We start from the raw sequence: 81,768 nt of genomic DNA on the forward strand, positions 1-81,768 counted from the left end.
CAGCCTGCCAGCCTGGAGAAACTGCTGGAGCGCCTGAACAACGATGAGTTCGACCTCGTGGCAGTGGGCCGTGCCTTGCTGGTGGACCCGGATTGGGCGGTGAAGGTGCGCGAAGGGCGCGAGAGTGACATCTTGCCCTTCAGTCGTGAGGCGTTGATGACTCTGGTGTGAGCGGTAAGAGGGCGGGCACCGGTTGGCCGTCCTCGCATACCCCGCGCAACTGGCGCTCGAACTGCTCGATAATCGCCGGCCAGCCCTGACGGCTGGCATGTTGTCGGGCATTCAAGCGCACTCTGCGCAACGTTTCGCGCTCCTCCAGCAGCCAGATGGCCGCGTCGCAAAATGCGTCTTCATCCCCAGGCATCGACAGTGCGCCGCTATAGCCATGGCGCAGATGCTGGCTCGCGGCGGCCTGGTCGTAAGCCACCACGCCCAGGCCAGACGCCATCGCTTCAAGCACCACATTGCCGAAGGTTTCGGTCAGGCTGGGGAACAGGAACAAATCCCCTGAGGCGTAATGCCTTGCCAGCTCTTCGCCGCGCTGCGTTCCGCAGAACACTGCATCGGGCAAATCGTGTTCCATCGACGAGCGCTGGGGGCCATCACCGACCACAATCAGCTTCATCCGCCGCATTGGATAGGCAGCCTGCAAGGCATCAAAGCAGCGCTTGAGCAGCCTCAGGTTCTTCTCTTGGGCCAGGCGTCCCACATGCAGCACGGCAATATCGTGGTTCTCCAACCCCCAATTTTCACGCATGGCGTTATCGCGTTTGGCCGGGTGGAACAATTGGCTGTCGACACCCCGGGATAACATATCCAGACGCTCAAAATGCCGGCGCTCCAGCTCCAGGCGCTGGCTGGCGCTCGGTACCAGGGTCAGGCTCGAGCGGTTATGAAACCAGCGCAGGTAATGGGTGACCACGCGGCTCAACAGGCTCAAGCCATACTGGTTCGAATACTGCTGAAAGTTGGTATGAAAGCCGCTGACTACGCCGATCCCCAGGCGCCTCGCAGCGCGCAGCGCCGAGAGCCCCAGCGGCCCTTCCGTGGCGATATACAGCACATCCGGGCGTTGCCGCGTCCAGCGGCGCAGCAACTTGCGCATTGACGATTGGCCCCATTGCAAGCCTGGATAGCCCGGCAGTGGCCAGCCGCGGCACAGCAACAGTTCATCGTCGCTGGAGCGGTTTTGGTCGGCACTCTGGCGTGGGCGTACCAGCTCGACCTGATGGCCGCGTGAACGCAAACCCTCGCACAGGCGGCCAAGGGTATTGGCCACCCCGTTGATTTCCGGCGGGAAGGTTTCGGTAATGAGGGTGATGTGAAGCGAGGCTGTCGTCATGACCCACAGTGTCTGCGTGGGCCATGTCGTCATTGTGTCAGGGCGATGATGGATTTATGACTTGGCCACCGCCGGCTGCGCCATCGCCTCGGCGCCTTGCTCCCGCACCCAGAACAACGTCGCCCCGGCCACCGCCGCTGGCATCATCAACAGGTTGACCACCGGCACCAGCAGTACCAGGTAGACAATGCCGCCAAAACTCATGCTCTGCCAGCGTTTCTGGCGCAGCCACGCGAGCATTTCGTTCCAGCCCAGCTTGTGGTTGTCGGCCGGGTAGTCGATGTACTGGATCGCCATCATCCACACGCCAAACAGCAGCCACAACGGCGCCGCGATCAGGTTGACCACCGGGATGAACGACAGGATGAACAGGCCGATGGCACGTGGCAGGAAGTAACCCAGCTTGCGCATCTCCCGCGCCAGGGTGCGCGGGACCATGGCAGCCAGCTCACCCCAACTGAACGGCGGGAAGTCGTCGGTGCCACGTACCACGACCTCGACCTTCTCGGCGAGAAACCCGTTGAACGGCGCGGCGATAATATTGGCGAGCATGGTGAAGGTGAAAAACACCATCAGCACCACCAGCACGACGAACAGCGGCCACAACAGGTAATTCAAAAAGCCTAGCCAGTGGGGCAGCGTCGGCATCAAGCTGTCGACCCACAGGCTGAACTGATGGCCGGCGAAATAGATCAATCCGACGAACAGCACCAGGTTGATCGCCAACGGCAACAGCACAAACAGGCGCAGGCCTGGGCTCAACACCAGTTTGAGGCCTTCACGCAGGTATTGCGGGCCGGAAAGAGCAGGGGCGGGCATGGGGTACTCCGAGCAAAATGGCGAACGCGCCGACCTTACCGGCTTTGCACCTGATGTGAAAGCGCGGGCAGGTAGGCGACATCCAGGGTTACAAAGGTGTCGATTAGCTTGATTGCACGCATAGAGAACACCTATGAGCTGGATTGTTATTGCGTATTTCCTTAATCTTGCCCCCCTCGATACGCTGCACCCATTATTTTTCAGGACCTGGCGAGTCAAAGCCTTCCCCAAGTGCTTCGCGGTCCTTTTTTATTCCCGCCGCCCTGTGGTCCGGGCGGTCGGTAGGAGTGAGTCATGTCTGATACCCGTCATTCCCGAGTGATTATTCTCGGTTCCGGCCCTGCCGGTTACAGCGCCGCTGTCTACGCTGCCCGGGCCAATCTCAAGCCGTTGCTGATCACCGGCATGCAGGCGGGCGGTCAGTTGACCACCACTACTGAAGTCGACAACTGGCCGGGCGATGTCCATGGCTTGACTGGCCCGGTGCTCATGGAACGCATGAAAGAGCATGCCGAGCGCTTTGAAACCGAGATCGTCTTCGACCATATCAACCAGGTCGACTTCTCGAAAAAGCCTTACAGCCTGACCGGTGACAGCGGTGTGTACACCTGCGATGCACTGATCATTGCCACTGGTGCCAGTGCGCGTTACCTGGGCCTGCCGTCGGAAGAAGCGTTCATGGGCAAGGGTGTTTCCGCCTGCGCCACTTGCGATGGTTTCTTCTACCGCAACAAGCCGGTTGCCGTGGTCGGCGGTGGCAACACTGCCGTGGAAGAGGCGCTGTACCTGGCCAACATCGCCAGCACCGTGACCCTGGTTCACCGCCGCGAGACCTTCCGCGCCGAGAAGATCCTGATCGACAAGCTGCACGCCCGTGTCGCTGAAGGCAAGATCATCCTCAAGCTCAACGCCACCCTGGATGAAGTCCTGGGCGACAACATGGGTGTGACCGGTGCCCGTCTGAAAAACAACGACGGCAGTTTCGACGAGCTGAAAGTCGACGGCGTGTTCATCGCTATCGGCCACACTCCGAACACCTCACTGTTCGAAGGCGTGCTGGAAGCCAAAGACGGGTACCTGGTGGTGCAGGGCGGCCGCGAAGGCAATGCAACTGCGACCAACATCGAAGGTATCTTCGCTGCCGGCGACGTGGCAGACCACGTTTACCGCCAGGCCATCACCTCGGCCGGCGCCGGTTGCATGGCGGCCCTGGATGCCGAGCGTTACCTCGACGGTTTGAAGGACGCTTCGTTCTAAACCCGTTGACTCAAAAAAATCGGCGAAAGCCGGTTTTTTTATGCCTGCGATCTAACCTACACCACTAAACAAATGTGGGAGCTGGCTTGCCTGCGATAGCGGTGTGATAGTCACCACCGCCATCGCGGGCAAGCCCGGCTCCCACATTGAGCGGGGTTGGTTATTAAATCAGCGGCGAGTCAGAGGCTGTTCAGCAAACTTCACTGCGGCCAGTCCATGGGCAATCAACGCCCGGATATTGCCATGGTCACTGCCCTCAGGCGTCGCCACCACCGACCGGTAATGCTCACCAAACGCCAGCAGTGCTTCCTTATCACTCAACCCTTCCAGCAGCGCCAAACCCAGGGTCTTGCACGACCCTTCATTCTGCCCAGCGGCATTTTCCACACCGCCGTTGATGAAGGCTTGCGGCTGGTAGTCGTAACCCGCCGCGACGAACGCCAAGGTATCGGCAAAGGCGTGTTCGCCGCTGTTGAGGCTGGCGCGCAGGGTGTTCAAATCAGTCATGAGGCTTTCCTTTGGCGAACGCGGCCTGTTGGTCTGCGTTGGCTTCTTGCTGGTATTGGGCTTTCCACTCGGCGTACGGCATGCCGTACACCACTTCACGCGCGTCATCGAGGCTGACCTCGATCTGGCGTTCGTCGGCCTCGGCCTTGTACCACTTGGACAGGCAGTTGCGGCAGAAGCCGGCGAGGTTCATCAGGTCGATATTCTGCACATCCTTGCGGCTGTCCAGGTGGGCCACCAATCGGCGAAAGGCGGCGGCTTCGAGTTCGAGGCGTTGTTGGTCGTTCATAGGGCTCACTTAGTATCAGCGGCTGGCGGCCAGAGTGATCGAAACCGACTCGGCAAAGCGCAGCGCGTGGGGCTTGTCCACTTCGACTTCGGCGTACAGCACCGATTCGTTGCTCATCACCAGGTCCAGCAATTCCTGGGTCAGGCGCTCCAGCAGGGCAAAGCGATTGCCTTCGACGTGAGCGATGATGGCCTTGGTGATGGTGCGGTAGTTCAGGGCGTGGTCGATGTCGTTGTCACGCACGGCTTCCTGGGCGGCATACAGGATGGTCAGGTTGATCAGCACATCCTGCTTGTTGAGGATTTCGTCCTCGTTGATGCCGATAAAGGTGCGCAGGCACAGGTCCTTGACCCGGATACGCGCCATGCCTGGTTGAAGTTGTGGCATTGCTACTTGCTCCGTCCAATCAGTTGCAGGAACTCCATGCGGGTGGTGTTCGACTCGCGAAAGGCGCCGAGCATCACCGAGGTGTTCATGGTTGAATTCTGTTTCTCCACGCCGCGCATCATCATGCACATGTGCTTGGCTTCGATCACCACCGCCACGCCGGCGGCCTGGGTCACGTCCTGGATGGCGTCGGCGATTTGCCGCGTGAGGTTCTCCTGGATCTGCAGGCGCCGGGCGAACATGTCGACAATGCGCGCCAGTTTTGACAGGCCCAGCACCTTGCCGGTCGGAATATAGGCCACATGGGCCTTGCCGATGAAGGGCAGCAGGTGATGCTCGCACAACGAGTACAACTCGATGTCCTTGAGGATCACCATCTCGTCATTGTCGGACGCGAACAGCGCGCCGTTGACGATTTCCTCCAGATTCTGCTCATAGCCATGACACAGGTACTGCATGGCCTTGGCGGCACGCTTGGGCGTATCGAGCAGGCCCTCGCGCTGCGGGTCTTCGCCCAGGCCCTTGAGGATCTCGCGGTAGTGGTGGGGCAGGGATAAGGTCATACAACATCCTCGTAAACGGCTTACTTGATATGCCGCCCACCGTTGACGGTCAGGGTGGTACCGGTGACATAGGGATTGTCCAGCAGGTAACGCACGCTCTGGTAGATCACCTCGGGCCCGGGTTCGATGCCCAGGGCCGACTTGGCCAGGACCTTGGCGCGATAGGCCGCGTCATCGCCTTCGTTGAACATCACCATCGCCGGTGCGATACCGTTGACCTTGATCAGCGGCGCGAACTGTGCGGCAAACGATAACGTGAGGCTGTCGAGCCCGGCCTTGGTGGCGCAATAGGCGATGTGCTGCTGGCTGCCCTTGCGCACCACGTCATCGCTGATATGCACGATATCGGCGGGTGTCGAGCGTTGCAGCAAAGGTGAACAATGCAGGTTGATCAGATACGGCGCAAGCATGTGCACGCTGAACATGTCGATAAAGGCACGGCTTTCGTCGCCCAGGGTTTCGGCGACCCAGGCTGAAGCGTTGTGGATGATTGCTCGCAGGCTTTGAGTATGGGTTTTGACTGCGGCAATGAAAGCCAGCACTCCGGCTTCGCTGGAGAAATCGGCAAACACGCCGATGGCACCGCGCTCACGCAGCGCCTGCACGCCGGGGCGTTCGCTGCGGTAGCTGAACATCACCGCTTGGCCTTCATCCAACAGGCGCTCGGCACAATGCAGGCCGACACGCTGGCCGGCACCGGTGATCAGGATCGGAGCGTTGGTTGCATTCATGGGAGGCTCAAGTCGCTGGCAGGCTCAAACTATACCAGCGCGCCGGCCTCCCTGTACTCAAGCGGCGGCTTCAGTGACTTTGCGAGGGGGCGAAGGGTGCAGCCAGTTCGCCAGCAGATGGGTCGACAGCGGTATAAAGAAATAAACCATCAACGGGGTCAGGGCTGCGGTGCTCACCAGTACGCGGCTGAACAGGTCCAACTCGCTGAGCAGCGGCCCCAGGCCGAAGTTGAACAGCAACGATACCGGGAAAAAAGCCAACCAGATGGCCACCGCCTGTTTCCAGCGTGGCGGGCGGGCACCCGCTGCGCCGAACCAGCCATCGATACCGCTGACACGGTGTTCCGACGGGTTGGCAAATAGCTCGCTGCCACGGCTCAGCCACGCGCTGCGCGAAGCGGAGAACTCCCATGCGTGCAAGGTCTTTTCATCGGCGAAGCGGAAGATGATCTGGAATTCATCATCATGGGGTGGTGGCGCCAGCACGCCGGAGCCCAGGTAACCGGGGAAGTCAGTCGCCAATTGCTCGCCTTCGCGCAGCCAGGCCATCAGTTCTTCGTAGCGACCTTTGGCCACGCGGCGCGCAACCATCAGGGTGACGGGTGAGGTAGACATCGTATATCTCCAAATCAGCAAGTGCGCCGAGCCGGGTAGGCGGCGCACGAACGAAGCTGCGGGGTGGTGCAGCGACGCAAAAGAACAGGCAAGGATTATTCCGGTTTTGCCCAAATACGCCAGAAACTTCGGATGGATCGCCGTAGATCTTGAATCATGCAGTTCAATCGGCGTTAAATAGGATCCAAATTCATACAAGTTTTTTGACTGCTGATGCCTGAAATCACTGCGCCTCTTCGCGAAACGACACCCGACAGCCACACTGACTGCGAGGGCCTGTTTCCGATTCGTGAAGTGGCAAGACTCACAGGCGTGAACCCGGTAACGCTACGTGCCTGGGAGCGTCGCTACGGTTTGATCCAGCCTGTACGCACCGAAAGTGGGCACAGGCTTTACTCAAGCACCGATATCGAAACCGTGCACCGCATCCTCGACTGGATCGAGCGTGGCGTAGCGGTGAGCAAAGTCGGCAAGCTTTTGGCGCGCGACCCACAGCCCAACGAGCCGGCTACAGCGTCACGCAGCGATACCGAGCTGGAGTGGCGCCAATGGCAGGCGCAACTGCGGCAGGCCATCAGTGCCTTTGATGATCGTGAGCTCGACCGGTTGTACGGCCAGATCTTCAGCGTCTATTCGACGACCGTGGTGTTCCAGGACATTTTGGTACCGCTGTGGCAGCAATTGTTACGTCACCAAGGCCGCTTTGGCCAAGCCAGCGAGTGGCTGTTCTTCGACAGTTTCCTGCGCTCGCGCGTCGCACGGTGCCTGCAAATGGCCTGTGCCTCGCCAGTGCCCAGGGTGTTGCTCTCAGCCATTGCCGGAGAGTGCCGTGAGCTGGAGTTGCTGGTGGCGGGCTTGTTGATGTCGAGCGAGAAACTGGCGGTCAAGGTCCTGGGCGTTGGCCAGCCACTGGATGAGTTGACGCTGATCTGCGAGCGCACTCGGCCGCAAGCCCTGGTGCTGTTTTCCAACCATGCCCCTGGCGCAGAGTTGGCGTCACGGCTCAATCGCCTGGCCTTCACCCTCGATTGCCCGTTGTTGCTGGCTGGAGAGGCGTCAGAGCTGGCAGAACTCAGCCTGGAGGGGGCATCGATTGGTTGCCTGGGCAATGACGGGCGCTTGATGCCGCGCCGCTTGCAGCAACTGCTCAGCGGCCATCTGGAGTCTCAGGCATGAACGTGAGGATGGACCAGGCGATGCTGGTGCAGGATGAACTGGCGTAACCGTTCGATCTCATCAGCATCGCTTTGGCTCAGGCGGTAGGCGAACAGGCCGCGGGCGGTTACCCGCTCCAGCGTACCGCGCAGGGCGATGCGTTCGTAGCCGGAAGGGCTGAACCATAGGGAAAACGTCTTTGGCGGTTTGACCCGGCCACGCACCTCTACCAGCACCCCTTTGAATGACACTTCGTGCACCCACAGCGCGCTGGAGTAGCCCTTGATGTTTTCCAGCGCCACCGGCGTTTCAAGCGCCAGGCGCCACGGGCGGATCATCGGCCCATCTTCAAAAATGCTCGGTACGCCCAAGCGTAAATGCACAGCATGAAACTCATCTTCCACCAAGTGCAACGGGAAGGTGAGTTGCTGGTTGTCGAACTGCGCCTGGATGGTGACCTGGTCGTGAGCCGCTAGCCGCGTGAGCAGATCGCGAATCTGTGCGCCGCCATTAACCGTCAGGCTCGACCATGCATCCCGCAGGTTGAGCTGCGGGTTGTGTGTCATGTCCTGGATAAAATCCAGCTCGTCCTGCGTCAATAGCGTGTCGCGTTGCATTGATCTGGCTCAAGGCTGAGGCATTAAAAAGCCATTATCGCTCTAAAGACCGCATTTTTTACAGTTTGTTAAATCCACTCGTCGCCTTGAGTGCGGCGAGCTCGCTCTTGAGCTCGGCCAACTGAGCTTCCAGTTGGGCGACACGCTGTTGTGTCTTGACTTGAGTGGTGACGTCTTTCTGCACACCGACGAAATAGGTTTGCTTGTCGACCTCGTTGTACACGGTCGAAAGCGATAGCTCGTTCCAGAAAGGCGTGCCGTCCTTACGGTAGTTACGCAGGATCTCTCGGCAGGTGCCGCCGCTGTCGAGTGCATCACGAATGGCGATCAAGGCCGGTTGGTCGCGGTCGCCCGCCTGCAGGAAGCGGCAGTCCTGATAGAGGATCTCGTCCAGCGTGTAGCCAGTCATCCTTTCGAAGGCCGGGTTGACGTAGATCAGTGGTTTCTCCCGGCCTTCGCGCTCGGCAACAACGATTCCGTCGTTGGACGCATTGACGACCATTTGCAGCAGTTTGGCGTTAATCATAGAGCGGTCCATGGCCTGGTTTTGACCTTGCCAGTTTATGGCAAGTCTGGAATGTTGCACGGTGCGCACTGAAATATTGGCACGGGCTGCTAATATCCCACGCTTTCACTCAACTACAGGATCAGATTGATGAAAGTCGCCATCCTCTCCGGCTCGGTCTACGGTACGGCTGAAGAAGTCGCTCGCCACGCGGAAGAAATCCTCAAGGACGCAGGTTTCAACGCCTGGCACAACGCGCGTGCCACGCTGGCAGACGTGCAGGCCTTTGCTCCCGATGCATTCCTGGCAGTGACCTCGACCACCGGCATGGGCGAGCTGCCCGACAATCTGCAGCCTCTGTACTCAACCATCCGCGACCAACTGCCCGCCGCCTGGCGCGGCCTGCCGGGAGCGGTCATCGGCCTGGGCGACGCCAGCTATGGCGATACCTTCTGTGGCGGCGGTGAACAAATGCGCGAATTGTTCGCCGAACTGGGCATCCGCGAAGTGCAGCCGATGCTGCGCCTGGACGCCAGCGAAAGCGTCACCCCGGAAGCTGACGCCGAGCCTTGGCTGGCCGATTTGATCACCGCGCTGCGCGGTTGAACCCCAGGGAGCGCCGTTATTGACGGCGCTTGTTTGACACGTATTTGTACTATTCTCTTGACTGACTCGCTCAGTCATCAAGCTGGCTGCCAAGGAAACTCCTTGCGCCTCGGCGTCTGACTAGACTGGCTCTCACTTTAGATACCATAAGAAGTGCGCCAAGGAGGTCATTGCCATGAGCCTAGCCCCTGCACCATCGCCACAAAACGTCAAAGCCCAGGTCAGCGCCGCCGAATGGCAAACCCGCGTGGACCTCGCGGCCTGCTATCGCCTGGTGGCCATGCACGGCTGGGATGACCTGATCTTCACGCATATTTCGGCCAAGGTGCCGGGCACTGAAGATTTCCTGATCAACCCCTATGGGCTGATGTTCCATGAGATCACCGCGTCGAGCCTGGTCAAGGTTGACCAGGCCGGCAATAAGCAAATGGACAGCCCCTACGAGATCAACCCTGCGGGCTACACCATCCACAGCGCCATCCACGAAGTGCGCCACGACGTGACCTGCGTGCTGCACACCCACACCGCTGCCGGCGTGGCGGTGTGTGCGCAAAAGCAGGGTGTATTGCCCATCAGCCAGCAATCGCTGTTTGTGCTCTCCAGCCTGGGCTATCACGCCTATGAAGGCGTGGCGCTCAATCATGAGGAAAAGGCCCGGTTGCAAGCGGATCTGGGTCCGAACAATTTCCTGATGCTGCACAACCACGGCCTGCTGACCTGCGCCGGCACCATCGCCGACACCTTCCTGATGATGTTCACCTTCCAGCGCGCCTGCGAGATTCAGGTACTGGCCCAAAGCGGCGGCACTGAGTTGATCGCCATCGAGCCGCAGATTCTCGCCGGTGCCAAGGCGATGGTGGCAGCTGTCACAAAAAGCGCCCAAGGTATGGGCGGTGCTCTGGCCTGGCCGGCACTGCTGCGCAAATTGGATAATCAGGACCCCGGGTATAAAAGCTGATGCCACTCGCCGAGATACCGCTCAGAGCCTGGCGCAAGCGCGGCCAGGACTTCGTCTTTCGTGGCCACACCGTGCGCTATTGGGTGGCCGGGCAGGGCGAGCCGTTGCTGCTGATTCATGGTTTCCCCACGGCCAGTTGGGACTGGCACTACCTGTGGCAACCCCTGGCCCAGCGCAACCTGGTGATTGCCTGCGACATGCTCGGCTTTGGCGACTCGGCCAAACCTTTGGACCACGACTATTGCCTGTTGGAACAGGCCGATCTGCAACAGGCGTTGCTTGAGCACCTGCGCGTAGAGCAGCCGGTGCATGTGTTGGCTCATGACTACGGCGACAGTGTCGCCCAGGAATTATTGGCCCGGCATTACGAGGGGCGGTTCCAGATGGCGAGTTGTGTATTTCTCAACGGCGGGCTGTTTCCGGAAACCCATCGGCCGGCGCTGGTGCAAAAGCTGCTGCTCAGCCCGTTGGGCTGGATGATCGGTCGGGCCTTTGGGCGCAATGCCTTGGCCAGCAGTTTCAACCAGATCTTCGGCCCCCAGACGCGGCCCAGTGAAAGCGTGCTGGATGATTTCTGGAGTTTGATCAGTTGCAACGACGGCCCGCGTATCCTGCACAAACTGATCGCCTACATCCCCCAGCGCCGTCGTCTGCGCGAGCGCTGGCTCACGGCCATGCAGCGAGGCGAAGTGCCGCTGCGGGTGATCGACGGCGAAGTAGACCCGATTTCCGGGGCTCATATGGTCGAGCGCTATCGCCAACTGGTGCCCCAGCCCGACACGATAAGACTGGCCAATATCGGCCATTACCCCCAGATCGAGGCGCCGGTCCAAGTGCTCAAGCATTACCAGGCGTTTCGTGAGCGCATCAGCCAGCTTTCACCGCGCGCGGCCTATTCCTGAGCCTGCGCATCATCCCGCTGCCTTATCAAGCACCATTCAGCCCTGGCCGTCTTTATTGTGACCAAAGGCTGCTTGCGTGACACTCTGCCTATTCCCATTGTCGCCAGCGGAGTTCGGTATGAGTGAGTCAGTGCAGTTCCAGGATAAGGTGGTGATCGTCACCGGCGCCGGTGGTGGCTTGGGCCAGGCCCATGCGCTGCTGTTCGCCAGGCACGGGGCCAAAGTGCTGGTCAACGACCTGGGGGGGTCAACCCAAGGCGAGGGCGCCAACGCCTCGGCGGCCGACCGGGTGGTGGCGCAGATCCGCGCGGCGGGCGGCATTGCCGAAGCCAACCATGACTCCGTCACCGACGGCGACAAGATCGTACAGAACGCCCTGGATGTCTTCGGCCGGGTCGACGTGGTGGTCAACAACGCCGGCATCCTGCGCGACAAGACCTTCCATAAAATGGATGACAGCGACTGGGACCTGGTTTACCGGGTGCACGTCGAAGGCGCCTACAAAGTCACCCGCGCCGCCTGGCCGCATTTGCGCGAGCAGGGTTATGGCCGGGTGATCTTCACGGCGTCGACGTCCGGTATCTACGGCAACTTCGGCCAGTCCAACTACGGCATGGCCAAGTTGGGCCTGTATGGTTTGACGCGTACCCTGGCGCTGGAAGGGCGTAAGAACAACATCCTGGTCAACGCGATTGCCCCCACCGGTGGCACACGCATGACCGAAGGGCTGATCCCGCCGCAGGTGTTCGAGCGCCTCAAGCCGGAACTGGTCAGCCCACTGGTGGTGTATCTGGGCAGTGACGCCTGTGAGGAAACCGCAGGCTTGTTTGAAGTGGGTGGCGGCTGGATCGGCAAGACACGTTGGGAGCGCAGCCTGGGTGTGGGTTTTGATCCCGAGGCCGGTTTTTCGCCGGAGGATGTGGCCGCGCACTGGCAGCAGATCTGCGATTTCGAAGGGGCTGCGCACCCCAAGGACAATATTGAGGCGCTGAAGGAAATGATGGCCAACTTGCAGAAGTTCAGCCTCTGATCATTGCCGGTAAATCAATGAATCCCACGGGGCGTCGATGACGCCCCGTTTTATTGCAGGCATAAAAAAGGCCGCTGCATAGGCAGCGGCCGAAGTAAGACGTTGGATCAAGGAGCGACAAATCAACGTCAGTGAACACCGGGAACAGACTGATTACAGGATCAATCCGTTATAAATCAGCTTTTCACCCCAATGCGGGAGCGGACCGTTTGCCCTGAAAGCCAGGCAAGAATAATCGGTTGTAACAGAATGAGTAATAGCAGTTCGGGACAAGGACTGTTACCAAATCGGCAATAATTGCCCGGCACCATCGATGCCTCTGATAAGCCTTCATCCATCGCATGCATGGCCCGGTCCAGCGCCCGGCCAGAGAACCCCGTCATCCTTTCGAGCGACAACACGAATACCTCCTTGGTGCGCTTATCGCCCCTCAAGGGCGGCAGTAGGGTGGAGCCTTCTGTCACTCACCGGGGAAGACGCATGACAAAAACAATAATGCGCGCCATCTTCACGCCACAGGCGCTGGCCACTGCGGTTGCGCTGGGCTGCTGTGCCCAGGCGCAGGCTGTTTCGTTCAACATCGGCGAGATCGAAGGGCAATTCGACTCCTCGCTGTCGGTCGGCGCCAGTTGGGGCATGCGCGATGCCGACAAAAGCCTGGTCGGCACGGTCAATGGCGGGACGGGCCAGGCGTCCACTGGAGATGACGGGCGCCTCAACTTCAAGAAGGGCGAGACCTTCTCCAAGATCTTCAAGGGCCTGCACGACCTTGAGTTGAAGTACGGCGACACCGGGGTATTCGTGCGTGGCAAGTATTGGTACGACTTCGAGCTCAAGGACGAAGACCGCGAGTTCAAGCCCATCAGCGACCACAACCGCAAGGAAGGCGCCAAGTCCAGCGGTGCGCAGATCCTCGATGCCTTCGTCTACCACAACTACTCCCTGGGCGACCTGCCCGGCACCGTGCGCGCCGGCAAGCAGGTGGTCAGTTGGGGCGAAAGTACCTTTATCGGTAACTCCATCAACAGCATCAACCCGATCGACGTGTCGGCGTTCCGCAGGCCCGGTGCCGAGATCAAGGAAGGCTTGATCCCGGTGAACATGCTGTTTGCCTCCCAGAGCCTGACCAATCAACTGACCGTGGAAGGTTTCTATCAACTGGAATGGGACCAGACGGTGCTCGACAACTGCGGCACCTTCTTCGGCGGGGACGTGGCGGCGGACGGTTGCACCAATAATTACACCGTGGGCAGCCCGGCGATCCGACCGCTGCAACCGGTGGCGGCTGCCTTTGGCCAAGGGTTTGGCGTGACCAATGAAGGTGTGATTGTGCGGCGTGCCGGTGACCGCGATGCGCGCGACTCCGGCCAGTTCGGCGCAGCCCTGCGCTGGCTGGGCGATGACACTGAATACGGCCTGTACTTCATGAACTACCACAGTCGCACACCGACCGTCGGCACCCTGACCGCCAATACTAACCTGGCCACCATCGGGCGCATCATCAACACCGCTAACGCCCTGGCGCCCGGTTCCGGGGGCGGTTTGGCGCAAAGCACCATGCTCGGCCGCGGCCAGTACTACCTGGATTACCCGGAAGACATCCGCCTGTTCGGCGCCAGTTTCTCCACCACCTTGCCCACGGGCACGGCGTGGACCGGCGAAATCAGCTATCGGCCCAATGCGCCGGTGCAGCTCAACACCACCGACCTGACCCTGGCCCTGGTCAACCCCATTGCGGGCCAACTCGCCTCACCCATCCGCAGCAATTTCGGCGATGACAACAAAGGCTATCGCCGCAAGGAAATCACCCAGATCCAGAGCACCATGACCCAGTTCTTCGACCAGGTACTGGGCGCCGAGCGCCTGACCCTGGTGGGCGAAGCGGCGGTGGTGCACGTCGCCGGCCTGGAAGACAAAACCAAACTGCGTTACGGCCGAGACTCGGTGTACGGCGCCTACGGTTTTCAAGGTGACACCGACGGTTTTGTCACCTCCACCTCGTGGGGCTACCGGGCGCGGGCGATCCTTGACTACAACAACGCCATTGCCGGTGTGAACCTCAAGCCCAACCTGTCCTGGTCCCATGACGTCGCGGGCTACGGCCCCAACGGCCTGTTCAACAAAGGCGCCAAGGCCATCAGCGTCGGCGTGGATGCGGACTATCGCAGCACCTACACCGCAAGCCTGAGCTACACCGACTTTTTTGGCGGTGACTACAACACCCTGACCGACCGCGACTTCCTCGCCCTCAGCTTCGGCGTGAACTTCTGATCTGGCTTAAAAGAAGGACAAGACCCTATGCGTAAGATGATTGCAGTGTTGGCCCTGAGCGTATTGGCCGCCAACGTAATGGCGGCGGTATCGCCCGAAGAAGCAGCCAAGCTCGGCACTTCCCTGACCCCGGTCGGCGCCGAAAAAGCCGGCAATGCCGATGGCTCGATCCCGGCCTGGACCGGTGGCATCCCCAAGAATGCAGGCACGGTGGACAGCAAGGGCTTCCTCTCCGACCCCTTCGCCAACGAAAAACCGCTGTTCGTGATCACCGCCGCCACGGTGGACAAGTACAAGGACAAACTCTCCGACGGCCAGGTGGCGATGTTCAAGCGCTACCCCGAGACCTACAAGATCCCGGTGTACCCCAGCCACCGCACGGTCAACTTGCCGGCGGACATTTACGAGTCGATCAAGCGAAGCGCCCTGAATGTGAAGGCGATCAACGATGGCAACGGCCTGGAGAACTTCACCGGCAACCGTTACTACGCGTTCCCTATCCCCAAGAATGGCGTCGAGGTGCTGTGGAATCACATCACCCGTTACCACGGCGGCAACCTACGGCGCATCATCACCCAGGCCACGCCCCAGACCAATGGCAGCTACACGCCGATCCGTTTCGAAGAAGAAGTAGCGGTGCCGCAAGCCATCCCGGATATCGACCCGGCCAAGGCCGCCAACGTGCTCAGCTATTTCAAGCAATCGGTCACCGCGCCGGCGCGGCTGGCGGGCAACGTGCTGCTGGTGCATGAAACCCTCGACCAGGTGAAGGAACCGCGCCTGGCCTGGATCTACAACGCCGGCCAGCGCCGTGTGCGGCGCGCACCGCAGGTGTCTTACGACGGCCCGGGTACCGCCTCCGACGGCCTGCGCACTACCGACAACTTCGACATGTTCTCCGGCGCACCCGACCGTTATGACTGGAAACTGGTGGGCAAGAAGGAGATGTACATCCCTTACAACAGCTACAAGCTCGATTCGCCGAGCCTCAAGTACGACGACATCATCAAGGCCGGCCATATCAACCAGGACCTGACCCGTTATGAGTTGCACCGCGTGTGGGAAGTGGTCGGCACCGTCAAGCCCAGCGAGCGGCACATCTATGCCAAACGCCATATGTTCATCGACGAAGACAGCTGGCAAGTCGCCCTGGTGGACCACTACGACGGCCGCGGCCAACTGTGGCGCGTTGCCGAAGGCCATGCGCAGTTCTATTACGACCACCAGGTGCCGGCCTACACCGTGGAAACCCTGTACGACCTGATTGCAGGGCGCTACATCGCGCTGGGCATGAAGAACGAGGAGAAGAGCAGCTTCGTGTTCGGCTTCGCGGCCAAGGCGGCGGACTACACCCCGGCTGCACTGAGATCGGAGGGCGTTCGCTGATTCCACACCTAAGTGAGGTTGAAAATGTGTGGCTTGCCTGCGATGGCCATAGGTATCTACACAACTTTGGGGCGACGCTGGACCTGTGGCGAGGGAGCTTGCTCCCGTGACGGCCTGACAGCAGACGCATCTCTACCTGACACCCCAGGATCCAAATGTGGGAGCTGGCTTGCCTGCGATGACGGCCTTCCAGCCGACACAGCTATACCGAGTACATATCCATTCCTGCGGTAACGGCCACTTAGGGTTCCGCTTTTACAGCGGCTCACTTTTGAAAAGCGCAAAAGTAAGCAAAACGCTCTTGCCCCACCACTCGGCACCTCGCTTAGGCTCGGTGTGCCCGTAATCCGCCAGTGATTTGGGGGGCCGCCGCCACGCGCCATCCATGGCGCGGGGCGGCTAAACCGGCATCCCTGCCGGTTTAGCCCCCCAAATCACTGTCGAATTCCGGCCAGCGTGGTTTAACGGGGCGCCTAAGATCAAAAGCAGATCAAGAGCGGCTCGCTTCGCATCGTGGTTACCGTTGAGCTTACAGAGTTATGTAGATACCTATGGCCATCGCAGGCAAGCCAGCTCCAACACTGAAGGGCGTATACCTTGGTTTTTATGGTCTTCAATCAACCCGCTGAATACTTCTTCAACAACCGCCAACCACAGGTCTAGGGTGACGCAACAATAAAAACAGCAGGATGCAGCAATGACCGCCATGACCCGCTGCCTGGACCGTCCTGGATTTATGCCACGGCTGTCCGCCCACCATGCGTTGCGTGCGCGGCTGACTGTGCCTCTGCTGACGGCGCAGGCGCGGGTAAGGTTGCTGTGCGCACCGGGAGGCAGTGGCAAGAGCGCGTTGCTCGCCGAGTGTGCGCTGCAGGCGCCGAAGGGCTGTCAGGTGGTGTGGATGCCACTCAACGGTGCCGCGCTCAGCCCCTTGGAATTCTGCGCACGGCTGGCGCAGCAGCTTGGCTTGCCGTTTGTGGATGAAGCCACGTTATTGCTCGACTTGGGCCGTTGGCCACACACCACGTGGTTGTTTCTGGATGATTTCTGTCGCTCACCTGCGCCTGAGCTGGATGCGCTGCTGGACCGTTTGCTCGCCGCTGGCAGCCCGCAGTTGACCTGGTGGCTGGGCGCGCGACGGCGCCCGTTGTGCAATTGGCCACGCCTGTTGCTCGACGATGAGTTGCTGGAGTGCAGCGAGTTGTTTTTCAGCGCTGAGGAAGTCGAGCAACTGCTCGCCCCGGGGCATACCGTCGACAGCGTGATGCATTTCAGCGCCGGTTGGTGCGCCGGTGTGCGTATCGCCTTGTTGGGCGACGGCCACCCCGACAAGACCCTGCTCGATTACCTGCAGCATGAGCTGTTCAACACCTTGTCGGCGCCATTGGCTGAGGCTTGGCGCGTGCTGGCCCATCTGCCGCGTTTCAACCTGAACCTGTGTGAGTACTTGTTCGGTGGTGGTGACGGCGCTGAGCATTTGCGCGAATTGCAGGCACTGGGTGCGTTTATCCAGCCCTGGGAAGACACCAGCGACTGGCTCCACATTTTCCCACCGTTGGCGCGACTGCTGCGCGACGAACCCTGGCCGGCCAAACGCTCCTGGCACCGACGCGCGTGCCAATGGTTCAGCGCCGAGGGTGACTGGCAGGCCGCGTTCGAGCAGGCGTTGCTGGCGCAGGAATATGAAGTGGCGGTGAGCCTGTTGCAGCACTTCAGTTTCGAGGATTTGTTTCGCCAGCAGAACGCCGTGCTGCTGTTGCGCCTGCATGAACAGCAGGGCGATGAATTGATGTTGGGGTCGGCGCAACTGGTGGGGCTGCTCACGGCCGCGTTGTTGTTTGCCGGGCGCTTCGAACAGGCGGCCTTGTGCATCGACCAACTGGCCCGGTTCGCCCCGCAACCGACGCCCGCCGCGCAGCGCTATCTGCTGGCGCGCTGGCAGGCGCAGTGGGGCTGGTTGCTGCATTTGAGCGGCGACGCCGAACGCTCCCGCGAGCACTTTCTCGAAGCCCTGCAAGCGTTGCCCGACAGCGCCTGGACATCGCGCCTGATGTGCCTCTCGGGCCTGACCCAGCAAGCCTTGTTGCGCGGTGAGTTGGAGGCCGCCCAACGCTTGAACCGTGAAGCGCTGTGCCTGGCCCGGGTCCACGGTTCGCTGGTATTGGAGGCCCTGCTGGAGTTGGACCACGCCCAATTGCTGGAGCAGCGTGGCGCGCCGTACCGGGCGCAAAGCCTGTTGGAAACGGTGCAAGCGATGTTGGCCGGGCAACGGCTCAACGCCGGGCCGTTGGTGGGGCGTATTGTTCTGCGCCGCGGGCATCTGGCCTTGCGTCAGGGCCAGGACGGCCTGGCCGCCGAATGTTTCGAGGCCGGCTTGAGCATGTGCCTGCAGAGCCAGGACAAGCGCGTTCTGTACGGCTTTCTGGGCCTGGCGCTATTGGCGGCCAATCGTGGCGACTACGCGCAGGCCTTCATTCAATTACGCGACGCCGAACGCCTGATGCAGCAGCGCCATGTGCCCGACACGGTGTACCGTGCGGTACTGCTGTTGGTCAGTGGGCACTTCTGGTTGCAGCAAGGCCGCGCCGAATTGACGGTGCAAGCCGTGCGCCGGGTGTTGCGCCACTTTCGCGGGCCTTGCGCCAAGCAGGCACCGCCGGCCACCTTGGAGCTGATCCCGCGCCTGGAATATTTGCTGGTACTGGCCGAGGTCAAGCTGGGCTGTGCCGAGCAACCTATCGCACGGCTCAATGCCTTGCTCGACACCTCACGGCAACGCGGCATGCTTTGCCTGGAAACCGAATTGCACCTGGTGCTGGGTGAAGTGACCTGGCAGCTTGGCGACCCGGCGTTGGCGCGTCGGTCGCTGCAAGCTGGCTTGGCGCTGGCAGAGCGTTGCCAGGTGCAGCAGGCGGTCCGCGAGTTGCGTTTACGCGCCCCGGGACTTTTGAGTGAGCTGGGCCTGGAGCCCCAGGCCGCGCCTGCCGGGGCGGCGCAGAACCCGCTGAGCCAGCGTGAGCTGGAGGTGCTGCAACTGATCGCCCTGGGCAACTCCAACCTGGAAATCGCTGATCGCCTGTATATCTCCCTGCATACCGTCAAGACGCATGCGCGGCGTATCCACAGCAAACTCGGGGTAGAGCGACGCACCCAGGCGGTGGCCAAGGCGAAGACGTTGGGCTTGATGGTCTAGGCGCAGAATGCTTGGCGGTATTGGCCCGGCGTGGCGCCCATGGCGTGGCGAAAGCGCTGGTTGAAATGACTGGCGCTGGAAAAACCGCACAGCAAGGCCAGCTCACTGATCGGCAAAACGCTGCTGCGCAGCAGGTTTTTCGCTCGCGCCAGACGCCGTGCCAGCAGGTATTGATGGGGCGGCACGCCGAAGCTTTGGCGGAACATTCGGGCGAAATGGTATTCGGACAGCGCGCACATGGCGGCCAACTGGCCGAGGCTGATGGCGTCTTCCATATGTTGATCGATGTACTCCACCAACCGCCGCCGTTGGTGCGCGGCCAACCCGCCTTTCAAGCGCAAGCCTTCGCGGGCGCCGACCTGGTTGAGCAAGGTATGGCTGAGCAGTTCGTGGGCCAGGCTGCTGGTCAGCAGGCGCTCGCCGGGCTCGTGCCAGTTGAGGCTGACCAACTGGCGAAAACGCTGGGCCTGGAATGGGTCTTCAAGGAAGGTGCCCTCGCGCAAGTGCAACTCCCGTGGCTCCCGGTCCAGCAGGGTGACGCAGCCGAGGGCAAATTGTTCCGGGCTGAAATACAGGTGGGCCAGGCGAATATCGCCATTGATCACCCAGGCCGACTGATGCTCGGCCGGCAGGATGCACAGTTTGTCGGGGCCGCCCTTGAGGCCCGGCTGATCACGCCGAAAGGTGCCCGTGCCACCCCCGATGTAGCAGGACAAGGTGTGATGGCTGGGGGCCTGGTAATCCTGGGCGTCATGGTGGTTGCTCCACACGGCAGCAGCCAACCCGTCACCGAGCTCGGCGCAGGCTTGCAGGCGTGCGTGGGGCGAGCGGTTGAGGGCTTGGAAGACGTGCAGCGATTGCAGCTCTGGCATGGTGTGTTCTCCGACACCCCGCATCCTACGCTCCACGGCTGGCGCTGTGAGCCCATCGCCCGACAAAAGCGCAAGAATGTGCAAGAGCCTGCACGGGGTTGAAGGCCACACTGTGGCTCAATCGACGGAGCCGGCTATGAATCTTTTCCTGTATCTACTCACGGTACTCATCTGGGGCACCACTTGGATCGCCCTCAAATGGCAGTTGGGCGTGGTCGCGATTCCTGTGTCGATTGTCTATCGCTTCGGCCTGGCCGCTCTGGTGCTGTTCGTGCTGTTGCTGCTCAGCCGCAAGTTGCAGGTGATGAACCGGCGCGGGCACATGATCTGCCTGGCGCAGGGGCTGTGCCTGTTCTGCGTCAACTTCATGTGCTTTCTCACCGCCAGCCAATGGATCCCCAGTGGCCTGGTGGCGGTGGTGTTCTCCACGGCGACCTTGTGGAACGCGCTCAATGCCCGGGTGTTTTTCGGCCAGCGGGTGGCGCGTAACGTGCTGATGGGCGGGGCGCTTGGGTTGTTGGGGCTGGGCTTTTTATTCTGGCCGGAGCTGGTTGGGCATACCGCCAGCCCGCAAACCTTGTTGGGCCTGGGCTTGGCCCTGCTGGGCACCCTGTGCTTCTCGGCGGGCAACCTGTTATCGAGCCTGCAACAGAAGGCCGGGCTCAAGCCGCTGACCACCAACGCCTGGGGCATGGCCTATGGGGCGGCGATGCTGGCGACCTATTGCGCACTACGTGGTATTCCCTTCGAGATGGACTGGAGTGCGCGGTATATCGGCGCGCTGTGGTACCTGGTAATCCCAGGCTCGGTGATTGGTTTTACCGCGTATCTCACCCTGGTGGGCCGCATGGGGCCGGAGAAAGCGGCGTATTGCACGGTGCTGTTTCCGGTGGTGGCGCTGAATGTGTCGGCCGTGGCCGAGGGTTACCAGTGGACGGCGCCGGCGTTGATGGGGCTAGTGCTGGTGATGCTGGGGAATGTGCTGGTGTTTCGTAAGGCCCGTGCGCTCGATTGTTCCCACGCTCTGCGTGGGAATACCGCTCGGGACGCTCCGCGTCCGCTCTCGAGGCCATGATGCGGAGCGTCGGGTGAGGCATTCCCACGCGGAGCGTGGGAACGATCACCGATCACTTGAGGCCTAGCCGCTTGGCCATGCGCCCCAGGTTGGCGCGGTCCAGGCCCAGTTCGCGGGCGGCGCTGGCCCAGTTGTGCTGATGGCGTTCCAGGCAGGCGCTGATGAGTTGGCGCTGGTAATGCTCGGTGGCCTGGCGCAGGTCGCCGCTGACCACCGGGAGGGCAGGGGCCGGTACCTCTTCGGCCGCAGCCGCAGTCACGTCGGGCAAGTCCAGGTCCAGGGCGCTCAGGCTGAGAATCTTGGGGCGCTCGCGGCAGTTGCCCAGGGCTTTCAACGCGCTGCGTCCGATCAAGTGCTCCAGCTCGCGCACATTGCCGGGCCAGTTGTAGGCCGTTAGGGCCGCCTGGGCATCTCCGGTCAGGCGCAGGCTGCCCAGGCCCATGCGTGAGCGGTTCTGTTCGAGGAAGAACCCCGCCAATAGCAGCACATCACGCCCGCGCTCGCGCAGCGCTGGCACTTGCAGTGGGTAGACGCTCAAACGGTGGTAGAAGTCGGCACGGTAGCGGCCATTGCGCACCTCTTCGGCAAGGTCGCGGTTGGTGGCAGCAACCAGGCGCACATCCACCTGGTGCTCCTTGTCCGACCCCAGGCGCTGCAACTGGCCGCTTTGCAGCACGCGCAGCAACTTGGCCTGCACGGTCAACGACAACTCACCCACTTCATCCAGGAACAAGGTACCGCCATTGGCCAGTTCGAACTTGCCCCGGCGCTCGTTCGACGCGCCAGTAAAGGCGCCGCGCACATGCCCGAACAGTTCGCTCTCTACCAAGGTCTCGGGCAGGGCGGCGCAGTTGAGGCTGATCAGCGGTTTGTCGGCGCGGGAGGAGGCGGCGTGGATCGCCTGGGCCACCAATTCCTTGCCGACCCCGGTTTCGCCGGTAATCAGCACGGTCAAGTCACTGCCGCCGACCAGGTTGATTTCCTCGACCAGGCGCTTGTGCGCTTTGCTCTGGCCGATCATTTCCTTGGGCTGCTGGCCACTGGCCTGGCGATAGATCTCGGCGCGCTGGTGCTCGTCTTCGGCCCGCAGCGCCAGGCGCTCGATGCGTTCAGCCACGTTGACGGTGGCCGCGGCGAGGCTGGCGAAGGCTTGCAGGGCGTCCAGCTCGACCCGTTCAAAGCGCTCGGTATCGAGGGCGTCCAGGGTCAGCAGCCCCCAGGGCTGGTCGTCGATAAACAGCGGGCAGCCCATGCAGTCGTGGACTTCCAACTGGCCGTGCAAACCGGCGACCAAGCCGTCATAGGGGTCAGGCAATTGGCTGTCACTGTCGAAGCGGGTAGGGCCGGGGCTGCTCAGCAGGATCTCGAAGCGCGGATGTTCGCTGACCTTGAAGCGTCGCCCCAAGGTATCGGCGCTCAAGCCGTCCACGGCCAGCGGCACCAACCACTCGCCGTCCAGGCGTAACAACGCGGCGGCGTCGCAGGGCAGCAGTGCACGCATGGCTTGCAGCAGGCGCCGGTAGCGCTCGCCTTCGGGCAAGTCCCGGGACAGGTCAGCGACCAGCGGCAGCAAGGTGGTGAGCAGGGGTTGTGCAGTCATAATGACTCCTTGTAGTCCTTATGACTATAAATTGTAGGAGGTCATACTGACTACAAAATATTTAACTTGTTGAAAATAAAGGATTTATAAGTTGGCATGATTGCTGACTGTTATAAGGCAATCAGTAAGAAGACCCAGGAGTCTCCCATGCTTAGTGCCCAAGACCGTGCAATCATCAAATCTACCGTGCCCCTGCTGGAAAGCGGCGGCGAAGCGCTGATCACGCATTTCTATCGCATGATGCTGTCCGAGTATCCCGAAGTCCGCCCACTGTTCAACCAGGCCCACCAGGCCAGTGGTGACCAGCCTCGCGCCCTGGCCAATGGCGTGCTGATGTACGCGCGGCATATCGACCAGTTGGACCAACTGGGCGACCTGGTGGCCAAGATCATCAACAAACACGTGGCGTTGCAGATTCTGCCGGAGCATTACCCCATTGTTGGCGCCTGCCTGCTGCGGGCTATTTCCGAAGTGCTGGGCAGCGAGATTGCCACCCCCGAGGTCATGAGCGCCTGGGGTGCGGCCTATGGCCAGTTGGCGGACATTCTGATCGGCGCCGAAGCGGCCATCTACGACGAAAAAGCCCAGGCGCCCGGCGGCTGGCGGGGGGCGCGGGCGTTCCTGTTGGTCAAGCGCGTGGAGGAGAGCGACGAGATCATCTCCTTCTACTTCGCGCCGGTGGACAACGGCCCGATCCTGGCCGCAGCGCCCGGCCAGTACATCGGCCTGAAACTGGTGCTCGATGGCGAGGAAGTGCGTCGCAACTATTCCCTGTCGGCCCTCACCGACACCGGGCTGTACCGCATCAGCGTCAAGCGCGAAGCGGGCGGGCGGGTCTCCAATTACCTGCACGACCAGATGCATGTCGGCGCGACCATTGACCTGTTCCCTCCGTCGGGCGAGTTCACCCTGGCCGCCAGTGATAAACCGCTGGTGCTGATCAGCGGCGGGGTAGGCATTACGCCCACGCTGCCGATGCTCGAAGCCGCCCTGGCAACCGAGCGCCCGGTGCATTTCATCCATTGTGCCCGTAACGGCGGGGTGCATGCGTTCCGTGACTGGGTGGACACCCTGGCGGCCAAGCATCCGCAGCTCAAGCGTTTCTACTGCTACGCCGAGGATGACGGCATCAGCCCGGCGGCAGACAAGGTCGGGATGCTCAACCAGGAGCAACTGGCGGCCTGGTTGCCTGAGCAGCGTGATATTGATGCTTACTTCTTGGGCCCCAAGGGCTTCATGGCGGCGATCAAGCGGCATCTCAAGGCGCTGGGTGTGCCGGAGAAGCAGGCGCGCTATGAGTTCTTTGGCCCGGCGGCGGCGCTGGAATAGAATTTGGCCAATTGACCCTATCGGCATTATCGCGGGCAAGCCCGGCTCCCACAGAGGATCGCATTCCAATGTGGGAGCCGGGCTTGCCCGCGATGGCGTCCGCACAATCACTACATTTGCCACGATTAATCCGCTGTTAACCCCCCTCTGTTTTAACCACTGCCTGTGTGTAAACTTGTTGCCATCAGGCACAACCATAATCAGAGAAAGGGAAAGACGGGGATGATTGACGACATGCGTTTAGGCAGGGAGCGGCGCTTTCTGGTGTTGCTGGGCATCATCTGCCTGGCGCTGATTGGCGGGGCGCTGTACATGCAAGTGGTACTGGGCGAAGCACCGTGCCCGCTGTGCATTCTGCAACGCTACGCCTTGCTGCTGATTGCGCTCTTCGCGTTCATCGGCGCGGCCATGCGCACCAAGGGCGCGCTGACGTTCTTCGAAGGGTTGGTGGTGCTCAGCGCCTTGGGTGGCGTGGCTGCGGCCGGCCACCATGTGTACACCCAGTTCTTTCCCCAGGTCAGTTGCGGCATCGATGTGTTGCAGCCGATCGTTGACGACCTGCCCCTGGCCAAGGTGTTTCCCCTGGGCTTCCAGGTCGACGGCTTTTGCAGCACCCCCTACCCACCGGTCCTCGGCCTGTCCCTGGCCCAATGGGCGCTGGTTGCATTCGTGCTGACGGCGATCCTGGTGCCCCTGTGCATCTATCGCAACCGTCATCCCAAAGCCTGAACCGCCGCGCCTGCCGAACGCTCCGTTGCTTCTGAATGAAGGCGGAGCGTTTTGTTTGTAGGGATTTGTGAAAGCACCGTGACGAGGGGCAACGGAAGGTGCGCGCAGCGTGCGACATGTTGTCACATGAACGTTGTCGCAGGACGTTTCTGACCCGCCAAATCGGCCCTTGGATTTGCACCCCACGTACAAATTGTGCTGTCAGTTCGTGGTTCCCACGGCGGCCCGATTCGTGTGCGGCCCCAATCCCTGAAGCATCTATGAATGCCTTGTTTTATGGGCACTTGGATACCCTTGGCATGCCCTTACAGGCCGTAAGGGAAGTGGCACTGTGCCCAATAACACGGCAATTTTTGTGGTTTTTGTTGAGAATCGAACGCGATAAGATCGCGAATCTTTGCAACTTTGGTGAAGGATTGTTGCTGGAATCGATAAAAATTATTTCTCTATAAGACATGGTTTATACATCGCTAGCTAACTACAATCGCCCGCACTGAATGTCCGGTGCTGTTCAATATTTGAGCATTGGAGCGGTCGAGGAGCAGATGGAAGGCTCAATGCGACCCCAGGTTCCGGCAGCCTTTCAACTATCCGCACCAAATGGAATTGGTCTGTAACAAGGCCTTTAGCCACGAAATCGAATAAGAACTCACTGCAGGTCCGTGAAACGTACAGTCATGACGTGTCGGGCAGGCTCTTATTCAATCGAAGAGAAATGCCAACCCTTGGCAGGGTGAAGTGTTGGCGATCAAAACCCAACTGCATTGCGCAAGCTGCTTTAGAGGTCGTGAGATGAGTAAAAACAGGTACCCCCGATTACTAGGCTTTTTGCCGCTGCTTGGCATGATGTTAATGCTGGGAGGCTGCAAGTGGACCTTGCTCGACCCAAAAGGACAGGTCGGTCTGGATGAACGAAACCTGATCATCACCGCTACCCTGCTGATGCTGCTGGTTGTGGTGCCTGTGATCGTGATGACCTTCGCCTTCGCCTGGAAATACCGCGCGTCCAACACCAGCGCCACCTATGCGCCGAAGTGGTCGCACTCCACCAAGATCGAGATCGCGGTGTGGTTGGTTCCGATCCTCATCATCATCGCCCTGGGTTACGTCACCTATAAGTCGACCCACGCGCTGGACCCGTATCGTCCGCTGGAGTCCGACGTCAAGCCTGTGAACATCCAGGTGGTCGCGCTGGATTGGAAGTGGCTGTTCATCTACCCGGACCTGGGTATCGCCACTGTCAACGAGATCCGCTTCCCGGAGCACACCCCGCTTAATTTCCGGATCACCTCCGACGCCGTGATGAACTCGTTCTTCATCCCTGCACTGGGTGGCCAGATCTACGCGATGGCAGGCATGCAGACCCGCCTGCACCTGATCGCCAACCAGAAAGCTGAAATGGAAGGCATCTCCGCCAACTACAGCGGCGCTGGCTTCACCGGCATGAAATTCAAAGCGATCTCGACAAGCCAGGAAGATTTCGACGCCTGGGTAGCTGCAGTCAAGGCCGCACCTAAACAGCTTGATCAAGCTGAATACGACGCTCTGACCAAACCGAGCCAGAACAACCCTGTCGCCTTGTACTCCGCGTATGAGCCGGACCTGTTTCAGAAAATCGTCGACAAGTACGAAGGTATGAAGCCAGGCAAGCCGGTCAAGCACGAGAAGAAAGAAGTGGCCGTGGTTGAAGGTTCTGATACGGGCGCGCATTCAACTGCTGGGGCAGAGGAGTAAACGATGTTTGGTAAATTAAGTTGGGACGCGGTCCCATTCCACGAGCCGATCGTAATGGTGACTATCGCCATGATCGCGCTGGGTGGTTTGGCGCTGGTTGCGGGTATCACCTATTTCAAGAAGTGGTCCTACCTGTGGACCGAGTGGTTGACCTCGGTCGACCACAAGAAAATCGGCGTCATGTACGTCATCGTTGCCATGGTCATGCTGCTGCGTGGTTTTGCCGACGCCATCATGATGCGTACCCAGTTGGCCATGGCCACCGAGGGTTCGCCTGGCTACCTGCCACCTGAACACTATGACCAGATCTTCACCGCTCACGGTGTGATCATGATCATCTTCATGGCGATGCCATTCTTCACCGGCTTGATGAACCTTGCCTTGCCGCTGCAGATTGGTGCGCGTGACGTTGCCTACCCGTTCCTGAACTCCCTGAGCTTCTGGCTGCTGGTGTCCGGCGTGGTGCTGATCAACGTTTCCCTGGGCGTCGGCGAGTTCGCCAAGACCGGTTGGGTTGCGTATCCGCCATTGTCGGGGCTGCAATACAGTCCGGGCGTGGGTGTGGACTACTACATCTGGGCGCTACAGTTATCAGGGCTCGGGACGACATTGACGGGGGTCAACTTCCTGGCCACCGTCCTGAAAATGCGCGCCCCTGGCATGAAACTGATGGACATGCCGATCTTCACCTGGACCTGCACCTGGGCAAACGTGCTGATCGTGGCTTCGTTCCCGATCCTGGCCGCTACCATGGCGCTGCTGTCGCTTGACCGTTACCTGGATTTCCACATTTTCACCAATGAACTTGGTGGCAATCCAATGATGTATGTGAACCTGTTCTGGGCATGGGGTCACCCTGAGGTGTACATCCTGATCCTGCCAGCGTTCGGTATCTTCTCCGAAGTGATCTCGACCTTTACCGGCAAGCGCCTGTTCGGTCACCACTCGATGGTCTACGCCTCTGGCGCGATCTCCGTACTGGGCTTCATGGTTTGGCTGCACCACTTCTTCACCATGGGTTCGGGGGCCAGCGTCAACGCCTTCTTCGGCCTGGCGACGATGCTGATTTCCATCCCGACGGGGGTGAAGCTATTCAACTGGCTGTTCACCATCTACCACGGTCGTCTGCGCATGACCAGCCAGGTCCTGTGGACCCTGGGCTTCATGGTGACCTTCGCCATCGGCGGCATGACCGGCGTACTGCTGGCCATCCCGGGTGCTGACTTCGTGCTGCACAACAGCCTGTTCGTGATCGCCCACTTCCACAACGTGATCATCGGTGGTGCTGTATTCGGCTACATCGCTGGTTTCAGCTTCTACTTCCCGAAAGCGTTCGGCTTCAAGCTGCACGAAGGCTGGGGCAAGGCTGCGTTCTGGTTCTGGATCTCGGGCTTCTTCGTCGCGTTCATGCCGCTCTATGCACTGGGCTTCATGGGCATGACCCGTCGTCTGAACGCCACCACCAACCCTGAGTGGGTACCGTACCTGTACGTTGCCATGTTCGGTGCGGTGATGATCGCTGTGGGCATCGCCTGCCAGCTGATCCAGCTGTACGTCAGCGTGCGTGATCGCAAGCAGAACATGTGCGAATCCGGCGACCCATGGAACGGCCACACCCTGGAATGGTCGACCTCGTCGCCACCACCGTTCTACAACTTCGCCGTGATCCCTACTGCGAACACCATTGATGCGTTCACCGAAGCCAAGGAAGACGGTACTGCGTACCAGAAGCCCAAGCACTACGAGCCGATCCACATGCCAAACAACACCGCCACTGGCGTGGTGATGGGTGCGCTGTTGACCGTGTTCGGTTTCGCGATGATCTGGCACATCTGGTGGCTGGCAATCGCGAGCCTGGTGGGCACTATCGGTTACTTCATCATTCACGCTGCCCGTGATGATCAAGGCTACATGGTGCCGGTCGAAACGATCGAACGCATCGAAGCCGAGCAACACGCTCGCCTGGTAGCCGAGAAGAAGATCCCGGCCAACCGTGTAGAAACCTCGTTGGAACAGGCTTAAACCATGTCGAACTTAGTGACCAATGCTGGACACGCCCATGTCGATGACCATGGGCACGATGACCACCACCACGACTCGGGGCCGATAACCGTCTACGGTTTCTGGCTCTACCTGATGACCGACTGCATCTTGTTTGCGTCGATCTTCGCGGTGTACGCGGTACTGGTAAACAACGTAGCGGGTGGCCCGTCGGGCCACGACATCTTCGAACTGCCTTACGTGCTCGGCGAAACCGCCTTGCTGTTGTTCAGTTCGATCACCTACGGCTTCGCCATGTTGGCCTTCTACAAGGGCAACAAGAAGGGCGTACTGAGCTGGCTGGGCCTGACCTTCCTGTTCGGCCTGGGCTTCATCGGCATGGAGATCAACGAGTTCCACCTGCTGATCTCCGAAGGCTACGGCCCGCACCGTTCCGGTTTCCTGTCGGCGTTCTTCACGCTGGTCGGCACCCACGGTCTGCACGTATCCGCTGGCCTGCTGTGGATGGCAGTGATGATGTATCAGGTCAATAAGCACGGCCTGACCAACACCAACAAGACCCGCCTGAGCTGCCTGAGCCTGTTCTGGCACTTCCTGGACGTGGTCTGGATCTGCGTATTCACCGTCGTTTACTTGATGGGGACTCTGTAATGGCTAATGCACACTCCCATGACAGCCACGATTCAAGCCACGGCAGCGTAAAGTCGTACGCCATCGGCTTCATCCTGTCGGTCATCCTGACCCTGATCCCGTTCGGCCTGGTGATGTACCCAACCTTGCCGAAGTCGATCACCTTGATGATCGTCCTGGCGTTCGCGGTGATTCAGGTTCTGGTTCACCTGGTGTACTTCCTGCACCTGGACCGCTCCAAAGAGCAGCGCGAGAACGTGATCGCGTTTGTGTTCGCAGGCCTGGTGATCGTTCTGCTGGTTGGTCTGTCGCTGTGGATCATGTTCAGCATCCACACCTACATGATGGCGAAGTGAGGTAAGACCCGATGTCGCTTAAGCACTTTATCCAAATCACCAAACCGGGGATCATTTTCGGTAACGTGCTTTCTGTGGCGGGCGGTTTCTTCCTGGCCTCCAAGGGACATGTCGATCTGGCCATCTTCCTGGCTGCAATGATCGGTACGTCCCTGGTGGTTGCTTCCGGTTGCGTATTCAACAACTGCATCGACCGTGACATCGACATCAAGATGGAGCGCACCAAGAATCGCGTGCTGGTCCAGGGCCTCATCTCCCTGAAGCTGGCACTGATCTATGCGACCGTCCTGGGTGTTGCCGGTGTGGCCCTGTTGTACAAGGTGGCCAACCCGTTGGCGGCGCTGTTTGCCGTGATCGGTTTTGTCATCTACGTCGGCCTCTACAGCCTGTACCTCAAGCGCAAGTCGGTTCACGGCACGCTAGTGGGCAGTCTGTCGGGGGCAATGCCGCCGGTGATTGGTTATGTAGCTGTGACCAATAGCTTCGACATGGCCGCGCTGACGCTGCTGGTGATGTTCAGCCTGTGGCAGATGCCGCATTCCTACGCCATCGCGATTTTCCGCTTCAATGACTACCTGGCTGCGTCGATTCCGGTATTGCCGGTCAAGCGTGGCATCCAGGTGGCCAAGAAACACATCCTGCTCTACATCCTGGCCTTCCTCGTGGCGACCTTGATGTTGACCTTCAGTGGCTACGCCGGCATGAGCTACCTCGCCGTCGCCGCCGCGATGGGCATGTACTGGTTGTACATGGCCTGGACCGGCTACAAGGCGGTGGATGACACCGTCTGGGCGCGCAAGCTGTTCGTGTTCTCGATCTTCACCATCACCGCGCTCAGCGTAATGATGTCCCTGGATTTCCAAGTGCCGAAAGAGCTGTTGCTGACCTACGCCCACTGAGTGGTCTTGCAGTAAAAAAGCCCCGCCTTCGAAAGTCGCGCGGGGTTTTTTATTGAGCGCTGCGCTAAACCGGATACGCTGCGTTATCGTTGACGTTTTTCGCGAGCGAGCTCGCTCCTACCTCCCAATTCTACAAATGCAGGAAGCAATGCAATGAGTAAAAAAGCCGTGATGGTCTTCAGTGGCGGGCAGGATTCGACCACCTGTCTGATCCAGGCCCTGCCGCTGTATGACGAAGTGCACTGCATTACCTTTGATTACGGCCAGCGCCATGTGGCAGAAATCGAAGTGGCCCAGAAGCTGGCCAAGCAGTTGGGGGCCACTGTGCACAAAGTGATGGATGTGTCCCTGCTCAATGAGCTGGCGATCAGCAGCCTGACGCGCGACAACATCCCGGTGCCGACCGTGAACAGCTCGGGTGAAAGCCTGCCGAGCACCTTTGTGCCGGGGCGCAACATCCTGTTCCTGACCCTGGCTGCGATCTATGCCTATCAAGTGAAGGCCGAGACCGTCATTACCGGTGTGTGCGAAACCGACTTCTCAGGCTACCCCGATTGCCGGGATGAGTTTGTCAAAGCACTCAACCAGGCCCTCAAGCTGGGCATGGAATACGACGTGCGCCTCGACACCCCGTTGATGTGGCTGAACAAGGCCGAAACCTGGGCCCTGGCCGACTACCACGGGCAACTGGAGCTGGTGCGCGAGCAGACGCTGACTTGCTACAACGGCATCATCGGTACCGGCTGTGGCGAGTGTGACGCGTGCAACCTGCGCGCTCGGGGCTTGAATGACTACCTGCAGAACACGACACCTGTCATGCAGAGCCTCAAGCACAAGTTGAAACTGAAATAACCCTTGCAGGAGCGAGCTTGCTCGCGAAAAACCTGAGAGCGCCGCGTTCCACCAGATGCGCTGCGTGATCGTTGACGTTCTTCGCGAGCAAGCTCGCGCCTACAGGATTATTGATAGCGCTTGAACAATGAACGTGCCCCGTAGGCCGGCAGGATGTTGAAGAACGCAAAGCCGACTTTGATCGCGATCTGTACATAGATCATGCTGAGGATGTCGCTGGTCTGCATCGCCCCGTAGAAGGCGATAAAGCAGAACAGGAAGCTGTCGATAATCACCGCAAAGAACGTACTGAGGAATATCCGCAGGTATAGATACCTGGAGTTGGTCAGCTCCTTGATCTTGCACAGCAAGTAGGAATTTATATTCTCCGACACCAGGAACGAGACCGAAGAGGCCACCAGCACCGACGACACTTGCAGGATCACGTCGGTATAAGGCCCATCCAGCTTCCAGCCCGGTAGCCCTGGCAGGAACGTGGAGCCATACAGCAGGATGATGATCATCGCGTTGCTGGCAAACGCAAACAGAATGGCTCGCCTGGCCAGGCGCAAGCCAAAATTCTCGTTGAGCAAGTCCACGATCAAGAAGGTCAGCGGGTACAGGAACGTGCCCGGCGTGACGATGATGCCCAACGACTCCAGGTAAATCGGTTTGGTCGCGGCAATGCTGGTGAAGATATAGAAGGTGAACAGCAGCAAGTTCAGGATGATGTAGATCATCCAGGAGTTTTCATTGCGGTCGTTTATATCGTAGGCGGTCAGCGTTCCGCCTTGAGAGTAGAACTTCTTGTACAGGTTCTTGATTTCCATCTTGTTGAAGTTGTCCATCATTTCACTGCTGAGCACTTCACTCAGCTTGATCTTGAGGACCTTGCCCGTGGCGATCACCATGATCACCGCCAGGCGCTTGTCGTTTTCAAAGCCCAGCAACTTGTATTTGCTGTTTTCCACGGCGCCCTCAGACGTTGTCATTGAAGCGCTCCTCAAGGATGTCGCCGATGACACACAAACGCTCTGAGTTCCCGCAGGGTTCGAGGGTGATGAACAGCTTCTTGGTGGCGCGGTCGTACACCAGTTTTTCTTTATCGTCGCTCGACGAGCCTTTCTGCACGATCAGCAAGTCCCCCGGTTCATTGAGGCCGGGAATCCCGTGCTCCAGGCGCACGCCGATCAGGTTGCAGGCGCTGCCAAAGTAGTAGGTCAGCGGATGAAGCGTGGCCAGCTCACCGATGCGCTTGCCCAGGCTTTGCATGAGCAGGCTTTCCTTGAGCACAGGCACTGCCGCCGGGTTCTTGTTACCCAGTGGGGAAACATTGCTCTCGATGACTTCCTTGGCTTCAAAACTGATCGTCTCGATTTCTTCGTAGGAGACGCCAAAGAAGTCAGAGATCTTGCGTATCGTCGACTGCTGTACGTTAACGACCTTGCCTTCCAGGATGTTATAGATGGTGGTCCTGGTCAGGCCGGCGGCACTGCTTAACGAAAGCTGGGTTTCGCCACGACTCTTGATCAAGTACTTGATGTTGCTCTTCAAGTGCTCGGTTTTTTCCCGTCTGTGTATCAAGTGCTCACCACTTCCATTTAGTCATCAGTCCATGCCGGCAGAACCCATTCTTGACGGTTCGCGGCAGTGAAAGTGTTGCATGCGCCCGCTACAACAATAAAGTACTGAGTGCAGGGATACGCCTCGGTGGTAAATCAGGCAACGGCTTTCTCGTCATACTCTTCTGAACGGCCAGCGCGAATCCCTCGCGCCTCTACAAGGAGTAGTCACCATGGTGCGTGTCAGTCGTCGATCCCTTCTCGCCCTGGGCGCGGCCCTGCCTGTGTTGGGGCAGCTCAATTGGGCGCTTGCCAGCCCGGCGCCGACGAAATCTGACAAGGTACTACTCAATTACAACGAAAGCCCCTACGGCCCTTCAGACGCGGCTCGCCAGGCGATGGAGCGCGCGATTGCAGCCTCCGGGCGTTACCCTTACCCGGACATGTATGCATTGGCCGCGTTGTTTGCCGAGCAACAGGGCATCGCCGAAGAAAACATCGGGGTATTTGCCGGTTCGATGGCTGCCCTGCGTTACGCGGTGCTGGCGTTCGCCAGCCAGACCCGCGGCCTGGTGATGGCCACGCCGTCCTACGAAGTACCGCGCCAGGCGGCCGAATCGATCAAGGCGCCGGTGCATGAAGTTAACCTCGACGCCCAGCATGCCCACGATGTGCACGCCATGCTCGCCGCGGACCCACAGGCCGGCATGCTGTACCTGTGCAACCCCAACAACCCGACCGGTACGCTCACCTCGACCGAGGCTATCCGCCACGCTCTGGTGAATAAACCCAAGGGCAGCGTGCTGGTTGTGGACGAGGCTTATATCGACTTCTGCGACGCCCCCAGTTGCGTAAGTTGGGTCAAGGAACACCACGACCTGCTGGTACTGCGTACCTTCTCGAAGATCTATGGCATGGCCGGTGCGCGCCTGGGCCTGGCGATCGGCCACCCGGCGCTACTGGAGCGGTTGGCCGTGTTCGGCGGCGACAACGTCCCGGCCGGCGCCAGCTTGCTGGCCGCCCGTGCGAGCCTGGAAGACGCGCAACTGGTGGGCCAACGCAGAGCGCTCAATGCCAGGTTGCGCGATGAGACGATCGCCTGGCTCAAGGGCCGGGGCTTTACCTGCACCGTTTCCCACAGCAACTGCTTCATGATCGACGTGAAGCGCCCGGCAGAGCAGGTGATTGAGCAGTTGGCGGCACGGAATGTACTGGTCGGGCGGGTGTGGCAGGACTGGCCGCAGTGGGTGCGGGTGACGGTGGGCAATGAGCAGGAGATGGAGCGCTTTCGCGAGGCGTTCGCGGCGCAGGTCTAGCCCCTGGGTTTGCATCCGTTGCCTGGACAGGTAAGCCAGGCATGCTGCATGCTCGACCGGGTTGAATGATCAAGGAAGACACCCGTGCGACCTAATGGCCAACCCGATAAAAAATCGCCCATGCTGCCCGAGGATATGCGCCGCTTGCTCGATACCGAACTGAGCCGCCGTGGCCTGGGACACTTCGAGGTCTACCAGTGTGGGCCGACGCTGGACCAAGCGCAGATTGTGTCCAATTACCCCGAGGCCATGGAGCCTTCCGACACGGCCGACGATTTCTACCGGCGTGGCGAGCTGGTTTCATTGACCCGTACGCGGATCAAACCATTTTTCTGGAGTGATGAACACCTGCTGGCCGTGGCCGATGAGGCGGTGCCGGTGCCGGGCCCCTACAAACCCGTTGGCGAGGGCGCCAGTTTTATCGTGCATGGCAATCGCGGCTTCTACTCGGTGCTCAATCTGTGCAGCTTCGGCGAACATCGGCAATTTCGCGAGACCGTGCTGGCCCATCAAAGTGAACTGCAGATGCTGTTGGTCTCGATGTACGACGAGGCCCTGGAAGATCACGCGGCGCCTGTCGAACAACAGACGGTGCTGACCCCAAGGGAAACCGAAGTATTGTCCTGGGTCAGCCTGGGCAAGACCTACAACGAAGTGGCACTCCTGACGTCGATGACCTCCCATACGGTCAAGTTTCATATGAAGAATATCTTCGGCAAATTGCAGGTCAGCAACGGCAAATCAGCAATCGGCAAGGCCCTGCAATTGGGCTATATCCGCCACCCGGCCTGAGGCCGCAATCACCGCCTACCTGTCCAAATGGGTAGCTTGTTCGCCGCACAGTGCTGCATTAGTTTGCCCAGCTATGGAGTTTGGCGCCGGACACACCGGCGCCGCCATTGCGAAAGGACATCCGGATGAGCCGCTCTGCAGCTTTGCTCCACACCTGTGCCAGCGTGCTGCGCTGATGGGTACTTTTCACGCCTTGCGCGGCCTTAATGCGCGGTTGCAAGCATTGTTCATGATCACGCTGGTGTTCCGCACGGGCACCCTGGCGTTTCCTTTTTACGCGGCGTACCTGATTCATCAACACGCGATATCGGCAGGTACGGCAGGCCTGTTGGTCGGCGTGTATGGCGCGGGCGCCCTGTGTACCGACCTGATCATCGGCGCCGTGATCAAGCGGTTTTCGGCCAACCGGGTCATTCTCGGTTCGTTGTTGTTCAACGCGGTGTTGCTGCTGGTCATTCCCTCGGTGGATAACCTGCTCGCGCTGTTCCTGTTGTCGTTTCTCTGGGGGGCCTGTTACGAAGCCTTCACACCGGCCGCGTTCTCCGAGACTGTGGCTCACAGTAATCTTGAGTCACGCAAAGTGGCGTTTTCCTGCAACCGATTGGCGATCAACATCGGCATGGCCATCGGGCCGCTACTGGGCAGCTTGATCTTCCTCAGCAATGCCGACGCGGTCTTCTACATCAATGCCGTGCTGTCCCTGCTGGCCTTCGCCGCCTGCCTGCGGTTTGGTCGGTCTCGGCAGGCCACCCAAGGCGTACCTGTCGCCGTCAAAGGCGAGGGCTTGCCCGAGGTGGCGGCTCATGAGCGTTCGCGACTGCTGGTGATCCTGTTGGCAGCGCTGCCGGTGCACGTGGCTTACGCATTACCGCCGACTTTTCTGTCGGCGTACATCATCAACTACACCCAATTGCCGGCCTATTACGTGGGCATCATCTTTTTTATCAATGCGTTGCTAGTGATTGTGTTTGAAGTGCCGATCAACCTGCGCATGGCGCACTTGTCGAGCAGTCGCTCGCTGATCATTGGCCTGTTGCTGGCAGGCTGCGGTTTCTTCTTGATGGGCTTTGGTCAGGTCGGCGCGCTGTTGGTGCTTGCTACGGTGTTGTGGAGCCTGGGCGAGATGATTGTGTTCCCCGCGATCACCCACTACGTCAGCAGCATTTCCAGCCGCGACAGCGTGGGCCGCAACCTTGGCTACTACTCGGCGGGCGTCAACATCGGCGTGATGATCGCGCCCTCGTTGGCGTTCATGTTGCTGGCCCGGCCAACCTTGCCGTCACCGTGGCTGCTGGCAGGCTGTGTGTTGCTGCTGTTCGCAATCGCCGTGGGGATGATGAAAAGCTCGGCGGTGTTGTGGAATAAAGAGGCGTAGACGGCAACCGGCGCTGCGCCTTGCACGCGCGCCTGGTTGCGTCAGTACTTACTGGGCGGCGATGGCGTAGCCGTCAAAGGCGCTTTGCTGTTGCAGCGCGGTCACGATGCTCTTGCGCGTGACCGGTTGCTCGGCGCCGCTGTTGTCGATGAAGGTTTCGCTCGCAAGTTCCGCCTCGCTGCCTTCGCCCACAAAGGTGAACCCCAGGAACTCCAGCGCTTCGCGGTCCACATTGAGCTTGGAGCGCGGCGTGCGCAGCGGCAAGGTGACGCTGATGCCATCCTTGCTGATCACAAACACTTCGGTGTCTTTCTTGGCGCGTGCAGCCTTGCCCTTGCCGGCGCTCGGGTTGCTGATGGCCTGGTGCGACTGGTTAAGCACTTTGAGGGCCAGGCCATAGACCAATTCCTGGAACTCGGGATCGTCCTTGAAGCTGGACAGGATGCGGCTGATCGAGAACTGGCTGCTCAGGTGTTCCAGGGCGGCGTTGTCTGCGGCTTCGGCGTCTTTCAATTGTTTGAGCTGGCCCATCAGGTCATAGGCTTTGTCATCGTCGAAGGCATCGTGGGCCTGGCGGATGGCAACGCGTAGCTCGCGGATCTGGTCGCTTTCCTTGGAGGTGTGAAACGCGTCCAGCACCATCTCGCTGATGATCTTGGCGGCTGGCACATGCTGTGAAAGATTGATGGCGTTTTCGTATTCGGCTTTGGCGTACAGGGCGACTACGGATTCTTCGGCGGATTTTTCGGTGTAGGAATCAGACATTAAAATTTCACTGCGTAGTATGCGGAGAGACAAAAAAACGTCGGGCATTTTCAGCGGGTGAGGGGATCAGGTCAAGGCAGCCCGCTATTCGTCCAGCTGTGTGAGGCACGCCTGGAAGATATCCAGGCCTTCCTCCAACACCGCAGGTTCAATGGTCAGCGGGGCCAGCAAGCGCACGATGTGCCGCGACTTGCCGCTGGGCATCAGCAGCAAGCCAGCCTCTCGCGCCAGCTCCAGCAGTTGCGCCAGTTGCTTGGGAGCGGGTGTGCCGTCGGCATGGGCCAGTTCAATGCCCCGCATGGCGCCGACACCGGTGAGGCGGCCCAGGTAGGGCGACAGTTGCTGCGCGCGCCAGGCTTCATAGCGACCCACAATCGCGGCCTCCTGCGCGACGCCCCAGGCGTGCAGGTTTTTGTCGCTCATCACCTCAAGGGTCGCCAGCGCCGCCGCGCAGGCGACGGGGTTACCGGAGTAGGTGCCGCCCAGGCCGCCTTTGGGCAGGTTGTCCATCAGCGCCTTGCGCCCGACCACCGCCCCCAGCGGCATGCCGCCGGCGATGCTTTTGCCGAGCAGTAGCAGGTCCGGCTCGATGCCCAGGCGAGAGAAGGCGAAACGCTGTCCGGTGCGGCCAAAACCCGACTGGATTTCATCGATGATCAGCAGGATGTTGTGCTGGTCGCAGAAGCGTCGCAAGGCTTGGGCAAACTCAGTGTCCAAGGCTAGAAAACCGCCTTCGCCCTGCACCGGCTCGATGATGAAGCAGGCCACATCGTTTATGTCGATTTCCACGCTGAACAGACGCTCCATCGCCTTCAGCGCGTCGGCGCAGGTCATGCCGTTATCGGTACTGGGGTAGGGCAGGTGATACACAGGGCCGGGCAGTAAGCCGACCTTCTGCTTGTAGGGCGCGACCTTGCCATTGAGGTTGAGGGTTGCCAGGGTGCGCCCATGGAAGGCACCGTCGAAGGCGATCACCGCCGTGCGACCAGTGGCACCACGGGCGATCTTCAAAGCGTTCTCTGCCGCTTCTGCACCGCTGTTGGTGAGCATGCCGCTGACGGGGTAACCCACCGTGATAAAGGCGCTGAGGCGTTGCATCAACTCGATGTAGGGCGTATGCGGTGCGGCGTTGAACGCGTAATGGGTGAGCCGGGCCGCTTGCTCGCAAATGGCCGCCACCACGGCCGGGTGGCAATGGCCCAGGTTGAGCACGCCGATACCCCCGACAAAGTCGATGTAACGCTTGCCTGCAGTGTCCCAGACCTCGGCGTTTTTACCGTGACTGAGGCTGATGGGGTGAACGATGGAAATCGACTGGCTGATGCTAGCGTGACTCATGGCTCTGGGACTCGGCAGTGGTGGGCGCAGCGCTATCTAAGCCGCGCGCCCGGCCTTGCCGCAAACGAAATAAAGTCGCCGTGTCATTCCACCTTGGAAGGAGCTGCGACTATTCCGACACCCCATCCTTGCCCGCCGCCTTGGATCGGTACAAGGCTTGATCGGCCCGCGCCATCAGCGCAGCCGGGGACTCGCCCATGCGCCGCTCCACCACGCCCAGGCTCAGGGTAAGGTTCAAGGCGCCCACGGGGGCCGCCTCCTTGATTTTATGGCGAATCCTTTCGGCCAACTCTTTGGCCTCGTCCAGGCTGCTTTTGGGCAGCACCACCATAAACTCATCGCCGCCCCAGCGCGCCAGCAAGTCGCTTTTGCGTACGCAGGCTTCCAGATGTTCCACTACCCGTATCAGGGTCTGGTCGCCGACGCCATGGCCGTATTGGTCATTGATCGGCTTGAAGTCATCGACATCCATGGCCACCAGTGCCAGGGGCAGGCGGAAGCGTTCGGCGCGGTCGCATTCCTCCAGCAGCACTTTTTCCAGGCGGTACCGGTTGGCGATGCGCGTCAGGGCGTCCCGCTCGGCCAAAGAGCGGTTTTCGTCCAGTTGTAATTGCAGTTGCTGGTTGACGCGCGACAACTCAAGCGTGCGCTCCGCGACCAGCGCTTCCAGAGACTGGTTGCGCTTTTGCAACTGTTCGATGGAGCATTTGCGCGTATGGATATCGCGGTGTGCGCCGACCATGCGCGCCACTGAACCGTCGGGGTTGCGGGCAATGACGTAGCCGCGGTCCTCGATCCAGAGGTACGTACCGTCTTTTTTGCGACAACGGTATTCGGCCCGGTAATGAGCGGCGCGTAGGCTGATGTAGTCATCGAACACCGTCATCACGCGAGGGTAATCCTCGGGGTGGATCACGTTCTCCCAGGTGAAGACGCTGTTTTCCAGGGAGTGGTGGGAGTAGCCAAGCATTTCGTACCAGCCGGGATTGCGGTAGACGAAGCCGGTATTGGCATTCCAGTCCCAGATGCCATCACTGACCAACTCCATGATGGCGTGCAACAGGTCGACGTTAAGGTCGGAAACCTCATGGCGTAGCGGTTCTTTGCCGGATGTATCGTCCATCTGCACGCTTCCTGCGGGGGCTGGCGCCCAAGGCCAGTCATGGTTGACGCCGATACTCCGTGGCTGGCGCTACTGTACATCGGCGCTTGCGCGCTTTGAATAGGGCAGGTGTGCTGCTTTTGACGAGTGGCGAAACGCTATTTTTCTGGCGCCATCATCTTTGTTCGAGGCTTCCCATCCGCGTTGTGCTGGTAAATGGCTTGCGGTTGGCCCTGCTCATTGAAAAACACCTGGCCAATGCCCGCCGAGTTCCACAGCCGCTCACCCGCTTCGGCGTGCTCTGGAATATAGGGCACCACCTGCATGGTGCGGCGGCGGGTAAACCAGTTAAGCGGCGAACGCGGGGAGTAGAGCCAGCGGTTGAGGCGGTCGAACCATTCCAGCAGGCGCGGCGGGAACTCGTTCTTGATGCCGCTGCTGGTGATTTGCCAGATATTGGGGCCGCCGTTGCGGTGGCGGATCAGCACTTGGTAGACAAACGAGTAATGCACATCACCGGAAAGGATCACGTAGTTACCCGGCGTGCGCGAGTGGCGGAAGATATTCAAAATCACTTGGGCAGCGCCGCGGTGGGCCATCCAGTTCTCGGCGTCCACCAGCAGTGTGAAGCCACACCAGCTGAAAACCTTCTGCACCGTCTCGATCAGCTTGACGCCAAAGACCGGCGCGGGCGAGACAATGATGGCTGACGGGTGGTCCAGTAGCGCTTGTTGCAGTTCGCTCAAGGCTTCCCAGTCCAGCAGGCCGGAAGGTTGCTTGAGGGTGAACTCGCTGCGCCAGCGTCGGGTGCGGGTGTCGAGTACCACCAGCGCCGGGGTGGTGGGCAATACGTAGTGCCACTGCTGGAATTTCAGCAGTGTGGTGACTAGCTCATCCTGCTGTGTGGCGTCCAGGTGGTTGTCTTGCGCCTGGTTGGCAAGTGCCTGGGTTTGGCTCACCAGTTCGCCAAACACCTTGGGCTGGTTGCCCCAGCCCTGGCATAAAAGATAGGCCATCAACGCATTACCGATGATGCGTTTGGAGAAGGGATGGCCGTAGGCAGTTTCTTCCCATTGGGCGCTGAGGTTCCAGTCGTCGGTGATGTCGTGATCATCAAAGATCATCAGGGTCGAGAGGTGGGCGAATACCCGGGCGACCCCTGGAAGGCCACTGCGAAATTGATCGATCTGTATCTGTTCGCGGGCATAACGCTGCTGTTCTTGCGCGCTCAGTTGCGGCGGTTGGGGGGAGATCAGTGTCCACGGTGTGGGCGACCAGGCCAGCAGGTACATGGCGATCACTTCGGCAAAGGTCACCAGGTGATTATCGGCGGTGCTGCTGGTGAAAATCGGTTTCTTCACGCCGCCGAAAAAGCGCTCACGCAAGGTCTCGTTACTGTCCAGCGCGGGGAGCAGGTCGGCGCGATGGTAATAGCTGGCGCGATGCCCGTAGAGGGCGGCACTGTCGTCAACCACGGCCCCTTCCAGGTATTCGTCGAACAGGCCCAGGCGCGCGATTAATTCATGAATTGCCCGCAGCATGGGCCCCGCGACGTCGTCGGCGTAGACCTGGTCGCCGCTCATCATCAGCAAGGCGGGGCGTTGTGCCACGGTGGGAGCTTGCGCCAGCAGACGATCAATGCACAGCAACCCGTCATCAGCGCGATGGTGAGGCTTGCGGCAGGAGCCGTGGACCAGTTGGTGGATGCGCCCATGCACGACGAAATCGGGCAGCGTGGCGCCTGCGTACAGCAGATGGGGTGCCCACTGGGCTATTCCGCAGCCGTCAATAAACAGGTCATAGTGGATGTTTACATCCAGAGGCAGGGCGTCAGTCAGGGGCACATCGATCAAGTGGATAAACGAATGGCGCCCGACGGGAACGATCTGACAATGTGCATGAAGGTGAATATCCAGCGTTGATCCCTGAGCGTGCTGCAGCCTCATAACCAGCTTCAGTTCCCGGCTCGCCACCAGCCATAGCACCACACGCTTTGGTTCCAGGCGGCGCAGCAACGGGCCGGCAAGTACGGGGGGAAGTGACTGCAGTTCAGGCATGACGCGATCGGCTCACTAATAAGACAAGCACTCAGTATAACGCTGAAAATGTCGGCATTTCGTCAACGAACGTCAGACAGTAATATGTTGTGGCTATTAATGAATAAGCAGCGCCCTGGGCGCTACTTATTTAGTAGTTGCGCTTAAGTAAGTTTACTCAAAGAACATGGCCTTTGCCGAGACTGTCCAAGCCACCACCATTACGTCTGCCGCCTCTGTCTGCGGTGACCCCATTGTCATTAATCGAATTATCGGGAGCGATTTGATCGAGGCTTCGTTTCGAGCGTGAGTTGACCTTCTCGCTGGCTTGGGTGTCTTGGTCGGGGGCGGATTGGGAAATGTAAGTATTGACGGGATTAAAGCCGGTAGAATTGAACACGGTAACGCCTCACTATTAATGGCATGGTTTACATGGCATGTTCTTCCCTGTAACAGTGCTCGGCGTAAGTTAGTGGAGTTCGGTGTTTTTTGCGAGGTGTTCTATGTTTCTGTTTGTGATGGGTGAGTTGGTTTTATTGTTGAATTTTGGTTGTTTTATTTTGAAACTTTTTTAAAGAAATGCAATGTTGTATGAGTATATGTTTGGTTTTCCGTCCTCGGTTATGGGGCAGCAGGGGCAATATGGTTGCCCCTGCCGGCAAATGGCTCAGTTGTTTGCCTCAATCGTCACCTTCGGTACGGTAAATCGAAACTCGCTGCCCTGACCCTGCTTGCTCTCGGCTTCGATCCTGCCGCCATGCGCCTTAACGATGCCTTGGGTGATATACAGCCCCAGCCCGCTGCCGGTGGGGTTGTTTTCAGTCTGGGTCCAATAGCGATCGAACACATGGGGCAAATCGTCCGGCGCAATGCCCTCACCGGAGTCGCGCACCGAAAATACAATCTCCTCGCCGGCGCTCATGGCGCTGATGCCGATGTTGCCCTGGCGCGGAGTGAACTTGATCGCATTGCCGATCAGGTTCGACAGCACCTGGAACAAGCGCTCCGGGTCGGCCTTGATTTGCAGGCCAGGCTCGACATTGAACGACAGGTCGATGCCCTTTTCCGAGGCCAAGGGCGCCAGCAGCGAATACGCCTCTTCAAAAATCTGGCTGACGTCCAGCGCCACCGGCTTGACCACATAGCGCCCGGCCTCGATTTTCGAGGTGTCGAGCAAGTCTTCCAGCAACACGTTCATGCGCCCGGCAGCCTGTTGCATGGTGTCAATGGCGGAAGAAATGCGCCGTGAAGTGTGGGGGCCATCGGAGCTGAAGGCTTTTTGCATCATGCCGCAGAGCATGGAGATGACGGTCATGGGGTTGCGCAGGTCGTGGGAAACCACCGCGACCAGCTCGTCCCGCGCACGCACCGCTTGTTGCTCGCGCAGCACTTGGCGGGACAGGTCGTTCTCCAGGGCCGAGCGGCGCAAATCGTTGGCGGCAAACAGGTCGCCATGGCTCCACTTGGTGGAGATACCAGCCATTTCCACTTTCCAGATTTCAAACGAGGTGCGTGGGCGAAGGCGCATGCCCGCGTCGCAGGTTTCCAGATTCAGCGGCTTCTGCGGGTCGCCACTCCAGTGGATGTTCTCTTTGACTTCCGGGCGAAACCACAGCACCCCGTTATCCACAGGCTTGGGCAAGCTCATGGCGAGCACGCCGCTGGCCACGCTCTGGTATTCGGCGGCCGGCGGATAAACCGAGGCCAGGTTATGGCTGGAAAATACCGGTGCGCCGTCGCCCTGCAACCACTTGTGCAGCGCGCGTATCTGCGCCGGTTCCGGGCAGTTGCCGTAGCGGTGTAATTGCTTGTCTTCGATGATCGCCACGCCGCCGGAGAGGGTCAGGTCCATCAGCAGTCGGCCTTGCTGGGCCAAGCCGTCGAATACGTTATTGGCAGAGGCTTTCATCGCCCGATCCAGCAGCGCCAGCGCTTCGACTTTCTCGTCGCGCTGGCGGGTCAGCTCCAGGGCCTCCATGGCACTGATCTGCAATGACAGCACCTGGCCGATGGTCTGGCAGGCCATGCGCAGGTCGTTGGGCACCAGCAGCGGCTCACGGTTGCCGCAACTGATCAGGCCCCAGAGTTTGTCGCCTTTCATCAGTGAAATACTCATGGACGACAACACGCCCATGTTCTGCATGTACTGGCAGTGAATCGGCGACACGCTGCGCAGGGTGGCGAAGCTCAGGTCCAGAGGCTGCCCGGTGTCCGGGCGCAATTTGGGCACCAGCGGTACCGGTTCGTAGGACGCATTCGGGATGATCCGTAGCCAGTTGGTGCGATACAGCTCGCGAGCCTGCTCAGGGATGTCGGACGCGGGGAAGAACAGCCCGTTGAACAATTCCATGGACGGCGCCGAGGCCTCGGCGATCACCTGGCCATGGCCTTCCTCTTCGAAGCGATAGATGAGCACCCGGTCATAACCGGTCATGGCCTGGATTTCGTTGACGGTGATGGCGTAGAGCGCCTCCAAGGTCTTTGCCGATTGCAGGCGGTGCAGCATCTTGCCCAGGTCGCTGGTGCGGCCATTGTGCGCTCGGGGTTTGAAATCCTTGAGCCGTGGTTCGAATTCCAGCACTAACACGCCCTGGTGGCGATGCAACAGGCCTTCGAACTGCTCACCCTTGAAGGTTATCAGCAGGGGCGGCGAGTCCAGGAATGCGCTGTCCTCGGCCATGGTTTGCACGGCCCGGGCGTACTCCTCGCCAATCAATCTGTGCAACGGTTGATCCAACAGCGCCTCGGGGGCGTGGCCGAACAACGTACCGACGTTGGCACTTACCTGAATGATGTTCAGGCCAGGTTCCGACAAAGTCAGCAGCACGCCGTGGGGCTGGATGGCCCCCGGAAAACGAATGGGTTCGTCGGCGCAGTTGGCAAGCAGCTCTTCAAAATCTTCGGGTTTCATAGCAATACCTCCTGGCTGTCGAGCCATTGCTCAAAGCCGCTGAATGTCGAGCGGGCCGCCATCACCGCGCGCACGGCGGCATCTGTATCCAGTGGCTGACGGCCCAGATAATCGAGGAAATCTTTCCAGCGCCGTCCGGTCTCGGCGCCGTATACATTGAGAAAGGCACCGCCGTTGTCGGCGTTCACATCCAGGCGCAGGGCTATTTCCCGGCGCAGCACTTGGCCGCCCAGGGTGGCGCCTTCCAGCACATACAGGGCGCCGAGGCACGCAGCCGGTGTGTCTAATAGGGGGAGCTGGGTACAGCGAGGCAGGGCATGGATGGCGTGCTCAGTCAGGCCGAGCGCGTGCAGGTCATGGACCAGGGTTGGCGTTTTCACACGCAACGCAGACTCATATCCGTCGGGAATCAAACCGCTGTCATACAGCGCCGCTTCCATTGGCTGATAAAAGCCGTGGTACGCCTGCAGCAAGCGCCGATACCACTGGGCATCCAGGCGCTCGGAAAAAAACGGCAGGCGCTGTTCCAACGCCACATGCAGCAGGCCCGTGCCCGTGCGCAACGTTTCCAACAAGGAGGGCGCACTAACGTCATGGGCCTGTGAATGCATTCAATGAGCTCGAACTGTGGGCCTGTCGGCCATGAATGACGCGTGAAAATGGGCGACGATTCTACACGACTCATTGTCGTCAGCTGAACGCAGAAGCGAAAAGGCTGACCATCGGATCAGAAAAGTCGCTCCCTGCACCTTACATGACCGCAGAACTAGCCCTCAAGTTCGGTTGAAATGATATCGCGCTGCTATCAATCCCGGGACTGGCCCTAGTGCGTCAATGCTGTCTGCACGCACTCAAGCAAGTGGTCGGTACTCCAGGGCTTGGGCAGAAACCGCACGGAACTGCCCAGCTCGGCGGCGATTTTCGTATTACCTGAGGTCAGCACTACCTGTACTTCAGGCCACCGGTGGGCGACGACACGGCTCAAGTCATAACCATTGAGCAAGCCGGGCATTTGAATATCACTGACAATCAAATCCACCGGGTCATCGCCGCGCTCCAGGTAAATCATCCCTTCGTCTGCCGATGCAAACGATGTCACCACCGCACCAAAGTCTTCCAGCACATCCACCATCAACGCCCGAATGATCTCGTCGTCTTCCAATACCAAAATCGATGGCTGAGCCATGATCCTTACTCCACCATCAGGGGTTCAGTAAGGTGGAGTAGGGGTTGGGTATATAGGTTCGATTGGATGTTTTTTAAACGATGGGTGGTCATTTGGCTGCTTGTGAGCCATGGGCACGACAATCCGTTAAGGTGAACGCCACCCTGCCATCCAAGGAATGCCATGTTCGACCGTAACCCACTCGTGCCTGAACTGATCGTCACCCGCCTTGGCGCGAGCCTGGCGTTCTGGATCGAACAGTTAGGTTTCGCTATTGCCTATCAGCGCGCAGAAGAAGGCTTTGCCTACCTCGACCTTAACGGCGCGCAAATCATGCTCGAACAATACGGCCCCGAGGCCGGCCAGTGGCTTACCGCACCGTTGCAGCCCCCATTCGGGCGCGGCATCAACCTGCAAATCGATGTGCCCGCCGTAGCACCCATCCTGCAACGCTTGGCGCAGATCGGCTGGCCCTTGTTCCGCGATGTAGAGGACGCCTGGTACCGAGCCGGTGACGTGGAGGCCGGGCAGCGCCAGTTCATCGTGCAAGACCCGGACGGGTATCTGGTGCGTCTGGTGCAGCGGCTGGGAGAAAGGCCGGTCGAACAGGCATAATCCAAGGCAACAGCCGATAGGGAGACGTGAATGAAGTATGTGTTATTGACCCTCGCCCTGACCGTTATCGCCGCACCCGCGTTCGCTGCGGGCGATGCCGAGGCGGGCGGCAAACTCTTCACCAAGACCTGCGGCGGCTGCCACAGCATTGGTGAGGGCGCGCGGGGTGGTTTTGGCCCGGAACTGAACGGCATCATTGGCCGGCCTGCCGGTACCACTCAGGACTATCAGTATTCGGATGCGATGAAGAACTCGGGCGTGGTGTGGACGCGGGAAAAACTGGCGGCCTACATTGAAGATCCGAAGTCGGTGGTCAGTGGCACGCGGATGATCTTCTGGGGGATCAGTGACCAGGAGAAGATTGAAAATATCCTGGCGTATCTGGAGACATTCCAGCCCAAGTGAGATGCCCAGGCTGGCACGCATCACCGTCCTCTGTCCTCCTACAAAAAATCACAGTGTGAGCGTTAGCCTGCATCAAAAGCCTACACACAAGTAGGACCGTTCTGATTTGCGCCTGACCTCACCATTATCGGCAAAGCGTTTGCTACGTTCGTGTGAAAAATACGCGATGGAAGCGCTTAATGCTGACGTTCAACTCCCTATGGAAAAACCACCCGGAAATTTTCGGAGACGCCGCCCCTTGTAGAACCAACGGCGCCAAAAATTTCAGTGACCAATGCGCCATTAACCTGGGCGTAGCACTGCGCAGGTCAGGCGCCGACCTGAGCAGATTGAGAGGCGTGCGCTATTGTTGGCAGCATGCCAAGAGTGAGGGCCATGTGCTGGCGGCTGAGGAAATGGCCAAAGCTCTAAATGGCGCGAATATCCCCGGCTTGCAGCGGCCGAAAAAGATAAAACCTGAGGATTTCGAAGAAGTGTTGGCGGGGCAGCAAGGCATTATCTTTTTCAAAGATTTTTGGCGCCGAGGGAATGAGACGTTTGGCAATCGCAGCGGTGACCACATTGACCTTTGGAATGGACGGCGGTTGACGGATTGGCTGAGTTATCCGCGTATCCAGCTGGGATTTACGATTGAGGGGACGTTCTCGGACTATCACGAGTCCAGGGAGATCTGGTTTTGGAAGATCATATGAAATTGGTTAAGGGCGTGGTGTTTGTCGTCGGGGTGGTTGTAGTGGCGCTCGGAGTGTTTAACGGTTTGGTGGTGGTCGTGTCTGCGTATTTTGGGCCGTTTTATCAAGGGGATGCGGATCAGAGCAGGAATTTTGGGCTTTGGTTGGTTGGGAATGGGGTTGTGGTTTTGGGAGCAGCGTTCAGTGGGGCGGTTTGGTATTGCAGGCGTTTGAGTAGGTGGCGGGAATGAAAATGTGTCCGAGTATTAAGTGAATCAGCGGCTGTGATTTTTCCTTAAAGGGCATCGCAGGCAAGCCAGCTCCCACATTTTGAGCGATGTGTATCAGTTGAACCGCAATAAAAAAGACCTTGAAGCATCAAGGTCTTTTTTGTGCCTGTGGATCAACTCAGCAGGTGCTTGGAAATCAGCCGGGAGATTTCCACGATCGAGGTCTTGCCAGTGAATTCGAATTTCACCTTCCCCAACGACGAAAAGTAAATCTCCAACTCCGAATCAAGATCAAACGTCCCGGACGTTTCCACCGAGTACGCCACGATGTTTTTGTACGGCAATGAGGTGAAGTCCTTCTTGCTGCCGGTAATCCCTTGCACGTTCACCGCGATGATGCGTTTGGTGGTGAACACGACGCCGTCGCGCATGGCCTTGTAGGCGTCGACCACTTCTTCGCCGTCCAGCAGCAGGGCCGCTACGCGCTCGGCGTATTCGTCGTTTTGCTTGAGCTTGAAAAAGCCTTTGTTGTTGAAGTCGATCATGTGCCTGTCCTGGGTAGGTGGTGCCGCCGGTGTATGACGTTTTGCTTGCGGATCTGTATCTAACGCCTGGGCCTTCAAGCCCCTAGCATGACGCTCAACACGACCGCGTCGGCGAAGGATTTCACGCTGGCAGCTTAAAAAACCAGGAGCCAATCCATGCCTGATATGTCCAGCTTGCTCGCCTACGGCCTGATTTCACTCGGCATGGTACTGACACCGGGGCCGAACATGATCTACCTCATTTCCCGCTCCATCTGCCAGGGGCGCACGGCCGGGTTGATTTCCCTGGGCGGGGTGGCGCTGGGGTTTGTGGTGTATATGGTGTGCGCGGCGCTGGGTATCACGGCGTTGGTGATGGCGGTGCCGTTTGCCTACGACGCGCTGCGGCTCGGCGGGGCGCTGTATCTGATGTACCTGGCCTGGCAGGCGGTCAAGCCGGGTGGGCGTTCGCCATTCCAGGTGCGCGACTTGCCCAAGGACAGCCCGCGCAAGTTGGTTACCATGGGGCTGGTCACCAACCTGCTCAATCCCAAAGTGGCGGTGATGTATTTGTCGTTGCTGCCCCAGTTCATCGACCCGAACGGTCATGGCAGTGTGCTGGTGCAATCCCTGGCGCTGGGCTCCCTGCAGATTCTTATCAGCGTGAGCGTCAACGCGGTGATTGCCTGCATGGCGGGTTCCATCGCGGTGTTCTTCGTCACCCGGCCTGGTTGGCAGGTGCTGCAGCGCTGGCTGATGGGGTCGGTATTGATGGGCTTGGCGGTGCGGATGGCGGTGGAAGGGCGCAAGTAAGTCCACGTCACAGGATGGCTTTCAGGTAATCCTTGAGTGCGTGGAGCGGGGCGTCGAGTATTTCCAGGGTCGGTGCTTCGCGCACGTTCGTTGCGAGCCGCTGCAACTCGCGACCCATGACGGTATCGGCGCCACCCAGGGTGTCGAGTGCCAGAGACAGGCATTCATCGAGCTTCACTTGGATCTCGGCCAGGTTTCCCTGGCGCACCAACAACCCAAACACCTCGCGATCATAGCCCTCCATCACGGGATCATCGCGCAGCAACGGGCTGCCGTCGTCAGTCTCATGCACCAGCTTCAACGCAAACAACGCAACCGCTTCAAGCGTCAACTCCATGGTCCCGCTCCCTCCACTGCCACGCCTGGCACTTTTTTGCAGGCGAAAAAAAAGACCTTGAATTTCAAGGTCTTTCTTTAAGATGGTGCCCCGAGGGAGAATCGAACTGTCTCCAAAAATGGCTTAAACCCCTGTAAACCTCGATATACGGGGCTTGTGCGAGATTTTACTTCCAAAAATTACTTCCAAAAAGCTCCTCGCCACGTTACCTTTCGTGCAGAAGGAAGGCAATGTGCCTTCAGGACAAAAATTGCACAGGAAGGGTTTTGATGGCGGTCGATAACCTCAAAAACATCGACGGGACATGGTACGTCCGGGTGGCGATCCCGAAGGATGTACGGTCTCATTTTGGGAATCGAACTGAGTTCATCAAGAGCCTCAAAACGGGTCGTAAAAGCGAAGCTATGGTGCTTCGCACGAAGGATCTGCATGAGTTCAAGAACCTCATCGCGAAAGCACGCAAGAAGATCATTGCTGAGCAAGAGCTGGGCGTGATTGCAGCGCAGCCGGTGAGCGTGGATTTTGATGTGCTGATGGAGAGTCTGGAGGAGATCAAGCAGGGCTTGGCAGAGCAGAAGGACGCTCGTAGGAAAGCGTTTGAGGATTCTGACTATGAGGATGTGCGGGCTGTGCGAGAGATCACCAGCCACCGCAATCTGCTGACTCAGCGTGCCGAAGAGAAGGAAGCCATTGGCGAAGAGCTTGATCCGGCGATGGCGTCTCTCCTGTCCGACCTGAACGACTTTGAGGCTCAACCCACCAAGTCATTCAAGAAATCAGAGGAACTGCTCGAACGGCTTGAAACGACGATGAAGCTTGGATCGTTCAAAGGGTACGCCGAGGATGACGATGAGAAGCGCCAGGTTGCTACCCTCATTGCTGAGCCTACCAAAGCCGTGAAAAAGCATCCGCTGAACGAGAAGAATTTCGTTGAGTTTCATAAATATGAAATGAAACGAAAGGTAACGCTTCGCTCAATTGATCGGCACGTAAATCGCTTGAATATGCTGAAAGATTTTCTCAATAAGCAGAAATTCGCAATGGATTATGAATCCACTCGCGTATTCCTTGAATCTCTGGATTGCGGTGATAAGACAAAGCTACAGTATCTCTGCTCCTTTAATGCATTTTACAAATACATGTTCAACGACGTAGCTTTTCGTCAAGAATACCCAGTTAACCCATTCATGAACCATGCGGTGAACAAGATACGGCGTGGCGCAAGGAAGGAAGAGGTACGCAAGGCGTTCACTAAGGATCAAGTGAAAAGCCTGTATAGCAACGCTTTGAGCCAAGGGAAGCAGCGATTAGCTGATCTGATTCGTCTCGGTGCCTACACGGGCGCTCGTATTGAGGAAATCTGCCAGATCAAGCTTGAGGATTTGAATGATGTGGATGGGGTGTATTGCATCGATATCAAACAGTCCAAAACCAACGCTGGTGAGCGTCTTGTGCCTATCCATTCTGAGCTACTGCCGCTGGTGGAACGTCTCAAGAAGGAATCCAAGGACGGCTACCTGCTGAAAACCAATCGCGGCGGTAAGTACGGCACAAAATCCAAGGAAATGAGCAGTGAGTTCTCTGCCTTTAAGATTGCTCTGGGGTACTCAAAAGAGCTGGTTTTTCACTCGTTCCGCCACACGATGGTGACTGAGCTGGAACGGGCGGATATCAAGAACATCCTCGTCATGTCGATTGTAGGGCATGAGGTTGGTGGAAACCTCTCGATGACGTTCGACCGTTATTCAGACGGTCCTACACCTGTCGCAAAGAAAGAAGCGATTGAGAAGGTGCGATTTGGAATTTGAGAGGCTTTATCGAACTAAGATGAAATGGTAGGTTATTTATAATTTCCCTGCAGCATCGTAAAGCGTGTCATTTACCATCAAATTTGATGCTCAAATCTTATTGGCTTGTGATTTTGCAAAAAGCTTCTTGGATTGCTCTAAATTTCTCAATTCGAAGGTGTTCACAAAAAACTACAAATGCTTTTATCCAGCTTTTGGCTCTTTCGGTAGGGTCATTTGAAGATTTATTAATAGTGCGGCTGTAGTAGCAACCAGAGCAACCCCTTCCCGCGAAGCGATTGTTCTTTACCTTTCTGCGTAGCAAGCGTTCTTGATTTCATAAAGAATTTCTCGCAATGAGAAAATTCTAGGATTTCACACGCCGAGAATGTCTATTCCCACTCGCTGCTTTCCTGTTTCCAATTTCTTAGCCCCCTAAATTCTGCTTCCATTCTGGACTGGTAGCGGTAAGGATTCGCCAGAGCCTAAACTTTTTTCGAAGTAGGCTTTAACTCTAGCGCGTGCGCATACGCGTGCGTATAGAAAATACCCCCTTGAATTTAAAGGGCTGTAGGGGTATCGAACATTAAAAAAACCATGTTCAAAGATTTAAAATGTCTATTTATGAACATTAAAAAAACCGTGTTCAAAGCCCTATTTTTACTCATAGTTGAGGTTTTGGTTTTTTTTGAACATTAAAAAAAACCATGTTCAAACCACGTTATTGAGTTTTGGTTGGCGTACAGAGAATTTATCCGTTTGCATGGGTGGATTATTATTTTTGTATTTATTTTTGCTTAATCCTCAAATTTGAGGTTTTAATATGTTATATTTTTTAGATAAGATTAAAAAAGGTAAGTTATGAGAGATTCGAACAATAGCTATATTAAAATAAAAACTGACTTCAGCACGCAAAGCAAGTTAGCAAAACTAGTAAAGGAAAACATCAATGCCTATGCTTTATTGATGTATTTATGCATGGTTTCAGAAGCCACTAAGCGTGACGATATAAAAATAATCCAGTTCATCGCATACGTGACGATTACTGATTTGGCTGATTATATTGGAAAGTCAGAAGAGACCGTGAGAAGGGCTTTGAACGTTTTGAAGGGTATGGATTTGATTTATTGCGATTTAGTGCAGAAGGCAAGTGAAAGCGGTCCCGCTGTTTATGTGGTTGAAGCCAAGATTAACAGAATACAATAAAAAAGACTGCGCTAACAGTCTTATAGAATAACCCAAACGGAATAAATTATGAGAAACCCTTTTACTAGTCTACCAAAAAAGAAGCCAGAAACAAGATACTATGTAAAAACATATCGACAAGCTACGCCTATCATCGCTGCTGTCAATATTTACAGCGGCTTGGCATCAGCCATATTGACCTATGCAATTGATGAAATGAACGTGAAAAATGAATGTGAAGCTAATTTGCAGGATCTGGACACAGCCCTAGGAATCAAGAATGCGGCGACTCGCACAAAAGCGTTGAACGTACTTAGGATGATGAACCTGATTGAAACATCTACGTGCAACCGCACCGGGATTACAAAATTCAGAATCAATTCGAAGGCGTATTCGACGGAATCTGAGGTAGCCGCCCTTAAATCTTCGACATTTCATGAGGATCTTAATTTCGCTGCTCTGGATGAAAATGGTTTTATCAAGGAAGAGGCTATTAAGAATTTCAAGGCGCGTAAGCCCGCATTGAAGAAGGTTAAGGAAGATAAAGATGGAATCCCTTTTTGATAACTTTGAGCACGGTTTTATTAATGCTCAGTCGTGTTCAAGAATTATTATAATAATAATCAAAATTTATCAACGTTAAATCTGGATTTGAATTAGCGGTATGGTATCATTTAGGTATAACAATATAAAATTAAATGAATACCTCAGAAATCAAGCTTAACAATTATCTAGAAATTATTTCTAGAATCTACAAATTACCTACCTATTCCCCAGCTCTGCTTAGAGAATTGCTTAAGTATGTCGATGCTGATGGGATTATTACGCTTTCAAAATGGCGTAAGCAGAATATCGCCAAAGAGGTCGGTATCAATGTTTACACGATTAATAATGCTTTGCAGGTCTACAAGCGCACAGGCATTGTGAATTGGGAGGCGGTGAGCGTTTTTACCTTGAATAGCAATATTTTCGGTAAAGAATTTCACGGAGCCTACGATGGCGAGTTCAAAAAGCTCAACCTCAGATTGGTGATTGAGTTTCCAGATAGCGTTTTAGGTGTTCAGTCCAAGGTTACTGGAGGTGCGATATGAATTATGCCTCCGTACAGGACCGCCAAAAATTCCTTGTGAGCCAGCTCTCAGCCTTTGATGCTGACCACTACATCATCATCGTGAAGCCCAACGCTGGGCTACGCAGAAAGGGCAAGACAGACCTCACAATCAACCATATTCCTCGGAAATCTGGCTTCAAGTCCACTGGGTACGCCGTTGAGGACTTCATGCAGCCAAGGCTCTGGAATTGCCTCAGCAAGTACAATTCTGACGGCTACACCATCACCGTGAAATGCAAGTCTACTAAGTACCATTACGTTGCCCTTTATGACGTGAGCCACAGTGAGCTGACAAGACTGGTGGAGGTGGAAGGCGCATCCCCTTGCTTCGTGAGCTTCCTGAGCGAGAACGACCGCCTAGAGAGGTTCTATTCAGTGGTCCTGCGCTTCCGTGTGACAGAGCACCAGAAGGACACGATATACGCGAAAAAGGTAGCCAGCAGCTTCCAAGTGAAATTCGGCTTGAAGAAGATCGATGACCTCGAAGCCTGCATCCCTCTCGCCGGATTTTGGGACAAGAAGTCAGGAACGTTGGTGAAGCCCAATCGTGCGAAAAACCGCGATTGCGAAGCTTGTACAGGGCGTCTGGCGACGTTTGTGAAGGGTGGGCTGGCAGATCTGCACGATGAGCCAGAAGCGCCTGTAATCGACCGTTCTGGCAATGATGACTTCTATTTCGAGTCATGCCTAAAAATGATGGTTTATAACGCCAATAAAGCTGGTGACGTGATAGACGAAGCTGACATTGAAAGGCGATTGATAAATAAATTGGTCAAAGAGCATTATCATATCGACCAAATCAAAGGCTTTTTCGTGCAACGCGAAATGCCTAAAGAAGAGGTTTGCGATTTCTGAAGGAATCGCTTGCAGGCGGTTACGGATCGATCAATAATTTTCTCAGTCCCGCACAAAGGAATTGAGCAAATGAATCTTCCTGAAAATGTTTTTGAAAATCCCTATAAGGCTGGTCAGTATCTCCAATTCACTATGAATGTCGCTGAGATTGTTCCGGCTTTGATTTCGACCCTCTCAACCTACCAAGCCTTCACCATTTCCGAAGACCTGTCCTACGTCCAGTCAATTCTTGCGCAGCAAAGCGTGCTTTTCGATGAGAAGCAATTGACTGAGCTGTTCTCCATCCATGACGTACTTGCTTGCCTTTTCGGTCAATATGGTGATCTGGATTTGGAAGAGACGTGGAACGACTACGTGCGAGATTTCACTAATCAAATCACAAGAGCTGATTTGAAATCGGCTGGCTTTGTCATTTTCAAGGCGTATTGCTTACGCGCCCATAAGGTTGAGTCTGTCTCTGCGCAGTGGGGCGATGCAGAAATAATCTAAAATATTTTCGCTTAAGACTTGAATGTCAGAATAAAATGGTAGAATAGTTGAGTAGGTAGATAAAAAGTATTATTTGGTTGTGAGATTTCGAGTCTGCCTACATTTTTCATTTTTAAATTATTTGTTATTAAAAACTTCTCCGAGTTTTTTGACCGCCCACGTAGGCGGTTTTTTTGTGGTTTATTTTTCTTTAATAGTCAATTGGTGTTAAACGATTTGGTATAATTTGCTTACTAACCAAATAATATAAATTATGAAAACTACAAGTAGCCCCTTTTCTCGCGTATCATTCGCTCCATCCAGAAACAAAACTACGTTTTATAAAGAGTTGAAATTTAACGAATGGGAATTTTTTGCTCATTCGTTTCGAGTCCATGAGTGGGAACCTGTTGCTCGTAAAATGGATGAGGATGAGTTGAAAGCATTCATGGATACATTCGACGATGTATTGTTCAATACTGACCTGGATAATCTTAAATATATTTGCACATTAAAATGTCATGGTGCAGGGGCTAAGGATCAAGACTACTATTTTATAAAATCTCCATCTGGGGAATTTCATAGCTCATATATTGTTTCACCTGATGAGGAGACTCAGCAGTTGAGGGTCTATAGATATTACGGTTTGAGCTTCGCAGATGATCTCTTTGATATTTCTGTCAGGGGGGTAGTCTTCAACGTATTTTATGCTTATGAGTATTGGCACGATAATTTCAGACTTGGGGTTTCTTTTCCGACCTTCAAAAAATACATCAGACAAGGAGGAAGTCTGACAGAGCTGATTCCCGATCAGCATGACTGAGCTGATTCCTCATATTTACATTTAGAAAGCCCGCGCACTTAAGCGGGTTTTTTACGTCTCGATCTTGTCAGGTGCGGGGAATCGATCAATCATTGGGCATCGATGAGCTGGAGAACCATCATGCATTGGACCTTCAAGGACCGTTACCAGCCCCACCTAACGCTGAACATTGACTACGATATGCCAGCAACGTTGAAGAGGCTTGGCGATACCTTCGAAGAATTCCGAACGTATGAAATGCTTGAGGATTCTGAGAAAGACAAATCTCCAATGGAGTCGTTCGAGAACTTCCCTATCCTAGCAATACACACTGCGCTCAGTAGCGTGTACACCGCATACAACGAGAAGCATGAATTTGACTATGAGGCTTATGAAAAAAGGGTTCGTAAGCACCTAATTGACGTGCATCCAGCCTTCGCAGCCAAAGCGTTTGCTGACTGCATTTGTAAGCTGCGCTATCAACAAAGCCTTCTGGTGCAGTGCGAATCAGAGCAAAATGTAGATATGATTTTTGAGGAAAGAGAATAAGCGCTATATCGCAGTTTGGTTGTTGCAATTTGGTATAATATGAGCATACGAATAATATGCTCAAAAATGAAAACAATAAAAATATTAACGACAGCATTTCTTTTGGGTTCGACCGCTCAAGCTTTAGCTTTCGACTCAAATTCAGCCATTGACTATGAACCACTAGCTCTTTCATTGTCGTGCCAATCGGGATTCACTACAGACCCTTCGGGCTACAAATTTGGTGGTGTCGATAGAGGGTACGGATATTACCCAGCCTATTACGATAGAAACCAAGGCTTGGGCACCCGAATCCATTACGTCAAGAGTAAATTCACTGGTCAGTATTTAGTACACGACCCCCTTGAAGGCGCGTGGGAAAACGATCTCACAGCTTTCTTCGAGGAATTTGGTTTCGATGAAGGTGTAGAGGTTAGGGGGATGATAACGCCGACCCTCGCAGCGTGTTATCCAATCAAAGACGATCCAATCGTCTCGCCTCCTGCACAAGAAGACCCGATTTTTTCATTTGATAATATGGTGATGACTGCGTGTCCCTACGGGAAAACTGTAGGTGGTGTGCTAGGCGGATCGACATACAGAACCGGCACAATCCCGTTCTACAGCACAGTCAATTACAGCTCAGGCGAGAGCAAGTACTACCTAAAAAGCTTCAATGGCTTGTACTCAGAAATCGCGATGACGGACAACGGAGACGGGAGCTTTAGCTTCCCTCAGTACACCGCTGCTGACGTTGATAGCTACGGCAAATGGAATGAAGACAGTGTGCAAGCCTGTGCAACCCCACCAACGGCTCCTGTCGAGCCTACACCTGAGCCAACGTATCCGACGGTTCCAGGCGATAAGAATTACTCGCCAATTTCAAGCATCGACTACCGCGAGTTTTGCCCTGCAGGGTTTACCGTTGGTGGTGCATCTGGTGCAAGCACAATGCGAGTCGGGACTATCACCGTCTACCACAGCTATGAAGCTGCAAATCAGACCAGCTCATGGAGCATGAGACAGAACGCTACTGGGTCATATGACACGTTCTACACTGCTCAATCAGCGGTTGGAATCATTCCTTACCCAACTGCGACTCAGGCGCTGGTCGATAAATACGGCTACATGCTTCCCGGCAGTGAGGCTGCTTGCCTTCCAGTCGTGACAGCTCCGGCGGTGCCAACGTACAGCTTCGATTTACCGTACAACGAGTATTGCAAAGCCGGGGAAACCGTTGGGGGAGCCACTGGTGGAAGCAACGTGCGCACAGGCAAGGTGCCGGTCTACTACCTCTTCGACCCAAAAACCTTCACGTCCAAGAACTACTTCTTTGACGGGGTGAATTACACGCCGATCACCATGACAGAGCAAGATGGCTTCTCTATGTTCCCGCAGATCACAGAGGAAATGGTGAAGAAGTATGGTGCGCTCGACACGAACAGCATTGCTGCTTGCCAGACTGTGTCGGTGGAGCTGCCTGAACCGACTCCACCGCAGGAAGGATGGATTGAATTCGGGTATGAAAACTGCGCTGCTGGCTCAACCGTAGGTGGGGTAGAAGGTGGTTCGACTCAACGCATAGGCACCGTTTCTGTCTGGTACGGGTTCGACTCGTATGGGACGCAGCAATACTATTTCCACTCTGCGAAGACAGGGGATTTGGTCCCTTTCGACTTCTCTGATTTTGAGTCATACGTCGAACCAGATTGGGATATTGGGAAAGGGAACATCGACCAGTACGGCACATGGGAGTCTGATAGCGTTCAAGCCTGTACGCCTGTCCGTACCTCAGTCGATGCGGTGGAAACGAAGACAGAGAACTGCACGGCTCCGCTCACAGGGACCATCACGCTACAGCGTTCATACAAGCTGTGGTCAGACGGCGTGAAGGATCAGTATGGTGACTGGTCAGTGACGAACAATGCGTGCGTTGTGCCTCCTGTGGTTGTTGACCCTACGCCACCAGTGACAGTGCCTACCGATCCTGCTGAGCCTGCAGATGACTTCGTGACGATTCACGAATTCGAGCTTAGCCGTGAGGTATGTGAGGAAGGTCAGACTGGTGAGAAGACGTACAGATTCGACTGGACATACGACCTCTACGCTGACGGCAGAAAGGAAAACTATACAGCGAAAACCAAAACGGCTTTGACCAATACCTGCAAGACGTTGACTGATGATTTGATCGAGACCAAGCCGAGGGAAATCAGCGAGAGCTGCCCTAACGGTCAGGTTGGGACCATCATAATTCTTGGGCAAGACGTGACGTATTCGTTGAGCGGAACAAAATTCGTAGAGATTTCACGTCAGAATAATTGCGTAGCTGAATTGTCTGATTTCGAATCCGAATTCAAAACCGAGAATTGTTCTGCTGGTCAATCTGGCTCCATCAAATCCGTTCGTTATGCAGCAACGAAAACTGATGGAACAAAGGTCTATCCGTATGGTGAGACGTACAGCGTAGTCGAAAATACCTGCTCATCGCCTTCTGAGGCAGATGTGTCGAACGAGATAGCTAACGGCGCTGCTCGCGGTATCCTTGCGAACCAGTCTGTGAAAGCGTCTGACAGTGCTCAGGTCAAGGTAATCACTGACTATGTGAACAATGCGGCGGCTGATTTTGGGGACTACAAGCTCAACATCTCTGTCGATTCCATCGCTGTCGATTCGCAAAAGCTGGGCGCATTGACGCACGCTTGGGTGAGCAAGACAGGCGGAAAAATCAACCTTGGCAGCTTACCTCGCAGCCCTGTGAGCTACATCGGCAAAGGTGGAATAACCAAGGATAATGCGAGCAAAACGGTCATTCGTGATGTGAGCTTTAGCCAATCCACCGGCAAATTAACTGTACATTACACACAATCCAAATCGATTCTGGATACCGGGTCTGTACAGCGCTTCGAGGTTCCTTTAATCGACGCAGGGCAGGCTGGTAGCGCCTTGAACTCCGTCAGAGCCTACTGATTCTGCTGCAAACAAAGAAAGCCCTCATGGGCTTTTTTTGCTTAATATCAAAATAGTGGCATTGCTGGAGTTACACTACAGGTATAAAACAAACCATAAGAATAATGAAAAGTAGAAAAATGGTGTTTGCGTTGCTATTTGCAATGCTTTATCTCGTCGTGCCGAAAACCTTTGCTGACGGCGGATCTTGGTGGGTCACTTGTACAAGAACCATCGCTTGCCCAGCAGGGCAGACAGGCTCCATAACCCAAGCGATTTCGGTCAATGGGAACAACGTTGGCTGTCATGCAAACAACTACTGGGGGAATGCGCGTGAGGTCTCCGATACGTGCAAAGCGGATGTGCCTGCAGTTGTGTTCAGCTACTACGGCTACAGCAATTCCACTCAGACCTGTCCAGCCACGCAGCCACAAGGCGTCATCAACACGCAGCAAAAGTATGAGGTTTGGTCAGATGGTTCGACAAGGAATCCGTCTGGTTGGTACGAAACGAGCCGCACATGCGTAGCTATCAAGAGTCGCACTGACACACAGAGCCGTTCCTATAGCTGTCCAGCAAGTCAGTCAGGCTCGATCACACAGACCAGAACCTATGATATGTGGACCGATGGCACGACCAAGAATTTTTCGGCTTGGACTGTATCAAACAATACCTGCAAAGCCGCTCCGCTGACCGCGAACCCTACACAGCGCCGTGAGCTGTGCGCAGAAGGGTACAAAGGGGTCATCACCTATCACTGGGTTGTCTACTACACGAACGACTCATACAGCGCCTATGACGGCGATGGGAAGCTCATCAGCTACGTGCTTTCTACTCCGCATCAGCAAGAGATGGTTCTCTCCAACACCTGTTGGCTTCTGCCTTCGCAAGAGCTAGCCACGGTGCCCGGTCATGAATCCATGACGTGCGACAAATACTATAATGTCGTGAAGGGCACGTACCTAGGCGACGTAGTGAAATACGGGAATTACGTTTCGTCCTACGATTCTGTGAAGATGAAGACGAATACCGCTTTCATCGTTGATTCCGTCGATGTATCGCAATGCGCAGCGGATCCTGAAAAAGCCTACTCTACGGAGTCCATCTACTCGGCTTGTGCTGCTGGTCAATCAGGGCAAATTACGAAGACTAGGACTGTAGCCACTGCACCCAATGGCAGCAAAACCTACCCGTTTGGGACGGACTACACAGTGACTTCCAATACATGCGCAGGGGTAAGCGCTGATTCCGCGCCTGCTGAAATTGCGGTCACGACAAAGACAAGCCTGATCGAGAACCTATCCCTTACATCGTCCATGCTTTCGGATTCGGGCTATTCAGCGAAAATCGTGGACATGCTCAACGCACAGACCATCAAGCCGGGTGAAACGCACAGGCTCAATCTTGTCGTTAATGACCTGAGCAACGGAAGCTACAACGCCACGAATGTCACAAATGTCGTTAAGGCTTTCAAGGCAGCGGTGGGCAGTGGTGCTGAATTCAAAATATTACTGCCGCGAAGCATAGAGAAATACGTGGGTAATGGCGGAATTCAGAAAGGGAAGGGCTATAGCTTGACTGGATCTGAATTGAGCGGGAATCAGTTGGTGGTGAGGTATATTGAAACATCCAAAACGAAAAACCTCGAAATGCCAGTTGAAAAGACTGTGAAAATACAGCTATTCAACGGCGATTTGTCTGGGGTCACTTTCAATCAAGAATGAGGTTAGTAGATAATCAGATCGGCTGGGTATCCCAGCTTTTCTTTTTCTGGTGCTACGTTAGGAATATCATAGTCCTCTATCAATCCACCTTCGAGGATCAGCTCTTTAAGGACCAATAATTCTTGTAGGTTTTCTTGCTCGATTTGTTCATGTGATTTAGTCATTTTATTTTTCTCTTGTAGGTTGATTTCTTGTAGGGTTTTTTCGGTGCTTCGTTTTCTAGCTCAGGCTTAGATTCGGAGCTGATGCGGGCAATGACCATCTCCTTGATGGTTGGATTCAGGGGAAGCTCAGGGTTTGCTTTGTACTTCGCTGTGAGATTCGTCACCACCTCGTAGATAATGGGATTAGCCGTGCGGTCTGCATCATGCGCAGCCTTCATCACATCTGCCGGTTTGAGGTTGTTGCGTGTCCAGCTCACGTCATAAGCCGTATGGTTGTCCATGAACCCTTTGTCCAGCTCTTCGCGGGTATGAGGGTCTATCGTCACGTCCAGATGCTTGATGACTGATTGGGCTGACAGGTTGGCTACCAACTCTTCGTATGCTCGATGCTTGTCGTCCTTACCGTAGTCACGAAGTGAGATCCGATTCTTGCGGGACTCATGCCCATAGGAGTGGGAGACCTCATGGAGCAGGGTGTTCAGTTCGTGAAGACGGCTCTTGAACAGGTTGGACGGGTTCATGACTATCACGTCTGCTGCCGGACGGTAGTGGTTCGACCCCACGACACGCACAAGCCTAGTAGGCATCGTTTCCAAAACGGCTTGGTAGACCGTCTCTAGCTCTTCCGGTGTGGCTTTCGGCGTTTGATTGTTGAGGCGCGCCTTGAATTTCTCAGGAAGCTCGCCGGTGAACTGCGCGATGTTGAAGACAGCGGTCAGCTTTGCGGCTGGAATGTAGATCGCCTTTGCCTTGGCTTCACCGTCATTCTCCTGACCCGCCTCCTGCTGGTCCTTCGCATACCCAACCGGCACACCGAAGCGTTTAATGATGCAGTGAGATTTCTCGCCTTTGTTGCTCAAGCCCTCAGCGAAACCTTGTTTTGCGGTGAGGTAGAAGGACGTGCCGTAGTCCTTCTCGAACGCGGAATCTTGTAGGAGCAATGAGTTTTCGAGGTTGTACATCGTGCCTGATGCGAGGTTCTTGTAAGGCATTGAGAAGACTGGGTGGTTCCAGATATTCTTGTATTCTCCATCGTCTATTTTTGCGAATATCTTTTCGACTCGATCCGCAAGGAAATCTGAAACCTTTTGGTTGGAATCTCCTGCATATTCTTTCTTTTGTTTTGCTGTGAGTGCTGCCATATTTCACTTTTTTGTTTTATGTGAATATTATAGCATTTGCTGGTTTGTGCTTTTTATCGCTTTTGCTGTTTTGTGTGGAAGAGAATATAGAGTTATTGGATAGCCCATTTCACTCCCGCAAAGCGGGGGAGTGAGCTTCTATTATCTGATGTGGATTACTTTAAAGCCTCTGCACCATCCTTTATGGTCTGCTTTACTTCATTTATTTTCGCTAAAGCTTTTTCTTTCAAGGTCTTTCCAGCGGTCACTTCGCCCTGTGAATAAAGCATATTTCTGATGTTTTGACTTACGCGCTTCGTTGCTGAGAAGTGGATTTTGCTGAAAATTAATGTGAGTAAGAAAAAGAAAATGATTGTGCAGAAATACACTACATGGATTATCTCAGTTGAGCCGGTCGAAGTGGCTGTCATTCGGATGTTGACGTAAAGCAATACGCCCTGAAAAATCGTCTGCAAAGTCATGATGATGATTGGCATAGGCATCAAAGCTTTCAGGAAAGGGTTTCTCCTGAAATAAATACCTAAAATGAAAAACCATGCAAGCCAAGCGATTGGTGCCGCAACCGCGCCAAAGAAAAGTAAGGCGTAAATCTTTGGAATGCTTTTGGTTTGTTCTATCCAGCTTGTAAATTTGGCTATATTTTTAGCCCGTGTTTCGTCGTAATAGATTTGCTCGTTCATTTGAAAATGTATTTGTTTTTCTAATTATACCATTTTGGAGGTAAGCAAAAGGGCTTTAACAGCCCTTCGATTTATGCGCTTTTGCTTGATTCCACCTCTACGTCTTTTTCGTAGTCCGGTGCTTTTGAGTGGTTTCCGTAGATCCACATTCTTGTAATGTCGGTGATGTGGTATGCGCCGAATTTCAGTACTGCCGCTACGGTGAACGACACGAAAACAAGGTACAGACAGAGCATCAGAATCGTGTCTACTGCGTTTGCGATGGTGCTCGCATTAGCTGATGCGATGTAGGTGTTCGAGTACGCTGAAAACGGAATCGCTTGGAACATGAATAGGGTGTTGATGAACGCCACGCCGAGGAACGTCACTGCTCCGAACATGCTCCAGCTCGCGACGTACACGACGATGGATTCGATTGGCTTCCACGTATCAGTTTCAGGGTCGATAGCGTTCTTGCTTTTCCCCATCGACAGGATGAAGTGGGGAATGCTCGCGATGCCTGTGGCAGTGACTTTCGTCCACATGCCGAGGAAGAAAGATATGACAATCATCGCGAAAGCTATCGGGATGGAGAATTTCAGATACATCCCCATGACCCATAGATAAGTTGCAGCCGTGTTGGCAAACCCTGCAACGTCCTCGTTCGCATACACCGCTGCAATCAGGTACGAAGCTTCTGGTCCAAAGCCTGTCCCGTACTCGGAGAAAATGTCTGAGGCTTCTGCATTAGCCGTTGCTGCTGTAGCGAACACCACCATTGCGTCTGACCCGCCGAACATCTTCGCGGAAGCTTTCATAGACGCCTGAGCCATCTCCACACCAGCCTTGGTCTTAGCCTTGTCAGCGGGGTTGGTGTACATGATGGATAGCGCCTTTGTGCCGATTCGGATCTCTGCGGAAGCTGCTATCAAGCGATTCCCCAGCATGTCCAATTCCTTGAACACCGAGGCGCACATCCTGTCGGATGGGGATTTTTGGCTTGGGTAGCTGATGCACTCGATGGTTCTGAAAATCCCGAAAGGACCGTCATTGCCAATGGCAAAGTACCTGTCGAGCAAGCCGAAGAAATCCAGATTCATTGAAGCTTCTGCTTGGAATGCATCCATGATAGCGGCGCTGCTCCAGCGTCTTTCCTGAGCCGTGACGTTCTTCGTGTACGGCACTGTGAACGCTGGCTTGCCTTGAATCACAGGTTGTTCAAGCACGTTGGATTGGTAGCTGTCGATCTTGGTCGAATTCGCTAAAAGCTTGCCCGGCTTGTCGAAATTCGATGAAGCGTATTGGCTTTGTATGAACCATCCGAGAAGCGTCATGTACGAGGGGTTGGTGACGTAGCGATTACCCAGCAAGCGAGCGTAATTATTGATCTGCGCGCTGCACATGTAAGGGCTTGAATCGCTCGCACACATCTTCTCAGCGCAAGCTCTCTGAGTGGCTTCTAGATCTCTCATATTGGTGTTGGTCTGGCAGAGCTGAACCCAGCGATCCTTGGCGTCTACTAGGCTCTGTTCAGTGACCCCCGGCGCTCTAGTGATGCGTTGGATGAACGTCTCCGCCATACAGCTTGCAGAGGCATAGACGTAGGCTTGCATCCCAGTCGCGTCAGTACGTCCAAGGTCGTAGCTTTTGATGGCTTCACAGGACATGGATTTGTCGAATTCATCACCAACCATTCCGCTCGGTAGGTCCATGTGGTTGCTGAGCTTGGAAGCGATGTTGGCAGCATCTGTCATCGCCACTGTGTAGGCATCAGTAAGGGCTTCAACCTCAAGCTGGTACAAGTCAGGCAGTCCGTTCGAGGATGCCGCTAATATCGTCCCTTCATCGATCTCATGGTCGATGTTGAGTATGCAGCTACCGACCTGAGCGAACGCCGTAACGTGTCCTTCGTAGCGGTTGAAGGTGAGGTTCTGTTGAGATTTCCCCGGCTGTTGGTTTACGCACATCTGGAAGTCGATGAGGTTTAAAAACTCCCTTGTGCGCTGATTCTTGGGTACAGGAATCGACACGAAGGGTTGTTCAACTGACTGTGTAGACAAGAGAGCTTGGAGGTTGAAATTCCCTGCCTGTAAGACCCATGCGATGGCTGAGTAGGTAGCGACCATGAGCATGTTTGTGTCTTCCCGCTCCGCCTCTGGATCAGATTTGTAGATTGGGAATAGCGAAAGGACCACGAATGCGATAACCATGCAGTGTCCAAGAATTTCAGCCTTTGTATACCCCTTTTTACCATTATCCGGTTGACCTATAGAGATCATCGCTTCGAAAAATGCCAACAGTGGAATTCGGATAGCTAAGCCTGCGAAAATCGCAGTGAAGAAAACCACTATTAGATAAATCGGACCCATATACAAACGGTACGTGTCTGAGTTGAAAAGATTCGATGCGCCAAGGCATTTGTATTCGCCGTTAAAGAACAGATGAGTGTCAAATGGTCCGTCATGGATGATTTTTGTCATGTGACAGCCAAGCACGGATTCAAGCAGAGGAAAAACCAAGGCTTGTTTACGCTCGTAGTCGTTGTAATTCGCTTCGTGGTTTTTGCTTGCGGTGTTGTATCCATTCATTGAGGTGGCTCCCCAGTCTTTGCCAACCTCAAAATCGGCAGAGAAGGCTGGTGAAACCACGCTCATTGAAAGCAACAGAAAGAGGGAATAAAGGAAACGCTTCATAAGTGATGTTATGTTTTTATTCCCTTATTATACCATTTGCCCCTTGCGTTTATCTGCGGTTAGGGCGGTATTTCCTCCCGAGTTTGCTTAGTAGTCTGTACACGCCTATTGCAGTTTTTCTATCAGCGATTGCATTCACTACAGTGTACATACCAACTGTGGCGACCCCACACATCAATTCAATCCTGTGAAGCAATAAATCCGCATATTGCAAGTGAGGCATTTTGAGGTCCATCACAGCCACAGATTGAGCGAGCATCTTGATTGCGTATTTCGTGCAAGAGATATGGACGATGAAGAAAATTGCACCTGACACGACTATTTCAATCATTTTCTGAGTGATGACATTCGCGCTTTGTTCTAATGCTGCGCCTAATCCATTGGTTGCGTATTTCATGATTGATTGGTCAAGAGCTGCGGCAATCTCCCAATTCGACACGTAAAAGAAAACGATCAAAGGTCCAAAGACAATCGTGCTAAAGAATATTCCAAGCATTGTTGAGCCTATTCTCATGAGGTTATCTCTATCGTTCAGCTTGAAGAAAGCCAGAATCGCGAAAGGCATTGTCACTATCAAAAGCAATAGGTAGAAAATATTAAGCACGTAAAGCAAGAAGAAAGGTCCGGTCATGATGGATATGACAAGGAATTTGAACATCGTTGCGAGCATGTATCCTTTCAATGCCCATGCGAAGAAGAACGACGCTAAACCGCCAGTGATGGCTCCTACGATCTGCATGAAATTCGGCGTCTTGCTCAATTTCTTCTGGTTCTTCTTGATCTTGTCTTTCGACACACCAGCATTTTCTTCGGCTTTAGCTTGATCGCTCATGACCCTTTCTTTCTTCTTGTCGCCATACGCAGTGGCTGCGTAGCCAATCAGCTTTGTAGTCGCGGCGAGGTACATGATTTGAGTCATGGTTTCGGAGATCTGCTGACCGTACTTCTGCATGCAGGTCACAGGATACTTTGTGGTGTTCACGCAAGCGTCCAGCTCGACCTTTGGATTCTCCAGCCCAACGCCAATGGCTTCGTAGAAGTCAGCTTGCTGGGCTGATGCTGTAGCGTTCGTGCTGTACGCTTTCTGCATGATTGCGGCGCTGTCAGACAGGCTAGGGGCACCATCGGAATTCGGTATGAGGTTCAGCTCACGAACGACCTCGCCCATGTTCAAGCTGTTGTACGTGGTCCCGTCGCCATAGCCATGCTTCCTAGCCCAATCGTCGATGATGTACGTGCCCACGGCTTGCGTTTGGATGGTGGTCATCGGTGAGGATGAGCCGAACTGGTTCTGCGAAGTCGCTGAGAAATTCGCTTCATCTGACATAGCGGGCATCGTCCAAACAAGATGGAGGAATCCTTTCTGGTAGGACTCAACCTGTCTTTTGAAAAGATCTTGATTGAACATTGAGTTATGAAACTGAGTGTTGATTTTCAGGCGTGTATTATAGTATTCGTCAATTAACGCATTGGTTTTGTCATGGATTTGCGTTGCATACTGCTCACTCTGTCCTAACCCCATCAATTTCCAGTTATTGTCCACGCACGAAGGATTTCCGCTGCCATTCGGTGAATCTGGCTTAGTGTGTGTGTCAATGAAATTCTGTGCAGCCATTCTATCGCCAAGCGATTTCGAGCAAGCGTAATTGACAATCAAATCAGCAATCTCATCCGATTTGACCATCCACTGTAAGAAATTCTTCCTCATGATGTTGGCTTGTGCGTCTTTGAAAAAGAGCGATGCTGCGGATTCCTTTATCTCTTGGAAGCCAGCCGGATTGCCGTAGAAGGAGGTGGTTCGAATGTCGCTCATGAGCTTCGTGGTTTGGCTTTCGAGAGCGTCTATATCGTCGAAGTCTCTATAGCTCTTGTTGTAATTCACAGCTTTGAGGTACGAAAGCGTGTCGCCAATGTCAGTTGGGTTTTTCGCGAAGGTCACGGCATCAGTAGCCCACATTCTCTGGTTAGGATCTTCTGAAAAACGCTTTTCGAATGAGATTCCGTCTTGGTTGTTCGGCTGCCACACGTCAGCGGTTAGGTCTCGGACCTTCCAGCTCGCGTCATGCACCTTGAGGTTGTCGATGGCGTTGTTGAAGGCTGAGGTGTTGGAGATCAGCAAGCTCGTAGAGATTAGCCCCGCAATGGTGGCTTCAGCTGAGTAGTACGTATGGCTGTTTTCTTTCTTCTCTCTATAGTCTTTGAGGGTGTCAGCCGCCTCTGTGTGTTCGAGGTTGCCGCTGATCTGGCGATTGAGAAACCTGCCTATGATCTGCGCTTCTGCCTCGGCACTGGCATTTGAAGCGGCAATCAAGCCATAAGCCCCGGCGCTGAGTACGTGATTCACACCAAACAAACCCGGCATCAACATGCCAAAGCCAGCCACTGACGTAGCTAAGGTGTATAGCCCCCACGTCTTGTAGCGCGCTGGCTTGCCGTCCTGATCCTGCAATTCTCCAGATAGACCCGCTTTGAAATATGCGATGAGCATTGCTACAAGGTGAAAGGTGCCGAGGAACAGTGCGATACCCCAAGCAAGCATCACGATAACGCTAACGGTGTACTGGTTCGAAGCGTTGATGTTCTTTTGCCCGTCTGACAATCCGTCTTCAATCGCAGCAGACCTATTCAGCACCCCAGTGTTGTTATTCACTTCACCAAAAGTGGCACTGCCAAGGAAGCTGTATTTGAGGTTCTGACCGATGTTTTGAGGGCAGACTACATATTCTGTGTCGATGGATTTCCCGTCTTGTGATACGCCGCAAGTCGCTGAGTCAGTATCAGCAAAGGCAGTGCCAGTGCAAAGCGCGGAAAGGAGAAGGAGAAAGGGAAGAAAGCGTTTCATCGTTGTTCGTTTGGTTTGTCATATTATACCATTTCATCTGTCCCTTTCTGCTAGGTTAGCGGCTTGTAGAAGCACGATCCCCAAATCCGTGATTTGGAGTGGACAGGATCTGCGTCTGGAAGGTGGTTTGCTCTGTCTCTGTAGTCACCTGCAGGCTGATGCGTAAGGTTGGTAGAGCAACCGCTAGAAGCTTACAATCGAGCTATTCCGGCACTATGAGCGACCTCCTGCGTATGTCACACCTCGATCCCATCGCGCTTTTCACGCTTGGCGACTTCAAGAACGACCTTGTGAAGCTACTCAATCGATTCCCAGTGATCTACCTGTGTGAGCAAAGCCCTGAAGGCGTGTACGTCGTTCAGTTGGATAAGGAGAAGAACCTTGTAGTTGACGACAGGCAGGCTCTGACCATTTCGCTGGGAGACTTCAAAGCGAGCGTGAAGCCAACGAAGGATGGTGGTTGCCTCGAGGTTCGCTTTCGCGCCCTAGAGATCGACGTGTACGGCACCAGTGGTTACGCAACGGTGAGCGTGCCTGATGGTCAGGGAATCGTCTTCAAAGAGTTTCAGAAGGTTCTGATGGTCTTTGGTGCCTCGGCTCCCATAGAAACAGGGATGACCACTGTCCTCAAAAACGCGATTGGTAAGGTAGCGAAATGGAGAAAAGGTGAACTGACCTTCAGGGCAAACTGACCAGATCGTCACAAGGTTTGGCTCTCACGCACGTTCAGCAAGCGCCAATCCTGATTATTTCTTCAAAACGTTTTTATTGAAGCGTACACCCTGATCGATTTTCTCAATCGAAATTTGCCTTCTTTCTGTGCATTTTCAGTCCGCTTACTCAAACCCCTCCGCAAAATCACAAAAAAACAGAATCGAAATTTGGACCATTTTCTTTAAATATTTTTAAGGATAGTGCTGTAAGGCAGGCAGCTTAAGGCTTCCAGCCTCACTGTGGCATCCTTCCAGTCGATGCAAATATCGAAAAATGTTTTTAAAGATTTTTGCCTTAAATAAAAATCCATTTTTTTCAGTTGACACCTTTAGTTTTCAGTGTATTGACATTGTTTTCAAAATCATTAAAGTTCGCTTCATCGAATCAATGGGATTCGCAAAACAGGAACATTAATGTGAGCGACAATCAAAAAACAATTGAGCAACTGCGTGCTGTACTAGGCAACCTGATTAACAAAGAAATTGAATATCTCGAATCGCTTAACCTTGTTGAAAGTGAAAGAGAAGAAGCTTTAGGTTTAACGCTCGAAATGATCAAGGCATTTGTTGACTATGGTTACCCGTATAAAAAGCAGAAGCGTTTGTTGCTTACCGATCAATGCGTGGGTGCAATGGTTTTTGGGATTGACTATAAATCCTCATTTCGCTATTTGGAACTGACACGCCGGTCTGAGGTTGTAGAGAAAATAAGTATTTATCCAGAAAATACTAAAATGTTCAGCGGATGGGCGAATCTCATTAGCGACAAAGCATTGGAACATTTCAAGCAATTCGTTTTTTGATTTGGTGTACCTTCTTGCACTAACTGAAATGATTCCATTTCTAAAGGCTGATTGAGTTCAGCAGTGCAAACCCAAGCAGTAACTCTGCTTCGCTTCCTCATTCAGAGGTAGCGCACAGGCTTTAAATATCATGGCAAATCTTTTCCGCAACGAAGTAGTTTTGAAAGGCTCTGAGGCTTCGATTGAATCGTTCATCAATAAGTATTTCAGCGTTGAGCAAGAACGTAAATTCATTGATTTTGAAAAATTTCTACCTCTCAACGGTAAGCAACCTGAACAGGTATGGCATTCAGACAGTGAAGCTTTTAATTTCGAAGTAATCCGCGCTTGTAGTGGGGTTTTGAAATTTCGATTTGATACAAAAACTTGTCCGCCAACGGCAGTCTTTTCAGAAATAACGAAACTCAAACCAGATTTTAAAGAATTGGTTATTACTGCTTGCTGTGAACAATTGTCTGAGATTTTCAAAATCGAAGCCAAGCAAAGCCTGTATATCACCACTCTACAGTGGGATGACCAAGGCAAATTGAGCCGAAAAGTAATCAAGAAAATTGCCGCTGATCTTTGGGGTTATTCGAAACGTCCAAATCTTGAAGAGCAAGGATTTGTTCATGTAGGTGGCGGGCAATACATAAAGGTTCATGCTGGTATTGGTCTTAATCAACTGTATCCACGTTTCAAAAAAGCTTAATCCGCAACACGTCGCTTCATCTATTTGCACTAACTGAAATTATTAATTTCTAAAGGCTGATTGATTTCAGCAGTGCAAACCCGAAAAGTTAAAGTCTTTTCCACACGTCAATTCCTGACGATGTGCGCCGCTCTGTGCGCGTGTGAGTATCAAATATATTGGTTCGAAAACAAAGCTTTTGGGTTTTATTGATTCTGTCGTAACAGAATGTGCTTCTAAAATCTCGAAGCCTTCTGATGAAATCGTTTTGTGCGACCTTTTCAGTGGCTCGGGAAAAGTTGCTAACCATTTCAAAGATCGCTTTAAAGTCGTAGCAAATGATCTGGAATATTACAGTTATGCAACGTTGAGTAATCTACTGATTAACGATTCATCGACTGCATACGAGTGTCAGCCAATTATCGATTATATGAATTATGCGATGGAAAATGAGGAGGGTTTTATTTTCCAAAATTATAGCGAGTCGGGTGGTCGCACGTATTTCACAAATGAAAATGCTTTGAAGATTGATGCAGGAATCACTTTGGTTTACGGCATGTATGGGCGTGGTGAACTGACTGACCAGCAGTTTTATTACTGTCTTTGTTCAGTGCTTGAAGGTGCGGATAGAGTATCGAACACAACAGGAATGTACTTGGCGTACCTCAAAAAATTTACCACAAGTGCTTTAAAGCCAATCGTCTTCAAGGGCTTTGATTTGACTGAACCCGTGGCGAGCAATGAAGTGTATCTAGGAGATGCTAACGCGCTTTTGAAGGAAGTGAGGGGAGACATTCTTTATCTCGATCCTCCGTACACTGCAACGCAGTACAGCAACGCTTATCACTTGTTGAACACGATGGCAAAGAATGAGAAACCCCAAGTTTACGGGATTACTGGTCGCCCTGAAGGCAGGAACGTCTCTCCGTGGTCCAGCAAGCCAAAGGTTGAAGGTGAATTCAGGCGTTTAGTGAAATCTGCCAATTTCGAATATCTGATTATGAGCTATTCGAACGAAAGCATCATGCCAGTTGAATTGATTGGTGATGTGATGAATTCGTATGGCAAATATGAAATGAAACAAATGCAGCACAAGAAATTCAAAAGTCGTACAGAAGCCTCAAATGAAGCCTATGTGACTGAATACCTTCATGTGCTGCACAAAGCGAGCTAATAACGCTTTTTAAATTAAAATTGAATAGGTGGGTTTGAAAATGGCTACAAGAAAAAGTGATGCAGTAGATTTTGATTTTCCAAGCGAGGAAGAATGTGAAGCGGAATTGAAATCGCATAATGCTTCGTTTCCGATTTTTGCGGGATTCAACAATAGAACCTCGGGGTGGATGACTCATCCAAAACGAAAGCCTATATATGAAATCATTCCTCGATTGATATTTGCTTCGTGGAATGAAGATCCTAGACTTGACAACGATTGTTGCGATGTGGAAGTCAGAAATCGTTGCAATGAAATCTATGCGAAATGCTTCCGTCGCAAGGTTCAGGACTTGGAATTTGTGAAGATTCTCAGAGGATTTAAAAGGATTCATAAAGAAGCTTTAGAAAGCTACACAACTAACTAACAGGCTCGCGCCATCAACTAATGGGTAAGTAACTATGTATATGATTTTTACGCTTGAAATAAACGCCAGTGTGGACTGGGTGGATAAATTTTCTAAAAATAACCCTTTTGACACTAGTAACGTTCTTGGATGTATTAACTCGCTTTACAGAATCGATGAGTTTCATTTTGGCGAGGAAAAGATAAGGATTGTTTATTGTGATGACGTTTTCGACGGGGATTGTTTTGTTGAATTTTTCCTTAAGTACATAGAAGTTATTTTTAAAACAGGTGCTGATTCAGTATCCTTTCAATTTACTGAAGAGTCAGGTAATGATTTTAATGGTGAGATTTCATTCGATTCTCTTCAGGAGTTTTATGAATTCTCGAATATTGAATCAATAGAAGAGTTTTTTGATTGTGATTGTTTTGATTAAGGTGTATCCGTCAGCAATTCCGCTGATTGGTAATGAGGTTCAATTCATGGGAAATAATAACGTTGAAAAATTCCAGCAATTCGCTGATTTCGTAAAATTACATGGGTGCAATATCTTCGTTTCGAAAGGTCGTGGCTTTTTTACGGATATTCAGGAATGGACTGTACAAAATGACTTAAGTGAGATCAGGATTTTTATTACTCCAGAAACTGCTTTGGATTTTACGCCAGATAAAATGTGCGTGCGGTATTGGGACTGGCTTTATGGAGGGGTAATGGATATTACTGACGAAGATATAGAAGAAATAATCGTCAGTGAAAAAACTGTCGAGATTGTATTTGAAGGCGATTGTCTTACCCTTTCTTTTTATATCGAATGACAAAGTAATATCTGTCAGCAATTCCGCTGGCAGTAATTTGTGATGGTGGTTTATGGGTGTTGATGAAAAAGTAATAGACCTGTTTTGGGAGCTTATAGGGAAGACGGTTTACGAGGGTGAGGAAAAGAAAGAAGTGATTTATGTCAGTTTTGATGAAGATGAAAGATCTCAAATAAGTGACTTAGGTAAACGCGAAATTGGTGATTATCTGACGTATTGGCTTGAGTGTTGGGGTACTGATGAGGATTTCATTATTTTAAAACATCAATTTCAATCAATTGACTTTGAAGAAATGACAGTATCACTCACTGATGGGGCAATTTTATATTTCGAAATTGATGAAGATCCTTTTGAAGAATGAAAGCAATACCTGTCAGCAATCCCGCTGGCAGTAATGAGGTTAAATAATGAGCGTATCAATAAAAGATTTAGATAGTTTTTGGGATAATGTTTGTGAACTGACTCATAACCCTGATGACGGATATGCACTTTTTGTCAGAGTCAATGATAACGAATGTTTCGAAATATACGACGCTGATCATACATTTGATGGTGAGTTTTATGATTATTGGATTGATTGTTTTTATTATTCTAACGATCCATCATCGCTTTTGAATTCTGAAATATTTGAAATGGTTGATGAGGAACGTATGGTTGCCGTGCTTAAAGACGGAACAAAACTTCAGTTTGAGGTGAATCATGCTGGTGATGAAGAAGAAGAGTAATACCTGTCAGCAATTCCGCTGGCAGCAATGAGGTAAACAAAAATGGAAGAATTCTATTCGCTGTATGAAGACACTGTTAAATGGTTTCACGATGAGTATTTGCAGATTGAGCTTTGTCGAGAGATAAAGGGCAATGCTGAAAGCCTCGGTTTCGTTGAGAAAATAACAATGACTAAAAATGGAATGATTGAGTATGAGAGCGAAGGAGGTGTTTTAATATTGGAAGGGCACAAGATCCATTTGAGATCGTTTTTTGAAGAGTTTGAATTTGAAACTGAACTTTACAGGCATAGAATAATAGGGAATACCGAATATTCTGCTAAAGGTTATATTAATGACGAAGACGATTCTGCTGAATCAGAAAATGTTTGGTCTTTAAGTTTTTATCAAACACATCAAGAATGCTTTCCTTTTGAAATTGCCAAAAGGAAAAGAATGGTCGCCAAGTAAATAGGCAGTGAGAAGCTTATGCTGCATTTTAACCGACCGCCTCTTATGGGCGGTTTTTTGTTGCTATTTGGAAAAGCTGAACTTGCGCACACAGCTACGCTCACACGTATACGCGCAAACGGGAGAAGGCTATGTGTGGTCGATTCGTGATGTTCAGGTCTATGAATGAGTACGTTCAGGAATTGGACCCGCAAGGCGATCTGTTCGCCAAGGTCGATACCAAGCCTGTGGAGCGCTACAACATCGCTCCAAGCACTGATGTTCAGGTGATCCACACGAATGCTGGCAAGCCTGAGATCTCGGCTGTTCACTGGGGCTGGAAGCGTGAGATTCACTACCCAAAGACGAAGGTTGTTCAGCCAATCAACGCAAGGATTGAAACCATTGCGCGAGGCAGGTTCTATAAGACTCTGTTCCCGGATCACAGGGCTTTGATTCCGGCTGATGGCTGGTACGAATGGGTAAAGGAACCCGGTGATGAGAAGAAGCAACCTTTCTTCATCAGGCTCAAAACACGCAAGCCAATGTTCTTTGCTGGTCTAGCGCAGGAGAACCGGGTCCATCGCCTGACGAACCTGCAGGTATGGTGATAATCACTGCTGATGCTCAGGGCGGGATGATTGACGTACACGACCGGCGTCCAGTGGTGCTTTCCCCTGAGCTTGCGAGGGAGTGGCTTTCACCAGACCTCTCGAAAGACCGTGCCAAGGAAATCGCTCGCGACTGTGGTCAACCGGCTGAGGATTTTGAGTGGTATCCGGTAAGCAAGGACGTTGGCAACGTCAAAAATAAAGGCGAATATCTGATCAAGTCGATTACGTGAACAGGAAGGCAGGGTAGTGAAGGGATTCGTGAAGGCAGGGCTGATTTGCGTAGGGCTGGCTGGTTCGCTTCAAGCTGTGGCTGCTGATATTCAGTTCATGTACAAGATCCACGCACCAACGGATTTGGCGCACCTGAAAGGATGCGACCGAGATGAGCTTTACGATGGCTACCTGTCCTCTCTGAGAAAGGGGCTGGAGGTCGCGCCCGAAATCGATCACAAGCGAATCCCCGAATTCATGAAGAACCTTCAAGCCAAGGTGGACATGGAGTATTACCTGATGGGCTACAAAGCCTATGACGACTTTGAGGCGTCTGGTAAGCCCGGTCCTAACCCCTCGGCGGTGGTCAGGGAAAGCTGCGAGGTAGGTGTAAGTGATGCCTTGAAAAATCGGATCACAATCAATGAGCTGAGCTTAAAAGCTTTGCATGCTCGCTAAGAATGACGCAGTTAATGTCCATGGCAAATCTTCGAAGGATTTGGCATTAGGGATGAGGCATGGCAAAAGTATTTCCAGATTTAGTAAAAGCTCAACAATCGAAGCAGCCGCCTACAGAGGGTGAGCTATTCCTGCTGAGATATCTTGAGGACAATTTCGACGACGATACTGAAGTGTATTTTCAGGCATGTTTTGATGGTGATCGACCTGATATCGTAATAATGAAGAAAAATGTTGGGCTTATTGTTGTCGAGGTCAAGGATTGGTATTTGCGACATTATTATGTTGACGAAAAAAATCAATGGAGACTTGTCAGCAACAATGTCTTGCTGAAGTCGCCATTCGCACAAGCGTTTGCTTATAAGAAACATATATTTGAGATCCATTCCAACGGATTGTACGAAAGGAGCTTAGCCAGCGAAACCTTTTACGGGTTGGTGAAAGTTTACGTATACTTCCATAATGCTACAAAAACAGATCTGGCTGTATTTTATTCGAATGTGCTCGGTGATATACATGCTCGGATCAAAGAGAACACTAACCAGCTACAGCAGAAAACAATTCGATATGAAGATTACGTAAAGAGAGATGACTATCTTAAAGCCAGAAAGCGGCAATTCGAGCGGGATCAAACATCAGTTTCTGTAACGAGAGAGAATCTCAAGCGGATATCATTTGCTGGACAGAAATCCAACCCGCAATTTGATGATTCCGTTCATAAAGAGCTAACGCGGTTATTAGTTCCACCTTTCCATTATGCAAATGAAGGCAAAGAGTTAACCTATACCAAGCTTCAAACAAGGTTGTCTATCAGTTCATCTGGCGGTAGAGCAAAGATTTCAGGAATAGCAGGTTCTGGAAAAACCACTGTGTTGGCGAAGCGGGCTGTTAACTCCCACGTTAGGCATAATGGCACAGTACTGATTCTAACCTTTAACTTGACTCTCAGGATGTTCATTAGGGATAAGATAAATGAAGTACGTGAAAATTTTGAATGGCGTAATTTTCACATATCAAACTATCACAAATTTATAACCATTATTCTCAACAAATATGGTGTGCTGGTCGAGGGACAGGAAACAGACGAAGAATGGGAGACTAAATATTTTTCAAATGCTTATCTTTTTGCGAATCTTCCGATTGATGAGAAATATCAAGCTATACTTATCGATGAAATTCAAGATTACAAACCTGAATGGTTGCGAATATTAAGAGATAATTTTCTCGCTGAAAATGGAGAGATGGTCCTTTTTGGGGATGAGAAACAAAATATTTATGAAAGGCTGATCGATCAGGAAAAGAAGCCTACGACAATTGACGGCTTTGGTCGGTGGGAAAAGCTTTCCAAAAGTTTTAGATACAAGCAAGATTCGCATATTCAGCACTTGGCGACGGCGTTTCAACATGCCTTTTTGTCTGATAAGTATACGCTCGATGTGGATGAATCCTTCCAGCCTTCGTTGTCTTTGATCGGGGCAAATGCTTTTGGCAATTATTCTGACGATCATCTAAGATCTGTCGCAGAAATTATAGTTAAAATAGCCAAGCTTCAAATGATTCATCCTAACGATATTACGGTTTTGTCATCCCGAGAAGAAACATTGCAGCTGCTTGATTATGAGATCAGGAATGGTAATTCACATCGTGAAAGGACTATAACTTCTTTTGCATCAAAGGAGGATGTTGAGCTTATTAAAAATAAAAACCTCAGCGCAAAAGATTTGAAAAAAAATCTGCGGAGTGCTAATGCTAGCAAAAAACAAGGATTCAATCTAAATAGCGGATTGATGAAGCTTTCCACAATACACAGTTTTAAAGGGTTTGAATCACCCACGGTTTTTTTGTTGATTAACGATTCGGATAGTCCTGAAATTATCTATACCGGGCTTACGCGGGCTAAAGAAAATATCATTATCTTTTCAACCAGAAACTGTAAATACTCCTCATTTTTTGAGGGTAGGCTCGATCCCGTCGAGAGATATTGCCAGTAATCTAGTGCGGCGTAAATTGCCGCATATTGCGGAGTGTGGCGAGAAGCTGCATTACCACGCTTTGCCTATGGTCTTCATAGTCAAGGTATGATGCGCTGAATGCGAAAGGGAGGTTGTATGCTCGGCTGGATTCTCGAACGAACCAAAAATGGCTTCCATAGCTGGCAAATGGGCTGATGCCACAAGGCTCGATCCCGGTGACAGAGGGCAGACGGCTGTCATGGCTTCTGCGTTGATGAAGCAATCAGGGATGCGCGCTGAAGACGCTTGGCTGACAGCGTTGTGTTCGTGGATGTGCAATCATCCCGATCAGCAAGCGGGCTATACGATTGCTGTGGCAATGATCCGGTTTCTAGACATATACGAGCATAGTGTTGGGTTGAGTCCCGAAACCCGCGAGTTTTCCAGATTGATGGCTGACGGGGTTGTAGATAACTACGATGCTGCGTCCAAGCTCATCAAGCCTGCAGTAGCACCAATCTCGCAACCAGTGCCACCTCCTGCCCCAACGCCAGCTCCTGTGAGTGCTCAGAAGGCTGTTCAGCCACTGACAGCCATCACGAAGCTACCTGAGTCTGATTTCTTACCCGCTGACGTTATGACGAAGGATTACGCCTACGACCGTGCCTTGCCAATCCTGACCAGATTATTGAGAGAGGATGGTTACATGCTGGAGAAGGTCTGTAACAGGCGAGTTGATACGCCCAGTGTGATAGCCAGTAAAGGCGACAGCGTTTTCTTCATCCTGCTCGATGCCGCTGTCTACCCAAAAACGCCAAACCCGGCTCCCTTCATGGTCCAGCGCTGCGTGGAAGAGGCTAGGAAGGAAAAGGCTCAGGTCTGTGTTGCACGCATAACGATGTTCAATGCGGATGCTTATACCGAAGGGGACAAGAGCGATATTGTCCGTGGCAAGCTAGGATGGAATTTCGCAGGTCTGGAAAGGGTTTCGTGAATCAAAAGGAAGGGGAGCCTTAGCTCCCCGGAGAAATGGTCAAAACCATTTCTTAAACCAACCAGTTACCACCGTCGCTGCTGCTGCAAAAAGCTTTGGCGCAGACTCAATCAGTTTGTCCACAACAGTGTCTTTCACATTGTCCCAAGCATCACCCGCGAAGTCCTTGATGCTATCCCACACACCGCGCTCGGCTTTTTCTCGGCTTTCGCTGCTTACGTTGTCCTCTTTTGTTTCGCGGGCGAATGAGAACTTTTTTTCGTTGGGAAGAACCTCTACGATCAAGTCAACGAGTTCGATCACCTTGTATTTTTCGCTCGGATCTTCCTCGCTTACAGCAACAGAGATAATGTTTCTAGCCGAAATGTCAAACCTGCGTGAAACGTCACGCTCTTTGATTGCCATGTTCGAAATCTGTTTTTCACTTGGAGTAAAACTATCCCAGTCCCATTCGCGGGTGGGATTGGTTTTATCAACCTGAGTAATCACGAATACGACAGGCAACCCTTTGCACTTGCCAAAAATCTGCTGGTAAGCTTCAAGCCCTGAAGCGTAATTGCGATCATCAGCTTTGATTGTCCACAAGACGAGATCAAGCTCTGGCGCTAGGCTTTCATAGAGAGCCACATACTCTTTTTGGCGAGCTGGGTCTTCGCCGATTCCCGGCAGGTCGATAAGCTCGATTCCCGATTTACCTTTTCCGATAAAAATGCGTTGTGGTTCGCGGGTGCAAGCTTCAACGTCACTAATTTTCGCGACATTTTTACCAAAGAGGGCGTTACACAAGCTGGATTTTCCAACGCCCGAGTTGCCGAAAATACCAACCTTTGGAGTGTAATTGCGCGTTTGCTCGATTTTATCGAGAATCGCCTGCAGTGTCGGGTTCTTCGGCTCTTCAATTCTCATCATCAATCCCTGTATTAGTCGAGTGAAATAAATACCTGTCACTATATCGGCTAGTGCTTAAAAATCTTTAGGGGGGTTATGTCAAAAAGCGGCAGTTAAATCAATTTAATAATTCTGAAGGGGATTCCCTTTTCTTTCAGAAAGGGAAGGGCGCGAAGCTGACCAAATGTGATTTTGTCATTTTGCTTCACCTCAACAAATTCGTAACGACCATTCCCCCAGCCTATCAAATCGGGCCATCCCATCGTCATCAGTCCCGGCATGTCCAAATCTTTTTTCAGTAGGCTGAGGAAAAAATTATATCCCAATGCGGTATATATCTCCTGAACCTCGTTGACCTGTAATTGTTCTCCGTTGTTAAGCCAGACCGATTTATCTTTCTTCCTTCCTTTTTCAAGGTTTTTGATGTCCTTAAAGAAATACTCTGCCGTGAACGCGGCGATGAATTCCTCTTCTTTGTCTCTGGCGATTATTTCTAAAGGACCATGATAGCTTTCAAATCCCAGCTCTTGATAAATTCCGCTCATCAATCTGCTATAGAAATAAAAGTGTAGGTCGTTCTCAGTCCACGACCATTTCATGCCTGTAGAATTATTCAGGTAATCCTTCACGTTCAGTTCTGGTCGAGCATGTATTTTCGGAATGCATAGCTCTTCAACGCTGATGCCTAGGTGCCTGCTCTGAACTGCGAGGGATGATCTTGCCAGCTGGTAATGGTTAGCATAATCGGTGAGATTCTTTTCTAAGTCAATTAATCCATAAAACCGAAGGTGTTGCAGTTCTGCTTTTTTAAGTTTTTCATTATTTACGAATGACTTTAAAAGCTCTGCCGTATGCGTGCCAAGATAGGCATTATAGTGGGGCTGCCTAAAGCGACCTTTTTTGACTAGATTGAAAAGCCGATTAATCTTGATTTCGTCATAGCCATGGGAAATTTTGTCGCTAATTTCTTTCATCTTCTTCTGTGGCAAAACCAAGCTATCGAGCTGGACTCGCCACTTTTTCAGCTCAGCCGGTGACTTGGCAAAAAAATGGTGTGTTAGCTCAAAGAATTTCTCCTCGCCCAACGAGTCCGCGAAATCTATGACCATTCGCTTGTAGAAGATGGTCTTCTGCAAGGTGTGCGTTTGGTGGAAGTTAAAAGAGACAGTCATTTTAATTTCTTGGCTCGTTTCGTTGGGAATGGCGTGGCATTCGTTCAGGCAGAAGGCAGATATGTACACCAGAGCTTCTTGTCCTCGGCATTTCTACCGGGCTTCCAATACACCTCGCCAGACAGCTCATTAGGCAGCTTGTAGACGATCTTCGTGTTGAGCTTGATGAGAGGGTTTAGCGACTTGAGACGAATGCCGTAGCCCTCGCTCACGATGGATTCAGTGGTGTCGAACTTGTAATCCTTTCCATCCTTGTCGATGAACAAGCTGCCTTCCAGTGGAAGCCGACCCTCGTTGTCGGTGTTTTTGAATGTCGCGTTCACGGTGAGGAACCGCGCATCAGGATCTGGCTTCACGGTGGAGTAGCGATTGCCTGTGTCGATGGACTTGCTGATTGTGCAGTCATTGACTGTCACGTCGAAGTACCCGACCTGCCCATGCATGGCTTCCTGCTTCGCTTGAAGCCCTTTCAGGTAGCTGGTGGCGTAAGTGTTGTACGCATTGGTCCCGGTGTCGCCAATGGCGTCTATGCGACAGAAAAGGGTATCGGCTGTGTCCTTGGTCCACTTGTGCTCAGGGTTTCTCTGTTTGTAAGCAGACTCAGCCTCGGCAAGGTCGTGACTCATTTGCGTTGCAAGCCCTTGGTTGTTGGCTAGCTCCCTGAGTTTTAGCACCTCGGCATTGAAGGCTTTGCCTTTACGCTGCGCATAGAAGTCTGCCAGAACCGAATCTCTCCCCAGCGTAAAGCGCAGAAACTGAGCTGTTGATATGTCCTTCTGGTTCGAGAAAAAAAACTCGTTCTCTTCCTCTGTGAGGTTGGAACCATCGAACGCCACGGCTGTGCAGTCAGGAAGCTTCTGCTTGGTGTCTTTCTTGGCTGCTGCGCAAGCGAAGCCGGGTACTGCGAGGCAAGTGATCAGCGCCAAGGCGAGACGGCTGCGGTACATTTCAAATCCCTTTGTATTGATGGTGTGATGTGCGAAGCGTATCCGTATGGCATGTGGCTATCAACCGATTTCTGAATGGTAAATTCGGCGTATTCGAAATGGTAAAATGTTGTAAACAAGATTATTAATGCGGGTAAGTGAATGGGCTTTCATTCAGAGGTAAGAGGAATTATAGAAGCAATCGCTGAATTCTATGAGCATAGGTTTTCAGATACGGATTCAGGGATTGTGGTTGGTGGTGCCGGAGTCCATCTTGTTTTCAATGCACAGGGTGAAATTACCTACTGCATCTTCGAAGGGACTGACGTGAACCAGATTATCGACTATGAAAAATGGGTCGAGCTGGTGAGAACGAACGATGTTGGTACGCCGCTCGCCAATCATGCCGCTTTCCATGTGTCCAAGCGAACCCTTACATAAAGTTTTAAAGAACAGCTTCGGCTGTTTTTTTGATTGTTAATATTAAATTGGTGATTGCTGATTTGGTATAATGTGCGTATAACAAATAAATATGAAGCATGAGAAGGTTTTTTAGAAGATATTGGTTTTTGGTCTGGTCCTCGATTTTTACAGGGATATTGATTATATTTGCGTCGTCAAAATTCGATTATTTTTTGGTTGGAGTAAACCTTGTTTTAACGTAACCGTCCGGCCATGTCATCTACCCAGCCCCGCAAAGCCAAGACATCGTGTGCACTCAAATTTAAGTGAGCACCAGATCTAGCCTTTTAAACGGGTATTTCATGCAGCCAACACTCGGTTCCTA

83 protein-coding genes and 1 pseudogene (1 of these 84 running past the window's edge) are annotated in these 81,768 nt (G+C 53.9%); 51 read left to right on the forward strand and 33 right to left on the reverse strand.

What is annotated here, in order from left to right; genetic code table 11:
* A protein-coding gene (locus JFT58_RS22425) for an NADH:flavin oxidoreductase (RefSeq protein ID WP_034128747.1) crosses the window boundary here: on the forward strand, positions 1-171 show its final stretch. The gene continues 933 nt to the left of window position 1, outside the view; 171 of the gene's 1,104 nt are visible here — the last part of the coding sequence; its start codon lies beyond the left edge, outside the window; the stop codon is at positions 169-171.
* Here the strand turns inward: JFT58_RS22425 and JFT58_RS22430 are convergent.
* Together JFT58_RS22430 and cysZ are read right to left on the reverse strand one after the other, a co-directional pair.
* On the reverse strand, positions 140-1,342 hold the full coding sequence (locus JFT58_RS22430; RefSeq protein WP_034128746.1) for a glycosyltransferase family 4 protein: 1,203 nt from the start codon (positions 1,340-1,342) through the stop codon (positions 140-142). The genes JFT58_RS22425 and JFT58_RS22430 overlap by 32 nt on opposite strands.
* 54 nt (positions 1,343-1,396) lie before the next feature.
* Positions 1,397-2,161 carry a sulfate transporter CysZ gene (gene cysZ, locus JFT58_RS22435; RefSeq protein WP_054896976.1) on the reverse strand — a complete coding sequence of 255 codons (765 nt, stop codon included), beginning with the start codon at positions 2,159-2,161 and terminating at the stop codon, positions 1,397-1,399.
* Between the two features lie 294 nt (positions 2,162-2,455).
* On the opposite strand from cysZ, the gene trxB reads away from it, so the two are divergent.
* Positions 2,456-3,418, forward strand: a complete 963-nt coding sequence (gene trxB / locus JFT58_RS22440) for a thioredoxin-disulfide reductase (protein WP_010206474.1) — start codon at positions 2,456-2,458, stop codon at positions 3,416-3,418.
* Between the two features lie 168 nt (positions 3,419-3,586).
* Here the strand turns inward: trxB and JFT58_RS22445 are convergent, their stop codons facing one another.
* Genes JFT58_RS22445 through JFT58_RS22470 form a run of 6 tightly spaced genes read right to left on the reverse strand, consistent with a single transcriptional unit; the run spans position 3,587 to position 6,510 of the window.
* Positions 3,587-3,925, reverse strand: coding sequence for a HopJ type III effector protein (locus JFT58_RS22445; RefSeq protein ID WP_054896975.1), 339 nt, complete (start codon positions 3,923-3,925; stop codon positions 3,587-3,589).
* On the reverse strand, positions 3,918-4,214 hold the full coding sequence (locus tag JFT58_RS22450) for a DUF1244 domain-containing protein (RefSeq protein WP_032879544.1): 297 nt from the start codon (positions 4,212-4,214) through the stop codon (positions 3,918-3,920). The genes JFT58_RS22445 and JFT58_RS22450 overlap by 8 nt, the downstream gene beginning before the upstream one ends.
* A gap of 15 nt (positions 4,215-4,229) precedes the next feature.
* Entirely contained in the window at positions 4,230-4,601 is a 372-nt protein-coding gene (gene folX / locus JFT58_RS22455) for a dihydroneopterin triphosphate 2'-epimerase (protein ID WP_003194073.1), read from the reverse strand.
* Positions 4,602-4,603: 2 nt separating this feature from the next.
* Positions 4,604-5,164 carry a GTP cyclohydrolase I FolE gene (gene folE / locus JFT58_RS22460; RefSeq protein ID WP_003194072.1) on the reverse strand — a complete coding sequence of 187 codons (561 nt, stop codon included), beginning with the start codon at positions 5,162-5,164 and terminating at the stop codon, positions 4,604-4,606.
* Between the two features lie 20 nt (positions 5,165-5,184).
* Complete coding sequence (gene folM, locus JFT58_RS22465; protein WP_054896974.1) at positions 5,185-5,895, reverse strand: dihydromonapterin reductase; 711 nt, start codon at positions 5,893-5,895, stop codon at positions 5,185-5,187.
* A gap of 57 nt (positions 5,896-5,952) precedes the next feature.
* Positions 5,953-6,510 (reverse strand): hypothetical protein, encoded by a 558-nt coding sequence (locus tag JFT58_RS22470; RefSeq protein WP_054896973.1) that lies wholly within the window; start codon positions 6,508-6,510, stop codon positions 5,953-5,955.
* A gap of 213 nt (positions 6,511-6,723) precedes the next feature.
* Here JFT58_RS22470 and JFT58_RS22475 point away from each other — a divergent pair, with 213 nt between their 5' ends.
* Positions 6,724-7,686, forward strand: coding sequence for a MerR family transcriptional regulator (locus tag JFT58_RS22475; protein ID WP_054896972.1), 963 nt, complete (start codon positions 6,724-6,726; stop codon positions 7,684-7,686).
* Here the strand turns inward: JFT58_RS22475 and JFT58_RS22480 are convergent.
* Together JFT58_RS22480 and JFT58_RS22485 are read right to left on the reverse strand one after the other, a co-directional pair.
* Positions 7,677-8,282 carry a hypothetical protein gene (locus JFT58_RS22480; RefSeq protein WP_034128738.1) on the reverse strand — a complete coding sequence of 202 codons (606 nt, stop codon included), beginning with the start codon at positions 8,280-8,282 and terminating at the stop codon, positions 7,677-7,679. The two genes, JFT58_RS22475 and JFT58_RS22480, sit on opposite strands and share 10 nt — an antisense overlap.
* Before the next feature lie 58 nt (positions 8,283-8,340).
* Entirely contained in the window at positions 8,341-8,808 is a 468-nt protein-coding gene (locus tag JFT58_RS22485) for a PAS domain-containing protein (RefSeq protein WP_198834608.1), read from the reverse strand.
* A 129-nt stretch (positions 8,809-8,937) separates the two neighbouring features.
* On the opposite strand from JFT58_RS22485, the gene JFT58_RS22490 reads away from it, so the two are divergent.
* The 4 genes from JFT58_RS22490 to JFT58_RS22505 all read left to right on the forward strand — a co-directional run bounded on the left by JFT58_RS22490 (position 8,938) and on the right by JFT58_RS22505 (position 12,283).
* Positions 8,938-9,393, forward strand: a complete 456-nt coding sequence (locus JFT58_RS22490; RefSeq protein WP_014719876.1) for a flavodoxin — start codon at positions 8,938-8,940, stop codon at positions 9,391-9,393.
* Between the two features lie 175 nt (positions 9,394-9,568).
* On the forward strand, positions 9,569-10,351 hold the full coding sequence (locus JFT58_RS22495) for a class II aldolase/adducin family protein (protein WP_054896970.1): 783 nt from the start codon (positions 9,569-9,571) through the stop codon (positions 10,349-10,351).
* Entirely contained in the window at positions 10,351-11,253 is a 903-nt protein-coding gene (locus JFT58_RS22500; protein ID WP_054896969.1) for an alpha/beta fold hydrolase, read from the forward strand. The genes JFT58_RS22495 and JFT58_RS22500 overlap by 1 nt, the downstream gene beginning before the upstream one ends.
* A 118-nt stretch (positions 11,254-11,371) precedes the next feature.
* On the forward strand, positions 11,372-12,283 hold the full coding sequence (locus tag JFT58_RS22505; RefSeq protein WP_034128734.1) for an SDR family oxidoreductase: 912 nt from the start codon (positions 11,372-11,374) through the stop codon (positions 12,281-12,283).
* 176 nt (positions 12,284-12,459) lie between these two features.
* Here the strand turns inward: JFT58_RS22505 and JFT58_RS22510 are convergent, their stop codons facing one another.
* On the reverse strand, positions 12,460-12,684 hold the full coding sequence (locus JFT58_RS22510; protein WP_140915249.1) for a hypothetical protein: 225 nt from the start codon (positions 12,682-12,684) through the stop codon (positions 12,460-12,462).
* A gap of 79 nt (positions 12,685-12,763) precedes the next feature.
* Between JFT58_RS22510 and JFT58_RS22515 the strand changes: the two genes are divergently transcribed.
* The 3 genes from JFT58_RS22515 (at position 12,764) to JFT58_RS22525 (ending at position 19,133) form a co-directional block, all read left to right on the forward strand.
* Positions 12,764-14,554: a DUF1302 domain-containing protein gene (locus tag JFT58_RS22515; protein WP_014719872.1), complete on the forward strand. Its 1,791-nt coding sequence runs from the start codon at positions 12,764-12,766 to the stop codon at positions 14,552-14,554.
* A gap of 27 nt (positions 14,555-14,581) precedes the next feature.
* On the forward strand, positions 14,582-15,940 hold the full coding sequence (locus JFT58_RS22520; RefSeq protein WP_054896968.1) for a DUF1329 domain-containing protein: 1,359 nt from the start codon (positions 14,582-14,584) through the stop codon (positions 15,938-15,940).
* Positions 15,941-16,637: 697 nt separating this feature from the next.
* Positions 16,638-19,133, forward strand: a complete 2,496-nt coding sequence (locus tag JFT58_RS22525; RefSeq protein ID WP_054896967.1) for a LuxR C-terminal-related transcriptional regulator — start codon at positions 16,638-16,640, stop codon at positions 19,131-19,133.
* Here JFT58_RS22525 and JFT58_RS22530 read toward each other — a convergent pair.
* Positions 19,130-20,005, reverse strand: a complete 876-nt coding sequence (locus JFT58_RS22530; protein WP_054896966.1) for a helix-turn-helix domain-containing protein — start codon at positions 20,003-20,005, stop codon at positions 19,130-19,132. The genes JFT58_RS22525 and JFT58_RS22530 overlap by 4 nt on opposite strands.
* Before the next feature lie 136 nt (positions 20,006-20,141).
* Between JFT58_RS22530 and JFT58_RS22535 the strand changes: the two genes are divergently transcribed.
* Entirely contained in the window at positions 20,142-21,080 is a 939-nt protein-coding gene (locus JFT58_RS22535) for a DMT family transporter (protein ID WP_054896965.1), read from the forward strand.
* A gap of 52 nt (positions 21,081-21,132) precedes the next feature.
* Here JFT58_RS22535 and norR read toward each other — a convergent pair whose 3' ends face one another.
* The gene (gene norR, locus JFT58_RS22540; RefSeq protein ID WP_054896964.1) at positions 21,133-22,680 is read right to left on the reverse strand and encodes a nitric oxide reductase transcriptional regulator NorR; all 1,548 of its coding nucleotides are present in this window, start codon (positions 22,678-22,680) and stop codon (positions 21,133-21,135) included.
* A gap of 147 nt (positions 22,681-22,827) precedes the next feature.
* Here norR and hmpA point away from each other — a divergent pair, with 147 nt between their 5' ends.
* The 8 genes from hmpA (at position 22,828) to queC (ending at position 31,210) form a co-directional block, all read left to right on the forward strand.
* Positions 22,828-24,009, forward strand: a complete 1,182-nt coding sequence (gene hmpA / locus JFT58_RS22545) for an NO-inducible flavohemoprotein (RefSeq protein WP_054896963.1) — start codon at positions 22,828-22,830, stop codon at positions 24,007-24,009.
* Between the two features lie 222 nt (positions 24,010-24,231).
* Complete coding sequence (locus JFT58_RS22550) at positions 24,232-24,738, forward strand: disulfide bond formation protein B (RefSeq protein ID WP_047711744.1); 507 nt, start codon at positions 24,232-24,234, stop codon at positions 24,736-24,738.
* 792 nt (positions 24,739-25,530) lie between these two features.
* The gene (cyoA, locus tag JFT58_RS22555; RefSeq protein ID WP_054896962.1) at positions 25,531-26,472 is read left to right on the forward strand and encodes a ubiquinol oxidase subunit II; all 942 of its coding nucleotides are present in this window, start codon (positions 25,531-25,533) and stop codon (positions 26,470-26,472) included.
* A gap of 3 nt (positions 26,473-26,475) precedes the next feature.
* On the forward strand, positions 26,476-28,494 hold the full coding sequence (cyoB, locus tag JFT58_RS22560) for a cytochrome o ubiquinol oxidase subunit I (protein ID WP_003194053.1): 2,019 nt from the start codon (positions 26,476-26,478) through the stop codon (positions 28,492-28,494).
* Positions 28,495-28,497: 3 nt separating this feature from the next.
* On the forward strand, positions 28,498-29,124 hold the full coding sequence (locus JFT58_RS22565) for a cytochrome o ubiquinol oxidase subunit III (protein WP_003194052.1): 627 nt from the start codon (positions 28,498-28,500) through the stop codon (positions 29,122-29,124).
* Positions 29,124-29,459 carry a cytochrome o ubiquinol oxidase subunit IV gene (cyoD, locus tag JFT58_RS22570; RefSeq protein ID WP_003194051.1) on the forward strand — a complete coding sequence of 112 codons (336 nt, stop codon included), beginning with the start codon at positions 29,124-29,126 and terminating at the stop codon, positions 29,457-29,459. Before JFT58_RS22565 ends, cyoD begins: the two co-directional genes overlap by 1 nt.
* 11 nt (positions 29,460-29,470) lie before the next feature.
* The gene (cyoE, locus tag JFT58_RS22575; protein WP_003194050.1) at positions 29,471-30,358 is read left to right on the forward strand and encodes a heme o synthase; all 888 of its coding nucleotides are present in this window, start codon (positions 29,471-29,473) and stop codon (positions 30,356-30,358) included.
* Between the two features lie 153 nt (positions 30,359-30,511).
* Entirely contained in the window at positions 30,512-31,210 is a 699-nt protein-coding gene (gene queC / locus JFT58_RS22580) for a 7-cyano-7-deazaguanine synthase QueC (protein WP_054896961.1), read from the forward strand.
* Between the two features lie 107 nt (positions 31,211-31,317).
* Here queC and JFT58_RS22585 read toward each other — a convergent pair whose 3' ends face one another.
* Positions 31,318-32,181: a queuosine precursor transporter gene (locus JFT58_RS22585; protein ID WP_014719862.1), complete on the reverse strand. Its 864-nt coding sequence runs from the start codon at positions 32,179-32,181 to the stop codon at positions 31,318-31,320.
* Positions 32,168-32,773, reverse strand: coding sequence for a helix-turn-helix transcriptional regulator (locus JFT58_RS22590; protein ID WP_080757657.1), 606 nt, complete (start codon positions 32,771-32,773; stop codon positions 32,168-32,170). The genes JFT58_RS22585 and JFT58_RS22590 overlap by 14 nt, the downstream gene beginning before the upstream one ends.
* Positions 32,774-32,984: 211 nt before the next feature.
* On the opposite strand from JFT58_RS22590, the gene ptaA reads away from it, so the two are divergent.
* The 3 genes from ptaA (at position 32,985) to JFT58_RS22605 (ending at position 36,234) form a co-directional block, all read left to right on the forward strand.
* Positions 32,985-34,067 carry a pyoverdine biosynthesis transaminase PtaA gene (ptaA, locus tag JFT58_RS22595; RefSeq protein ID WP_054896960.1) on the forward strand — a complete coding sequence of 361 codons (1,083 nt, stop codon included), beginning with the start codon at positions 32,985-32,987 and terminating at the stop codon, positions 34,065-34,067.
* 84 nt (positions 34,068-34,151) lie between these two features.
* The gene (locus tag JFT58_RS22600; RefSeq protein ID WP_054896959.1) at positions 34,152-34,859 is read left to right on the forward strand and encodes a helix-turn-helix transcriptional regulator; all 708 of its coding nucleotides are present in this window, start codon (positions 34,152-34,154) and stop codon (positions 34,857-34,859) included.
* Between the two features lie 175 nt (positions 34,860-35,034).
* Entirely contained in the window at positions 35,035-36,234 is a 1,200-nt protein-coding gene (locus JFT58_RS22605) for an MFS transporter (protein WP_169918863.1), read from the forward strand.
* A gap of 48 nt (positions 36,235-36,282) precedes the next feature.
* On the opposite strand, the gene JFT58_RS22610 is transcribed toward JFT58_RS22605, so the two are convergent.
* From JFT58_RS22610 to JFT58_RS22645, 8 genes are all read right to left on the reverse strand, one after another.
* Positions 36,283-36,999 (reverse strand): hypothetical protein, encoded by a 717-nt coding sequence (locus tag JFT58_RS22610; protein ID WP_034128720.1) that lies wholly within the window; start codon positions 36,997-36,999, stop codon positions 36,283-36,285.
* A gap of 84 nt (positions 37,000-37,083) precedes the next feature.
* A complete protein-coding gene (locus JFT58_RS22615) occupies positions 37,084-38,337 on the reverse strand; it encodes a 2-aminoadipate transaminase (RefSeq protein ID WP_054896958.1) in 1,254 nt (417 codons plus the stop codon).
* Between the two features lie 109 nt (positions 38,338-38,446).
* Positions 38,447-39,460 carry a sensor domain-containing diguanylate cyclase gene (locus tag JFT58_RS22620; protein WP_054896957.1) on the reverse strand — a complete coding sequence of 338 codons (1,014 nt, stop codon included), beginning with the start codon at positions 39,458-39,460 and terminating at the stop codon, positions 38,447-38,449.
* A gap of 137 nt (positions 39,461-39,597) precedes the next feature.
* Positions 39,598-41,496 carry an alkaline phosphatase D family protein gene (locus JFT58_RS22625; protein ID WP_054897821.1) on the reverse strand — a complete coding sequence of 633 codons (1,899 nt, stop codon included), beginning with the start codon at positions 41,494-41,496 and terminating at the stop codon, positions 39,598-39,600.
* A gap of 157 nt (positions 41,497-41,653) precedes the next feature.
* On the reverse strand, positions 41,654-41,875 hold the full coding sequence (locus JFT58_RS22630; protein ID WP_125919832.1) for a hypothetical protein: 222 nt from the start codon (positions 41,873-41,875) through the stop codon (positions 41,654-41,656).
* 267 nt (positions 41,876-42,142) lie between these two features.
* Complete coding sequence (locus JFT58_RS22635; RefSeq protein ID WP_054897820.1) at positions 42,143-44,386, reverse strand: ATP-binding protein; 2,244 nt, start codon at positions 44,384-44,386, stop codon at positions 42,143-42,145.
* Positions 44,383-44,997 (reverse strand): biliverdin-producing heme oxygenase, encoded by a 615-nt coding sequence (locus JFT58_RS22640; RefSeq protein ID WP_054897819.1) that lies wholly within the window; start codon positions 44,995-44,997, stop codon positions 44,383-44,385. Before JFT58_RS22640 ends, JFT58_RS22635 begins: the two co-directional genes overlap by 4 nt.
* Positions 44,998-45,209: 212 nt before the next feature.
* Positions 45,210-45,572, reverse strand: a complete 363-nt coding sequence (locus tag JFT58_RS22645; protein ID WP_003194033.1) for a response regulator — start codon at positions 45,570-45,572, stop codon at positions 45,210-45,212.
* Between the two features lie 162 nt (positions 45,573-45,734).
* Here JFT58_RS22645 and JFT58_RS22650 point away from each other — a divergent pair, with 162 nt between their 5' ends.
* From JFT58_RS22650 to JFT58_RS22660, 3 genes are all read left to right on the forward strand, one after another.
* Entirely contained in the window at positions 45,735-46,166 is a 432-nt protein-coding gene (locus tag JFT58_RS22650) for a bleomycin resistance protein (protein WP_054897818.1), read from the forward strand.
* A gap of 30 nt (positions 46,167-46,196) precedes the next feature.
* Complete coding sequence (locus JFT58_RS22655; protein ID WP_034128041.1) at positions 46,197-46,571, forward strand: c-type cytochrome; 375 nt, start codon at positions 46,197-46,199, stop codon at positions 46,569-46,571.
* Positions 46,572-46,750: 179 nt separating this feature from the next.
* Positions 46,751-47,263 (forward strand): type VI secretion system amidase effector protein Tae4, encoded by a 513-nt coding sequence (locus JFT58_RS22660; RefSeq protein ID WP_054897817.1) that lies wholly within the window; start codon positions 46,751-46,753, stop codon positions 47,261-47,263.
* Positions 47,264-47,645: 382 nt separating this feature from the next.
* Here the strand turns inward: JFT58_RS22660 and JFT58_RS22665 are convergent, their stop codons facing one another.
* Positions 47,646-48,017, reverse strand: coding sequence for a PH domain-containing protein (locus tag JFT58_RS22665; protein WP_019817496.1), 372 nt, complete (start codon positions 48,015-48,017; stop codon positions 47,646-47,648).
* Between the two features lie 156 nt (positions 48,018-48,173).
* On the opposite strand from JFT58_RS22665, the gene JFT58_RS22670 reads away from it, so the two are divergent.
* Positions 48,174-48,809, forward strand: coding sequence for a LysE family translocator (locus tag JFT58_RS22670; RefSeq protein WP_054897816.1), 636 nt, complete (start codon positions 48,174-48,176; stop codon positions 48,807-48,809).
* A 7-nt stretch (positions 48,810-48,816) separates the two neighbouring features.
* Here the strand turns inward: JFT58_RS22670 and JFT58_RS22675 are convergent, their stop codons facing one another.
* Positions 48,817-49,146, reverse strand: coding sequence for a hypothetical protein (locus JFT58_RS22675; protein ID WP_054897815.1), 330 nt, complete (start codon positions 49,144-49,146; stop codon positions 48,817-48,819).
* A gap of 269 nt (positions 49,147-49,415) precedes the next feature.
* Here JFT58_RS22675 and JFT58_RS22680 point away from each other — a divergent pair, with 269 nt between their 5' ends.
* The 10 genes from JFT58_RS22680 to JFT58_RS22725 all read left to right on the forward strand — a co-directional run bounded on the left by JFT58_RS22680 (position 49,416) and on the right by JFT58_RS22725 (position 60,552).
* Positions 49,416-50,954, forward strand: a complete 1,539-nt coding sequence (locus tag JFT58_RS22680) for a tyrosine-type recombinase/integrase (protein WP_198834609.1) — start codon at positions 49,416-49,418, stop codon at positions 50,952-50,954.
* An 840-nt stretch (positions 50,955-51,794) separates the two neighbouring features.
* Complete coding sequence (locus JFT58_RS22685) at positions 51,795-52,139, forward strand: hypothetical protein (RefSeq protein WP_198834610.1); 345 nt, start codon at positions 51,795-51,797, stop codon at positions 52,137-52,139.
* A 48-nt stretch (positions 52,140-52,187) separates the two neighbouring features.
* Positions 52,188-52,682 carry a hypothetical protein gene (locus JFT58_RS22690; RefSeq protein WP_198834611.1) on the forward strand — a complete coding sequence of 165 codons (495 nt, stop codon included), beginning with the start codon at positions 52,188-52,190 and terminating at the stop codon, positions 52,680-52,682.
* A 134-nt stretch (positions 52,683-52,816) separates the two neighbouring features.
* Positions 52,817-53,209, forward strand: coding sequence for a hypothetical protein (locus JFT58_RS22695; protein WP_198834612.1), 393 nt, complete (start codon positions 52,817-52,819; stop codon positions 53,207-53,209).
* Complete coding sequence (locus JFT58_RS22700; RefSeq protein WP_198834613.1) at positions 53,206-54,084, forward strand: hypothetical protein; 879 nt, start codon at positions 53,206-53,208, stop codon at positions 54,082-54,084. Before JFT58_RS22695 ends, JFT58_RS22700 begins: the two co-directional genes overlap by 4 nt.
* A gap of 69 nt (positions 54,085-54,153) precedes the next feature.
* Positions 54,154-54,573, forward strand: coding sequence for a hypothetical protein (locus JFT58_RS22705; protein WP_198834614.1), 420 nt, complete (start codon positions 54,154-54,156; stop codon positions 54,571-54,573).
* A gap of 253 nt (positions 54,574-54,826) precedes the next feature.
* Positions 54,827-55,375 carry a hypothetical protein gene (locus JFT58_RS22710; protein ID WP_198834615.1) on the forward strand — a complete coding sequence of 183 codons (549 nt, stop codon included), beginning with the start codon at positions 54,827-54,829 and terminating at the stop codon, positions 55,373-55,375.
* A 120-nt stretch (positions 55,376-55,495) separates the two neighbouring features.
* A complete protein-coding gene (locus tag JFT58_RS22715; protein WP_198834616.1) occupies positions 55,496-55,903 on the forward strand; it encodes a hypothetical protein in 408 nt (135 codons plus the stop codon).
* A 66-nt stretch (positions 55,904-55,969) separates the two neighbouring features.
* Positions 55,970-58,849 (forward strand): hypothetical protein, encoded by a 2,880-nt coding sequence (locus tag JFT58_RS22720; RefSeq protein WP_198834617.1) that lies wholly within the window; start codon positions 55,970-55,972, stop codon positions 58,847-58,849.
* A 104-nt stretch (positions 58,850-58,953) separates the two neighbouring features.
* A complete protein-coding gene (locus tag JFT58_RS22725) occupies positions 58,954-60,552 on the forward strand; it encodes a hypothetical protein (RefSeq protein ID WP_198834618.1) in 1,599 nt (532 codons plus the stop codon).
* 2 nt (positions 60,553-60,554) lie between these two features.
* Here JFT58_RS22725 and JFT58_RS22730 read toward each other — a convergent pair whose 3' ends face one another.
* From JFT58_RS22730 to JFT58_RS22750, 5 genes are all read right to left on the reverse strand, one after another.
* Positions 60,555-60,716, reverse strand: coding sequence for a hypothetical protein (locus JFT58_RS22730; protein ID WP_198834619.1), 162 nt, complete (start codon positions 60,714-60,716; stop codon positions 60,555-60,557).
* Entirely contained in the window at positions 60,713-61,858 is a 1,146-nt protein-coding gene (locus JFT58_RS22735; protein WP_198834620.1) for a zincin-like metallopeptidase domain-containing protein, read from the reverse strand. Before JFT58_RS22735 ends, JFT58_RS22730 begins: the two co-directional genes overlap by 4 nt.
* 155 nt (positions 61,859-62,013) lie before the next feature.
* The gene (locus tag JFT58_RS22740) at positions 62,014-62,538 is read right to left on the reverse strand and encodes a hypothetical protein (RefSeq protein WP_198834621.1); all 525 of its coding nucleotides are present in this window, start codon (positions 62,536-62,538) and stop codon (positions 62,014-62,016) included.
* Positions 62,539-62,609: 71 nt separating this feature from the next.
* On the reverse strand, positions 62,610-65,210 hold the full coding sequence (locus JFT58_RS22745) for a hypothetical protein (protein ID WP_198834622.1): 2,601 nt from the start codon (positions 65,208-65,210) through the stop codon (positions 62,610-62,612).
* 49 nt (positions 65,211-65,259) lie between these two features.
* Positions 65,260-68,052, reverse strand: coding sequence for a hypothetical protein (locus JFT58_RS22750; RefSeq protein WP_198834623.1), 2,793 nt, complete (start codon positions 68,050-68,052; stop codon positions 65,260-65,262).
* A 227-nt stretch (positions 68,053-68,279) separates the two neighbouring features.
* Between JFT58_RS22750 and JFT58_RS22755 the strand changes: the two genes are divergently transcribed.
* The 14 genes and pseudogenes from JFT58_RS22755 to JFT58_RS22820 all read left to right on the forward strand — a co-directional run bounded on the left by JFT58_RS22755 (position 68,280) and on the right by JFT58_RS22820 (position 77,995).
* On the forward strand, positions 68,280-68,744 hold the full coding sequence (locus JFT58_RS22755; RefSeq protein ID WP_198834639.1) for a hypothetical protein: 465 nt from the start codon (positions 68,280-68,282) through the stop codon (positions 68,742-68,744).
* A gap of 437 nt (positions 68,745-69,181) precedes the next feature.
* The gene (locus JFT58_RS22760; protein WP_198834624.1) at positions 69,182-69,568 is read left to right on the forward strand and encodes a hypothetical protein; all 387 of its coding nucleotides are present in this window, start codon (positions 69,182-69,184) and stop codon (positions 69,566-69,568) included.
* 130 nt (positions 69,569-69,698) lie between these two features.
* Positions 69,699-70,259, forward strand: a complete 561-nt coding sequence (locus JFT58_RS22765) for a hypothetical protein (RefSeq protein ID WP_198834625.1) — start codon at positions 69,699-69,701, stop codon at positions 70,257-70,259.
* 142 nt (positions 70,260-70,401) lie between these two features.
* A complete protein-coding gene (locus JFT58_RS22770; RefSeq protein WP_332875134.1) occupies positions 70,402-71,412 on the forward strand; it encodes a DNA adenine methylase in 1,011 nt (336 codons plus the stop codon).
* A 40-nt stretch (positions 71,413-71,452) separates the two neighbouring features.
* Positions 71,453-71,818: a hypothetical protein gene (locus JFT58_RS22775; RefSeq protein ID WP_198834626.1), complete on the forward strand. Its 366-nt coding sequence runs from the start codon at positions 71,453-71,455 to the stop codon at positions 71,816-71,818.
* A gap of 34 nt (positions 71,819-71,852) precedes the next feature.
* A complete protein-coding gene (locus JFT58_RS22780; RefSeq protein WP_198834627.1) occupies positions 71,853-72,233 on the forward strand; it encodes a hypothetical protein in 381 nt (126 codons plus the stop codon).
* Positions 72,211-72,612, forward strand: coding sequence for a hypothetical protein (locus JFT58_RS22785; RefSeq protein WP_198834628.1), 402 nt, complete (start codon positions 72,211-72,213; stop codon positions 72,610-72,612). The genes JFT58_RS22780 and JFT58_RS22785 overlap by 23 nt, the downstream gene beginning before the upstream one ends.
* 52 nt (positions 72,613-72,664) lie before the next feature.
* Positions 72,665-72,973: a hypothetical protein gene (locus tag JFT58_RS22790; RefSeq protein WP_198834629.1), complete on the forward strand. Its 309-nt coding sequence runs from the start codon at positions 72,665-72,667 to the stop codon at positions 72,971-72,973.
* A 46-nt stretch (positions 72,974-73,019) separates the two neighbouring features.
* Positions 73,020-73,337 (forward strand): hypothetical protein, encoded by a 318-nt coding sequence (locus JFT58_RS22795; RefSeq protein ID WP_198834630.1) that lies wholly within the window; start codon positions 73,020-73,022, stop codon positions 73,335-73,337.
* Between the two features lie 42 nt (positions 73,338-73,379).
* Positions 73,380-73,787: a hypothetical protein gene (locus tag JFT58_RS22800; protein WP_198834631.1), complete on the forward strand. Its 408-nt coding sequence runs from the start codon at positions 73,380-73,382 to the stop codon at positions 73,785-73,787.
* 131 nt (positions 73,788-73,918) lie between these two features.
* Positions 73,919-74,610, forward strand: a pseudogene (locus JFT58_RS22805) (SOS response-associated peptidase).
* A 16-nt stretch (positions 74,611-74,626) separates the two neighbouring features.
* Positions 74,627-75,049 carry a hypothetical protein gene (locus tag JFT58_RS22810; RefSeq protein ID WP_198834632.1) on the forward strand — a complete coding sequence of 141 codons (423 nt, stop codon included), beginning with the start codon at positions 74,627-74,629 and terminating at the stop codon, positions 75,047-75,049.
* Between the two features lie 59 nt (positions 75,050-75,108).
* Positions 75,109-77,040 (forward strand): nuclease-related domain-containing DEAD/DEAH box helicase, encoded by a 1,932-nt coding sequence (locus JFT58_RS22815; protein WP_198834633.1) that lies wholly within the window; start codon positions 75,109-75,111, stop codon positions 77,038-77,040.
* 148 nt (positions 77,041-77,188) lie between these two features.
* The gene (locus JFT58_RS22820) at positions 77,189-77,995 is read left to right on the forward strand and encodes a hypothetical protein (RefSeq protein ID WP_198834634.1); all 807 of its coding nucleotides are present in this window, start codon (positions 77,189-77,191) and stop codon (positions 77,993-77,995) included.
* Positions 77,996-78,034: 39 nt separating this feature from the next.
* Here JFT58_RS22820 and JFT58_RS22825 read toward each other — a convergent pair whose 3' ends face one another.
* The 3 genes from JFT58_RS22825 to JFT58_RS22835 form a co-directional block, all read right to left on the reverse strand.
* Positions 78,035-78,901, reverse strand: a complete 867-nt coding sequence (locus JFT58_RS22825; protein WP_198834635.1) for a GTPase family protein — start codon at positions 78,899-78,901, stop codon at positions 78,035-78,037.
* Between the two features lie 95 nt (positions 78,902-78,996).
* Positions 78,997-80,055: a VRR-NUC domain-containing protein gene (locus JFT58_RS22830; protein WP_198834636.1), complete on the reverse strand. Its 1,059-nt coding sequence runs from the start codon at positions 80,053-80,055 to the stop codon at positions 78,997-78,999.
* Positions 80,056-80,099: 44 nt separating this feature from the next.
* The gene (locus tag JFT58_RS22835) at positions 80,100-81,002 is read right to left on the reverse strand and encodes a DUF4352 domain-containing protein (protein ID WP_198834637.1); all 903 of its coding nucleotides are present in this window, start codon (positions 81,000-81,002) and stop codon (positions 80,100-80,102) included.
* Between the two features lie 141 nt (positions 81,003-81,143).
* Here JFT58_RS22835 and JFT58_RS22840 point away from each other — a divergent pair, with 141 nt between their 5' ends.
* Positions 81,144-81,422, forward strand: a complete 279-nt coding sequence (locus tag JFT58_RS22840; protein ID WP_198834638.1) for a hypothetical protein — start codon at positions 81,144-81,146, stop codon at positions 81,420-81,422.
* Positions 81,423-81,768 lie beyond the last annotated feature (346 nt).

This window comes from Pseudomonas sp. MF6767 (assembly GCF_016405475.1).
Classification (GTDB): domain Bacteria; phylum Pseudomonadota; class Gammaproteobacteria; order Pseudomonadales; family Pseudomonadaceae; genus Aquipseudomonas; species Aquipseudomonas paracarnis.

Coding starts and splice junctions, on each gene's coding strand:
- JFT58_RS22430 (WP_034128746.1), bottom strand. CDS start 1,342: ATGACGACAGCCTCGCTTCACATCACCCTCATTACCGAAACCTTCCCG.
- cysZ (WP_054896976.1), bottom strand. CDS start 2,161: ATGCCCGCCCCTGCTCTTTCCGGCCCGCAATACCTGCGTGAAGGCCTC.
- trxB (WP_010206474.1), top strand. CDS start 2,456: ATGTCTGATACCCGTCATTCCCGAGTGATTATTCTCGGTTCCGGCCCT.
- JFT58_RS22445 (WP_054896975.1), bottom strand. CDS start 3,925: ATGACTGATTTGAACACCCTGCGCGCCAGCCTCAACAGCGGCGAACAC.
- JFT58_RS22450 (WP_032879544.1), bottom strand. CDS start 4,214: ATGAACGACCAACAACGCCTCGAACTCGAAGCCGCCGCCTTTCGCCGA.
- folX (WP_003194073.1), bottom strand. CDS start 4,601: ATGCCACAACTTCAACCAGGCATGGCGCGTATCCGGGTCAAGGACCTG.
- folE (WP_003194072.1), bottom strand. CDS start 5,164: ATGACCTTATCCCTGCCCCACCACTACCGCGAGATCCTCAAGGGCCTG.
- folM (WP_054896974.1), bottom strand. CDS start 5,895: ATGAATGCAACCAACGCTCCGATCCTGATCACCGGTGCCGGCCAGCGT.
- JFT58_RS22470 (WP_054896973.1), bottom strand. CDS start 6,510: ATGTCTACCTCACCCGTCACCCTGATGGTTGCGCGCCGCGTGGCCAAA.
- JFT58_RS22475 (WP_054896972.1), top strand. CDS start 6,724: ATGCCTGAAATCACTGCGCCTCTTCGCGAAACGACACCCGACAGCCAC.
- JFT58_RS22480 (WP_034128738.1), bottom strand. CDS start 8,282: ATGCAACGCGACACGCTATTGACGCAGGACGAGCTGGATTTTATCCAG.
- JFT58_RS22485 (WP_198834608.1), bottom strand. CDS start 8,808: ATGATTAACGCCAAACTGCTGCAAATGGTCGTCAATGCGTCCAACGAC.
- JFT58_RS22490 (WP_014719876.1), top strand. CDS start 8,938: ATGAAAGTCGCCATCCTCTCCGGCTCGGTCTACGGTACGGCTGAAGAA.
- JFT58_RS22495 (WP_054896970.1), top strand. CDS start 9,569: ATGAGCCTAGCCCCTGCACCATCGCCACAAAACGTCAAAGCCCAGGTC.
- JFT58_RS22500 (WP_054896969.1), top strand. CDS start 10,351: ATGCCACTCGCCGAGATACCGCTCAGAGCCTGGCGCAAGCGCGGCCAG.
- JFT58_RS22505 (WP_034128734.1), top strand. CDS start 11,372: ATGAGTGAGTCAGTGCAGTTCCAGGATAAGGTGGTGATCGTCACCGGC.
- JFT58_RS22515 (WP_014719872.1), top strand. CDS start 12,764: ATGACAAAAACAATAATGCGCGCCATCTTCACGCCACAGGCGCTGGCC.
- JFT58_RS22520 (WP_054896968.1), top strand. CDS start 14,582: ATGCGTAAGATGATTGCAGTGTTGGCCCTGAGCGTATTGGCCGCCAAC.
- JFT58_RS22525 (WP_054896967.1), top strand. CDS start 16,638: ATGACCGCCATGACCCGCTGCCTGGACCGTCCTGGATTTATGCCACGG.
- JFT58_RS22530 (WP_054896966.1), bottom strand. CDS start 20,005: ATGCCAGAGCTGCAATCGCTGCACGTCTTCCAAGCCCTCAACCGCTCG.
- JFT58_RS22535 (WP_054896965.1), top strand. CDS start 20,142: ATGAATCTTTTCCTGTATCTACTCACGGTACTCATCTGGGGCACCACT.
- norR (WP_054896964.1), bottom strand. CDS start 22,680: ATGACTGCACAACCCCTGCTCACCACCTTGCTGCCGCTGGTCGCTGAC.
- hmpA (WP_054896963.1), top strand. CDS start 22,828: ATGCTTAGTGCCCAAGACCGTGCAATCATCAAATCTACCGTGCCCCTG.
- JFT58_RS22550 (WP_047711744.1), top strand. CDS start 24,232: ATGATTGACGACATGCGTTTAGGCAGGGAGCGGCGCTTTCTGGTGTTG.
- cyoA (WP_054896962.1), top strand. CDS start 25,531: ATGAGTAAAAACAGGTACCCCCGATTACTAGGCTTTTTGCCGCTGCTT.
- cyoB (WP_003194053.1), top strand. CDS start 26,476: ATGTTTGGTAAATTAAGTTGGGACGCGGTCCCATTCCACGAGCCGATC.
- JFT58_RS22565 (WP_003194052.1), top strand. CDS start 28,498: ATGTCGAACTTAGTGACCAATGCTGGACACGCCCATGTCGATGACCAT.
- cyoD (WP_003194051.1), top strand. CDS start 29,124: ATGGCTAATGCACACTCCCATGACAGCCACGATTCAAGCCACGGCAGC.
- cyoE (WP_003194050.1), top strand. CDS start 29,471: ATGTCGCTTAAGCACTTTATCCAAATCACCAAACCGGGGATCATTTTC.
- queC (WP_054896961.1), top strand. CDS start 30,512: ATGAGTAAAAAAGCCGTGATGGTCTTCAGTGGCGGGCAGGATTCGACC.
- JFT58_RS22585 (WP_014719862.1), bottom strand. CDS start 32,181: ATGACAACGTCTGAGGGCGCCGTGGAAAACAGCAAATACAAGTTGCTG.
- ptaA (WP_054896960.1), top strand. CDS start 32,985: ATGGTGCGTGTCAGTCGTCGATCCCTTCTCGCCCTGGGCGCGGCCCTG.
- JFT58_RS22605 (WP_169918863.1), top strand. CDS start 35,035: ATGGGTACTTTTCACGCCTTGCGCGGCCTTAATGCGCGGTTGCAAGCA.
- JFT58_RS22610 (WP_034128720.1), bottom strand. CDS start 36,999: ATGTCTGATTCCTACACCGAAAAATCCGCCGAAGAATCCGTAGTCGCC.
- JFT58_RS22615 (WP_054896958.1), bottom strand. CDS start 38,337: ATGAGTCACGCTAGCATCAGCCAGTCGATTTCCATCGTTCACCCCATC.
- JFT58_RS22620 (WP_054896957.1), bottom strand. CDS start 39,460: ATGGACGATACATCCGGCAAAGAACCGCTACGCCATGAGGTTTCCGAC.
- JFT58_RS22625 (WP_054897821.1), bottom strand. CDS start 41,496: ATGCCTGAACTGCAGTCACTTCCCCCCGTACTTGCCGGCCCGTTGCTG.
- JFT58_RS22635 (WP_054897820.1), bottom strand. CDS start 44,386: ATGAAACCCGAAGATTTTGAAGAGCTGCTTGCCAACTGCGCCGACGAA.
- JFT58_RS22640 (WP_054897819.1), bottom strand. CDS start 44,997: ATGCATTCACAGGCCCATGACGTTAGTGCGCCCTCCTTGTTGGAAACG.
- JFT58_RS22645 (WP_003194033.1), bottom strand. CDS start 45,572: ATGGCTCAGCCATCGATTTTGGTATTGGAAGACGACGAGATCATTCGG.
- JFT58_RS22650 (WP_054897818.1), top strand. CDS start 45,735: ATGTTCGACCGTAACCCACTCGTGCCTGAACTGATCGTCACCCGCCTT.
- JFT58_RS22655 (WP_034128041.1), top strand. CDS start 46,197: ATGAAGTATGTGTTATTGACCCTCGCCCTGACCGTTATCGCCGCACCC.
- JFT58_RS22660 (WP_054897817.1), top strand. CDS start 46,751: ATGCTGACGTTCAACTCCCTATGGAAAAACCACCCGGAAATTTTCGGA.
- JFT58_RS22665 (WP_019817496.1), bottom strand. CDS start 48,017: ATGATCGACTTCAACAACAAAGGCTTTTTCAAGCTCAAGCAAAACGAC.
- JFT58_RS22670 (WP_054897816.1), top strand. CDS start 48,174: ATGCCTGATATGTCCAGCTTGCTCGCCTACGGCCTGATTTCACTCGGC.
- JFT58_RS22675 (WP_054897815.1), bottom strand. CDS start 49,146: ATGGAGTTGACGCTTGAAGCGGTTGCGTTGTTTGCGTTGAAGCTGGTG.
- JFT58_RS22680 (WP_198834609.1), top strand. CDS start 49,416: ATGGCGGTCGATAACCTCAAAAACATCGACGGGACATGGTACGTCCGG.
- JFT58_RS22685 (WP_198834610.1), top strand. CDS start 51,795: ATGAGAGATTCGAACAATAGCTATATTAAAATAAAAACTGACTTCAGC.
- JFT58_RS22690 (WP_198834611.1), top strand. CDS start 52,188: ATGAGAAACCCTTTTACTAGTCTACCAAAAAAGAAGCCAGAAACAAGA.
- JFT58_RS22695 (WP_198834612.1), top strand. CDS start 52,817: ATGAATACCTCAGAAATCAAGCTTAACAATTATCTAGAAATTATTTCT.
- JFT58_RS22700 (WP_198834613.1), top strand. CDS start 53,206: ATGAATTATGCCTCCGTACAGGACCGCCAAAAATTCCTTGTGAGCCAG.
- JFT58_RS22705 (WP_198834614.1), top strand. CDS start 54,154: ATGAATCTTCCTGAAAATGTTTTTGAAAATCCCTATAAGGCTGGTCAG.
- JFT58_RS22710 (WP_198834615.1), top strand. CDS start 54,827: ATGAAAACTACAAGTAGCCCCTTTTCTCGCGTATCATTCGCTCCATCC.
- JFT58_RS22715 (WP_198834616.1), top strand. CDS start 55,496: ATGCATTGGACCTTCAAGGACCGTTACCAGCCCCACCTAACGCTGAAC.
- JFT58_RS22720 (WP_198834617.1), top strand. CDS start 55,970: ATGAAAACAATAAAAATATTAACGACAGCATTTCTTTTGGGTTCGACC.
- JFT58_RS22725 (WP_198834618.1), top strand. CDS start 58,954: ATGAAAAGTAGAAAAATGGTGTTTGCGTTGCTATTTGCAATGCTTTAT.
- JFT58_RS22730 (WP_198834619.1), bottom strand. CDS start 60,716: ATGACTAAATCACATGAACAAATCGAGCAAGAAAACCTACAAGAATTA.
- JFT58_RS22735 (WP_198834620.1), bottom strand. CDS start 61,858: ATGGCAGCACTCACAGCAAAACAAAAGAAAGAATATGCAGGAGATTCC.
- JFT58_RS22740 (WP_198834621.1), bottom strand. CDS start 62,538: ATGAACGAGCAAATCTATTACGACGAAACACGGGCTAAAAATATAGCC.
- JFT58_RS22745 (WP_198834622.1), bottom strand. CDS start 65,210: ATGAAGCGTTTCCTTTATTCCCTCTTTCTGTTGCTTTCAATGAGCGTG.
- JFT58_RS22750 (WP_198834623.1), bottom strand. CDS start 68,052: ATGAAACGCTTTCTTCCCTTTCTCCTTCTCCTTTCCGCGCTTTGCACT.
- JFT58_RS22765 (WP_198834625.1), top strand. CDS start 69,699: ATGGCAAATCTTTTCCGCAACGAAGTAGTTTTGAAAGGCTCTGAGGCT.
- JFT58_RS22775 (WP_198834626.1), top strand. CDS start 71,453: ATGGCTACAAGAAAAAGTGATGCAGTAGATTTTGATTTTCCAAGCGAG.
- JFT58_RS22780 (WP_198834627.1), top strand. CDS start 71,853: ATGTATATGATTTTTACGCTTGAAATAAACGCCAGTGTGGACTGGGTG.
- JFT58_RS22790 (WP_198834629.1), top strand. CDS start 72,665: ATGGGTGTTGATGAAAAAGTAATAGACCTGTTTTGGGAGCTTATAGGG.
- JFT58_RS22795 (WP_198834630.1), top strand. CDS start 73,020: ATGAGCGTATCAATAAAAGATTTAGATAGTTTTTGGGATAATGTTTGT.
- JFT58_RS22800 (WP_198834631.1), top strand. CDS start 73,380: ATGGAAGAATTCTATTCGCTGTATGAAGACACTGTTAAATGGTTTCAC.
- JFT58_RS22815 (WP_198834633.1), top strand. CDS start 75,109: ATGGCAAAAGTATTTCCAGATTTAGTAAAAGCTCAACAATCGAAGCAG.
- JFT58_RS22820 (WP_198834634.1), top strand. CDS start 77,189: ATGGCTTCCATAGCTGGCAAATGGGCTGATGCCACAAGGCTCGATCCC.
- JFT58_RS22825 (WP_198834635.1), bottom strand. CDS start 78,901: ATGAGAATTGAAGAGCCGAAGAACCCGACACTGCAGGCGATTCTCGAT.
- JFT58_RS22830 (WP_198834636.1), bottom strand. CDS start 80,055: ATGACTGTCTCTTTTAACTTCCACCAAACGCACACCTTGCAGAAGACC.
- JFT58_RS22835 (WP_198834637.1), bottom strand. CDS start 81,002: ATGTACCGCAGCCGTCTCGCCTTGGCGCTGATCACTTGCCTCGCAGTA.
- JFT58_RS22840 (WP_198834638.1), top strand. CDS start 81,144: ATGGGCTTTCATTCAGAGGTAAGAGGAATTATAGAAGCAATCGCTGAA.